Consider the following 99,053-nt stretch of genomic DNA (forward strand, 5'->3'; position numbering starts at 1 on the left):
AGGGTGCGCAATCCTGTACCCGGATCCCGATCTCCTCCCACAACTCCCTGTCCAGCGCGGTCAGCAGGTCTTCTCCCGACTCCACCTTGCCCCCCGGGAACTCCCAGCGATCGCCCTGATGGCGGTCTGAGGAGCGTTTGGCGAGGAAGATCTCGCCCTTCTCATTCTCGATGACGCCGACCGCCACCCAGATCCGTTTCTTCGGTTCCATCTCTGTCCTCAACGTAAGCACGGCAACGCGGCAATCCAGGGGGCCAGCCGACTGGCCTGCTGCGCCTCCTGAGCCGTAAAGATATCCTGCCCCACATGCTCATTCCCACTCGGGGCGGGCTGTGGCCAGGGGCTCACCCCGGGCGGGGTGAAGCAACGATCATGCACCAAGCAGCTTTGGCGCAGATAGCGCCACAAGCAGTCGCGCAGGAACCACTGATCCACATTCGGTGTCTCCATGGTACCCGGTTGATAGGTGGCAAGCAGCGGGGTCAGCGGCGGCAGGATGCCGGCCACGCCTCCCCACATTCCCGCCAGCACCAGATCGGTATGGCTCCACCAGTCACGCATGATATGGAACCAGCGCTCCGATGCAAGCCAGGCATCGACGGCGAGACGTTCCCGGATGTTCAGCACGGAATCCGCATCGCGGATCAGGAAGCGCCCCACCCCGGGATCGTTGGCCACCAGGAAGCGCCAGCACAGGCGCTGGCGCAGAGACTGTCCGGCCGGCTGCACCAGCACCTCGGCACCGTGCTCCTGCAGACACGCCAGCAAGGCTGCCGGCACGCTCGCATCCACATAGAAACGCACCCGCCAACCCGGATAGAGATAGGCCGCCGCCAGCACGTTGTCGAGCGCACCGCGCAGATAGCGCCGCTCGCTGCCCCACAGGGAGAAGGCGATGACCTTCTGCCGGTCGGGGCGCTCGGCCAGCCAGGTATCCGGGCCACCTGCGGGCAGCGCCCACCCCTCGGCCGGCTGACCGCTCGCCTCATCCTTCAGGATCAGTGCACGGGTGCCCGCCTGCGCCGCCTCGGCATGACGCCCAAGCTTGGCGAGGGAGGTGCAAAGGCCATCCTGGGCCAGATATTCCCTCGGCTCCCGTCGCGCCAGCTCGGTCAGTCGCAGCAGCGCCCGCTCATATTGGCCGGAGCGCGACAGACAGACACAGAGGTTGCGCAGCACCTCGTTGTCATCGGGTTCGGTCTGATGGGCCAGTTCCAGCACTTGTGCGGCCGAGGCCGGATCGCCAGACAGAAAGAGGTAATAGGCAAACTGCAGCTGCAGGGGTGCGGGCTTGAGGCGCTCCCCGTTCAGTCGTGCCAGCACCAGCTGGACCGCCTCCTGTCGCCTCTCCTGCAGCCAGCTGGCATGGGCCTCTTCGTCCCACCCTGTCGGCGCCTTGCTCATCTTATCTCTCCTTCCTTGGGGGCCCTGAAATGAATGCACCGCCCGGAGGCGGTGCATGAATCACGACAAGGGATCAGGTCAACTGACCGTGGCAGTGCTTGTATTTCTTGCCGGAACCGCAGGGGCAAGGATCGTTGCGACCGACCTTCTGCTCGTCACGCACGAAGGTGACATGACCCTCTTCGGGCTGGGCCTCTCCGTCGGCCAGCTGGTTCTCGGCGGCGGCATGGGTATAGGTACGGGGAGCCGCTTCCGCCTGCTGGCGCTGATGCTCTTCCATCGCCTCCACGTCGCGCTCCTGCACCTGCACCCGGCTCAGGATGCTGACCACGTCGCGCTTGAGGGTTTCCAGCATCTGGGTGAACAGATCGAAGGACTCGCGCTTGTATTCCTGCTTGGGGTTCTTCTGGGCGTAGCCGCGCAGATGAATGCCCTGACGCAGGTGATCCATGGCCGCCAGGTGCTCCTTCCAGAGGCCATCCAGGGTCTGCAGCATCACCGCCTTCTCGAAGTTGCGCAGCACCTCGACGCCGACCAGCTCCTGCTTGTGGGCGTAAAGCTTGGTGGCTTCTTCCAGGATGCGCTCGCGCAGCTTCTCTTCATACAGCTTGTCATCTTCCGCCAGCCACTGCTGCAGCGGCAGATCCAGCGAGAAGTCGGACTTCAGGCGCGCTTCCAGGCCCGGCACGTCCCACATCTCTTCCAGGGACTGGGGCGGGATGTACTCGTCGATGACGCTGCCATAGACGTCGTCGCGGATGACGTGGATGGTGTCGGAGATGTCATTGGTGTCCAGCAACTCGTTGCGCTGCTCATAGACCACCTTGCGCTGATCGTTGGCCACGTCATCGAATTCGAGCAGGTTCTTGCGGATGTCGAAGTTGCGACCCTCCACCTTGCGCTGGGCGTTCTCGATGGCCTTGGTCACCCAAGGATGCTCGATGGCCTCGCCCTCTTCCATGCCCAGCTTCTTCATCATGCTGGTGACACGGTCGGAGGCGAAGATCCGCATCAGGGTATCTTCCATGGAGAGATAGAAACGGGAAGAACCCGGGTCACCCTGACGACCGGAACGGCCGCGCAACTGGTTGTCGATACGGCGGGATTCGTGGCGCTCGGTACCGATGATGTGCAAGCCGCCGGCGGCCAGCACTTCATCGTGGCGGATCTGCCAGGCGGCCTTGATCTCGCGGATCTGCTCGTCGGTCGGGTTCTCCAGCGCGGCGATCTCGGCCTGCCAGTTGCCACCCAGCACTATGTCGGTACCACGACCGGCCATGTTGGTGGCGATGGTCACGGCACCAATCTGGCCAGCCTGGGCGACGATCTCGGCTTCCATGGCGTGGAACTTGGCGTTCAGTACCTTGTGCGGGATGTTCTCCTTGTTCAGGATGCCAGACAGCAGCTCGGAGTTCTCGATGGAGACAGTCCCCACCAGCACCGGCTGGCCACGGGAGACGCAGCCACGAATGTCTTCGACGATGGCGGCATACTTTTCCTGGGCAGTCAGGTAGACCAGATCGCCCATGTCCTTGCGCACCATCGGCTGGTTGGTCGGGATGACCACGGTATCCAGACCATAGATCTGTTGGAATTCAAAGGCTTCGGTGTCGGCGGTACCCGTCATCCCCGCCAGCTTGTCATACAGACGGAAGTAGTTCTGGAAGGTGATGGAGGCCAGGGTCTGGTTCTCGTTCTGGATCTTGACCCCTTCCTTCGCCTCGACGGCCTGATGCAGACCATCGGACCAGCGACGGCCCGGCATGGTACGACCGGTGTGCTCGTCGACGATGACGATCTCGTCCTTCTGCACTATGTAGTCGACGTTGCGCTCAAACAGGGTATGGGCGCGCAGGCCGGCGTTGACGTGGTGCAACAGGCTGATGTTGGTGGCTGAGAACAGGGAGTCATCCTCCGCCAGCAGCCCCTCTTTCTTGAGCAGCTCTTCCACGAAGATCTGGCCGGTTTCGGTCAGCAGCGCCTGACGGTTCTTCTCATCCACCGTGTAGTGGCCGTCACCGGTGTACTCTTCGGAGTCTTCCTTGTCCTGCTTGACCAGCAGCGGGATCAGCTTGTTGACGCGGATGTAGAGCTCGGAGCTGTCTTCGGCCGGGCCGGAGATGATGAGCGGAGTACGGGCCTCATCGATGAGCACGGAATCCACCTCATCCACCAGCGCGTAGTTGAGCGGACGCTGCACGCGCTGCTCCGGCGAGAACGCCATGTTGTCGCGCAGGTAGTCGAAGCCGAATTCGTTGTTGGTACCATAGGTGACGTCGGCGGCGTAGGCGTCGCGCTTCTGGGACGCATCCATGCCGGGCACGTTGCAGTCGACCGTCATGCCGAGGAAGGTGAACAGCGGGCGGTTCGCCTCAGCATCACGCTTGGCCAGATAGTCGTTCACCGTCACCACGTGCACGCCACGACCGCTCAGGGCGTTCAGATAAGCCGGCAAGGTAGCGGTAAGCGTCTTACCTTCACCGGTCTTCATCTCGGCGATGCGGTTGGAGTTCAGCACCATACCGCCGATCAGCTGCACGTCGAAGTGACGCATGCCAAACACCCGGCGGGAGGCTTCGCGCACGGTGGCGAACGCTTCCGGCAACAGCTGTTCCAGCGTCTCACCCTGCTCAAGACGCTGACGGTACTCAGCGGTCTTGGCCTGCAGCTCCTGATCGGACAGTGCCTCGAACTGAGGCTCCATCGCATTGATCTGTTTTACAATTTTGCGCAAAGCCTTGAGCGTTCTGTCGTTCCGGCTGCCGATAATCTTGGTGAGCAGTGTGCTAATCATGGGTACCAACTGTTTTGGTTATATTTGAGCGTTCCGTCACTGGAACCTGAAGAAAAAACCTAACCCCGTCTGGCATTCAGAAAGCGTGCGGGGTTGACCTGACGACCATCTTTCAACACTTCATAATGCAAATGCACCCCGGTCGCGCGACCGGTTCGCCCCATCAGGGCTATCTTCTGGCCCTCATCGACCAGGGTGCCCACATCCACCAACAACTTGGAGTTGTGGGCATAGCGGGTCACCAGACCATTGCCATGGTCAATCTCGACCATGTTGCCAAATTCCGGGTGGCGGCCCGCCCAGCTGACGATCCCCTTGCCGGTCGCCATGATGGGGGTGCCGGGCTTGCCACGGAAATCCACGCCCTTGTGCATCTTGGCTCGACCGTTGAACGGATCGACCCGGCCACCGAAGCCGGAGGAGATCCAGACTCGCTCCTGCTTGACCGGCGAACCGGCAATGAAGCCGGCATCGGTGATATGGTGATTCATGATGAAAGATTCAAGTACCGACAGCTGTTCTTCACGGCTACTGAGCTGGCGGTTGAGGTGCGCCATGGAGTCTTGCAGCTCGTTGAGGCTGACTTCCAGGTCGGCATCATAGGAGGGACCGCCCATCGGGGGCAACTCCTTGAAATTGAACTCGTCGGGATCGAGATCGGCTTTTTCGGTCAGCCGCTCTCCGAGCGCATTGAGGCGGCCCAGTTGCCCCTGCATGGTGCCCACCTGGGCGGCCAGCATGGCAAGCTGTTCACGGGCTTCATCGGCCCCTTGCGTGGATTTTTGCTGTTCGGCCTTGGCCAGCGCGATTTCCAGCGCCTCCATCTGCTGGTGCCAGCTCTGCCAGAGCCAACCACCACCCAGTGCCAACAGGGAGAAGAGGATACCGCCGACCCAGGCCAGACGTTGTTTGGGTAAGTGCAACTTGCGGCGCTGCTTACCGTTGAGGATCAGGGTAATGCTCATAGAAATCTGTCTTCTCGGTCAGGTGCGGCCAGGAGCCTGCACGGGCAATAAAACCGGGAGATAATCGGTATTAAAGGATGGAATAAACAAATGACAGGACGTCGGTGCGGAGAGATGACCGACGTCCTGTTGCACAGCTATCAGGCCAGAACCAGACCGTTATCGTAGTAAGCGATGGGCGCTTTCTCGCCCTCACCCTCGAAGGTCACCAGTTCCCAGGCCTCCTGCTTGGCCAGCAAGGCACGCAGCAGTTTGTTGTTCAAGGCGTGGCCGGTCTTGTAGGCACGGAATTCGCCGATGATGCTGCGGTTACACATATAGAGGTCACCGATCGCATCCAGCATCTTGTGCTTGACGAACTCGTCTTCATACCGCAGACCATCTTCGTTCAGCACCCGATAGTCATCCAGCACCACGGCATTCTCCAGGCTTCCGCCCAATGCCAGGTTCTGGGAACGCAGGTACTCGATGTCGCGCATGAAGCCAAAGGTACGGGCACGACTGATCTCTTTCACGAAGGAGCTACCGGAGAAGTCCAGCACGCAACGTTGGTTGCGGCCTTCAAACACCGGATGCTGGAAATCGATCTCGAGATCCATCTTGAAGCCGTTGCGATAGGGGTGGAATTCCGCCCACTTGTCGCCGTCTTCAACCCGGATGCTCTGCTTGATCCGCACGAACTGCTTCGGCGCATTCTGTTCACGGATACCGACTTCTTGCAGCAGGTAGATGAACGGGTGCGCACTGCCATCCATCACCGGGATCTCGGGTGCGTCAACCTCCACATAGAGGTTGTCGATCCCCATCCCGGCCAGGGCGGCAGAGAGGTGTTCGATGGTAGAAACGCGTACACCGGCTTCGTTCACCAGAGCGGTACAAAGCACGGTATCGCGCACCTGATCGGCGTTGGCTGGCAGCGCTACCACAGGATTCAGATCGGTACGCAAGTAAACGATCCCTGTGTTAACAGGCGCCGGACGGAACGTCATTGTGACTTTCCGGCCCGAATGCAGGCCCACACCGGTGGCCTGAACACTCGTTTTCAAGGTTCTTTGTCTAATCATGGGTATATCCGCTTAACAGCTCAAATTCCGGACCAGATGGTCGTTGCCGGGCCATCTTAGCACAATCCTTAAGCAACAAACAAACCAGAGCCATCAGAGGCTTAGTCAGCTTGTTTGCGCAGGAACGCCGGAATATCCAGATAATCCGGTTCGCGACGAGCTTGCGGCTCGGCGTTAACCACCTTGGCCGGGGCCTCTTCCATCACGCGAGACTGCAGTGCTTCGCTGATCAGGGGCTGACGGGCCGGACGCTCTTGGACCATGTTGTTCTTGACCAGCGTGATGTCGGCCTTGCGCTCGGCACCGATACCGGTCGCGACCACGGTCACCCGCAGTTCGTCGTGCATTTCCGGGTCGATTACGGTACCCACCACCACGGTGGCGTTCTCGGAGGCGAAGGCCTTGACCGCGTTACCCACGGTTTCGAACTCTTCGATGGTCATGTCCATACCGGCGGTGATGTTGACCAGGATGCCACGGGCACCGGCCAGATCCACGTCTTCCAGCAGCGGGCTGGAGATGGCTTTTTCTGCGGCTTCTTCGGCACGGTCATCACCGGAGGCAGAACCTGTCCCCATCATGGCAGTACCCATCTCGCGCATCACGGTACGCACGTCCGCGAAGTCGACGTTGATCAAGCCCGGGCGGGTGATCAGCTCGGCGATGCCCTGTACCGCACCCAGCAGCACATCGTTGGCCGCCTTGAAGGCGTCCAGCAGGGAGATGCCGCGACCCAACACCTTCAGCAACTTGTCGTTGGGGATGGTGATCAGGGAGTCGACGTTCTTGGACAGCTCCTCGATGCCGTGTGCCGCGAAGCCCATCCGCTTCTTCCCTTCGAAGGAGAACGGCTTGGTCACGACGGCAACGGTCAGGATGCCCATCTCGCGTGCCACTTCGGCCACGATCGGCGCGGCACCGGTACCGGTACCACCACCCATGCCGGCGGCGATGAACACCATGTCTGAACCGGTCAGCAGCTCACGCAGCGCTTCCCTGTCTTCCATGGCGGCGTCACGGCCCACTTCCGGATTGGCTCCGGCACCCAGACCCTTGGTGATGCCACCGCCGATCTGCAGAGTGGTGTTGGCACTGGAGTTGCGCAGCGCCTGGGCGTCGGTGTTGACGGTAATGAACTCAACACCCTCGATGTTTTGACGAACCATGTGCTCGACTGCGTTGCCGCCGCCGCCACCCACACCTATCACCTTGATGACGGCTTCGTCAGTGTGGCTATCCATAAATTCAAACATGTTGTCTCTCCGCTTTATTTGCCTGACTCAGCAAAATCTTTAGAACTCGCCACGCAGCCAGTTGCTGACCCGTTTGACCAGGCCACCTACGCTTGCCTTGGCAGCATATTCTTTGCTCGTACCGGTGGATTGATGGGTTCGGCCGTACTGCAGCAACCCGACCGCGGTCGAGTACACCGGTGCCTGCACGTAATCACTCAATCCACGTATGTTCATGGGTTCGCCCACCCGGACCTGGCTCTGGAAGATCTGCTCTGCGCACTCCACAATGCCTTCGATCTGGGCCGCGCCACCGGTCAGTACTACCCCGGCCGCCAGCTGATGCTTGACCCCCTGTGCCTTCAACTCGCTCTGCACCCGCACCAGCTCATCATTCACCATGGAGAGCAACTCGGTGTAACGGGGTTCAATCACTTCGGCCAGTGTCTGCCGCTGCAGGCTACGCGCCGGACGGCCGCCGACACTGGGGACTTCAATATTGTCTTCCTTGCTGACCAGGCGGCCGAGGGCGCAACCGTAGCGCACCTTGATCGCTTCTGCGTCCAGCGGCGGTGTGCCGAAGGCGTAGGCGATGTCGCTGGTCACTGTGCTGCCGGCATAGGGGATCACCTTGGTATGACGCAGGGCGCCGCCAGTAAACAGCGACATGTCCATGGTGCCACCCCCGATGTCCACCACGCAGACACCCAGCTCCTTCTCGTCTTCCGTCAACACGGCATAGCTGGAGGCCAGCGCCGAGAAGATCAGCTGATCCACCCGCAGACCGACCTTCTCAACGCATTTCTCGATGTTGCGAGCCATGTCGTTGTGGCAGGTGATCAGGTGCACCTTGGCCGCCATCCGCACGCCGGACAGGCCGACCGGATTCTTGATCCCTTCCTGATAGTCGATGGCAAACTCCTGGGGCAGCACGTGCAGCACCCGCAGCTCATCGGACAATCGCACCGACTTGGCGGTGTGGATGACGTTGTCCACGTCCTCCTGGGTCACCTCTTCGTCGGAGATGGGCACCATGCCGGTCTCGTTGCGGCAATCTATGTGCTTGCCGGACAAGCCCAGATAGACCGAGCTTATCTGGCAGTCGGCCATCATCTCGGCCTCTTCCACCGCCCGGCGCAGGGACTTGACCACGGAGTCGAGATCATTGACCCCGCCCTTCTCCATCCCGCGAGACGCGTGGCTGCCCATGCCGATGACATTGAGCTCGCCATCCGGCAATACTTCTCCAACCAGTACCGCCACTTTGGTCGTGCCGATATCCAGTCCGACAATCAAATTCCTATCTGCGGTGTTGGTCATTCACTTTCTCTTCGTTCTTCTTCCAGCCAACCGCCATTCCGGTGTCGTATCGAAGGTCCACGTAAGCCACTTGCTCACGGGGTTCGATGACCGGGAAGGCATCGATAAACCGCTGCAGGCGAAGCGCGATGTCCGCGCGCCCCACAAACAGCTGAATGTTGCCATCCAGGGTCAGTTCCCAGGCATGGCGAGGGGTCAGATTCACCCCCAACAACTTGTATCCCTTGGCAGCCAGCTGCGCCTCGTACTGGTGACTGGCCTCCAGCACCATGGCGGCCTGATCATCGGGCCCGGACAACTGCATCAGGGGTGTTTTCACCCTGTCCGGTGCACTGAATACCTCACCCTTGGTGTTGACGAAGCGGTTGCCATTCCAGCGTGCCGCCACCGCCTGTTCGGTGAGGTAGACCTTGATCTTGTTCGGCCACTTCTTGCGTACCGAGACCTGGGCTACCCAGGGCAGGGCGTTCAAACGCCCCTGCAATTCGTTCACATCCAGCTCGAAGAAGTTGCGCAGTTCGGCGCCATCCAGCACGGCGGCGCGCAACTCATCGGCCTTCAAATATTCGTGTTGCCCCTGCAGCAACAGCTCGCTCATGGGCAACCGACTGGCATCCGTCAGCCAGTCTTTAACATCCAGCGCAGTCTGGTAGAGCCCCCACATGACCAGGATGAAAAATGCCACCCCGGCGATGAAGCCCCCCTTGGTGCGCCCTTGTGCCCTTGCCTCCACCCGCTCAATCCCCGTTTAACGCGCCATGCCGGCCACTTGCAGACCGGTCCGCCATTATATAGGCCCCGGCTTGGCGGTCAAAATACTCATTGGGCCCTCAGGCACCGGATTTCATGCTATCCACACTCAATTTCATCTCACCGAGGCGACGGGCCAGGGCACCGACGTTCCCCGCGCCCTGCGTCAGCACCAGATCCCCTTCACCGATCAGCTCCGCCAGCACCGCAGGGACATCGTCCGGCGTTGCGACAAAGATGGGTTCCAGGCTGCCGCGGGAGCGGATGGTGCGACAGAGGGCGCGGCCGTCGGCCCCCGGGATAGGCTCCTCACCGGCGGCATAGACCTCCAGCATCACCAGCACGTCCACCTTGGAGAGCACGTCGGCAAAATCTTCATAGAGATCGCGAGTCCGGCTGTAACGGTGTGGCTGGAACACCATGACCAGGCGCTTCTCGGGCCAGCCGGCGCGAGCGGCATTGATGGTCACCTTCACCTCGCTCGGGTGGTGACCGTAGTCATCTACCAGCATGGCCTTGCCACGACCGGTCTCGAACTCGCCATATTGCTGGAAGCGGCGACCCACCCCCTCGAACTTGGAAAGCGCCAGGATGATGGCCTCGTCGCCGATCCCGTCTTCGGTCGCGACCGCGATGGCGGCAGCGGCGTTGAGCGCGTTGTGCACCCCCGGCAGATTGAGGGTCACCTGCAGCTCACCGGCACCAGCGCGACGCACCCGGAAGCGGCTGCGATGGCTGGTCTGCACGAAATCCAGTACCTGCACGTCGGCATCAGCGGACAGACCGTAGGTGATGGTCGGACGGCCGATCTCCGGCAGCAGGCCACGGATCACGGGATCATCCACGCACACCACGGCCAATCCGTAGAACGGCAGGTTGTGCAGGAAGTCGATGAAGGTGGACTTCAGCTTGGAGAAGTCGCCGCCGTAGGTGTCCATGTGATCCGCTTCGATGTTGGTCACTATGGATACCATGGGCTGCAGATGCAGGAAGGAGGCATCGCTCTCGTCCGCTTCGGCGATCAGGTAACGGCTGCTGCCCAGGCGTGCATTGGTACCGGCGCTGTTGAGCAGGCCGCCGATGACGAAGGTGGGATCCCGGTCGGCCTCGGCATAGATGCTCGCCACCAGACTGGTGGTGGTGGTCTTGCCATGGGTGCCGGCGACGGCGACGCCGTGACGGAAGCGCATCAGCTCGGCCAGCATCTCGGCGCGGCGCACCACCGGGATGCGCAGCTCACGGGCGGCCAGCAGCTCGGGGTTGTCCTGCTTGATGGCGGTCGACACCACCACCACGCTCGCCTCGTTCACATGCTCGGCGCTGTGGCCCACGAAGATGTGAGCACCGAGCGAGGCCAAGCGCTCGGTCACCGCATTGCGCGACAGATCGGAGCCGGAGATCTGATACCCCTCGTTGGCAAGCACCTCGGCGATCCCGCCCATACCGGCGCCACCGATGCCAATAAAGTGAATGCGGCGCACCCGGCGCATTTCGGGGATCACGGTACGCAGTTTTGCCAGTTCAACCTTGGTCATAGTTCTCTCTCAGTCTGCCGCAAGCCGTTTGCATTCATCGGCAACCCGCTCGGCGGCATCGGTAATAGCGACGCGACGGGCGGCTTGGGCCATGTTCAATAGGGTTTCCCTGCGCCCGGCGAGCCAGGAGAGACGCGCGGCCAGCGAGGCCGTGGTCAGCTCGGATTGGGGCAGGAACTCGGCCGCACCGCCGTCGACCAGGGTCAGGGCGTTGCGGGTCTGGTGATCGTCCACCGCGTGGGGCAACGGCACGAAGATGGCGGCGACGCCGGCGGCGGCCACCTCGGAGACCGTCAGGGCCCCCGCGCGGCACACCACCAGATCGGCCCAGGCATAGGCGTCGGCCATGTCCTTGATAAATTCACTCACCTCGGCACCGGCCCCCAGCCTGGCGTAAGCCTCCGCCACGGCGTCGCTATTGCCCTTGCCGCACTGGTGGCGCACCTGGATGGGCACACCGGCGGCGGCCACGGCAGGGGGCACCTGCTCGTTGAGCACCTTGGCGCCCAGGCTGCCGCCGACGATCAGCAGGCGCAGCGGCTCGGCACTGCTGCGCAGCTGCGGATCCGGCAGGGCCACCACTTCCGGGCGTACCGGGTTGCCGACCACGGCGGTGCGGCGGCTCGGCGCGAAGGCGCCGGGGAAGGCCATCAGCACCCGCTTGGCGAGCCGCGCCAGCAGCTTGTTGGTCATGCCGGCCGCCGCATTCTGCTCATGCAGCAGCAGGGGAATGCCGGACAGCCAGGCCGCGACGCCACCGGGGCCGGAGGCGAAGCCCCCCATGCCGAGCACCACGTCCGGGCGAATGGTCTTCAACACCTTGCGGGCCTGCAGCACCGACTTGACGATACGATAAGGGGCCGCCAGCAGTCGCTTGATGCCGTTGCCACGCACCCCCTGGATGTCGATGAAGGAGATGGGGTAACCGTGGGCGGGCACCAGCTCGGCCTCCATCCGGTCGGCGGTGCCGAGCCAGTGAATGGTCCAGCCCTGGGCCTTGAGGCGATCGGCCACCGCCAGCCCGGGGAACACATGGCCCCCGGTACCGCCTGCCATCACCAGTAGCGTCTTGCTCACGAAACCTCCCGCACGCGCGCCTGGGCACTGGCCTGGCGCAACTCGAAATCGATACGAATCAACATGCTCACCGCCACCATCATGATGATGAGACTGGAACCACCGTAACTGACCAGGGGCAGGGTCAGGCCCTTGGTCGGCATCATGCCGCTGGCCGCGCCGACGTTGACGAAGGTCTGGAAGCTGAACCAGATGCCGATGCCGATGGCCAGATAGCCCTCATACAACTTTTCCGCCACCAGCGCCTGATGGCCGAGCCGCAATGCCTTGTACGCAAGTGCGAAGATGAGGAGGAGCGCACCCAGCACGCCCACATACCCCAGCTCTTCCCCCAGGATGGCGAACACGAAGTCGGTATGCGCCTCCGGCAGGTATTCCATCTTCTGGATAGAGTTGCCTAGCCCCTCGCCAAACCAGCTGCCGCGACCGAATGCCATCAGCGACTGGGTCAGCTGATAACCGCTGCCGAACGGGTCGGCCCAGGGATCGAGGAAGGAGGTCACTCGCCGCATCCGGTAGGGCTCGGCGATGATCAGGGTCACCACGGCGCTCACCCCGACCAGGATGAGGCCGATGAACTGCACTAGCCGCGCCCCTGCCAGGAACAACATGCCAAGGGAGGTCACGAACATAACCACCACCGAGCCCAGATCCGGCTGGGCCAGCAGCAAGATGGCCACCACGAACAGCACCGCCATGGGCTTCATGAAGCCGATGAAGCGCTCACGCACCTCGTTCTGGCGACGCACCAGATAGCCCGCCAAGTAGACGAACAGCGCCAGCTTGCCAAATTCCGCAGGCTGCAGGTTGAAGGGGCCGAGCGGCAGCCAGCGGATAGAACCGTTGACGCTGCGGCCCACCAGCAGCACCAGCACCAACATCAGGATGGCAAGCAACAGCATGGGGCTGTTGTATTGCTGCCAGCGCGCCATCGGCACCTGCAGCACGAACCAGGAAATACCGAGCGCCATCACCAGGAACAGGCCGTGACGCTTCACGAACATGAAGGGGTCGTTGTTGATGGCGATCCCCTCCGGAATGGAGGCCGACGCCACTATCACCAGGCCCACCGACATCAGCGCCAGCGCCAGCACCACCAGCTGCCGATCGTAGAGACCGGCGGGGCGCGCCGGTAACAACCAGCGTTGCAGCAGAGCTGCGATGGTGCGCAAGGCATTCATAGGGCCAGCACCAGTTCGGTGAAGCGATCGCCACGGGCTTCGAAGGATTTGAACTGATCCAGGCTGGCGCAGGCCGGCGCCAGCAGCACCCAGTCGCCGGGTCTGGCATCGGCGGCGGCCTTGGCGACGGCGGCATCGAGATCGGCGACCCGTTCGGTCTGCTCACCCAGGGCGAGCAGCACCTCGGCATCCTGGCCGAAGCAGTACAGGTGATCGATCTGGTTGCCGAGCAGCGCCTGCACCGGGCCAAAGTCCTGGCCCTTGCCCTGGCCACCGGCCAGCAGCAGCAGCCGGCCCTTGACCGATTCGCGCACGCCGGCCACAGCCGCCAAAGTCGCCCCCACGTTGGTGGCCTTGGAGTCGTTGATCCAGCGCACCCCGTTTACCTCCCGCACGAAGCGGGCACGGTGGGGCAGGCCCTCGAAGCGGCGCAGCACCCGCAGCTGTGGCTCACGGGGGATGCCGACCGCATCGCACAGGGCCATGGCCGCCAGGGCATTGGCCTGGTTGTGGGCACCGACGATCTTCATCTCGTCGACGGCCAGCAGCGGCTCCCCGTGCAGGGTCAACCAGTGGCGGCCGTCCAGCAGGCAGCGGCCGTAGCCGTTGCAATCCAGGCCGAAGCTCTGCCACACCAGGCCCACGTCAGGCAGGGTCTGGGCATCGTCCCGGTTGATCAGTATGTGTTGGGAATGCTGATGGATCTCCTGCTTGGCGGCGCGATAGTCGGCCATGCCGGCGTAGCGATCCATGTGATCCTCGGACAGGTTCAGCACCACCGAGGCGGCGGCGCGCAGGCTGTGGGTGGTCTCCAGCTGGAAGCTGGAGAGCTCCAGCACGCAGAGATCCATCGGCTGCTTGAGCAGCTCCAGCGCCGGGGTGCCGATGTTGCCACCGACCCCGACCTTGAGGCCCGCCTCGGCGATCATCTCACCGACCAGCGTGGTCACTGTGCTCTTGCCGTTGGAGCCGGTGATGGCGATGACCGGCACCTGGGTCTCGCGCACGAACAGCTCGATATCGCCGATGATGCGCACCCCGAACTCGGCCGCGGCCTGCAGCTCGGGGGTGGCCAGGGCGATGCCCGGGCTCGCCACTATCATGTGGGCCAGCTTGAGCCGATCGGCGTCCAGCCCCTGGACGAGCTCCACCTCGGCCGGCAGTTGATCCCGGCCTGGCGGGTTGGCGCGGGTATCCATCACCAGCGGCGTCACGCCGCGACTCAGGAAGTAGTCGACGCAGGAGAGTCCGGTTTTACCGAGTCCGATGATGATGACCATGGCTTACCTCACCTTCAGGGTGGCGAGGCCGAGCAACACCAGCATGAGGGTGATGATCCAGAAGCGCACTATCACGCGCGGCTCAGGCCAACCCTTCTTCTCATAGTGGTGATGGATCGGGGCCATGCGGAAGATCCGCACGCCGCGCAGCTTGTAGGAGCCCACTTGCAGGATCACCGAGACGGTCTCCATCACGAAGACGCCACCCATGATCACCAGCAGGAACTCCTGACGCACCAGCACGGCTATGGTGCCGAGGGCACCGCCCAACGCCAGCGAGCCGACGTCGCCCATGAAGACCTGGGCCGGGTAGGTGTTGAACCAGAGGAAGCCAAGACCCGCGCCGACGATGGCGGTACAGACGATCACCAGCTCGGAGGTATAGGGTACGTAGGGGATGTGCAGGTAGTTGGCGAAGTTGACGTTGCCGGTCGCCCAGGCGATCAGGGCGAAGCCCCCCGCCACCATCACGGTCGGCATGATGGCCAGACCATCCAGGCCGTCGGTCAGGTTGACCGCGTTGGAGGTACCGACGATGACGAAGTAGGTCAGCACGATGAACATCAGGCCAAGCTGCGGCATCACATCCTTGAGGAAGGGCACCACCAGCTGGGTCTGGCCATCATGGGTGGCCGTGGCGTAGAGGAACACCGCCACCCCCAGCGCGACCGCCGACTGCCAGAAGTACTTCCAGCGGGCGATCAGACCGTCGGTATTCTTGCGCACCACCTTGAGGTAGTCGTCGGCGAAGCCGATGGCACCGTAGGCGCCGAGCACGAACAGCACCAGCCAGACATAGGGGTTGTCGAGGCGGCTCCAGAGCAGCACCGAGATGAAGATGGCGGCGATGATCATCAGGCCGCCCATGGTCGGGGTGCCTTTCTTGCTGAGGTGAGACTCAGGGCCGTCGTTGCGGATCACCTGGCCGAACTTCAGGATCTGCAGACGGCGGATGAGGCGAGGCCCCATCCAGAGCGCCACCGCCAGACCGGTGATGATCGACAGGATGGCGCGAAACGTCAGGTAGGAGAAGACGTTGAAGAAGGTGAAGTGCGGGGTGAGCAGTTCCGCCAGCCAGACTAGCATGTGGCTGACTCCTGACGGTCAGCGACCATCTTGACGATATCTTCCATGCGGGAGCCGCGGGCCCCCTTGACCAGAATCGAAATTTCTTGATGTGTATTTATCATTTGCGCAAGCACTTCAAACAACGACGCCTTGTTATCGAAATGTCGGCCAGCCGCGGCATCTGCGGTGTGGCGACTCTGTTCCCCTACTGTCAGCACGGCGTCAAGACCGCGCTCGCGGGCGTGGCGTCCGACCCGGGCGTGTTGCTCGGCAGACTCCTCACCCAACTCCTTCATGTCACCGAATACCAGCACCTTGTAGCCGCCCATGGCGGTCAGGGCATCGATACCCGCCAGCACGGATTCCACGCTGGCGTTGTAGGTGTCATCCACCAGGGTGAGACCACCCCAGCGCTGCACGCAGAAGCGGCCCTTGACCGGCGCCATCTGCTCCAGTCCCGCCTTGACGGAAGCGAGCGAGGCACCCAGCGCCAAGCAACCGGCGGTGGCGGCCAGGGCGTTGGCCACGTTGTGGCGGCCGGGAATGGCCAGGGTCAGGCTCACTTCCCCCTGCGGGGTCACCAGCACGCACTCGGCGCAGCCTGACGCATTGAAACGAATGTCGCGGGCATGGAATGGCTGGCTTCGATCCTCGATGGAGAAGGCGCAGTGAATGCCCTTCTCCTGCCACTTTGGCCAGAACTCGTTGTCGGCGTTGACGATGGCCGTCCCCTGCGGGCCCAGACCGGCGAAGATCTCGCTCTTGGCGTGGAAGACGCCCTCGAGGGAACCGAATCCCTCCAGATGCGCGGCCGCCACGTTGTTGATGATGGCGGCATCGGGTTTGACCAGGGAGGTGGTCCAGGCGATCTCGCCAGGATGATTCGCCCCCAGCTCCAGCACCGCAAATCTGTGTTGCGGCTCGAGGCGCAGCAGGGTGAGCGGCACCCCCACTTCGTTGTTGAAGTTGCCGGCGGTGGCCAGCACCTCCCCTTCGTGGCGCAGGATGGCGGTCGCCATCTCCTTGACCGTGGTCTTGCCACAGCTGCCGGTGATCGCCAGCACCTTGGGGTTGAGGCGCTCGCGCACCAGCTTGCCGAGCCGCCCCAGCCCCTTGAGGCTGTCGGCGACGATCAGCTGGGGAATGGCCAGCGGCAGCTCGCGCTCCACCAGCAGGGCCGAGGCCCCGGCGGCGACGGCCTGATCGCAGAAGTCGTGGGCATCGAAACGCTCGCCGCGCAGCGCAACAAAGAGTGCGCCCGCACCCAGGGTACGGGTGTCGGTACTGACCGCCGTGATCGCCGCGTCGTCACCAATCAGACGGGCATCGAGCACCTGCGCCAGGTCGGCAAGCCTGAGGGTCATCATGTGAATGACTCCAATAATGTGTGCAAGGCGGCCGCGACGGTTTCCCGGTCGCTGTAGTGCCGCTTGTCGGTTCCAATGATCTGATAATCCTCGTGACCCTTACCGGCCACCAGGATGATGTCCTGTGTGCTCGCCTGACCGATGGCCAGATTGATCGCCTTGACCCTGTCGTGCTCGATCTGCACCGAGTCGGGATCGCGAAGACCCGCCACCATGTCCGCCATGATCTGGGCCGGCTCCTCGGTACGGGGATTGTCGTCGGTCAGGATCACGCGATCCGCATGCAGCTCCGCCATGGCGGCCATCATGGGACGCTTGCCGCGATCCCGGTCGCCACCACAGCCCACCAGACACCAGAGTTGGCCCTCGCAGTGCACCCGCAGGGCCTGCAACGCTTTCTCCAGCGCATCCGGGGTATGGGCATAATCGACCACGGCGAGCGGCGCCTTGCCGCCCCCGAAGCACTCCATGCGGCCGGTCACCGGCTGCAATTGCGGCGCGCTGGCCAGCAGCGCATCGAAGTCGTAACCGAGCACCAGCATGGCACCCATCGCCGCCAGCACATTGCTGACGTTGAAGCGGCCGAGCAAGGGGGCGGATAATACACCATTCCCCCAGCTGGAGTTAATCCTGGTGTGAAAACCTTGTTGGTGAAAATGGGGATCCTGCGCCGTTAACTGTCGCCCAGGATGGTTTTCAATCGGGCCATTCACCCCGAACGCCACGGCCTCGGGATAACGTGCCAGCCATGCCTGCCCCACCTCGTCGTCGGCATTGATGACCGCATTGGCTTCCTCGACCAGCTTGAGCAGCTCTTCCTTGGCGGCGCCATAAGCCTCCATGGTGCCGTGATAGTCCAGATGATCCCGGCTCAGGTTGGTAAACACGGTCGCCGCGAAGGGCAGCGCCGCCACGCGATGCTGCACCAGACCGTGGCTGGAGACCTCCATCGCCACCAAATCCGCCCCCTGCCGTTGCAGGGCCGCCAGATTCGCCTGCACCTGCAGGGCGCTGCCGGTGGTGTTTTCCGCTTCCACCAGCTCACCGAACAGACCGTTGCCGACCGTGCCCATCACCCCGGCCTTGCCCCCCAGCAGGGTGCGCCAGTTCGCCACCAGCAACGCCGTGGTGCTCTTGCCATTGGTGCCGGTGATGCCCACCAGTTGCAGCTGGCGGGCGGGCTGGCCGTAGAAATCACCGGCCAGGCCGGAGAGGCGAGCGGACAGATGGGGGATCCCGAAACAGGGCACCGCCAGGGTTGGCGCCACAAATTCTCCGTCCTCCTCAAACAGGACGGCGGTCGCTCCCTGAGCCACCGCCTGTTCGATGAAGCGTCTGCCATCCATTTGGTGGCCTCGAATGGCAACAAAGAGGCAACCGGGCCCGACCCGCCGACTGTCCAGCTGGAGGTCGGTGAGGGGGAGCGCCGGGGCAGAGATGCCGAGGGGGCGCAGCAGTTGATCAAGCGCGCGGGACAACATGAGAAGCCTCCAACTGGGCAGGAATACAGGCGCCCGAACGGCGCGACGACAGGGGAAAAGGCCCGCGACCAAGGTCGCGGGCGGGAGCTTGACGCCAATCAGGTGCGTGGCGCGGCATTGGGAGCCTCCACACGGGCGAGTTTGGCGGGCACAGCAGGCGCTAGCCCATCGGGGCGAATGTTGAAGAGCTGCAACACGCCGCCCATGGCCTCGGCAAAGGGCGGGGTCGCGACGGCACCGCCGTAGTAGGCGCTGCCCTTGGGCTCGTTGATCACCACCACCATGACGAAGCGGGGATTGCTGGCCGGGGCGAAGCCGGCGAACCAGGCCATGTAGTCCTTGCCATAGCCCCCGGCGACGGCGACCTTGGCGGTACCACTCTTGCCACCGACCCGGTAACCCGGGATCTGCGCCTTAGGGATGGCGTTGCTGACCACGTATTCCAGCGCCTGCAGCATGGCGGTGGCGTTGTTGTGGTCGATGACCTGCTCACCCTTGGGCGGCTGGGTCACCTTGATGATGGAGAGGGGCACCCGCTTGCCCTTGTTGGCCAGGGTGGCGTAGGCGGAGGCCAGTTGCAGCGGGGTGACCCGCAGGCCGTAGCCGAATGACAGGGTCGCCCGCTCGATATCGGACCAGCGACGACGCTGGGGCAGCATGCCGCTGCTCTCGCCCATCAGGCCGCTGCCGGTGTCCATGCCGAAGCCGACCATGCTGAGGGTGTTGATCATCTCCTGGGCGGGCATCCGCAGCGCGATGCGCGACATGCCGATGTTGGAGGAGTAGCGCAGGATATCGTACAGGTTGGTCGCCTTGTGAATGCTCACATCGCGGATCTGCTTGGCGCCGATGAACAGGGGGCCGCCCTGGATGGTATCCTTCCAGCTGGTGACACCCGCCTGGAGCGCACTCAACAAGATCAATGGCTTGATGGTCGAACCCGGCTCATAGGTATCAGTCACCACCCGGTTGCGCACCCGGAAGCTCTGGTACTGGCCACGGTTGTTCGGGTTGTAGGAGGGGGTATTGACCATGGCGAGCACCTCACCGGTCTTCACATCCAGCATCACCATGGAACCGGAGGTGGCCTTGTTCTCGTCGGTGGCCCGCTTGAGCGCGCGATAGGCCAGCGCCTGCACCCGCTGATCGATGCTCAGCTGCAGATCGTTGGAGTTCTTGCCCTCCTTGACCAGCCCGAGCCGCTCGATGACCCGGCCCTGACGATCCTTGCGCACCCGCATCTCGCCCGGGGTCGCGGTCAGCCACTCGTTGTAGCTGCGCTCGATCCCCTCGATGCCGCTGCCATCTATGTTGGTCACCCCCACCAGGTGGGAACTGATCTCGCCGGTCGGATAGAAGCGACGAGCCTCGGGCCGCAGATAGATGCCCCCCAGCTTGAGACCCTTGATGTATTCCGCCACCGCCGGCGTCACCTGCCGCTGCAGGTAGACGAAGCGCTTGCTCGGGTTGGAGATGCGGTGCTTGAGGGTGTTGATGTCGAGCTTGAGCACGGCGGAGAGCGCCAGCCAGGCGCGTTCGTTATGGATGGCGCCGGATTCGTGCACCGTCTTGGGATCGGCCCAGACCGCCTCGACGGGTACCGACACCGCCAGCTGTTCGCCGTTGCGATCGGTGATCATACCACGCACCGCTTGGGTTGAGGTGGTACGCAGCGAGCGCATGTCCCCCTCCTGACGCAGGCGGTCCGGGTCGATCACCTGGATCCAGGCCAGCCGCAGGATCAAGCCGGCAAACGCGATGCCGATGAAGAACACCAGCGTGCGAAAGCGCCACGGATAGAGTGACGGGGCTTTAGCCTTGGCTTTGTCTTTTGCCGGTGCTTTGGTGGCGGCCTTGCGTGTCATGGTTGTGTTATTACCTTCTCGGTGGTCACCAGCGGGCGAGCCATCTGCAATTTGTCCATGGCCAGACTCGCCACCCGGGAGTGTTCGGCCAGGGTGCCCTGCTCCAGCAGCAGGTGTCGCCACTCGATGTTGAGCCTATCCTCTTCCGCCATCAGGTCATTTTGCTGGGCGGTCAGGCCGCGGGTCATGTTGGTCACCAGGATCACCGCAAAGGCGGTGAGCAGCACGGCAACGGACAGCACGATCTGCAGCTTGTGCCGCCAGAGATCGCCGATGATCTCCTTGGCCAGATGGACACGCACCTCGCTCATGACTCAGTCCGCCAGCCGCTGGGCGACCCGCAGCACTGAGCTGCGGGATCGGGTATTTTCGGTGACTTCGTGCTCGGAAGGCTTGAGCGCCTTGCCGATCGCTTTCAATTTACGGCCACCGGCCAGCTGCGCCTCGGTCAGCGGGATGCCACGCGGCACCTCGGGTCCCTTCTCATGCTTGCGGATGAAGTGTTTGACCAGCCGGTCCTCCAGCGAATGGAAGCTGATGACGGAGAGGCGCCCCTCGGGAGCCAGCGCCTGCAGCGCGCCGTCCAGTGCGGTCTCGATCTCGTCCAGCTCGCTGTTGATATAGATGCGGATGGCCTGGAAGCTGCGGGTGGCGGCGTGCTTGCCCTTCTCCTTGCTCGGGTTGACCCGGGCGATCATCTCCGCCAGTTGGCGGGTGCGCACATAGGGCTCGGTGACCCGATCGTGGACGATGGCACGAGCAATCTTCTTGGCGAAGCGCTCCTCGCCGAAGGTCTTCAAGACCCAGGCGATGTCGTCCACGTCGGCGCGAGCCAGCCACTGCGCGGCGCTCTGGCCACTGGTCGGATCCATCCGCATGTCGAGCGGACCGTCCTTCATGAAGCTGAAACCGCGCTCGGCATCGTCAAGCTGGGGGGAAGAGACACCGAGATCCAGCAGGAAGCCGTCGACCTTGCCCAGCAGGCCGCGATCGGCCAGATAGGTGGTGATGCCGGAGAAGGGACCGTGCACGATTTCGAAGCGGGGATCCTGGATCTTGGCGGCCTCGGCGATCGCCTGGGGATCCCGGTCGATGGCGATCAGACGGCCGTTCGGGCCGAGCTGCTGGAGAATGAGACGAGAGTGACCACCCCGGCCAAAGGTACCGTCGACGTAGATGCCGTCCGGCTTGATGGCCAGCCCTTCGACGGCTTCGTGCAACAGCACTGTGATGTGTTCAGCGGCTTGGGTCATTTATAAGGAAAAGTCCTGTAGTCGTGGTGAGCTTGCCCAATCATCCTCGGGCAGGCCCTGGATATCGTCATTGATCTGTTGCTGCCAGCGGGATTCATCCCACAGCTCAAACTTGTTGAGCTGGCCCACCAGCATAATTTTCTTGTCCAAGCCGGCATGGCTGCGCAGCGGCTGGCTGAGCAGCAGGCGGCCATTGCCGTCCAGCTCGCACTCGGTCGCGTGACCGAGCAACAGGCGTTGCAGGCGGCGCTCCGCCGGATTGGTGCTGGAAAGGGTCTTGAGCTTGCGCTCGATCTCTTCCCATTCATTCAGGGGGTAAAGCAGCAGACAAGGGTGGGCAATGTCGATGGTGCAGACCAGCTGGCCGTCGCTTTCATCGCGCAGCCAATCTCGGTATTTGGTCGGAATCGCCAGTCGCCCTTTGCTGTCCAGGCTGATGGCGTGAGCGCCACGCAACAAATTGCAGTCCCCGAAGGTGAGTTTAAGGAGGCAAACTGCCTGATAAAACCACTTTGATCCACTTTTCTCCACCATGAAGTTTAAGGACGAGCAGGAGGCTTTTCAAGCGAGGATGGCGGGCATGGGGAACATATTGACGCAACACCGGGGCACTACCGATTAAATGAATTGATTTTCCACAAGTTATTCATGAATAAAATAAATCTCCCTCATCAGGAACCACCTGTAAATAATCGAGCTCAGGGGGAAATAATGAAACGAAACAGCACGACGGCGCACAAGATGATGCACACCCCCACCACGGGATAAATGATGTATCCGTCCCCCGCCCGCCGGGCGCGCAAACAGACCAGCTGACAGAGCAGCAGGTTATAGACGATGAGAAGGAAAGTCAGCAGAAGGTTGGAACCAAATGTCAGTTCATCTGCATACATGACGTAGAGCCACATCAAACCAAAATTAACGAGGATCAGGTAAAGCAAAAACTTCTGGATCGCCCTACCCGCCTTTGGGGTCTTTTTTACTCGTGTTATCATGCTCATCACGTCCTGGATACCACATGAACAGTCGACAGAAACTGTCAAAAACTGTTGAGATTCATCATGTTTTTATCGCCTTCCTGCCAGGTCATTACCCCCCTGATGAGACTATTATTCCGTTTCCTTGCCAGCCTGCCGCTGCTGAACAGTACTTATTGTTACTCCTATGATACTTATCATTGGCAGGCGGGCTTTCCTACCCCTATAGCAGGAAAAGGAGCCGAACTGGTCACCCAGCAGACGCAGTTTCTGCTGCAACAACGAGTGCACCTGCAGGGGCGGATTGCCCAATCCCAACCCATGATCCGTTGGGTGGAGCAGCAGGTTCGCGAACGCAAAATGCCTTCCATACTGGCATTACTCCCCCTGATAGAGAGCAGTTATCGTCTTGATGTGGTCTCCTCTGCGGGAGCCGCCGGCCCCTGGCAACTGATGCCGGATACCGCTGCCCGTTTCTCCGTCCCCATGACAACTAGCTTCGATGGTCGCTATTCATTGCCCCTGGCAACGGAAGCTGCGCTGTCCTATCTCGGTTGGTTATATCAGTTCTTTGGCCAAGACTGGCTGCTGGCACTTGCGGCCTATAACGCGGGGGAAGGGCGGGTATTGAAGGCCGTACTCAGTGCTGGAACGCGCAACCTGTGGGAACTGTCGCTGCCTACCGAGACGCGCCTCTACGTGGCACGTTTCCTCGCCTTGTCTCAGTTGCTGGAGCGGGCTGCACACTACAATTTTGCTCTGCCGTCGTGGCAGGAAGGGGACAGCATACAGGTATGGCAGCAGCCTGGAAGCTGCTCCCTGCTGAGCTGGGCGATGGCCAAAGGGGTGTCCATGAATGAGGCTAGCCGTTGGAACCCGGCCTGGCAGTTGCCCGATGCCCAGGGGGTAAGCAACTGCCCAATCGTCTATGGTCGCGGCAAAACACCCCCGGCAGTACGCGAGAGTGAACGTCCCCTGCTGGTGCGTGCCGTGTCGCTGGAGAGTCTGCATGATCCCCTGCTGCTACAACCAGCCAGAGGGTTGAACATGAGCCGGGGAGGTCTCAGCCTCGCACCGTTGCCGGATCCACTGGGATTGGAGCAGACCCGCCCTCTGCTGGCGCCATGAAACTGTGACGCCAGTGGCTGAGTATGGGGGCAAGATCGACAGACCCCGGGTCACCCCAGCGAGCACCATAGAAGCTGAGGTATTGGCCTATCGCCCGCCGATGGGTGATCTGGCATTCCAGCACGATCCGAGGTGACAATGACAGACTGACGGTATCGGGCAATGCAAAGCGGGCGGGGGCCAGAAAGCCCACCCCGCCCGGCCCAATGTCCTTGATCACCACCCGACCGATTCGCTTGTCAAACAGCAGACCCGACACCATGAGCCGGGCTGCGATGCCGCAACTCTGGGATTCCAGCGGGGTAGCACCATCATGCAGATACCAGCGAGGTAGCTTGCGCCTGGGGTCATTGAATGGGGTTGATTCCGGCAGATAGAGGTCAGGGGTTCCCATGGGCAGTGGCATCCTTGGCTTGCTGGGTGGCGGCTTGGGTTTGGGCGCTGAATAGCTGTTCCAGATTCTTCTCTGCCTGGCTCGTCATCACCAGCAACTCGATGCGGCGATTCTGGCTGCCCCTGGGATCGGAGGTATTTTCCAGCATGGTGTCCGACATGGCGACCACCTGGCCCACCCGCTCGGGCGGCATGCCGCCTGCCAGTAGCACCCGTCTTGCCATCATGGCACGGTCGGAAGACAGCTCCCAGTTACTGTAGTTATCGCCTGCAAAGGGCGAGCTGTCGGTGTGACCGGAGATCATGACCCGATTCTCGATGCGCTGGAATATGGGAGCCAATGCCATCAGCAGGTGGCGGAAATAGGGGCTGATGCGGGTGCTGCCACGGCTGTACATCTCACGCTCATCATCATCGCGGATCAGGATCCTGAGTCCCTGTGGCACCAGTTGCAGCTCAAGGTTGTTCTTCGCCTGCATCTGATCCGCCATGGACGCGATGAAACTGGCCAGCTGCTTCATCTGTGCCTCTCCCTCTATCTTGCCCGCCAACAGGCTCTCATAGCCACCATTGGCGCCATCGGTGAAGATGCTGCGGTTGCGTTCCATATGCCTAGGCATGCGCTGCCCCTCGGCCACAAATTGGGGGCTCAGCTCTTCCAGCACGGATGGATTGCCACCGAGATCCACCGGATAGGGACTATTTCTGATGTCGAAGGGGTTCGCCTCGCTGTCCATAATGCTGTAGTCACGCAGGCGGCTGGCGACCACTTCGCGCTCTTCCTGGCTGGAAACGGCCAGGATCCAGAGCACCATGAAGAAGGCCATCATCGCCAGGGTGAAGTCGGCAAAGGCAACCTTCCATGCCCCGCCGCTCTTGGGGCCACTGCTGCGCCGCTGCTGGCGCTTGATGATGATCTGCTCGTGATTACGCATTACATGGCCCTGTTCGTCACCCAGTCTTCCAACTCAAGGAAGCTGGGTTTCACGTCGGGCTCCAGCATCTTGCGGCCCGAATCGACGGAGAGCAACGGCGTCTTGCCGCGTAACTGGGCAATCAGGATCGACTTGATGCACATCAGCATGCCGATGCGGCGCTTGACCATCTCTTCCATGGCATTGCTGATAGGCTCCAACAGGCAGTAGCAGAGGAAGATACCGATGAAGGTTCCCACCAACGCGGCGGCCACATGCACCCCGATGTTGCTAAGCGGGCCATCGAGCTGTTGCATGGTGATGATGATCCCCATCACGGCCGCGAGAATACCGAAGCCAGGGCAGGCCTCTCCTGTCTTGTGCAGGGCATGAGACGGCTTGAGCATGTCCTCCTCGATGGCCATGATCTCCTGCTCCAGAATGGTATCCAGCTCGTGGGGTGTGATCTTGCCCATGCCCAGCAAGCGCAGGTTGTCGATGATGAAACCCAGTAATTGCGGATCCTCCGACACCTGGGGGTACATCAGGAAGACCGAGCTCTGCTGCGGGTTCTCGACATGTTCATCCAGCGCCTTCATCCCCTTGTTACGGGTCTCTTCCAGTAGTTGATGCATCAGGGTCAGCAACTCGCGGTAGATCTCCTTCTCATCCTTGTTGGATTTGAAACAAAGCTTCACCTGACGCCACATTTCATGCATCACCTCCTTGGAGTTGCCGAGGAACATGGAACCGGCGGCAGCGCCTATGATGATGATGAGCTCGGCGGGCTGCCACAGGGCGATGGGGCGCCCTCCGGCCATCATGAAGCCGCCCAGCACACAAATGAAAATGACACCAAGACCAATCTGTTTTTGCATGGATGCTCCCGCAGAATTCAAGAAGCCCCCTCCCCATGGGAAGAGGCATTAATATATGGAGTCGACCAAACGCTGCTTGAGCTGAAGGACGCACTGCTTGTGCAGCTGACACACCCGCGACTCGGTCAGACCGAGCACCAGCGCGATCTCCTTCATGTTCAGTTCCTGCTGGTAGTAGAGGGAGAGCAGCAGTTGCTCCCGTTTGTCCAGCGAGCCGAGCACCTTGCTAAGAGTCATGGCCAGGTCCACATCGTCAGATTCACTGGCCGGAGCCCTGCCGCCATTTTCCAGCCACTCCTCCAGACTCTGCAGGGCCTCGGCTTGGCTGGCGTAGGCCAGCTGGCGAACCTCCTCAATCGAGCAATCCAGCGCCAGCGCCAGTTCCTGCTCGGTCGGGTTACGCCCCAATCGGTTATACAGCTCCCGCTGTACCTGATTATGACCATGCACCTGCTGGCGCAGCTGACGGGGACGCCAGTCCAGACGGCGCAACTCGTCCAGCATGGCGCCACGGATCCGCTTGAAGGCATAGCTCTCGAACTGGGCATCCGGCTCGCTGCCGTAGCGGCGCCAGGCTTCCAGCAGCCCCATCATGCCGACCTGCTCCATGTCCTCTTGATCGAAGCAGGCGCAGACCTGACTGCGCAGGTGGCTGGCCGCCCGCTTCACCAGCGGCAGATAGCGAGTCAGGATTGCATGCTCACCGGTGCGGGGCGGCGAGGTCGCCAGCTCGCAGGGAGTGTCCCAGTCAGAGTCCATCATTCCCGTTACTGCACCAGCACCTTGGTGACCAGCACTTCATCCAGATAGGGTTTGTAGCCATATCCCTGCAGCGTGGCCACCAACTTGACGAGCAGAGAGGCCTGCAGGGCGGAGATGTTTTGCAGCTCCCTCTTCACGGCATCGTGGGAACGATGGCTGAAATACTGCACCATCGCATTGCGGATCAGCGGCGTCAGCTCATTGAGCGTCTCCAGTTGCTTGGGGTTATGGGTTACCAGCGCCAGCTCCAGCACCAGGTAGTGGGGCTCGCTGTCTCCCTCAAGGCTGATGACGAAGCGCTCCATGGGCTTGAACAGCGGAGTCTTGCTCAACTCAGGCTTCGCCTCCGCCAGACCCAGCCAGACGGCGACCGTATCTCGCTTGAGATAGGCACCATAGGCCAGCACCGCCAGCAGGCACAGCGCCATTACCACCATCATCATCCACTTCATGACACGCCGCATAATTTGACATCACTCTCGCTATTGCCGGACTTTGAAAATGTCACACCAGGGCATTGAGCCAATCCTGACCAGAGCCGCTGGATGAGTCTTGTTCTTCCTGCCATTGCCGCCGGCCCGCCAGGATCTTGTCCTGCTGCCAGCGGTCCCCTCGCTCCTGCTCTCCCCCCTGGCCGACATTCACCTCGACACCGCCGGCATGGTGGGGAGCCAAACTCATGCGTAGTCTCTCCATCGACTGGATCAGAGCCTCACGTACCGCCGGGTTGGTCACGTTGAGCTGCACGTTGAGCCGATCTCCTTCAACCCTGACCGTCAGTTCGAGACGGCCCAGCTCAGGAGGGTCCAGGCGGATATGAGCCTGTTTGATGCCTTGGTTGACCTGCAGCTCCACCTTGTCCTTCAACACCTCGACCAGTTGCTGACCCCACTGGGCTGGACTGTCGGCCAGACGGGCTGGCGCCCACTGATACTCTGCCGTCTTGGTCAACGACATTGGCACCAACTGTCCCGCCACCCCTTTCAGGTCGGATATCAGGGGTTCCCGTTCAGACGAGCCATCCCCTCCAAGCAGGGGCTGCAAGCTGGTCAGCAGCTTGTCGGGCAGCGGCAGCTTGTCACCCTGGCCGACTGACTGGCTCAAGAACCGGGCGAACTCGCCCGTGAGTGGCGCTGGTTTGTCTTTCTGCGCCAAGGCGGGTTCCACGACCGGAGTCCGTTCAGTCTCCCGACGCTCATAGCTAGACAGGGCACGCAATACCGCTGATACGGAAGGGCGCTCATCATGAGCCCCCCCAATACCGACACCGAGAGGGGAAATCGGATCCTGTGTCTGGCGTGCGACCAACAGCCATGATGCCTCTTCATGACGCACGAATACGGGCTGCATATGGGTAAAGGCCTGCAGTTGCTCGGTCACATCCGTTGAAGGAGGCTCGGTTGCATCGGTATCAGACTCCTCGGCAGACACTTCATCCAGAGGGGGGGTAACCAGGACCTCCTGCTGAAACTCCAGAGGCTGATAGAGTCCCTCCTGCCCTTCAGGCTGACGGGTGAGACGGGTGAGACGGGTGAAACCTGTTGGTTCAAGGGTTGGCACCGGGTCGGCCGCGACGAACTGGATCAGGCCCATTCTTGTGCCTCATCATAGGCTTGCAACCCTTCTCTTTTGTAAGAGAGCGATTGCCATTCTTGTTTGCGCAGGGTGGTTTCTTGCTGGCAAAGCTCAAAGGCTTCCCGATGCCAGACTCGGACCTGATTCCGGGTCGAAGCCAGGGATTGCCATAATGCCGGCTGCAAGCGCACATGGCCGATGAACTGGGCCAGACGATGATCCGCCAGGCGCACTGCATCCCACTGCCCGGCACGGGCCTGCTGTAGGATCAGACGCCCCAATCCCAATAGCTGGCGCTGGCGAGTCTCGTGTTCCGTGCTGGGTTGCACAGCCTCGGTCATGGACATGATGATGGCCTCAAAATAAGACGACCCTGCCAATAAGCAAGGAGTAGGCCAGATATGTATCTGTTGAATTTCAGTACTTTACCATCACCCCACTGCAGATGAGGAAAGCCGGCTTCCGCTTTAGCGAGGATGGCGCGCCATCGCTTCCCAGCCTTCTTTCAGCTCCAGCAGAATGCGACGCACCTCAGCAAAGCCCGTGACATCGTTGCCGACGCTGATCTCGAACAGCCGCTGCCCGCAATAGTCGTACAAGCGGTGCAGATTGGTCGCGAGCTCACCCCCTTTGTCCATGTCGAGGGCGCTGTCGAGCCCCCCCAGGATCTGCAGGCATTTGTTGATGGACTGACCCTTGCGCTCATATTGCTTGGCCAGGATGTGGCCTTCGGCCCGCGCAATCTCATCGAGCAAGCCATCCATCAACATCAGCACCAACTGGTGCGGATCGGCGCTCGCCGCCTTGGCCTGGGTGGCAGCAAACTGATAGGCATCATAACCATCTTGGTGTTCAAACATCAGAGACTCACTTATTCAGGATGAAACGCGATCACCGACTCACAAAGCCCCCATGGTTTGCATCATCTGGTTCATGGTGGTGAATTGATTGAGGTAGCGCTTATACGCGGAATCCATACGGCGATCCAGTGCCTCCATACGTTCGTTCACCCGCTTCTCGCTGGCTTCAAGACCACTCTTGCGCCCCTTCAGCGCACCATCTCGTTTGGTATAAGGATCGAGCGAATCGCCCATCCGCTTGAGCAGGCCATCGTCCCCCATCAGCGCCTTGCCAAGCAGTTCGGGATCCTTCTCCAGCGCCTTGTTGAAGTCGGTCTCATTGAAGGAGAGCTTGCCCGTCTTGTCGGTCTTGATCCCGAGGCTGCTGAGGCTGAGATCATTGGGCAAGTCCCGCACGCTGCGAGACAGCATGCTCTTGAGGCTGCGCACACCGCTGTCGGAGGAGAGTGCCCCTGGTGCCTTGGGATCGCTGGAGGTCATCTTGGCCAGCTCATCCACCAGCTCGTTGTAGCTGTCGACGAACTTCTTGAGGGAGCCGGTGACGGCCTCCTTGTCCTGATCCACTGTCACCAGCAACGGCGCATCCCCGGCTTTTTGTGCCTTGGTCAGCTGGAAGGTCAGCCCATCCACCACGTTTTCAATCTTGTTGCTGGCAGAGGTGATGGTCAGCGGGTTATCCCCCCCCATCCGCAGCTTGGCGTCCTGCGCCTGTGTGATATCGGTCTTGCCAGCCACGGCAGCCCCCAGCGCATTAGTGGCATCTCCGCTGTAGTTGAGGGTGATGGCGTTCTCCACCCCGCTCTCCTTGCTAGTCAGCACCATGCTGATCTTGCCGTTGGTGCGCACCAGAGTCGCCTTCACGCCCGGGTTATCCTTGGCATTGTTGATCTGGGAGACCAGGTCCTTAGCGGTTGCTCCAGCCGGCAGGGTCGCCAGATCGATGTCGATGGTCTTGCCCTTGACAGTCAGGGAGAAGACGCCATCCGCCGGCAAGGGGGTGGTATCGCTATCCAGCTTCAGGCCGACCTGATGGGACTGAGCGAGCTGCTCCACGAAGAAGTTGTACTGGCCCGAGCTAGCCTTGCCGTTGCTCGTCACCGTCATGAGCCCGTCCTGGGACATGGTGGCCTTCTGGGCCTGCAGGTTGGTGGCCTTGTTCAAATCCTTGAGCATGGTCTGGAAGCTCGACAGCTTGGTGTTGAGCGTGCTGATGGCACTCTGCTGTCCCTTGACACTGTCCAGCTGTTTCTTCAACAGCTTGTCCATGTTCTGGCGCTCGATGGCTACCAGTTGCATCGCCATGCTGGCCGGATCTACTTGCATCATCACATCCTTATCAACTTATCGGTGGCATGCCCGTTGAAAAGAGCCCCGCTTCTTTCCAATAAACACGCGGAACCACAGGCTGCCCATGCGGGCAGCCTGAAATCCATTAACGCAGCAGGGAAGTCACCATGCCGGTCATCTGGTTGGAGTTGGACAGCACGGACATGCCAGCCTGCATCAGCATCTGGTTCTTGGTCATGTTGGTGCTCTCCTGAGCGAAGTCGGCATCCATGATGCGACCGTTCGCCAGATCGGTGTTCTCTTTCATGTTGGAGAGGTTGTTGACGGTATGCTCCAGACGGTTGATGTTGGCACCAAAGGCGGATCGTGCCTCACCGATCCCCTTGGAGAAGGTGTCCAGTTCTGTCATGGCTGCAGTCGCCTTGGTCTGATCATCGATACCGGCGGCAACCGCAGTGCCCTTGGTACCTTTATCATCGGCAACGACACCCTTGAGTGCGGTTGCCAGGGTGCCATCATCCTTGAGCTCGAGCTTCTCAGCACCGGTGCCACCGATCTGGAAGGTCACTGCCTTCTGGAAACCCTTATCCTTGGCCAGCAAGGTCTGTCCACCGAAGGTGGTGTTGTTGGTGATGTTGTCCAGCTCGGCACGCAGCTCGCCGAACTCAGCGTTCATCGCCTTGCGATCGTCAGCAGTACTGGTGCCGTTCGCAGACTGGGTGGCCAGATCCTTCATGCGCTGGACGATGTTGCTCATCTCGTCCATCGCACCCTCACCGGTCTGCATCATGGAGATGGCATCCTGAGCGTTGCGCATGCCGACCTTCTGGCCGCTGGACTGGGATTGCAAACGGGTGGCCATCTGCAGACCGGCGGCATCATCGGCAGCAGAGTTGATGCGCAAACCGGTACCCAGACGCTGCATAGCAGTACCCAGCATCTTGTTGGTGGAATTCAGCTGGCTCTGAGTGGTCAGCGAGGCGAAATTAGTGTGAATGGACAAACCCATGATCTACTCCTCAAGAAGGCTGCAATGCAGCAGGTAACCCTATAGAAATGAGAAGCGACGGGAGTCGGCCAAGACTTGAATGGAGAACGAAAAATATGATGAGGAAGCGGAAAGCGGAATCTGGAGGAAATGGGCAGGAGGAAGATGGCACTCATCCCGGGATGAGTGCCACTGGGGTTAACGCAGCAGGGAAGTGACCATGCCAGTCATCTGGTTGGAGTTGGACAACACGGACATGCCAGCCTGCATCAACATCTGGTTCTTGGTCATGTTGGTGCTCTCCTGGGCAAAGTCGGCATCCATGATGCGGCCGTTCGCCAGGTCGGTGTTCTCTTTCATGTTGGAGAGGTTGTTGACGGTGTGCTCCAGACGGTTGATGTTGGCACCGAAGGCAGAGCGGGATTCACCGATCTTCTGGGAGAAGGTATCCAGCTCGGCCATGGAGGCAGTGGCCTTGGCCTGATCGCCGATGCCGACCTTCACCGCAGCGCCATCGGTACCCTTGCCGGTGCCGACCACTTCTGCCAATGCCTTTGCCAGTGTGCCGGTGCTTTTCAGCTCCAGCTTCTCGGCGGCAGTACCACCGATCTGGAAGGTCACGTCCCCCTGGAAGCCACCGCCAGTCTTGAGCAGGCTCTGTCCACCGAAGGTGGTGTTGTTGGTGATGTTGTCCAACTCGGCGCGCAGCTCGGTGAACTCGGCGTTCATGGCAGTGCGGTCTTCGGCGGTACTGGTGCCGTTCGCAGACTGGGTGGCCAGATCCTTCATGCGCTGGACGATGTTGCTCATCTCGTCCATGGCCCCTTCGGCAGTCTGCATCATGGAGACGGCATCCTGGGCGTTGCGCATGCCCACTTTCTGGCCGCTGGACTGGGATTGCAGACGGGTGGCCATCTGCAGGCCAGCGGCGTCATCGGCAGCGGAGTTGATGCGCAGACCGGTACCCAGACGCTGCATCGCGGTGCCCAGCATCTTGTTGGTGGAGTTCAGCTGGCTCTGGGTGGTCAGAGAAGCGAAGTTGGTATGGATGGACAAGCCCATGATGTATTCCTCGATATGACGCTGCCGTGCAGCCTGTTAGGTTGACATCTGATATAGGCGACCCCTTTCTCGCAGAAATGTAGGCTTCCATTCGCATATTTTTATCTTTTCCTCTCGCCTCTCCTCAGTCAGTCCGATACCGCAGTGCCAGTTCATCCGGCATGTTTATTGCTTTGCACTAGCCATCTTCCATCACCGGACCGCGCCATGGCTGCCTCTCTTTGTACACCTCATTTCGTTAAACATTTCCAATGTGTAGGGGATCGCTGTGAAGATAACTGCTGTCATAGCTGGACCATCAGCATCGACAAGAAGACCTTCCGTAACTACGAGCAACACGCCGATTCCACGGTGAAATCCCTGAGCAAGCTGCATATCCGCAAGGTAAAGATGAGCAATGAGCGCTGGGGGGAGATCACACTGGATGAGCAGGGCGCCTGTCCCTTCCTCGATGAGAACCGCCTGTGCCAGATCCACAGCAAGGCCGGGCCACAGGCGCTGAGCCATACCTGCAAGACATACCCCAGATCCCAGGCTCGTATCGGCAACCAGATCAAACAATCCCTGATGCTCTCTTGCCCCGAGGTGTGCCGGCAGTTGCTGCTCGATCCCATGGCGATGCAAACCGAAGTGACCCAGCTGGATCAGCGCCTGCCGTTTGTCTCTCCCCCCTCCACAACCATGGCAACCCTGCACAGCCTGAGTATCCATGTGTTGGCGGCCACGGATGTCCCCACCGAGATCCGCCTGTGGCTCATCGGCATGCTGATCCACCGGGATCCGACTCAGCTGTCACACGAATCCTTCCTGGATCAGGTGGCTATGCTGGCCGAACGGGGAGAGCTCCTCACCATGTTCGATCAACTGCCTATCTTGCCCAAGTTACAGTGGTGGGGACTAAGAACCATCACGCACCAATTGTTGGCTTATTCACAGGGAGGGGGAAAGCGGGGACGCCAGACCATGCAACACTGCCTCGACAAGATCAATCAGCTGCTGGAGGGGATATATGATGAGGGCAAACTCGTGCTATTGCAGCAAACCTGGCACAACAAGGTCGCGCCCTTCTTGGCAGCCCGACCCCAGATACTGAACAACTACCTGCTCTATTACGTCTATCACCACAACTTCCCGCTGTTGCAGAACACCCAGTTCCAGGCCTATCAGTTGCTGGTGATAGATTACTTCCTACTGCGCAACTATCTGTGCCTGCTGGCCATGGACAAGGAGCTGGAAGAGCAGGACGTCATCAACCTCTTCTATAGCTACCACACCATACGCCAGCATAATGCAGGCTTTCTCAAGACGGTGGAGCAAGGGCTGAGTGAATCTGGTTTTGCGTCGGACCTCACCCTCTATGCCTTGCTGAAACCCTGAAAAAAACCGCCAGCAATCTGCATGGCGGTTTTATTCTCAAACTTTCATTTCGGCCCTACACCAACAGCGCAACCACGTTCTGGCGTGACACATTGGCCTGGGCCAGCAGGCCGGACATGGTGCCCATGAAGCCACCCTCCTTGAGTTGCAGGCTGAGCTTGCCTTGCAACTGCTCCAGCTCTTCCTGCTGCAGGTTCTGGCTGCGCGCCTTGACTCGGTCGAGCTGCTTGATCATCTTCTGGCGAAACTGTTTCAGATCCCGCACCGACTGTTCGATCTCGCCGAGCAAACGCTTCAAACGCTGCTGCTCCTGCTTGAGTTCCCCCTTGTCGAGCCCCTCGCCGAGTTGGGTCAACTGCCCGGCCTTGGGCTTGAACTGCACCGGGACCGGGTTGCCTGCGGGGATGCGAATACCCTCCCCGCTCAGCAGCACGGGTTCATCCAGCTTGCGCCTGTGCTGCTCAGGCACACTCAGCTCCAGTTTGCCCAGCTCGTTCAGCCGTGCCTGAATATGTTCCTTGCGCAATGCCCGATCCAGACGAGAGGCTGTTTCCGACTCGCTGGCACCGGCGGGCAGCACCACCTCGACGGCACTGCTGGTCTGTGGGAATGAGAAGACCAGCCGTTCGGCGCTCGACTTGGGGCTCAACAGATCGAGCCTGTCCGCGCTGTAGTGCATCCGGCTGTCCATGGCCGATGTCAGTAAACGAGGTTTGAGCTCCGCCGTCAGCGGCGCCTTCGGCTGGGTCAGCTTATCTTCCAGCAGCTTGAGGCGGGAGACCTGCTCCCCGCTCGCCGTCCGATTTTGTCCAAGCTGCTGCTCCAGCCGTTTCAACTCACCCCAGACTTGGCTCAGGGCCTGCTCGCCTCCCTGGGCATGGGCGATGCGCTGCTGGGCCGTGCCGATCAGCGCCCAGCGGTCCAATCGGATGACATTGGGCTGACGTTCGCTGCGGCTGGCTTGCGGTGAGGTGGCCGGAGCAGTCGAACGTCCACGCAGCTTGGGCTGGGCCGATGTTTCGGCCACACCGCCCAGACGGGTTTGTTGAATCTGCATCCTGGCTCCTTGACAGACTTAGGGCATGTAATTGAACAGGCTCAGACCGTTCACCTTGGCGAAGGCCTGTTGCTGCACCTGCAGGGCCATCAGTACATGAGCCTGCTGGGTCACGGCGCCCGCATAATCGAGGGACTCTATCTGATTGCTCACTTCCTTGCTATACGTGCTCTTCTCGGCATGACCTTCGTCGACCTGATCCAGCAGATTGATGCGCGCCCCGATGGAGCTGACCATCTGGCTGATGTCATCCTGCAGCGTCTGGCTGCGATCCAGCATGACCCTTGCCTGATCCGCAGCATCCGGTGCACCGCTCTCGAAGGCGGTAACCATCTCGTCCAGTTGCTTGAAGAAATCCCCGTTCTGGATGAACAGCTTGTCGGCGGTATGATTGAGCTCCACCGTCACCCCTCTGGCGATGCCGACTTCACGCACCAGCGCATCCCCCTGATAGGAATAGTCACCGCCGGGTCCCTTGACGATGGGAGTCTTGTCCACCTGGCTACCACCAAACAGGCTGGAGCCGCTCTCGTTGCGGGCATTGGCCAGATCCAGCAGCCCATCCTTGATGATGGCCGTTTCGCTGGCAACGGCGCGACGGTCATCCTCCGAGAGGGAGCCGTTGGCCGCCGTCTGGGTCAATTCGCGCAGACGACTCAGCATGTTTGTCATGGTCTCGAGCTGGATCTCCCCTTGTGACAGCTGGCTCTTGGCGTTGGCGATGTTCTTCTGGTACTGCTCCATCGCCGTCTGCTCTTTCTTCAGGCCGAGCAGCTGCACGCTGCCGACGGGATCGTCGGAGGGTTGCAGGATTCGCTTGTTGCTCGAGATCTGACGATCGAGTCGGGCGTATTCACCGAAGCCATGTTGCAGGTTATCGAGCATGCTGAGCTGGATCTGGTTGGTACTGATACGCATGGTCGCTCCGTCAGAACATGTTCAGGATGGAATTGAAAAGCTGATCCGAGGTACTGATCACCTTGGCGTTGGCCTGGTAGGCCTTGGTGTAGGCCATGATCTTGACCCCCTCTTCATCGGTGTTGACCCCGCTGACGCCGCTCAGCTTGGTGGCCAGCTGCTTCTCCATGTTGGCATCGGCCTCCATGGTAGCCTTGGCCTGACCGCTCTGCACCGCCATGCGGCCGAGCAGGGCACTGTAGGCGTCATACTGGCTGTCCTTGATGGTCAGCAGCTCCTGCAAGTTGCGGTTATCGCCGTTGCCACCCCCCGCCTTGGCGAAGGCCAGGTGATCGCCGGTAAAGCCATCCGCTACCTGCAGGGTGCCCGAGGGGTTGAGGGGATCGTAACTGAACAGGGGTTTACCCGGATCGCCGTTCAGATCGACCCCGCCCCCCTGCTTGGCATTGAAATCATCCGCCAGCTTCTTCGCTATCTGATTCAACTCGGTACGCAAGGGCCGCAACACAGTCGTGCGATACTCCAACACCCCGGCCAGGGTCCCCCCTTGTAACTTGGGAACCTCGAAGGATTGCGGACCAAAGTGGAGGCTCAGGGTGTCACCAGCCAGGGAGAGGGTACTGCTGCTGCCCGCCAGCACCAGCGGTTGACCCTGAGGCAGGCTCAGGGAGAAGGAGCCGTCACTCTGCCGATTGACCCTGACCTCCATGAAGGTCGACAGCTCGCGCACTATCTGCTCACGGCTGTCTTCCAGCACCGAGGTATTGACCCCCTTGGAGGCCTGCTCGCCGATCTGGGTATTCAGCTCGGCCACCTGTTTCAGGTAGCTGTTGACCTGGGAGATGGTGCTGCCCAGTTGATCATCGATCTGCTTCTCCTGGGTCAGCAGGCTCTCGTTCAGCTGGCCGAAGCGATTGGCAAGCGCCCCGGCAGAGCTGACGATCTGGCTGCGCTGCGCCGGCGTCTCCGGACTGTCGAGGGCGGCATTAAGGGAGGCAAAGAAGCTGTCCAGCCCCTTGGCGATATTCATCGATTCACTGCCAAGCAGTTGCTCGGTGGTGTTGATGTACTGATGAAACGCATAGGATGAACCGGTCGAGGAGCGGCTACGCCAGTGTTGGGACACCAGGTAATCATCGGTGATCCGGCGAACACCGGTCACCTCCACCCCCATGCCGTTATCCAGTCGACCAAAACCGGACAGGCTGCCCATCATGGCCTCCTGGCGGCTGTAGCCGACGGTATTGACGTTGGCGATATTCTGGGCGGTGACATTGAGCGCGATCTGAGCCGCGTTGAGTCCGCTAAAACCGATATTGAGCAGCGACATCAGTCAATCTTCCTCATTTTTGCCGAATTCAGAGGCTGACTGAAGGCAGCCAGGGTCTGCTGTTCTGAAGCGACCACTGGCTCGGCATTCTTTAATGTCGGGGCAAGCTGATTGACCATCTGTTCTTTCAGTCCCATGCCGCCCCGCTTCACCAGACTCATCGCCAGCTGGTTGTCGTACATGTCGCGGTAGAGCGCTTCTCCCTTGATGAGCTTGTCATCTTCATCCTGCATGGCATCGGAGGCCGAGCGCATATGCTTGAGAACGGTTTGCAGGAAACTCACCTCGAACTGGCCAGCCGCCGCCTCCAGGGCCGCGCGCTGATCCGGGTTGCTCTTTATCTGCTGCAGTTCATTGAGATCCTGATAGAAACCAGGCTCTGACGTTATCTTGGTCATATGGATATCCTTAGATGACAACCAGCTCTCCCTCGAGGGCTCCCGCCTCATCGAGAGCTTGCAGTATGGCCATGACATCATCCGGGGTCGCCCCCAGCGAATTCACTGCCTTGACGATCACCTCCAGCGAGGTTCCCTCCGGCCAGACGAACATGTTGTTACGCTCCCGGTCAACCTGGACCTGCGAATTCGGGGTCGTGGTAGTTCGGCCGTTGGAGAAGGCATTGGGCTGACTGACCGTCTTACTCTCGCCTATGGTCACCGTCAGGCTGCCGTGGCTGACCGCGGCCTTGCGCACCTTGACCCCTTGCCCCATCACGACGGTGCCGGTGCGGCTGTTGAAGACGACCCTGGGCCGCTCCTTGCCCATGTCCACCTGAATATCCTGCAGCAAGGCCATGAAGGAGATCCGCTGACTCTCGTCACGGGGGGCCGCAATCTGAATGCGCCCGGCGCTGACCGCCTTGGCAACTGGCCCCAACTGGCGGTTGATCTCCCGTTCAACGTTGCGTGCCGTCTTGAAATTTGGCTGATGCAGATTCAAGGTGACCTCGGGTTTGTCCGCAAAATTGCTGACCGCCTCCCGCTCGATGATGGCACCGTTGGGGATGATGCCCGCCGTTGGCACATTGATGGTGACGGACGAGCCTGACTGCCCCTCCGCCTTGACCCCGGCCACCACCAGATTGCCTTGGGCAACGGCGTAAACCTCACCGTCGATGCCGCGCATGGGGGTCAACAGCAGCGACCCCCCTCTCAGGCTCTTGGCATCGCCGATGGAGGTCACGGTCACATCCACCAGTTGCCCCTTGCCGGCCAAGGCCGGCAGGGTCGCCTGCACCGACACGGCGGCGACGTTCTTGAGTTTGGGATCGATGTCATCCGGCAGTTGCACGCCGAACTGCTTGAGCATGTTGGTCATGGACTGACCGGTGAACTTGACCTGGCTGCGATCCCCGGTGCCGGAGAGTCCGACCACCAGGCCGTAACCTACCAGCTGGTTGGTTCTCATCCCCTGCACGTCGGCGATGTCCAGCAGGGCTCGCTTGGCAGGGGCGGCAGCCCCCGCCACACCCGACAGGGAGAGGCAGAGCAAGGCGATACACCATCTGTTCATGTGGATCCTCACAGGGGGGCAAACGCGGAGCTGAAGAAACGCGACAACCAGCCCATCTGGTTGCTGTCGGCAAGGGCACCGCGACCCGCATAGGTGATGCGGGCATCGGCGATGCGCTGGGAAGAGATGCGGTTGCTCTGACTGATGTCCTCGACCCGCACCATGCCCCCCAGGCGAATGTATTCATCCCCCTGATTGAGGCGTATCCATTTCTCCCCCCGGATCCCCAGCACCCCGTTTGGCATCACTTCCGCCACGGTGACGGTAATGGCCCCCGCCAGGGTGTTTTGCTGGCTGGAGGTGGCTCCGCCGTCAAAGTCCCGATCGGCATTTGCCGAGAGACCCCAATCGGGCCTGGACACACCACCAATGGAGGGGGCGGGCACATTGATGCTGCTGCTCTTGTTCGTGCTGGTGTTGGCTTTCTTGCTGGATTGAGTCCGCTCCTCCAGCATCACGGTCAGGATATCGCCGATGCGATAGGCACGGCGATCCTGAAACAGCGTCATCATGTAGTCACCACGATAGAGACTGCCATCCTCTCCCATGCCTGTCTTCGTCATCTTGGAACGGGAGGGAGCCCATTTTTCATCTCCGGGCTCAGGGGCCTGCAGCTCATAGGTGGAGCATCCCCCCAGCAGCAGGAACAATCCGAACCAACACCACATCGATCTCTTCATCACCATCACAGCGCCTGGGTCACGAACTTGAGCATCTGATCGGCGGAGGAGACCACCTTGGCATTCATCTCATAGGCGCGCTGGGTGGTGATCATGTCCACCATCTCCTCCACCACGTTGACGTTGGAACTCTCCAGGGTGAACTGCTTGATGGCGCCCATGGCCTCTTCCCCTGGGACACCTTCGATGGCCTCACCGGACGCGCCGGTTGCACGATAGAGGTTACCCCCCAAGGCTTCCAGCCCGGACGGGTTCGAGAAGTTGGTCAGGGTAATGCGCCCCAGCTCCACGTTCTCTTGCTGGCCTGGCAGGGTGGCACTCACTGTCCCATCCGTGCCGATGGCCACCTTGGTCGCGTTGTCCGGGATCTGGATCTGCGGCAGCATGGGCAGGCCATCGGAATTGACCAGCAGACCTTCCGCGCTGCGGTGCCACTGACCATTGCGGGTGTAGGCCGTCTCGCCATCCGGGCGCTCGACCCCAAAGAAACCGGCCCCGACGACGGCCATGTCCAGCTCCTGGTTGGTGTTCTGGAACTGCCCCGGGGTAAACACCTTCTGGGTGCCGACGACCCGTACGCCGTTCCCCATCTGGATGCCGATGGGCGACAGGTTCTGTTGATCCTGCTGGGCCCCCGGCTGACGCTGGACCTGATAGAACAGATCCTCGAATGCCACCCGATCACGCTTGAAGCCGACCGTGTTGACGTTGGCCAGGTTGTTGGAAATGCTGGCCATCTTGGCATCTTGTGCCGACAGACCCGTTTTACTCACCCACAGTGCTGCGTGCATCTTAGTTTCTCCACCTATTCATTCGAGCGCGCCGAGGCGCCCCATCAACTCTTGCTCACGGTCCGGCCAGGCCCACCGCGTTCAACTCTGTCAGCCCTGACCGGAGATCAGCCTGGCCCCTTGCCTAGCCTGATCGTCCGCGGTCTTCATCAACTTGACCTGCAGTTCGAAGTTACGGGTCAGCGACATGCTGCTGATCAGCTCGTCAACCGCGTTCACATTCGCGCCTTCGAGGAAGCCGGACGCCAGCACCACCTGCTCGCTGATCTCGGCATCCCCTCCCTGACGCTGACGGAATAGACCATCCAGCCCCTTCACCAGATCGGCCGGGTCTGGATTGACCAGCTTGAGCCGACCCACATCCAGGCGGGCCCCGCCCCCCGGCGGAGTGATGCTGAGGGAACCATCCTTACCAAAACTCAGGTCACGATAGGCTGGCAGCACCATTTCCCCACCGTCACCCAGCACCGGACGACCATTGAGGGTCAACAGTCCCTCGCCATCCACCTCCAGGTTGCCGGCACGGGTGTAAGCCTCCTTGCCATCGGCCGTCTGCACCGTGAGAAAGCCCTCGCCACGCACCGCCACATCCAGCTTGCGGCCCGTCTGCATCAGGGCACCGGGTTTGAAGTCGGTGCCCGCCAACTCCTCGCGGGCCATGACCCGGCTCGGATAACCATCACCGGTCAAGGCATAGGCGGAGGCCCGCTCAAAATCGGCCCGAAAGCCGGCGGTATTGACGTTGGCCAGGTTGTTGGCCCGGATTTGCTGGGCCATCAGGGTATGTTGCGCACCCGACATGGCGGTATAGATAAGCTTTTCCACGCATCACGCCTTAGAAGGAGTTGAAGAGAACCTGAGTCATCTTGTCGGCCGAACTGATGGTCTTGGCGTTGGCCTGGTAGTTGCGCTGAGAGGTCATCAGGCTGACCAACTCCCCCGTCAGATCGACGTTGGATCCCTCATAGGCGCCGGCCGTCAGGGTACCCAGCGTCCCGGTGCCGGGGGCCCCCAGCACCGGCTGACCGGAGCTGAACGACTGCTGCCAGGTGGTGTTATTGGCCTGCAGCAGACCGTTGGGATTGGTGAAGCTCGCCATCACCACCTGACCCTGCAGCAGACTCTGGCCGTTGGTGAAGGTGGCGTAGACACCGCCATCGGCATCCACCCTGACCCCGGTCAGATCCCCGGCGGCATAGCCGTTGGACTGGTTGCGGGTGGCGTTGAAGTCGGAGGCATACTGGCTGACTCTGGCCAGATCCGCCTTGAGAGCGATGGGCTCTGCACCGGCGGGGGCCAGATTCAGCACCGGCGCCGTGGTCGGGATCTTCAGGGTGCCGTTGGTGTTGAACTCCATGGTCACCGGGGAACCGGTTTGGGTACCGTTGAAGGCGTAGTTGACCTGCCAGGCGTTGTCGCCCGTCTTCACAAAGTACTGGGTGACGGTGTGCTCAACGCCGAGGGAGTCATAGACCTTGCTGGACTGGGAGTAGCTGAAACTTTCGGATTTGGTGGGGTCGAACGGGTGCACAGTCTGATCGATGACGCTGGCATCCGCCTTGAGGTTGGCCACGAACTCCAAGCTGTCGGACGGCTTGGCGGGCAGGCTGCCCGCCTTGACCTGCACATCTCCCACCACACCCGACTGCAGTTCACCCGCCTCGTTGGTGGTGTAGCCCTGCAGGCGAGTCCCGTTGGCCGTGGTCAGATAGTTGTTGGCATCCCGCTGGAACATACCCGCCCGGGTGTAGGAAACCTGGCCATTGCTGTCTTTCTGTACGAAGAAGCCATTGCCGGAGATGGCCAGATCCAATCCCCGCCCCGTCCGCATCACGTCGCCGTTACGATCGAAGTTCTGAGAGACGTTGCTCATCTCGACCCCCCCGGCCTGACCACCACCGTAGATGGCGGCAAACTCGGCACGACTGGACTTGAAGCCGGCGGTACTGGCGTTGGCCACGTTGTTACTGATGACACTCAATTCCTGGTTTACGGCGCGCAGGCCACTCAATCCGATACTAAAAGACACAGTTTCGCTCCTATCTGATTACGCCGATTTACCAAACTGGACTGCGCTGAACAGCGGCACGTCCCCAACTCCGGCTACCTGCAACATGATTTCACCCGTGCCAGGCAGGCTGACCCGCTCGACCTTGCTGGCCACGTAATTCTTGGTGGTCGTGGCAACCCCGGCGAGGGAAGCCTTCACCTCGAAGCTGTACTCCCCAGCTGGCAGGGGGGGCAGCTCATAATCCAGCCCGCCAGGCTTGCTCTCACCCCAGCTCTTGGTCGCAACCAGGGTGCCGTGCTTGTCGTAAACCTTCAGCTCAACCAGATCGGCCGCACCGGTCAGCTCCACCTGCCCACGGATGGATTGTTCATCCTTCTGGCTCAGGGTCTGACTCGGCACCATTACCTCCTTGTCGATCAGCGCCGTGCTTTGCAGTACCTGCTGGGTATCCATCATGTTGATGGACTTTTGCTGCAGCACCTTGAGGCCCTCCACCCCTTCCACCATGCTGAACTGGGCCAGCTGAGTGACGTACTGGGCACCGTCGAGCGGATTGGTCGGATCCTGGTTCTGGATCTGGGCCACCATCATCTGCAGAAATTCGTTGCGTAGCTGGACACCCTGCCCTTCAGAGGGACCGTTGGCGGCGATTTCCGGGGTCGCGCTGCGCTGGCTGGCGCTGCGGGCGGTATCCAGGCTATTGACTTGAGGCAGGCTCATTTATGCCCCCTGACCCAGACGCAGCAACCCTTGCTGCATGCTGTTGATGCGATTGATCACCTCGACCGAGGTCTCGAAACCGCGGGAGGCGCTCATCATGTCCGCCATCTCCTCCACCGCATTGACGTTGGAGTAGTAGACAAACCCATCCCCGTCGGCCAGCGGGTTATTGGGCTCGAGACGCTTCTCGACCTGGCGATCCGACTGAACTATCCCCGCGATCTGCACCTGAGCGGCACCAAGCCCCTCTGCATCCTGTACCCGCTGATAGAGGGTGGAGAACACCGGTTTGATGGCACGGAAGGCGGTATTTTCGCTGCCTGCGGCGCTGTCGACGTTCGCCAGGTTGGATGCCACTGTGTCGAGGCGGACGGTTTGCGCCCGCATGGCACTGCCAGCGATGTCATAGATTCGATTGAACGACATGATTAACGGCCCTCGATCGCCTTGGCGATCCCGGTGATTTTCATATTCAAGAAGGTGAGGCTGGTCTGAAAGTCGGTGGCATTGTTGGCAAACTTGCTCTGCTCCACACTGAGCTCGGCCGTGTTGCCATCCATGGAGACCTGGTAGGGAATGCGATAGAGGGGATGCTGCATGTCGGTGCTCATGGCACCCTGGCTGATGGCATGGCCCTCATCACCCGCTGCAACTTGCTGGGCGACACGGCCGAGGATCGTCTTATAATCCACATCCCGAGCCAGGTATCCTGGGGTATCCACATTGGCCAAGTTCCCTGCCAGAATACGTGCCCGATCCGCCCGCACATCGAGAGCATAGGGGTGCACGCCAAGAGCGCTGTCAAATGAGATACTCATGCTTCATCCTTCTTATAAACCAGTCAGACCGGTGCATCCTTTATCAAGACTCATGCCAACCATGAAAACCCGTTATTTTCGCTGGCTACGGCGCCGACAGTGGCTGATAAGCCTGACAAAAGGGGAAGTGTTGTTTCCCGTATGGAAGTGGGCCAGCCTGTTGGGCATGCTCATGCTGGCACTCCCGCTGCGGGCCGCCCCCCTCTCCCTGTCGCAACAGCTGGAGGCGGGGTTGAAAGAGGACGCGACGGCGGCGCTCAACGACTATCTGCAACAGCAGGGTTGGCCCAGCCCGCAGGCCGAGTACCAGATCTGGCTCTCCCCTGCCGTCGCACACCTCCCCGCCTGCCAGCAGGCGGTGCGATTGCAGGCTGGTGGGCAGTATCGTCAGCCCTGGGGACGGCGCCCCTATCTGGTGGAATGCACAGCGCCAGCCTGGCAGTTGAGAGCCAGGGTCGAGGTCACACTGATGTTACCGGTCTGGGTCACGGCCCAGGAGATCCGGAAAGGGAGCGCCATCCAGGCCGGAGACCTGGTCGAGAAGGCACTGGATGTCAGCCGGCTGCAGCGGGGTTTCATCCCCACCAGCGAATCACTGGTGGGCAGCAAGAGCCATCGCCACCTCAGAATGGGCCAGCTGATCGGCGAGCTGGATCTGCAGAAAGCCTGGGCGGTGCAGGAAGGGGAAGGGGTGCTGATCCGGGCCGGTCAGGAGGGCTTCTCCGCCACCACTCGTGGCAAGGCACTGGAGAGTGGCGCCATAGGTGACGGGATCAGGGTGCGCAACAGCCAGTCCGGCAAGGAGATCCAGACCTGGATCATCGAGAAGGGAGAGGTCGAGACCCATTTTTGAGCCAGGAATCGAGTTTGATTTAAGTTGGGGCGCTCTTGGGTCGCCTGTCACAGATAGACCATCAGGAAATGACGTTATGAAAATCACCCGTACCGATCCGCTCTATGTCCAGACCCAGCCGCAACGCAAGCAGGATGCCGCGCCTGCTCAGTCACAACCAAGGACGAGCCATGGCGATGCCCGGATCAGCACCACGGCACAAACCATCAATCAGGCTAGGAGCCAGCTGGTCTCCACTTCGGACGTGGATATGGAGAAGGTGAACCAGATCCGGCAGGCCATCGGCGAGGGCAAGCTCGAGCTCGACATGGATGCCCTGAGCCAGGCCATCCTGGATATGCACCGCCGATGAGCATGACCCCCAAGCTGAGGGTCAAGCAGCTGATCGTCGGCATCCAGCAAGACTGTGGTCGCTACACCGATCTGCAGCAGTTGTTGAGAAACCAGCACGGTCTGCTGGCCAGCCATGATGTCGACGGGCTGACCGAGCACAATCGGCAACAGACCAAGCTGCTGGCCGACATCCAGCAACAGGCCCAGCAACGCTGCCAGCACCTGCTGGCGCTGGGACTCAAACCCGATGAGAAGGGAATGGCGACACTCATCACCAAGCTGCCCAGTCCGTTGCAACAGAGCGTCGGCGAGCAATGGCAGCGACTCGAGTTGCTGCTGCAACAATGTCGACGCCAGAACGAGCTCAATGGTCGTTTGCTGGCAGGACAGATAGAGACGATCAATACCCTGTTGGGCCAGGAGTCATCCTATGGCCAGCAGGAGCGCTTTCCCGATTGAATGCTCAGCGCCCTTGCAAGGCGCGATGACGCAGACTGGACAGCTCGTCCAGCTGACGCTGATCCCCTAGTTCCCGTTGCCGACGGGCCGCCAGTTCCCGCTTGTCCAGCAACAGCTCCAACCCCTTGACCCGACCAAACTGTTTGAGCAACTGCCCCTCATGGCGCGCCAGATCCAGACTGGCCAGGGTGGCCTGCTGCAACTGGTGTGCAAGCAGTTGGCTCAGTTGCCCCTGCATCTGCTGTTTGTTCTGCCACAGCAAGGGGTGAAAGCTGGCCGACCCCGGTTGCAGGGTCTCGATCACCTCTTGCAGCTTCCTGGCCCGTCGCTCCTCGCGTATCGCAACCTCGCGCAGGCGCTGTCGCTCCTTGCCCATGACGTCCAGCGCACCCTGTTGCAGCCCGAGGTAGGATTTCAGCATGTGGCTTCCTTAGACTCTGCCAAGCACTTGCTTGAGGCCGTTCATCACCTGCACGAAGGGGGTTTCCTCATGGATGCCCTGCTGCAGGAAGGCGGCGATGGCGGGATAGCGCTGCACCGCCTCATCCATCTGGGGATCGGCTCCCGGCTGATAGCCTCCCAGTGGCAACAGTTCACGCACCTGCTGATAACGGCCCCAGAGCTGGCGCAAGTTCACCGCCATGGCCTGCCACTCGGACGACACCACCTGCGGCATCACCCGACTCACCGAGGCCCCGATGTCGATGGCCGGATAGTGGCCCTCTTCCGCCAGTCGGCGAGTCAGCACTATGTGGCCATCCAGAATGGCTCTGGCCGCATCCACAACCGGATCCTGCTGATCATCTCCCTCTGCCAACACGGTATAGAAGGCACTCAGGCTGCCATCGGGATGAATGCCGTTGCCCGCGCGCTCGACCAGTTGAGTCAACATGCTGAAGACCGAGGGCGGATAGCCCCGGGTGGCGGGAGGCTCCCCGATCGCCAGCGCGATCTCGCGCTGGGCCTGGGCATAGCGAGTCAGGGAATCCATCAACAGCAGCACGTCCTGCCCCTGTTCACGGAAATGTTCGGCGATGCGGTGACACAGCTGGGCCGCCCGCAGTCGCATCAGGGGGGATTGGTCGGCCGGGGCGGCGATCACCACAGCGCGCGCCAGGCCTTCCGCTCCCAGGCTGTGTTCGATGAACTCCCGCACCTCCCGGCCTCGCTCACCGATGAGCCCCACCACCACGATCTGGGCTGTCGTGTTGCGGGTCATCATCCCGAGCAACATACTCTTGCCCACACCTGAACCGGCAAACAGCCCCAGCCGCTGGCCCTTGCCAACCGTCAGCAAACCATTGATGGCGCGAATACCGACATCCAGTGGCTCGCGCACGGGAGTGCGCAGCAGCGGATTGGGGGGAGAGGCAAACAGGGGAACCCGTTCCCCTGCTTCTTTCAGGGGGCGGCCATCCAGGGGTTGCAACAGACCATCGAGCACCCGCCCGAGCAGATGATCACCAACTAGGATCGTCTCTTCCCCATCGATGGGCAGCACCCGGGCACCAGCATAGAGACCGCTCATAGGCTGCAATGGCATCAGGTAAGAGACATCCCGGTTGAAACCGACCACTTCTGCCAGCAGCGACTCACCCGTCGCCGAGTCCACCCGGCAGCGCTGCCCCATCACCAGCTGACAGCCCACCACCTCCAGGGTCAGCCCGGTGACCCGCACCAAACGGCCATAACGGCGAAAGCCGGGGATATCATCCAGATTTCCCAGGGCTGAGGTCAGCGCCTGCTGCAGCTCCTCATGCATCCTGCGGCAATGCCAGACTGGCGTTGAGCTGGCCGAGACAATGATCTAGTCGCTCCGCCGTGTTGATCTCGATCACTGCGGCGCGGGTCTCGATCCTTGCGTCCCCGACCCCCAGTGTCGCATCTATCTGTAGCGGCCACTTCTCGCAGCGGGTCACCCCCTGCTCGGCCAACCGCTGACGATCCCCTGCACTGAGGTAGATGACCAGCTCTTCCACTTCGTTTGGCAGGGCCGCCAGGGCTTGCTCGACCTGACTGAGCACCTGTTGCGGATTGAGGGTAAATTCGGCCTGGATCACCCGCTTGGCAACCTGGGCGACCAGTTGGGCGATCAGCTCTTTCTGCTCCTGCATGCGGGCCCGGGTCAGGGATTCCCACTGCTGTTGCAACTTGGCGAAGGGGATCATGGCCTGATCGAATGAGGCCCTGCCCTCGGACAGTCCCTGTGCCAGGCCACGCACCTGACCCTGTTGCAGACCCTTGGTCTCCCCTTCGATCAACCCGCTGGTCAGCCCTTGCTGGTAGCCAGCCTGGTAACCTTCGGCCTGCCCCTGTTCCAGTCCTTGCTGGTAGCCATATTCGAACTGTTCCTGCTGACTCTGGGCCTCTTCCCCACTCTGCCCCAATGTGGGGAAGCGGTAGAGACGGGTGGCGCCTGCCGCCAGTTTGCGCACATGCTGACTCATGCCTGTCTCCTGTTAGCTGACCGTCGGTTCTTCGAACAGCTGGAACTCGATCTCGCCCTGCTCCACCAGCTCCCTTACCAGTTGCATCACCTCTTCCCGTGCCTGCTCCACCTTGCGCAGGGAGACGCTGCCCTGATCCTGGATCTGGGCCTCCAACGCCTGTGCCATCCGCTTCGGCATGGCGCCCAACACCACCTTGCGAAAGCCCGCCTCGGTATTTTTCAGCGCCAGGGCCAGCAGCTCGGCCGGCAGTTCCTGCACCAGACGCTGCAGGGTGTCGTCGCTCTGACGACGCAAGGCCATGAAGTCGAACATGTTCTTCTCTATCTCGAGCGCCATGTCACCGTCGTGTTCCCGCAGCAGGGAGAGCATCTGCTCCTTGTCGCCCTGATAGCGGTTCAGGATGTCGGCCACCTGCCGCACCCCGTTTACCTTGGCGCCAGATTGATCGGCCACATAGGCTAGGCAGCGATCCAGGGTCAGTCGCAGTTCCCCCAGCACGTGTTCACTGACACTGCTGAGGCTGGCGACCCGTACCAGCAGATCGTCATGCACCGAACCGGGCAAGGCATCGAGTACGGCCGACGCTGTTTGGGGAGGAAGGAAGGCGAGCAACACCGCCTGCATCTGCGGGTGTTCATTGCGGAAGAAACGGGCGAGGACATCGGCAGGCACCCACTGCAGACGCTGGATATCCTGGCTCATCACATCGCCATACAGACTGTCAAGCAGGCTGCGGGAGAGACGCTGACCCAGCGCCAGATCCAGCGTCTGTTCAAGGTACTCTCTTGAGGCGCTGCCAATACCGCTCTGCTCGCGGTATTGATTGAAGAACTGTTGCAGCGTCCACTTCGCCTCGATCGAGCTCACACCGGACAGGCCTGCCATCTTGGAGATGAGGCTCTGCACCTCATCCCGCGAGAGTTTCTGCATCACCTTGGCGGCGGCCTCGGTCCCCATGCTCAGCAGCAGGATGGCGGCTTTCTCGAGGTTGTCGATATCGATGTCGACGGCATTCTGGTTCAGATTAACGTTGCTCATTACCACTCACCCATGATCTGACCACTTCTGCCACGCGGGCCGTGTCCTTCTCCACCAGCAGTTGCAGGTGCTTGAGCTGGACTTCCAGTTCAGAACCAGGTTCCGGCAGCTCCTCCAGATCCAGCGAAGAGAACTGGGGTTCCATCTTGTGTTCGGCATGGATCAGGCCATTGCTGGCCGATCTTCCCTCCAGCAGCGCATCGGCCTCACGGCGCATGGAGAGACCGACCGTGGGTTCCTGTGCCTCATCCTGCTCCTCCGATGGCTCTGCATCGGGATATTGCTGGGTGCGTACCAGGTGTTTTACCAGCGGCCGGATACCGAAGAACACCAGCGTCAGGCCCAGCAAGCCCCCCACCAGATAGCGCAGTGAATCCTGCCAGTACGGCGTCTCCAGCCAGCTGGACTCCGGCGGAGTGATCGGGGCAGCACCGGTAAAGTCGAACACCTGCAAGCTGAACTGATCGCCACGGGTAGTATCAAACCCTACCGAGCGCTCCACCATCTGCCGGATCTGCTCCAGCTGTTCGGCATTCCAGCCCTCCTTGGGGCCACTCTGCTGATTCAACAAGACGGATACGTTCATCCGCTCGAGTCGTCCCTGCTGATAGCGGGTGTGCACTATGGTGCGGCTGTTTTCATACTGTTTGCTGATTTCCTGGCGTTCGGTGCGGGTGTCGTTCTTGGCAGGCTCGGGCGTCGCAGCATTCCCCTGAGCCGCCTGATCAGCCGGAGGCGTCGTCTCGGGCGGACGATTGGAGAGTGCTCCCGGGATGCCGAGCGCCAATGCATCTATGGTCTTGTCAGACTTGTTGGACTCCTTGGTTACCACGCCTTGCGGATCCAGCTGCTGCTGAGTCTCTTCCACCGCATTGAAGTTGACGTCTGCTGCTATCTGTACCCGGAAGTTCCCCGTGCCCAGCATGGGGTAGAGCATGTCGCTGGCACGCTGGCGGATGTATTGTTCCAGCTTGCGCACATACTCCATCTGTTGGACACTCTGCTTGCCGAAGCCTGCCCGGTCTCCCAGCTCGGCGCTCAGCAGCTGGCCGGCCTGATCCACTATGGTCACGGCCCCCGGCTTCATGCCGGAGATACTGCCCGCCACCAGATTGGCGATCGCCTCCACCTGACCAGGCTCCATGGACTGTCCAGGCTGCAGATCCAGCATCACAGACGCGCTGGGTTTCTCTTCGTCACGGCCGACAAACAGGGTTCTCTTGGGGATGGCCAGGTGCACGCGGGCACTGCGCACCGCGTCCAGCGAGATGATGGTTCTGGCCAGTTCCCCTTCCAGCGCATGCCGATAACGTGCACCTTCCATGAACTCACTGGTGCCCAGCCCGGTGACCGTATCCAGCCCTTCCAGACCGGCCGGCATGGCGGCTCTGACCCCACGAGCCGCCAGCGCCATCCGGATATGAGCCAGCTGATTTTCTGGCACCAGGATCTGGCCGGTGCTCTTCTCCAGCCGGAATGGTACCTGCTCCTTCTCCAGCATCTCCATGATGTTGGCCGTGTCGTAAAGCTCCTGCTTGCCGTAGAGGGGGACGTAGTTCTTGCTGGAGGTCCACAGGATCACCACTATGGTGCCTGCGACGATCGCGGCCAGCAGGGCAATGGTCAGAATGGATTTGTTGTCGCGGGACAGGGTGCGCCAATTGCGCAGCCCTTCCTGGACCCGAGTCATGAAAGAGCCAGGAGACTCTTGAGTGGACGATACCAGTTCAGTCATTACCAACCTCAGAGCGGCATGCGCATGATGTCATCGAAACCCGCCATCAGCTTGTTGCGCACCTGCATCAGAGCGGAAAAACTGAGACCGGCTTTCTGACTGGCCACCATGGCCCCGACCAGATCGTCACTCTGACCCGCGTCGACGGCGGTCATCAAACTGGACGCGATATTTTGCTGCTCGTTAACGCGTCCGACGACGTCGCGCATGGCGTCGCTGAACGATACAGTCGATGCATCATTCGGCTCTATGGAAGGGGTTTGATTGGCGACACGCTGCATTTCCTGCATCTGCTGCAGGAGCGTCACCTGTGATGACATGATCTCAATCTTCACTCGGTTATCCCTTAGTTTTGAATCTGCTGCTCGACATCTATGCCCTGCTCACGCATGGCAGCCAGCTTGTATCTAAGCGCCCGGGTCGTCATCCCAAGGGCCTCAGCCGTACGAGTCCGATGACCACGAAAACGACGCAAGGTCTCTAGCACGAATTGAAATTCAGCATACCGCCTCGTCTCGCTGAGCCCTTCCGGCGCGGCGAGTGTCTCCGGTAACAGGTTGTCGGCTTCGACGGTGTAATGGGGCAACATCAAATCGACGGCCTGAATATGCAATCCGCGAGCCATAATTAAGGCCCGCTGGATGACGTTATCCAGCTCGCGGACATTGCCTGGCCAGTCATAGGCGAGCAGCTGTTTACACGCGCTCTCGCTCAGACGATAGCCCTGCTGTGCGCCGTAACGCTCGATGAAGTACTCGGCCAGCGGCAGGATGTCGTCTTGCCGTTCCCGCAACGCGGGCCAGCTCATGGGCAGAACATCGAGCCGGTAGAACAGGTCTTCGCGAAACTCTCCCTGTGCCACCAGATCCCGCAGATCCCGGTTGCTGGCGGCGATGATCCTTACGTCCAGCGCGATCACCTGATGGCTGCCCAGCCGTTCCACCTCTTTCTCCTGCAGCACCCGCAGCAACTTGGCCTGCAACGCCAGTGGCAACTCGGAGATCTCATCAAGCAGCAGGGTGCCCCCCTGCGCCAATTCAAACTTGCCCTGCTGGCTGGCAATAGCTCCGGTGAAGGCGCCCTTGCTGTGCCCAAACAAGATGGACTCGAGCATGGCCTCCGGAATGGCCGCACAGTTGATGGCCACGAAGGGTTTGCCAACACGGCTGGACATCTCATGGATATAGCGAGCCAGGCGCTCCTTGCCCGTGCCCGACTCGCCGCCGATGAGGATGGTGGCCGAGGTCTTCGCGGCTCGCCTGGCGAGTTGCAGCACTTGCTGGCTCAGGGAGGAGGCCGCGATCAGGTTGGGAATGGCTTGACGCAGGCGCAGAGCTCCCCTGACCACCTCGATCATCTGTCGCGGGCTGAAAGGCTTGATGATGTAATCGATGGCGCCGGCCCGCATGGCTTCCGCCGCCAGATAGGCCTGATGCTCATTGACCATGATGATGCAGCTGGTAACGGCCAGTTGATGCATCACGGAGGGGCCCGCCTCGGTCATGGCCGCCATGTCGAGCAGGATCAGATCGACCGTGTGTTGGGAGAGAAATGTTTTCGTTTGAGGAAGGGAATCCAGGCAGGAAACACGATAGCCAGAATTCAACAATATCTCCTCAATATCGTTTCCATTTGATAACGATGGGGAGACAAATAATAGATGTGGCAGCGCTTCAATACCGAGTGATATTGAACTTTCCTTGATAGATGAATCAAAAAGCATATAAACCCGAACCTGTGATTGTACATTAATCAATCAACAGAACTGACGTGCAAAAATAAAAACGCACCACGACAAAAGCAACGCTTCTTAATGAGCGCTCGCTCTATATTAGGCATGGAAACAAGGCTGGAATCATAGCCTTGGTAACCCCGCTATCATTAGCATCAATGCTGTTAGACCGGAGGCTTTGCGTCCTGACTTTTCAGTTCAGTTTGCCTTTATCATGCGACGATCCGTATTAGGATGGCATGGCTCTGTTGTCCCTAAAGCCATGTGACACATGTAGTTTGTTATATTTTGTAATATTGTTTTATTTTTTTAACATATCGTTACGTCAAAAGCCGTCACATGATAACGGCTTTATAAGACAATTCAAGCGGATATGCGGAATAGCCTCTTCCTGCTAGCCTGCACTACTGGCAATTCAACTTCAGCCTAGAGTCCCAATAACCTCGACCCGCAAATCTTCCGGGATCTCGTTATAAGAGAGTACTTTGAGACCTTTTGAGAAAGAGCGGGCATAACGGGCGATCAGCGGTCTGAGCTGGGGCATGACCACTAATACGGGAGCATATCCCTGTTGCTGCAACTGCTCCTTCACCAGCGGCATATTTTGTTGCAATTGCGCCAATAACTGGGGATCGACCGGGAAGCTGTCCAGCTGGATTTTTCCCTGCTGCTGGGACTGATTCATCGCCGTCAACAGCATCTGCTCCAGGCGATCGTCCAGGGTGAAGGCGGCCAGGATGTCACGCGAGCCTATCGCCTGCTTGACGACCTGACGCTTCAAGGCACAACGCACATCCGACGCCAGCAGGACGGGATCCTTGGTCAGCTCGCTCGCATCCAGCAAGGTGGTCGCTATGGTGCGGATGTCGATGAGGCTGATCTGCTCCTTGAGCAACTGGCGGAAGACCCGCAACTGCTGCATCTGGGTCAGGGCCAGATTGAGTTCTTCCGCCAGGCGGGGAGACTGAATGGCCAGATATTGGCCCAGTTTGCCCACCTCATCGTGACCAAACAGCGCATCGAGCTGCTCTCTGAGCAGCTTGCTGGCATGGGTAGCGATGACGGTGGCAGAGTCGACCACCGAATAGCCCAGGTTGAGCGCCTTGGCCTTGTTGTCCGGCGAAATCCAGACCGCACTCATGCCGTAGGCCGGGTCCTGGGTGAGCTCTCCATCCAGCGTACCGTATGTTTCTCCGCTGCTGATGGCCATCAGCCGCTGGCAATCCACATTCCCCATGGCCAGGGCGATGCCGGACAGCTTGATACGATATTGATCGGGTTGCAGTTGCAAGTTGTCACGTACCCGAATTTCCGGCAGCAGGAAGCCATATTGCTCGGAGAGGGTTTTTCGAATGCCGCGAACCCGGGCGAGTAACTCGGCCCCCTTGTCCACTTCCGCCAGCGGCACCAGCCGATAGCCGAGTTCGATGGCGACGGAGTCCACCGGTGGCAGATCCTGCCAATCCAGCCCCTGGGGCTCGGGTTGCACCATCTGCCGGGTCAGTTCCTGGGCCGCGTCCAGAGCCGGATCCTTGAGCCGACGCTTGCTCACGCTCCAGCCGGTCCATGCCAGTACGGCGGCGAAGCTGAGGAAGGCCAGCATGGGCATGCCAGGTACGAGGCCCAGCACCAGCATGATGATCGCCGCCGTGTAGATGACCCGGGGCGATGCCAGGATCTGCTGGCCAACCTGATCCGACATCTCCCCTTCGTCGCTGACGCGCGTCACTATGATGGCGGCGGCAGTGGACATCAGTAGTGAGGGGATCTGGGCCACCAGGCCATCACCTATGGTGAGCAGGGCATAGATCCGGAACGCATCGGAAACCGGCAGCGAGTGCTGGAAGATACCGATGGCCAGCCCCCCCACCAGGTTGATGATGAGCACCAGCAAGCCGGCGATGGCATCGCCACGCACGAACTTGGAGGCACCGTCCATGGCGCCGTAGAAATCGGCTTCCTTGGCGATCTCTTCCCGCCGGGCCCGGGCCTGGTGCTGATCCAGGGTGCCGGCATTGAGATCGGCATCGATGGCCATCTGCTTGCCCGGCATGGCGTCCAGCGTGAAGCGGGCGGAAACCTCGGAGATCCGCTCTCCCCCCTTGGTGATCACCACGAAATTGATGATCATCAGGATCACAAAGACCACCAGACCCACCACGTAGTTGCCACCGATGACCACTTCCCCAAACGCCTGGATGACCTTACCGGCAGCCTCATTCCCCTCGTGACCATGCAGCAGCACGACCCGGGTGGAGGCAACGTTGAGGGAGAGCCGCATCAGAGTCGCGACCAGCAGCACAGTCGGGAACACGGAGAAGTCGAGCGGGCGACGAGCCGAGACCGAGACCAGCAGCACCAGCACGGCCAGTACTATGTTGAAGGTGAACAGGGCATCCAGCAGCCAACCGGGCAGGGGCAGGATCATCATCGCCAGGATCGCCAACAACATCATGGGGATCGCGGTATAGGATTGGGTCAATACACGCCAGTTCACAACTTACCTCTCAGGTTGACGTAACTCGGGCGGCACATGCAAAGGGGCAAGGGAATGGGGCTTCTTGCCCTTGCCAGCCTCATAGGCCCGTAGCTGCAATACGTGATTCAATACATAGGCGACTGCGGTGTACAGGCCCGCTGGCACTTCCTGATCCACCCTGGTGGAGTAGTAGATGGCCCGGGTCAGGTCCGGCAGGCTCATCACCATCTTGTCGTGCTGCTTAGCCACCTGGCGGATCCGCTCCGCCATGCTGTCTATCCCCTTGGCGATCACATAGGGCGCATTGGCCCGCTCGGGATCATATTTGATGGCCACAGCATAATGGGTCGGGTTCACGATGATCACATCCGCCTGCGGAACCCGCTGTTCGATACGGGCTCGCGCCAGCATGCCCTGTACCTGGCGGATCTTAGCCTTGATCTCCGGGCGCCCCTCGCTGTTCTTGTGCTCGTCCTTGACCTCCTGCTTGGTCATCTTTAACTGCTTGTTCAGGGACCAGCGTTGGTAAGGCACATCCAGCACGGCGATCAGCATCTGCACGCTGCCAAGCAAGATAAATGCCTGGGAGAGGATCCCCAGCGCCTGCTCCATGGCGGCCTGTGGTGGCATACGGTTCATCATCAAAAGCAGGGGCCACTGATGCTTGAGCAGCAGGGCCAGGGTGCCACCGATCAGCAGGATCTTGAGAATGGATTTCAGCAGCTCCATCAGGCTGTGGGAAGAGAACATCCGCTTGAGGCCTTTGAGCGGATTGAGTTTCTCACCGCTGGGCATCAACTTCTTCCAGGCTAGGACCATGCCACCCGGCACTATGCTGAGCAAAATCAGCAACAGCCCCAGAAAACCAAACAGCGGCAGCAGTACCCATAACATGCCGACCAGGGCCTCCGCCGTCCAATGGATCATCATCTGCGGATCCCGTGCCCCCTGCCAGTCGAAGCGTTGGGGGCGCTTCATCAGTTCGGCAAAGAACAGGCCAAAACTGGGCACCATCCACTGCATGACCAGCCCCCCGAGCAGCAACAGACCAGCCGAGCTCAGCTCCTTGGAACGCGCTATCTGTCCCTCTTCCCTCGCCTTGCGCCGTTTCTGGGAAGAGGCCTCTTCGGTTTTGTCCTGGGCGCTGTTCTGACTCATGCCGGTGTCAGCGCCTTGAGCTGGCTCAGCACATGGCTGACTAGATCCAGATAGCGAGCAGGCACCCCGCTGATGGAGATGGCCATGGTCAGCAGTCCCAGCAACAGGGTCATGGGGAAGCCCAGCGAGAAGATGTTCAACGAGGGGGCGGTGCGGTTCATCACCCCGAAGGTGAGATTGACCATCAGCATGGCGACCACGGCGGGCAGCGTCAGGATCAGAGCCGCCCCGATACTCCAGCCGAACAGGCCAATCACCCCTTTCACATCCAGTGAATAGACGGAGGATCCTGGCGGCCAGCTTCGCAGGCTCTGCACCAGCACATCCAGGGTCACCAGGTGACCATTCAGGCCAAGAAACAGCAGCGAGCAGAATATCAACATCAGCTGGCTGATGATGGGCGCCGTGTCGCCATTGGATGGGTCATTCATTACCGCCATCGCGAGCCCCATCTGCATGGAGAGGATCTGGCCCGCCATGGTCATGACCATGAACAGCATCTGGATGCAGAGCCCGAACAGCAATCCGAACATCAACTGCTCCAGCGTCAACACCAGCGCCCCGGCACTGAAGGGATCGAGCGCCGGCATTCCTTTCAGCATGGGGGCAATCAGCAGGCTGATGATGAAGGCTAGAAAGATGCGGACCTGAGCCGGAATACGGCCATCACCAAACACCGGCATCACCCAGAAAGCAGCCGCGATGCGGATGAAGGGCCACCACCACTGTCCCAGCCAGGCTGTCAGCTCGGTCGCACTGAGCGACAGCAGGGAGTTCATCCTATCAGTCCGGGGATCTTCTGAAACAGGTCGGCAAACAGGGTGGTGATCTGCGACAACAGCCAGTTGCCCGTGAAGATAAGCGTCATCAGGGTCACGATGAAACGGGGCAGGAAGCTGAGGGTCTGTTCCTGAATCTGGGTCGCGGCCTGGAAGATGCTGACCACCAGCCCGACGATGAGGCCTGGTACGATCAGCACCGAGACCATGACCACCACCAGATTCACGGCGCCACCGAGCAGGGCCACACTCTGTTCAGGGCTCACGTCAGCCTCCACCACCGAAACTGGCGGCCAGGGTACCGACCGTCATGGACCAGCCATCCACCAGCACGAAGACCATCAGTTTGAACGGCAACGAGATGATCAAGGGTGAGAGCATCATCATCCCCATCGCCATCAGCACGCTGGCAACCACCAGGTCGATGACCAAGAAAGGGATGAACAGCATGAAGCCTATCTGGAAGGCGGTATTCAATTCACTCAGCACAAAAGCCGGCAAGAGCACGCCGAATGGCACATCACTCTTGGCAAGGGTGGTGGGTTCCCCCGAGATACGCAGCATCTGCTCCAGATCCGGCTCCCGGGTCTGGGCCAGCATGAACTGGCGCAACGGCTTCTCCGCTCTGGCCAACCCCTCGGTCAAGGTGATCTCGTTCTGGTCATATGGCACGAAGGCATGCTGATGTATGTCAGTCCAGACCGGCCTCATGATCACCAGGGTCAGGATCAGGCTGATGCCGATCAATACCCGGTTGGGCGGGCTCTGCTGCAAGCCCATGGCCTGGCGCAGAATGGCCAGCACTATGATGATCCGGGTAAAGCTGGTCATCATCAGCAATAAGGTAGGTAATAGACCCAACAGGGTCATGAAGAAGAGGATCTGCAGCTTGATGCTGTAATCCTCACCTCCAGTGGCCCCCGGTGAGACCGAGAACAGCGTCATATCCGCCGCCCAGCTGGGCAGCGAGAACAGCAGCAGAGCAACCAGCAGGTAGCGCATCAGTCGTGCATACCGCCCAGCAGGTTGGTATCGACTACGTCGACCAAACGCAGTCCGTATTTGCCATTCACGACCACAACCTCACCCTTGGCCAGTAAACGGCCATTGACGCGTACGTCCAGCGGCTCACCCGCCAGCTTGTCAAGTTCGATGACAGCACCTTCCTCAACACGCATCAATTCACCCAGCGCTACTTCTGTGCTGGCGACTTCCAACGTCACCTTGACCGGGATCTGGTGGAAGAAGGAAAGATCGCGCTGCTTGCTGCTACTGGTGGGGGCCATGTAGTCGGCCGCACTCGGCATGCTGATATCATCACCAAACAGTTGATCCAGGCCATCCAGATCCAGCGGGTCATTCAAATTGTGTTCGTTCATGATTCGACTACTCCTCTACCACAGTTGCAACCTGATACACCAGGCTGCCTTTATGTTCAGCAATGCGTCCGTTAAAGCAGGGGCGGTTACCGATCAGTGCCGGCACGACCTCGGGCAGCTCCAGCGAGAGCACATCCCCCACCTTGAGGCACTCCAGATCGGCCAGGGTCATGGACATCTGTCCCATGACCACCCGCAGACAGACCGGAACTTGCGTCAGGGCCTGTTCCAGCTGCGCCGCTTGCACCCGGTGGCCCTTACCGATACTAAGGAGAGTTTCCTGCGGTGGCACCAGCCAGAATTGCCAATCGTGGGTACTACCACCTGCTATCAGGTTTACTTCCGCCACCCAGAGACGTGATGCCGGCACCGAATCCCGGGTAACCAGATTCAGTTGCCACGCGAGATCCCCCTGGCCAAGGCAGGCGGACCAAATGTCCATCTGGTACTGACACAGCCGCAAGAGCAAGCGTTGCTCCGTATCGGTCAGCCCTTTGCCATGCACGGCAGAGGCACCCTTATGTTGCAGGGAACCACCAAAAAACAGCACGGCCAGCCGGTAAATCACCGAAGGAGCAATGGAGAAATAGGCAATCCGCTGCGCATCGAGCGGAGTGCGGGCCTCGACCCAAATCAGGCGTTCATCCCGATCCTGTGGCTGGGCGGAGGAAAAATCCTGGTAGGTCAGATCGCAGTCCGCTGCATTGAAGAGCTGAGCCATGCAACCCGATGCCTGTAATGAGAAGGAACCCAATTGGGAGTTGAGCTGCTTGAGTCGCGCCACATTGGCTCGCTCGACGCCCAGTAGATCATAATGGGGAAGGTCTCTGCCCCGCTCAGCGGAGAGCAGTCGAGAAGGTGTGAGCATTACGCCGCTTGATGACATTACAAATCCACCTTAGCCATTTTTATCTCGCCCTAGTGCCATAGAGACACTCATCAGGCCAGCCGCGTGATCGATACAAATAGTCCAGCCGACATAGAGCGACCGAAAAGGGCGAGAACTTTATTACAAATCCCCAAAAGGTGCTATGCGGCGCTCCGCAACCCAGAAATAAAAATCCCGGCACCTGAAAGGTGCCGGGATTTTAAGGTATTCACATACCTGAATAGGCCGGAGTCGGCCTGTAAGCCGGGTTCTGTTCCGGGTTGCCCCGGTAGCAATCATTCCTCTAGGCCAGCAATCGCTCACTGGCTCAAGCAACCTACCCGCCCCCAACGCGGGCCGCGCCAATAGGGGCCTATTTGGTCTTGCTTCGGGTGGAGTTTACCGTGCCACGAACTGTTGCCAGTCGCGCGGTGCGCTCTTACCGCACCCTTTCACCCTTACCTGATCCCTTACGGGCCATCGGCGGTTTGCTCTCTGTTGCACTGGTCGTAGGCTCGCGCCTCCCAGGCGTTACCTGGCACCCTGCCCTATGAAGCCCGGACTTTCCTCCCCTCCGCCCGTCTGTCCCGAGGGACACAACGACGAAGCAGCGATTGCCCAGCCGACTCCGGGCGCGGATTATAGCCTTGTCCGCCACCCCGGGTAAACCGGCAATTGAGTTTCACCGCGATTAATAGTGCTAGAGGCTATTTTGGAAGAATGTATTCCACTTCACCCCGCAATCAAGTGCAGGCACCCAGCCCTCTGATTGGGCGAATCGACGATGGGGGTTTTCCCGACCTAGTGGTGCTCGAGACCGTACTTGTAGAGTGCATTCTTCTTCACGCCGTGGATCTCGGCGGTGAGCGCCGCCGCCTTCTTCAGCGGCAATTCGGCCACCAGCAGACCCAGGGTACGGAGCGCCTCGGCTGGCAACTCTTCGTCTAGCTTGCTGGCACCGGCCACCACCAGCACGATTTCGCCGCGGCAGCGGTTATCGTCCTGGCCGAGCCAGGTGAGCATCTCGGAGGCGGGCAGACCATGGATGGATTCGAAGGTCTTGGTCAGCTCGCGGCACACCACCACCTGACGCTCCCCCAGGATGCGAGCGATCGCTTCCACCGTATCCTGCACCCGGCGTGGCGATTCGTAGAACACCAGGGAGCGGGTATCTTCGATGATGGCCTGCAGCCTGTCGTCACGCCCCTTGGCCTTGGCCGGCAGGAATCCTTCGAAGGCGAAGCGGTCGGTGGGCAGTCCGGCGGCAGAGAGCGCTGTGATGGCGGCGCAGGGGCCCGGCAGCGGCACCACCTTGACCCCGGCCTCGCGACAGCGGGTGACCAAGTGATAACCGGGGTCGCTGATGAGCGGGGTGCCCGCATCCGACACCAGGGCCACGCTCTTGCCTTCCTTGATCCGGCCGATCAGCACATCGGCCTTCTGCTGCTCGTTGTGATCGTGCAGGGCGAAGGTCGGAACCGAGATCTGGTAGTGGCTGAGCAGGATACCGGTATGACGCGTATCCTCGGCGGCCACCAGATCGACGCTGCGTAAAATGTTCAATGCACGCTGGGTGATATCCGCCAAATTACCGATGGGAGTGGGGACTATATACAGGGTTGGGATGTCACTCATGGGATCTCCGAGTGTCCCGACAATTGTGTCGCCATATTGGCCCGTTTACACTATGGAGAACTTCAACACTGGTCGGGGAATGAACTTGAACCGGGTTACAAAGCAGCTAAGTGTATCACGACTCTTCGGCATCCTACTCGCGGCAGTACTGCTGACCGCCTGTGCGTCGGAGCCCAACCCATCTTCCGGACAGCCAGGCATGCCGTCGGCTTTCTCGGATCTGACCAAAAATGCCCAGTGGTATCTGGAGCAGGTGGATCCCGCCAAACCGGCCGAGGCCTTCAGCTGGCAGGTGATGGCGGCCCGCAGCTACCTGGCGCTGGGCCAAGCCAAACCGGCTGCCGCCCTGTATCAGCAACTGCAGAAACAGGCCAAGAGCCCGGAGCAGCAGGCGCAACTGCAACTGTTGCAGGCACATCTGTTGCTGGCGCAGGGCAACGCCAATCAGGCCTTGATCCTGCTGGAAGGCAAGCCTGAGGTGGCGCTCGATGCCGATACCCAGAAGGATTGGTATCGCCAGCGCGTGGTGCTGCAGCTGGACATCAACAACAAGTTTGGTGCCGCCAAGTCGCTGATCCTGCTGGAGCCCTATCTGGCCCAGAATGAGCTGGCGACCAACCACCAGCAGATCTGGTCCATGCTCAAGAGCATGACCCCCTCCACCCTGCAGGCGCTGGAAGAGGCTCCGGCCCCCGACGTGACCACCGGCTGGCTGCGGCTGGCAGCGCTGGTGAACGAGTTCGGGGCCCAGCCCAGTCAGCTCGCCCGCCAGCTGGCGGGCTGGAAGCAGGCATTCCCGAACCACCCGGCCCAGACCGACATGCCGGCAGGGCTTGGGGATCTGGCCACCGGCGACGTCGGCTCGCTGCAGCAGGTCGCCGTCTTCCTGCCCCTCTCCGGTAATCTGGAGGCTCAGGGGGCGGCCATCCGCAACGGCATGCTGATGTCCTACAAGGAGAACCAGGGTCAATTCACCCTGAACTTCTACGACACCCAGAGCAAGGCGATGGGAGAGCTCTACAAGCAGGCGATCCAGGAGGGGGCCAACATGATCATTGGCCCGCTGCTCAAGGACAGGGTCGCGGAGCTGCTCAAGGCCAACCCGGCCGTGCCGGTGCTGGCCCTCAATGAGCTGGACAAGCCGATCGTCAACGACAACACCTACTACTTCTCCCTCTCCGCCGCCGCTGACGCGTCTCAGGCTGCCCAGTACCTCTATGGTCAGGGCTACCGCAAGCCGCTGCTGATCGCGGCCCAAGGCCGGATTGGCTACAGCAGCATCAAGGCGTTCGAGCAGGCCTGGGCCGGCGTGAGCCAGGAGAAGCCCGTGGTCGCCACCTTCGGGGCGCGCAACGAAGTACAGGGCATGGTCAAGAATGCTCTGAGCGGTCGATCCAGCGCCCGGGCAGGGGAAATCGTCCAGCTCTCCGATGCGGCCCCCCGCAGCATCGATGCGGTCTATGTGGTGGCCAACAGCCTGGAGACCCGGATGATCAAGCCCTATGTGGACATCTCGGTCGAGCCCATGGGCAGCCTGCCGATCTACAGCAGCTCCAGAGGTTACGACAGCGCCGCGACCGAGGTGGCGTCCGAGCTCAACGGTATGCACATCTCCGACATGCCACTGCTGCTGGGCGGCTACGAGAAACAGCGGGAACAGATTGCCCTGCTCTGGCCACAGACCCAGGGTGACCTGCTACGACTGTTCGCCCTCGGCTACGATGCGGTCAGCCTGGCTGACAACCTGCAGCAGATGCGCAGGGTCAATGCCATGCAGCAGCCTGGCATGAGCGGGCAGCTGAGCGTGGATCCCCAGGGCAACATAGTGCGCATGCTGGATTGGGCCGTCTACCAGAACGGCAAGCTGGTCGGCGATAGCGCCGTGCCCCAGCTCGAGGAGAGCTCCCATGAAGAGGCTACTGGCACAACTGCACCAGCAGTGGTTGAACCTGTTGCCGTCGGCGGCGACGAGCAAGGGACAGCACTTTGAGCGAGTAGCGGAACGCTGGTTGCAGGCCCAGGGCCTGCAACCCGTGACCCGCAACTACCGCTGCCGGGGTGGTGAAATAGATCTGATCATGCGCCAGGGGGATACCCTGGTGTTTGTCGAGGTCAGATACCGCGCTCACGCCAGCCATGGCGGAGCCGCCGGCTCGGTCACCCGACGCAAACAGCACAAGATCGTGCTGGCCGCGCGCCACTATTTCAAGCAACATGCCATCAACGAGGCCGGCCAGGCCTGCCGATTCGATGTGATCGCGTTCGAGGGCGACCAGCCAGACTGGATCCAGGACGCATTTTAAGAGGACCCCATGACTGATCCCATCAAAGAGAATTACACCGAAAGCATCCAGACCAAGATAGCCGCCGCCGAGGCCCTGCCGGATGCCATCCATACCGCAGCCCAGATGCTGACCATCTGTCTGCTCAATGGGCACAAGGTGATGGCATGCGGCAATGGTCCTTCCGCCGCGCTGGCGCAGCTGTTCATCTCCGAGCTGGTGAACTGCTACGAGACCGAGCGCCCCTCCCTGCCCGGGATGGCGCTGACCCCCGACATGGCCACCATCAGCGCCATCGCCACCGATCATGGCTTCGAAGAGGTCTATGCCAAGCAGATCCGTGCCCTGGGTCAGCCCGGCGATATCCTGGTGGTCATCACCACCACCGGCAACAGCCGTAGCCTGATCAAGGCAGCGGAGGCGGCCCTCTCCCGCGATATGACGATCATCGTGCTCGGCGGCGGTGACGGTGGCGAGATCGCCGGTCTGCTCGGTCCCAACGATGTGGAGATCCGGGTGCCATCCGCCCGCCGTCCTCGCATTCTGGAAGTGAACCTGTTGACCCTGCACTGCCTCTGTGATCTCATCGACCAGACTCTTTTCCCTCAACAGGAAGATTGAAACCATGAACAAGCGTTTTCTCGTACTCGGCCTGCTGGCCGGCTCCCTGCTGCTGCAGGGCTGTGCCGCCCTCGTGGTGGGTGGCGCGGCAGGCACCGCCAAGGCGACGGGCGATCGTCGCACCCTGGGAGCCCAGTGGGACGATCAGACCATAGAGCTGAAGGCTGCCAACCTGCTGGCCGACAACAAGCAGCTGAACAGCGCCAGCAAGATTAGCGTCTACAGCAACAACGGCCGTGTGCTGATCGTCGGTCAGACGCCTTCTGACGCCTACAAGCAGGAGGCGGGCAAGATAGTGGGACGGATCGAAGGGGTGCGCCACGTCTACAACGAGTTGCGTCTCGGCAAGCCGGTGAGCATAGGGGTGCGTAGCAACGATTCCTGGATCACCTCCAAGGTGCGGGCCGACATGCTGGCGGCCAAGGACTTTGACAGCACCAAGGTCAAGGTGGTGACCGAGAATAGCGAGGTGTTCCTGATTGGCCTGGTGACCCGCAAGGAAGGGGATCAGGCGGTCGAGATCGCCCGCCACGTCAGCGGCGTGAAGCAGGTCATCAAGGCATTCGAGTTTGCCCAGAACTGAGCGGCTAACAACCCGCAATAAAAAACGCAGCCAACTGGCTGCGTTTTTTATTTAATGACTTTCAGGGTCGGACGTCCGCTTGGGCGCGGTGGTTCCGGCTCAGGCTCTGCCTGTGCCTCGGCCTGCTCCAGCCAGAGATCATAGCCAGGCTCCGGCGGGAACAGGGTTCCCACCCCGTTCTCCCGGGCATGGATGGCCAAAATGGCCGCCATGGGGATGTAGACCTGCTGCGACACGCCGCCGAAGCGGGCGCTGAAGCTGACGGCCTCATTGTCCATGTGGAACTGCCCCACGGCCCGTGGCGCTATGTTCAGGACGATCTGGCCATCCTGTACAAACTGCATCGGCACCATCACGTGAGGGACGTTGACGTTGACCACCAGATGCGGTGTCAGTTCGTTATCCAGCAGCCAGTCGAAGAACGCCCGCAACAGATACGGGCGACTGGGGGTCATGGTAGGTTCCATACTCATACGCTGGCACGGATCTCACGCTCGGCCTCGGTCAGGGAAGCCTGGAAGGATTCGCGCTCGAACAGACGTATCATGTAGGCCTTCAGTTCTTTGGCGCCACGACCGGCGAAGTCGATGCCCAGGCTCGGCAAGCGCCACAGCAGGGGTGCCATGTAGCAGTCGACCAGACCGAATTCTTCGCTCATGAAGTAAGGCATCTCGCCGAAGATCGGGGCGATGGCCAGCAGGTTGTCACGCAGCTCCGCACGGGCGGCTTCGGCATCGGTGCCCGCCATGATCTTGTCGGCCAGCGAATACCAGTCCAGCTCGATGCGGTGCATCATCAGACGGCTGTTGCCACGGGCCACCGGATAGACCGGCATCAGCGGCGGGTGCGGGAAGCGCTCGTCCAGATATTCCATGATGATGCGCGAGGTGTACAACGCCAGCTCACGATCCACCAGGGTCGGTACAGTGTTGTACGGGTTCAGCTCGGCCAGCTCATCCGGCAGGTTGCTCGGATCAACCTGGCAGATATCCACGCTAACACCCTTCTCCGCCAGGACAATACGCACCTGATGGCTGAACATATCGTTGGCACCGGAAAACAGCGTCATTACCGAACGCTTATTGGCAGCTACAGCCATTGAACCCTCCCGTCATTAAAAAGCAGAAACGGCAATGAAGCATTTCGAACCTCATTGCCGTGCGTCATATTACTCTGATCTGGTCGCTTAGTGAACGTCGCGCCAGAATTCCTTCTTCAACAGCACAGTGAAGATGAAGAAGATAACGATGAATCCGAGCACCCAGAAGCCCATGCGTTCGCGCTCCTGCTGTACCGGCTCAGCCGAGTAGACCAAGAAGTTTACCAGATCCAGTACCGTCTGATCATACTCTTCGTTATTCATTTCACCGTTGCCGTCAGATTTGATGCTGACGACTCGCTGCACCGCCTGTCCATCGACCTCGTGGGAGCCGAATTCGGCACGGGGGGTTCCCTGCAGCGGCTCCAGCACATGGGGCATGCCCACGGACGGGAAGACCGCATTGTTCACCCCGAACGGCCGGGTCTCATCCACGTAGAAGGCGCGCAGATAGGTGTAGATCCAGTTCGCCCCACGCACCCGCGCCACCAGGGTCAGATCCGGCGGTGGCGCCCCGAACCAGCGCGCAGCATCCTTCTCGGACATGGCGCTCTTCATCAGATCACCGATCTTGGCGCCGGTGAAGACCAGGTTCTCCCGCATCAGCTCTTCCGGAATACCGATATCGGTGGCCACCCGGTTGTAGCGCTGATATTGAGTGGAGTGGCAACCCGCACAGTAGTTCATGAAGGTGGTGGCCCCACGCTGCAGGGACGCCTTGTCGCTCAGGTTGTACTCGGCCTTGTCGAGCGGGAAACCGCTGCCTGACGCCAGCACCAGGCTGGGCAGCAGGGCCAGCACTGCAAAAATGATTCTTTTCATTTGAATGTCACCCTCTCCGGCAGCGGCTTGGTGTTTTCATTCTTGCTGTAGAAGAACAACAGGACGAAGAACCCGAAATACCCCAGTGAGCAGATCTGTGCGAGCAGGGTCAGCGTCGGAGTCGATGGCAAGACGCCAAGCACACCCAGGATGACGAAGCAGACCACGAACTGGGCGATGTTCAGCTTGTGCAGGGTGCTGCGATAGCGCACCGAGCGCACCTTGCAGCGATCCAGCCAAGGCAGCAGGAACAGCACTACGATGGAGAGTCCCATCATGATGACCCCCAGCAGCTTGTCAGGCACCGCCCGCAAGATGGCGTAGAAGGGGGTGAAGTACCAGACCGGGGCTATGTGCTCCGGGGTCTTCAGACCATTCGCCACTTCGAAGTTCGGCTTCTCGAGGAAGTAGCCCCACATGTCCGGCTTGAAGAAGATGATGGCGCAGAACAGGAACAGGAAGCCCGCCACCCCGATCATGTCCTTGACGGTGAAGTAAGGGTGGAACGCCACCGCATCCAGCGGCCAGCCTTTCTCGTCCTTGTGCTTCTTGATGTCGATGCCGTCCGGGTTGTTGGAACCCACCTCGTGCAACGCCAGTATGTGCATGGCCACCAGCATCACCAACACCAGCGGCAGCGCGATGACATGCAGCGCGAAGAAGCGGTTCAGGGTCGCGCCAGAGATGACATAGTCACCGCGGATCCACAGGGTCAGATCGTCACCTATGACAGGGATGGCACCAAACAGCGAGATGATGACCTGGGCTCCCCAGAATGACATCTGTCCCCAGGGCAGCAGGTAGCCCATGAAGGCTTCCGCCATCAGCACCAGGAAGATCAGCATGCCGAAGATCCACAGCAGCTCGCGCGGCTTCTGGTAGGAGCCGTAGATCATGCCGCGGAACATGTGCAGATAAACCACCACGAAGAAGGCCGAGGCGCCGGTGGAGTGCATGTAGCGCAGCAACCAGCCGTAATCCACATCCCGCATGATGTATTCCACGGAGGCAAAGGCGCCCTCCGCCGACGGGTTGTAGTTCATGGTCAGCCAGATGCCTGTGATGATCTGGTTGACCAGCACCAACATGGCAAGCGAGCCGAAGAAATACCAGAAGTTCAGGTTCTTGGGGGCCGGGTACTTGGCCATGTGGTCGTTGTACATGGCGGTGAGCGGGAAACGATCGTCGATCCAGCCCATGAGTTTGGCAAACATGGTCAGGCCTCCTTGCCATCGGCACCCACCAGAATGGTGGTGTCGCTAAGATATTGATATGGCGGAATGACCAGATTCAGTGGCGCAGGCACGCCCTGGAACACTCGACCAGCCATGTCGAACTTGGAACCATGGCACGGGCAGAAGAAGCCGGAGGCCACCCCCTGCACCTGCTCGCCGAAGCTGTCAGGCAGGTAGGAAGGCGAACAACCCAGGTGCGTACAGATACCGACGGCGACGAAGATCTCCGGCTTGATGGATCTGTAGCCGTTGTGGGCGTAGTCCGGTTGTTGCGGCTCATCGGAGGCAGGATCGCGCAGCTTGTCATCGTGCGCAGCCAGGGCATCCAGCGTCTGCTTGGTGCGTTTCACCACCCAGACCGGCTTGCCGCGCCACTCGACGCGAATGAGCTGACCCGGCTCCAACTTACTGATATCCACTTCGACCGGGGCCCCTGCCGCTTTGGCTTTGGCGCTCGGGTTCCATGACTTTATAAACGGCACTGCGGTAAAAGCAGCTCCTACTCCACCAACGGCAACCGTTGACCAGGTAAGAAATCTGCGGCGACCGGTATCAACTGGCGCATTGCTCATCCAAAAACTCTCCCATGTGGACTCTGCTCATTCTTATAGTGTCCCCGTTCCCCTCTCTCCCGATGACAACTGCAACGGAAGCCGTATGGCAATTGACACAGAAAGACCATGGAAATTTTAAAGAAAAGATAACAATTTGACAAGAAAGAGAAGCGATGGGTGAAAACAATAAATACACAAATATTTGTCTTTTGTGACCTGTGGTTAGCATTGGCATAGGGAATATTACCAATAAAAAAAGCCTGGCAGTTGCCAGGCTTTTTTGACACTCGTGAGAGTGCGTACCAAAAGCGAATTAACGCTTGGAGTACTGCGGACGCTTACGAGCTTTGTGCAGACCGACTTTCTTACGCTCAACCTTACGGGCATCACGAGTAACAAAGCCTGCTTTACGCAGTTCGCCGCGCAGGGTCTCATCGTACTGCATCAGAGCACGAGTGATACCGTGGCGGATCGCACCAGCTTGACCGGAGATGCCGCCACCGTTAACGGTGATGTACAGATCCAGTTTCTCGGTCATTTCAACCAGTTCCAGCGGCTGACGAACTACCATGCGGGCAGTCGGACGGCCGAAGTACTGCTCCAGGGAGCGCTGGTTGATGATGATTTTGCCGCTACCCGCTTTCATAAAGACGCGAGCAGTGGAGCTTTTGCGACGGCCGGTACCGTAGTATTGATTTTCTGCCATGTTGCCAGTTCCCGATTAGATATCCAGTACTTGAGGTTGCTGAGCAGCATGAGCGTGCTCGGCGCCTGCGTAAACTTTCAGTTTACGGAACATGGCACGGCCCAGCGGGCCCTTCGGCAGCATACCTTTGACGGCAGCTTCGATAACCATTTCCGGTTTACGCTGAATCAGCTTGTCGAAGCTGATTGACTTGATACCACCCGGGAAACCGGAGTGAGAATGGTAGATTTTATCGGTAAATTTCTTACCGGTAACGTGTACCTTCTCAGCGTTTACAACGATGATGTAATCACCGGTGTCAACGTGCGGAGTGTACTCAGCTTTGTGCTTACCACGCAGACGAGCAGCGATCTCGGTTGCGATACGACCCAGAGTTTTACCTTCTGCGTCCACAATGTACCAGTCACGTTTTACGGTTTCTGGCTTGGCAACGAAAGTTTTCATTAAGTTAAACCCAATTACCTGTTACAGACCCAATTGCTTATGGGGGCTCTCCCACAAACAACAAACGATGGCCTACCTGTACCCCTTCGAATACAAGTAAAGCTTAAAGTGTTGCTGTCTTATCGACAGCTGTAACGTGGGCCGGGCGATTATAAGTGAAGTTGCCTTAAATATCACCTGCTAATTTCACTGCCATGAAGCTAGCAAATGTCGCCCGGCCCTACCTGCCGCAGATGCCCATCCGACTGGCAGGCGCGGTATTGTGACTAAGGAAGGTGCACTCTTGCAAGGTATTCGTGCGATTGCATTTCCTGAAGCCGCGAAAGACAACGCTTGAATTCGAAATTCAGCAGGCCATCCCCGTAGAGTGCTGACATGGGCACCGCCGCCGACAGTATGAGTTTGACGTGCCGCTCATAGAACTCGTCCACCATGGCGATGAAGCGGCGAGCCGCGTCATCCGTGCCGGTGCCCATGGGCTGAACATTGGCCAGCAGCACGGTATGGAACTCCCTGGCCAGTTCGATGTAGTCCCCCTGTGAGCGGGGGGTACAGCAAAGTTGCTCGAACTCCATATAAAGCACCCCTTCCCCCATCCCCAGCGTGCTCAGCTGGCGATGATTGACCTCCAGCATGGCCGAGCGGGCCTCCACCTGACCGCTCAACTGCCCAAAATAGCGATCGAGGTTGCATTTGGCCTGCTGATCCAGCGGGAAGTGATAAATCTCCGCCTGCTCCAGCGTGCGCAGGCGATAGTCGACGCCACCGTCCACGTTAAGTACCTCGCAATAACGCTCGATGAGCGCGATGGCGGGTAAAAAACGGGCGCGTTGCAGGCCATTGCGATAAAGCTCCTGCGGCGGGATGTTGGAGGTTGCCACCAGCACCACCCCGTGGCCGAACAGCGCCTGGAACAGGGTGCCCAGCAGCATGGCGTCGGTGATGTCGGAGACAAAGAACTCGTCGAAGCAGATGACATCCGTCTCGCCGGCCAGCTTGCTGGCGATGAGCAGGAGGGGGTCGGCCTGGCCGGTCAAGCCCTTCAGTTCGGCGTGGATCCGGTGCATGAAACGGTGGAAGTGGATGCGCAGTTTACGCTCACCCGGCAGGCTCTCGAAGAAAGTATCCATCAGCCAGGTCTTGCCTCGGCCCACTCCGCCCCACATATAGAGTCCCAGGACGGGAGTCGGTGGCTTGGGTTTTTGCAGCCATCCCAACAGGCCGCGGGATCTGGTCGGAGTCGGGCTGGCGCACAAATCCTGATAGAGTCGCTCCAGGTGGCTCACGGCCATCGCCTGAGCCGGGTCGGCCAAAAAGCCGGGGCGCTGCAAATCCTGCTGATATTTTTGCTGCGGGGTCATCCTGTAAACCGCCTCCAAGTCCCTGAATGAAGGACAAAATGGTATCACGCTCTCGGGGGGCACGGTATAGTGCCAACGAGGCATAGCGGTCAATCTGGCCGTCTCAACACTCATCGATTTAGCTGTAACAAGGAGCTTCTATGACTCTGTTAAACGGGATCCTGCTGGCGGTAGCCGCTCTGATCATCGGCGTTCTGGTCGGTCGTTTCACGGTCCGCAGCCGGGATGCCGGGCGCCTGGAACAGGAGCTGAAAAAGGCCCATAAGGAACTGGAAAGCTATCAGGGCCAGATCACGACCCACTTTGCCGACAGCGCCGCCCTGATGGAGCAGCTGGCCGAGCAATACCAGACCCTCTATCGCCACATGGCCGAGCAGAGCAAGTTCCTGGCCAAGGTCCAGGAGCCGCTGTTCCGTGAATCTCAGGTCGAAGAGGGCAGCGATGCCTCCAACAACGAGGAGCCGGGCCTGCCGCCGCGCGACTATGCCGGCGCCTCCGGCCTGCTCAAACAACCCAGCTAGTCCCTAGTGGAACTAATTACGCCTTATCGTGGTCAGACCTTGACGATTGCCATGCAACTTTTTCTGGGAGCTGTTTCTCATATGCGTAAATCTCTTTCTGTGTTCAGTGTCTTAGCCCTCAGTGTAGGTATCGCCCTGTCTGCGGCGCCAGCGCAGGCTGCCCTGCCCTTGCTGTCGAACACTCAGGAAATGCCGAGCCTGGCCCCCGTGCTCGAGCAGGTGACCCCTGCCGTGGTCAACATCTCCGTCTCTGGCAAGAAGATCACGCGCCAGCGTCTGCCGGAACAATTCCGTTTCTTCTTCGGCCCCAACATGCCTGACGAGCAGGTGAGCGAGCAGCCCTTCCAGGCGCTGGGCTCAGGCGTCATCATCGATGCCAAGAAGGGCTATGTGATCACCAACGCCCACGTGGTTCACGATGCGGACGAGATCAAGGTCAATCTGAAGGACGGCCGTGAATACGCCGCCAAGAAGATTGGCGAGGACAAGCAGTCCGATATCGCGCTGCTGCAAATCAAGGCCGAGGATCTGGTGCAGATCAAGTTCGCCGACTCCGACGAGCTGCGGGTCGGTGACTATGCGCTGGCCATCGGCAACCCGTTCGGCCTGGGCCAGACAGTCACCTCGGGCATCGTCAGTGCCCTGGGCCGCAGCGGCCTCAACATCGAGAACCTGGAGAACTTCATCCAGACCGATGCGGCCATCAACTCCGGCAACTCGGGCGGCGCCCTGCTCAACCTGCGCGGTGAGCTGATCGGCATCAACACCGCCATCCTGGGGCCGAACGGCGGCAACATCGGCATCGGCTTCGCCATTCCGTCCAACATGGTGCGCGATCTGTCCGATCAGATCGTCAAGTACGGCGAAGTACGCCGTGGCCAGTTGGGGATCACCGGCACCGAGCTGACCAACGAAATCGCCAAGACCTTCGGTTACAACAAGAAGGACGGCGCCTTCGTCAACCAGGTCATGCCTGACTCCGCCGCCGACAAGGCCGGCATCAAGGCCGGGGACATCATCATCAGCATCGATGGCAAGCCCATCCGCTCGTTCGGTGAGCTGCGTGCCAAGATTGCGACCATGGGGGCCGACAAGCAGGTTGCCCTTGGCCTGATCCGTGATGGCAAGGAGCAAAGCGTCAAGGTCACCCTGAAGAAGGCAGATGACAGCGAGATCCTCGCCAGTGCCCTGCACCCGGCACTGGAAGGCGCCAAGCTCAGCACCACCACAGAACCGGTCACCGGCGTGGCCGTCTCCGATATCGATCCGCGCTCCCCTGCCGCCGCCTCCGGTCTGCAGAAGGGCGACATCATCATCGGGGTCAACCGCCTGCGCATCAACTCGCTGGGCGAGCTGACCAAAGTGTTGAAGAACAAGCCGGACGTGCTGGCACTGAACATTCAACGCGGCGACTCCTCGCTCTATTTGGTGATCCGTTAAGTCCCTCACACCCGCGGCAACCGCCGCGGGTGATTTTTATCCACCGATAGTGTTATTCTCTGCGCGCAGCATGTACGGACGAGAATGACATGAAAATCCCACCTTTGATCAGTTACTTGGGCAAGTCCGTCGGCTTCGGCCTCACCGTCGCGGCGCTCCTGTTGCTGCTGTTTCCCAATTTTCGAGGTGGTGCCCCCCTGCCGGGCCTCATCACCAATGCCCGCGAGCTGAGCTTCTCCTACGCAGCCCATCGCGCCGGCCCTGCTGTCGTCAACATCTACACCCGCAGCTTCGCCGGCAATCGTGGCGAGAAGGCCGAACTCAGGCCACAGGGGCTGGGCTCAGGCGTCATCATGAACCAGCGCGGCCACGTGCTGACCAACTACCACGTCATCGCCGATGCGGACCAGATCATAGTCGCGCTGCAAGATGGCCGGGTATTCAGCGCCGAGCTGATCGGCACCGACAAGCTGACCGATCTGGCGGTGCTCTACATCGAATCCGATAACCTGCCGGTCATCCCGCAGGATCCGGAGCGGCTGCCGGATGTGGGGGACGTGGTGCTCGCCATCGGCAACCCCTACAACGTCGGCCAGACCATCACCCAGGGCATCATCAGCGCCACCGGCCGGATCGGCCTCTCCAGCATGGGGCCGGACAGCAATGGCCGGCAGGATCTGCTGCAGACCGATGCCGCCATCAACGAAGGCAACTCGGGCGGCGCCCTGGTCAACGGCCGTGGCGATCTGGTGGGCATCAACACCGCCGCCTACCACCTCAACGGCAATCAGGAGAGCTACGGCATCAGCTTCGCCATCCCCTACAAGCTGGCCAAGCGCATCATGGACGAGCTGATCGCCAACGGCCGGGTCATTCGTGGCTACCTCGGCGTCTCCAGCGTCGAGATCAACCCCATAGTCGCGCGCATGATGAACCTCGGCGATCTGCAGGGCCTGGTGGTGGAGAGTCTGGATCCCAACGGTCCCGCCACCAAGGCGGGCCTCAAGCGGGGCGACGTGCTGCTCAAGATCAACGGGGAAGCCATCAGCGGCGTGCGGGCCGTGATGGACAGGATCGTCGAGAGCCGCCCCGGCACCAAGCTCCGCATCTCGGTGATCCGCAACGGCAAGCCGCTGGACGTCGAGGTCGTCATCGAGGAAGACGTGCGCTACCAGAACCTGCCGAGCACCAGCGCCGCCTCCGCCAGCTGAGGCTAGACCCGACCACCACAAGGGGCGCATTGGCGCCCCTTGTCATTCCTCCCTCCCTGGTTCCCCCCATGAGTTCTCCCCCACTCCGTGAGATGACTCACAGTTTCCGCCAACGATCCCACCCTGGTCACCGCCGCGAAAGTGCGGGCCCGATCACATAGAGTCGGCTCCGATAGCCCCCCTTTGCTCCCCTGGCACACAGAAAGGGTCCTTTTCGAGGAGTTCCGGCCTGGGATTTCCATTTCGAATCGGAAAAACACTGCCTCCTCTGCATTTCCCCCCGGGCTTAGGGTAAGGCTATTCCTTCTGCCAGCCTTGGAGAGCAGACATTGACTACCGACACCCATGACACCGCCCTGACCCCGGACAGCCCGCCGCTGCTGCGCAAGACCGAGCTGGTCCTGGCCCGCATCCACAGCCTGCTCGGCGAGCAGGGCATCATCCCCAACGAGGTGCAGAAGCAGATGCTCGCCTCCCACGTCAAAGCCATGGTGTGGCGCTCTCATAGCGGTGAATCCCTGCCGGAGGTCGACCTCAGCCTGTTCGAGGAGATCTCCCCCCTTTCCCTGCGACTGGCCGAACAGGTTGTCGCCTGGCTGGACGGGCTGGCCCATGAAGAGGCGCACCTCTTGTCCGTCCATTTCGAAGTTGCCAAAGAAAATGAACTCAGCTCAGCTGCTCGACCAGTAACCACAGGAGATAACTAAATGTCAGCCATCAAACTCGTGATTGGAGATCGTCTCGGCAAGGGTCAGAAAGTGGGCGCAGGGGCGGAAGCCGCCGGCGCCAGCGTGACCGTCATCCCCGGCATGGCCGCGGACATGAAGCTCGGTGATGTGATGAACAAGGAGCAGGCGGATCTCGGCATCTCCTTCTGCGGCAGCGGCGGCGCCGGCGCCATCACCGCCCAGACCAAGTACGGCTACAAATGCCGCTACGGCATGCGCTCCGTCGAGGAGGGTGTCACCGCCATCAATGACGGCTGTGTGGTGCTCGGCTTCGGCTTCATGGACAAGGAAGAGCTGGGCCAGAAGCTGATCGAAGCCTTCGCCAAGAAACACGGTCGCGCCTGATGAAAGAGGACTTCACCACCCAGGTCATCGTCAACGGCAAGGGGACGACCCGCCAGCAGGCGTTCGCTTCCGCCCTCAGCCAGGTGCAGCACAGCCTGCTCAAGGACAACCCGCGGGTGATGCTGCGGATCGAGCCGGTCGAGGTACGGGTGCTCAAGGCCGAGGAGTCGGTCCGGGTGGAGAAGTTCTTGTTCTTCTTCCTGCCGCGCCAGCGCCGCGAGTTCCGCGTCCAGCTGGAGATCACGGTCAAGGTCAGCAGCCTGGACGCCGACAAGGTGACGTTCACCCTGGTGTGATGCCCCTATGGGCACAACCCCACAAAAAGGACATGTTGGATGTTTCTAATCATATTTATCAAGTCACTCATCATCGGCGGCCTGGTGGGCGTCGGGGTGGGAGCCGGCGCGGCGCGGATGTTCCACGCCCCGACCGTGCAGGGCATGGGCGCCTTCCGCACCCTGGGTGAGCTCAACTCCTGCGAAGGGGATCCCGCCTCCCACTTCTCCTTCGGCCTCGGCTTCTTCTTCAATGCCTGGGCCTCCACAGTGGCGGCCGGTGCCTTCACCCAGGACGTGGATCACCGCATCATCCCGCACTGGGCCACGGCCGCGCTGCTGGTCAAGAACCGGGATCTCGCCACCACATTGCACGACCCCAAGAAGATGGCCATCGCCGGCGGCATTATAGGTGCCATCGTTGTCGCCTTCCTCAACAGCACCGCCGCCGCGGTTCCCGAGGCCCTGCAGGTCACCGCCGTCAAGGTACTGGTGCCGGCCGCCAACCTGCTGGTCAACACCGTCATGCCGGTGATCTTCTGGCTGGCCGCCATCGAGGCGGGCAAGAAGTCCGGCTTCTGGGCCACCATCTTCGGCGGTCTGGCGCAGCTCATCATGGGCAACGCCGTGCCGGGTCTGGTGCTCGGCATCCTGATCGGCAAAGGGGTGGAAGAGAGCGGCTGGAACCATGTCACTCGCGTGATGATGGGCGCCATAGTGCTGCTGTTCGTGCTGAGCGGATTCTTCCGCGGCTTCGATATGAAACTGATTGAATCCTTCCACATGGGCATTCCCCTGTGGCTGGAGAACGTCCATAACCTGCTTAGCGGCAAATAAGGGGCCACCACATGGATGAGAAACTGAGAAACAACTTCTGGTATGCCGACTGGTCCTTCCCCATCTTCGTCGGCCTGCTCTCGGCCGGCGTCTTCGCCGGGACCCACATGTTCTACCTGTATGGAGTCGGGGCCTTCAACGAGGTGGCCTTCGTCTCCATGCTGAAAGCCGGGATGGACACCGGCGCCTATGGCGCGGTCGCGGCCTTCGGGGCCAGCTTCCTGTTCGCCCGCATCATCGAGGGCTCCTTGGTGGGGATCCTGGATATCGGCGGCGCCATCCAGACCGGGGTCGGACTGGGTGTGCCCGCCCTGTTGCTGGGGGCCGGCATCGTCTACCCGATAGAGAACTTCGGTGCCTCGCTGGTGACCGGCATGGCCATCGGGGTCGCCATCGGCGGCATCATCATCCTGGCGCGCAAGTTCACCATCAACCAGAGCAACTCCACCTACGGGGCGGATGTGATGATGGGTGCGGGCAACAGCTCGGGGCGCTTCCTCGGCCCCCTGATCATCCTCTCCGCCATGGGCGCCTCCATCCCCATCGGGCTGGGCTCTCTGCTGGGTGCGCTGCTGTTCTACGTGTGGGGCAAGCCCATCACCGGCGGCGCCATCCTGGGTGCCATGCTGCTCGGGACCTTCTTCCCGATCGCCCTAGTCTAAGCACAGGCCGCCCTTCGGGGCGGCATTTCAGAGGTCATCAGCATGTATGACATGATCATCAGAGCGGGGCGCCAGGGAAACGGCGAGCTCATCGACATCGCCATCCAGGACGGCAAGATTGCGGCCCTCGGCCAGCTGCCCGCGGCGGCCGAGGCGAAGCAAATCCTCACTCTGGCCGGTGCGGTCGGGGTGAGCGCGGGCTGGATCGACGGCCACACCCACTGCTATCCCGCCTCCCCCATCTATCAGGATGAACCTGACAAGGTCGGCGTGGAGTCCGGCGTCACCACCGTCATCGATGCCGGCAGCACGGGCGCCGACGACGTGGACGCGTTCCAGCGACTGGCGGCCGGTTGCAAGACCCGGGTGCACGCCCTGCTCAACATCTCCCGCATCGGCCTGCTGCGCCAGAACGAGCTGGCCGACAGCCGGGATCTGGATGTCGGGCTGGCGTCTGCCGCCATCGCCCGCCACCCGCGGTTCATCGTCGGCCTCAAGGCCCGCATGAGCGGCAGCGTAGTGGGCGAGAACGGTCTGCAGCCGCTGCGCATGGCCAAGGCGCTGCAACAGGCCCACGGCCAGTTGCCGCTGATGGTGCATGTGGGCAACACCCCGCCCGAGCTGGACGAGATCGTCGCCCTGCTCGGCCAGGGGGATCTGCTGACCCACTGCTTCAACGGCAAGCCGAACCGCATCCTGACCCCGGCCGGCGAGCTGCGGGTCGCGGTGCGCGAGGCGCTGCAACGGGGGCTGCGGCTCGACATCGGCCACGGTGGCGCCAGCTTCAGCTTCGAGGTGGCGGAGGCCGCCATCCGTCAGGGGATCCTGCCCCACACCATCAGCTCGGATATCTACTGCAAGAACCGCATCAAGGGGCCGGTGTACAGCCTGGCCCACGTGATGTCCAAGTTTCTCGCCATCGGCATGACGCTGGAGCAGGTGCTCGCCTGCGTCACCAGCCAGGCCGCCGAGGCGCTGCGTCTCCCTGGCAAGGGTCGGCTCGAGCTGGGGGCCGATGCCGATCTGACCCTGTTCGAACTGGCCAGCGGCCCTGCCCTGTTTATGGATACCGAGGCGCAATCCCGCCACGGCGATCTGCAACTGCTTCCCCTCGCCGCCCTGGTGGGCGGTGACCTGGTTCTCACTCAATATGGAAAATCCCACCATGCCTTCTGTGTATGAGAAATATCAGCTCAAACCGGTGATCAACGCCTCCGGGCGCATGACCCTCCTCGGCGTCTCCACCCCGGAGCAGGAGGTGGTCGACGCGGTCAACTTCGGCCTCGGCCACTACTTCGAGGTGAAGGATCTGGTCAACAAGACCGGCGCCTACCTCGCCGGCCTGCTCGGCGTGGAGGATGCGGTGGTGGTCTCCTGCGCCAGTGCCGGCATCGCCCAGTCGGTGGCCGCCGTGATAGTGCGCGGCGATGCCTACCGGCTGGAGCAGCTGCACGCCCATGCCCACGGGGTGCCGAGCGAGATAGTGTTGCCCAAGGGCCACAACGTGAACTTCGGCGCCCCGGTGGGCACCATGGTCAACCTGGGGGGCGGCAAGGTGGTGGAGGCAGGCTATGCCAACGAATGCTCCCCCGCCCAGCTGGCCGCCGCCATCAACCCCAATACCGCCGCCATCCTCTACATCAAGTCTCACCACTGCGTGCAGAAGAGCATTCTGTCGGTGGCCCAGGCCGCCGAGGTGGCCAGGGCCCACCAGCTGCCGCTCATCGTCGATGCGGCCGCGGAAGAAGACTTGCAGCTCTACTACAACCAGGGGGCGGATCTGGTCATCTATAGTGGCGCCAAGGCCATCGAGGGACCCACCAGCGGCCTGGTGCTCGGCAAACGCCAGTATGTGGAGTGGGTCAAGCAGCAGACCAACGGCATAGGCCGCGCCATGAAGGTAGGCAAGGAGGGGATCCTCGGCCTGACCCACGCCATCGAGCGCTATCTGGTCAAGGAGAAGGAGAGTGGCGCCGCCATGGTGGCCAAGATGACCCCCTTCATCGAGCGCCTCAACCAGTTGCCCGGCGTCAGGGCCCAGGTGGTGTGGGACAGTGCCGGGCGCGACATCGCCCGCACCGACATCGCCTTCGACCATGCCCGGCTCGGCATCACCACCCTGCAGTTGGTGGATCGCCTGCAGCAGGGCAACCCGGCCATCTACTGCCGCGGCTACAAGGCCAACGAGGGCCACATCGAGATCGACGTGCGCAGCGTCAGCCCGGCCCAGCTCGACCAGATCCATGCCGCCATCGCCCAGCTAACCCAGGAGACCCGCTGATGTCCCTTACTCCCAACTACTACCTTGACCGTATCTGCCTCAACGTGCTGGCCGGCTCCAAGCAAAATGCCGTCGATATCTATGAGGCCGCCGAGGGCCACGTGCTGGTCGGCGTGCTCTCCAAGAACTACCCGGATGTGGCCTCCGCCGTCGCCGACATGGGTGAGTACGCGAAGCTTATCGACAACGCCCTCTCCATCGGCCTGGGCGCAGGCGATCCCCGCCAGTCCGCCATGGTGGCCGAGCTGGCCCGCCAGCTGCAGCCCCAGCACGTCAACCAGGTGTTCACCGGGGTCGGTGCCAGCCGGGCGCTGCTCGGTCAGCCTCACACCCTGGTCAACGGTCTCATCTCCCCCACCGGCACCCCCGGCATGGTGAAGATCTCCACCGGCCCGCTGAGCGCCGGCCAGGCCGACGGCATAGTGCCCATCGATACCGCCATCGCCCTGCTCAAGGACATGGGGGGCAGCTCGGTCAAGTTCTTCCCCATGGGCGGCCTCGCCTGCCGTGACGAGTACCAGGCGGTGGCCGAGGCTTGTGCCCGCCACGGTTTCTGGCTGGAGCCCACCGGCGGCATCGATCTCGACAACTTCGAGGAAATAGTCCGCATCGCGCTGGCGGCCGGGGTCGAGAAGGTGATCCCCCACGTCTACAGTTCCATCATCGACGGCGAGAGCGGCCAGACCCGCCCCGAGGATGTGCGCACCCTGCTCGCCATGGTGAAGCGACTGCTGGCGTGATATGACTGGCACCGGCCCACTTCCCGGCCGGTGCCTGGCTTGTGCATGTCCCGCTTGTTAACATCGATCCTCATCCCGCGACAGGAGTCTCGCTTCCCCATGACCAAGCTGCCCCACCCCAGACTCCATCAGCTGCTGACCCTGCTCCACGCCGAACCGCTGCCACAGGAAGAGCTCGCCCGTCGCCTCAATGTCTCCACCCGCACGGTACGCACCGACGTGGCGACCCTCAACGAGCTGATTGCCACCCACGGTGGCCATCTGATCCACCAGCGCGGCTGCGGCTACCAGCTCAAGATCTACAATCAGGGGCTGTTTGATGAGTTGCTGGCGGCGCAGGAGCAGGAGAGCAGCCTGCCCCGTACCAGCCGTGAGCGGGTGCTGCATCTGCAGCTGCTGCTGCTCACCGCCGAGCAGGGGATCAAGCTCGATGAGCTGGCGGATACCTGGTATCTGAGCCGGGCGGCGCTGCAGGGGGACATGGCGGAAGTGCGGGAGCGGCTCGCCCATTTCGGGCTCGGCATCGACAGCAAGCCACGGCTCGGCATGCGCATCCAGGGGGAGGAGACGGCGATCCGGGCCTGCCTCACCCAGTTGCTCTATCGGGAGCAGACTCGCAACCACCCGCTGCAAGGCTTGCTGCCGAACCTCTGCCCCAGCAAGACGCGGGAGGTCATCGGCAATCGCATTCATGCGCAGCTCGGACATCATCAGCTGCGGCTGGCGGACGAGAGCCTGCAACAGCTCACCATCTACTGCGCCGTCGCCCTGCTGCGGCAGGCGGCAGGCCACGAACTGCTGGCATTCAGCAGCGAGGACCTCACCGCCCCCCTGGCGGCCGTGGCCCGCGACATCTATGCCGAGCTGCCGACCCTGACACCGCCGGGCGAGCAGGAGATCATCTGCCTCGCCATCCAGATCCAGGCCCGTCTCATCGCCGATACCCCGCAGCTCAGCCCGACCATGGCCGCCGAGAGCGCCCAGCTGGTCGCACACCTGCTGGACTACATCCACCAGCACTATCCCTATGATCTGCGCCACGACAGCCAGCTGCACTCCGATCTGCTGACCCACATCAGCGCCATGCTGCTGCGGATCAAATACCAGATCGGCAGCCACAATCCGCTGGCGGAACACATCAGGCAATATTATCCCCTCGCCTACGACATCACCCTGGCCGCCATCTCGGAGTGGATCAAGCAGACCCCCTATCACCTGACCCATCACGAGATAGGCTATCTGGTGATCCACATCGGGGTCGGGCTGGAGCGTCACTACGACATCGGCTACAGCCGTCCACCCCAGGCGCTGCTGCTGTGCGACGCGGGCAATGCCACCTTCCGGGTGCTGGAGGCGCGCATCAAGCGGGAATACCCCCAGCTGCAGCTGAGCAGCCTGGAGTCGGTGCGGGACTACGAGAGCCTGCCACGGATAGCGCAGGACTTTGTCATCAGCACGGTCAAGGTGAGCGAGAAGAATGCCCCCGTGGTGCAGGTGGCGCCCTTCCCGACCCAGTACCAGCTGGAGCAGCTCGGCAAGCTGGTGCTGATCGATCGCACCCGCCCCTACCTGCTCGACAAGTACTTCGATGCCGAACACTTCATGGTGGTGGATGAACCGCTCAGCCAGGCCAGTCTGTTTGCCCGGATCTGCGATCGGCTGGAGCGGGAGGATCTGGTGGAGGAGGCGTTCAGGGGCTCCCTGCACGAGCGGGAGCGGATCGTCTCCACCATGCTGGGGGATGGCATAGCCCTGCCCCACTCCCTCGGCCTGCTGGCGCGCCGCACCCTGGTCTACACGGTGCTGGCGCCTCAGGGCATCGAGTGGGGCAATGGCGAGACCGCCACCCTCATCTTCGCGCTGGCCATCGCCAAGGCCGACTATGAGGAGGCGATGGGACTCTACGATCTGTTCCTGGCGCTGATGAACGAAAAAGCCAGCAAGAATCTGCTGGCTTGTCGGGATTTCGCCAGCTTCAAGGCGCTGGCACGCACCGGATCATGACGGGAGAGGAGGCGAGCCTCACTCCTCGTTGAAGCCCGAGGTGAACAGCGCCACCACGGCGGCCAGGGCCTCTTCTTCTTCCGGCCCCTCCACCTGCACCTCAACCTGCTTGCCCTGGGCGGAGTCCAGCATCAGCAGGCCGATCACGCTGTCCGCATCGGCCTCGACGCCGTCCTCGTTGCGCAGCAGCACATGGGCATCGAAACCCTGCACCAGCTCGAACAGCATCATGGCCGGTCTGGCGTGCATTCCCAGCTTGTTTTTGACTTCTACCGAGGCGGAAACAGTCATCTGAGCGTCCTATTGATCTGTCAGGCTTGGGTTGAGCGCTTGTCGAGGGTGCGGTGGCGGATCTGCACGTTCTTGCCGAGCAGGCGGAACGCGCTGGCCAGCCGCTCGGCGATGAACACGGATCTGTGCTGACCGCCGGTACAGCCGATGCCGACCGTCACATAGCTGCGATTGTTGCGCTCAAGGTGCGGCAACCAGGTCCCCAGCATGTTCTCGATCTGCTGGATGAACAGCATCACGTCCGGCTGGCCGGACAGGTAGTTGGCCACGGGCTCATCCTGACCGGTGAAGGGCTTGAGCTCGGGGATCCAGTGCGGATTGGGCAGGAAGCGGGCATCGAACACGAAGTCGGCATCCTTGGGGATACCGTACTTGAAGCCGAACGACTCGAACACCAGCACCAGCTCGTTCTCTTTCTTGCCGAGCACCCGGGTCTTGATGAGCTCGCTGAGGTCATGGATGCTGAGACTGGTGGTGTCGATGCGCAGATCGGCGGTGGAGGAGAGCGGCGCCAGCAGGTGGGTCTCCTCACGGATCGCCTCATCCAGCGACAGCTTGTTGCGAGACAGGGGGTGCAGCCGGCGGCTCTCGCCGTAGCGCTTGAGCAGGGTGTTGTTGTCGGCATCGAAGAAGAAGCTGGAAAACTCCACCCGCCCCTCGTTGCGCACCTGGGCCAGCAAGTTTTCCAGCCGGTCGGGCTGAGTGGGCAGGTTGCGCACGTCTATGCTGACCGCCAGCTTGTCATACTGGCTCTCGACCGAGACGATCAGCTGGGGCAGCAGATTGACCGGCAGGTTATCCACACAGTAATACCCCAGATCCTCCAGTACCCTCAGGGCCACCGTCTTACCGGAGCCCGAGCGACCGCTTACCACTATTAACTGCATCTTGTCCCCTCACGCCAACATGGCTGTATCATGCCCGGCATCAGGCCGAGGTCATGATCTGGTAGAGTTCTTCGTCGCTGGTCGCCTGGCGCAACTGGCGGCAGACGGCCTTGTCACCCAGCTTGGATGCCATCAGGGAAAGGGTCTTGAGGTGCTGCTTGCACTCGCTTTCCGGCACCAGCAAGGCAAAGAGCAGGTCAACCGGTTGGTTGTCGATAGAATCGAATGGGATGGGTTCGGAGAAGGTCATCAGCACGGCGGTCGGGACGAACGCATCGTCGATCCGGCCGTGAGGAATGGCAATACCGGCACCGATCCCGGTACTGCCCATTTTTTCCCGCGCCAGCAGGCTTTCAAACAGCACCTGACGGGAGGCGCCCAGGCGCTCTGCGGCCAGTTCACTGATGATCTCGAGGGCGCGTTTCTTGCTGGTACAAGGGACCGCACTCTTGGTGCAGTCCCGACTCAGTATGTGTTCAAGTTGCATAGTTATTTTTGATTTAACTTATCTTTGTGCTTGATGATCTGCCGATCCAGTTTATCCAGCAGGGTATCAATCGCAGCATACATGTCGGCATGCTCCGAATTGGCGAACACCTCACCCCCGCTGACGTGCAGCTTGGCTTCGGCAATCTGGTTCAGTTTTTCGACGCTCAACACCACATGCACGTTGTTGATATGTTCAAAGTGACGCTCGAGTTTGGCAAATTTGCTATTCACATAATCACGCAGAGCTTCGGTAATCTCGACATGGTGTCCGGTCAGGTTAATTTGCATAACGTCTTCCTTTTGTTTGCCTAAACCAGGCGTTTGCGCTGATTGGATGGCGGGATCAACAAGGATTCACGGTACTTTGCGATCGTGCGTCTCGCCACCATAATACCCTGTTCGGCCAGCAAATCCGCGATCTTGCTATCACTAAGCGGTTTGGCAGGGTTCTCTGCCGTCACCAACTTTTTGATCAGGGCGCGAATTGCGGTCGATGAGCACTCTCCTCCTCCCTCCGTATTGACGTGACTGGAGAAAAAAAACTTCAGTTCAAAGATGCCACGGGGCGTGTGCATGTACTTCTGGGTCGTCACCCGCGAGATCGTCGACTCGTGCATCTCCACCGCCTCGGCGATGTCGTTGAGCACCATGGGCTTCATGGCCTCCTCACCGTACTCGAAGAAGCCCTGCTGCTGTTCGACGATGCAGCTGGCGACCTTGAGCAGGGTGTCGTTACGACTCTCCAGACTCTTGATGAACCACTTGGCTTCCTGCAAGTGGGAGCGGATGAACTGGGAGTCCTGACTGGTCTTGGCCTGTCTGGCCATGGCCGCATAGGTCTCATTGACCCTAATGCGCGGCGCCGAATCCGGATTCAGTTCCACCACCCACTTGTAGCCCTTCTTGACCACGGACACATCCGGGATCACATATTGAGACTCGTTCTGGATGATGCCATTGCCTGGCCTTGGCTCCAGCTGCTGGATGAGATCCAGCACCTCCTTGAGGTCGCTCTCCTTGAGTTTGGTCTTGCGCGCCAGGGTCCGGTAATCGCGGTTGCCGAGCAAGTCCATGTGCTCGTTGATCACTTCCCTTGCCTCATTGAGCCAGGGCAGATCGGGCGAATACTGAGCGAGCTGGATCAGCAGACATTCCTGTACCGAACGGGCGGCAATGCCGATAGGATCGAAATGCTGCACCCGCTTGAGCACGGCTTCGACTTCATCCAGTTCGACTTCTACCTCATCGCTGCTGACTGCAGCCTGAATATCCTCGAGAGAAACGGTCAAATAGCCGGATTCGTCGATGGCATCGATGATGGCGAGGGCAATGGCGGCGTCCAGATCGCTGAAGGGGGTCAGTCGCATCTGCCACAGCAGATAGTCCTGCAGGCTCTCGGTGGTTTCCCCCTGATAGACGCTGTCCTCCCCATCGTGGATGGGGCCGGCGCTCTGGGCCGTTCCGGCCGAATAGACATCGTCCCAGGTGGTATCCACCGGCAGCTCATCTGGCATCTTGTCCTGAGCCATGGCATCGCTGGAATCGAGTTGACTGGCATCGACCGCCTCTTCCGGGTTGGTCTCCTGCGTCTCGCTCTCCTCTTGCTCCAGCAAGGGGTTGTTGTCGAGCGCTTGCTGAATTTCCTGCTGGAGTTCCAGCGTGGAGAGCTGGAGCAGACGAATCGCTTGTTGTAATTGTGGCGTCATGGTCAGGGATTGACCGAGACGCAACTGTAATGTCGGCTTCATCTACGTCGGGATATCCTTATGTTCAGCGAGGCAGCCACCTAACAAAAATGAGGGATGCCCCCTTACTATAGACTGAATTGATCGCCCAAATAGACGCGCTTGACCTGCTCATCGGCGAGGATATCGGCCGGAGCGCCTTCGGCAATCATCTTGCCATGGCTGACGATATAGGCTTTTTCGCACACATCCAGCGTCTCCCGGACGTTGTGATCGGTGATCAGCACACCGAGGCCCCGCTCTTTCAGGTGCTGGATGATCTTCTTGATGTCTATGACGGAAATAGGATCAACACCTGCAAAGGGTTCATCCAGCAGGATGAATCTCGGCTCTGCCGCCAGGGCGCGGGCGATCTCGACCCGGCGCCGCTCCCCCCCCGACAGGCTCTGCCCCAGGCTGTCGCGGATGTGGGTGATGTTGAACTCTTCCAGCAGCTGCTCGACCTTGTCTTCCCGCTCTTCGCGGCTCAAGCCCTTGCGAGTCTGCATGACCCCCATCAGGTTGTCGAACACCGACAGACGGCGGAAGATCGAGGCCTCCTGCGGCAGATAGCCGATGCCGTTACGGGCTCGGATATGCATGGGCTGCAGGCTGATGTCCTGATCGTCGATGGTGATGAGGCCGGCGTCCCGCTGCACCAGACCCACGATCATGTAGAAGGAGGTGGTCTTGCCGGCACCATTGGGGCCGAGCAGCCCCACGATCTGGCCGGTGCCCACTTCCAGACTCACGTCGCTGACCACCATGCGGCGCTTGTAGCTCTTCTGCAGGCCGACTGCTTTTAACACTGCCATGGCTTCTGTTTCCTACTTCTTCTGATCGGCGGGCTTGTCGAAGTTTTCTACCTGCTCTGGCAGGAACACCGTCTTGACGCGCTGAGTGGGGCCCTTGCTCTCGGCGATCATCTTCTGCTTGACGATGTCATAGCGGATGAGGTCGCCGGTGACCTGACTGTCTTCCTGTTTGAGCTGGCCGTTGCCGGTGATGGTGACCAGCCGGTTTTTGAGCTCGTAGCGGATGCTGTTGCCGTGGGCGTTGACCGGCTTGCCGTTGTCCAGGATCTGGAAGAAGGTGGCCGGGTTGCCATAGGCGGTCATCACCTCGGCGCCTTTATCGCCGGAGCGGATCACCACCACCTTGTCGGCCTTAATCTTGATGGTGCCCTGAGTGATGATCACATCATCGCTGAAGGTGATGCGATTGTCCTGCATCTCGGCCACTTGCTTGACCGCGTCCACATAGACCTTCTCGGCAAAGTCAGACTCTTTGGCGTTCACCGCACCGCACAACAGCAGGGCGGCGAGGGCCAGATTAACGTTTTTCATTGAAATAAGTGGCATGGCCTTTATCCAGTAATTCGAAATATTTACGATCCAGGTGACCCCTCAGGCCAACCCCCTCGGTCTGGAATTCCTGACCCACTATGCGGATGTGCTGATTGCTTCTCACGTCCTGAGTCACCAGGTCCAGCTCCAGATAGGGGGTGTCCAGGGTGGAGATGAAGGAAGCTGGCAGCAGGCCGTCCAGATGCACCTTGTCGCGCAGGATCACGTTGTCGTCGGTGTTGAGCACCCCGGTTTCGGCCGTGACCTTCCACTCGGCCTCGCCCTGCTCATCGAACATGTAGACCACCGGTTTCTCGAAGGTCGCCTGCTCGAGGATCTGGAAATACTCGGCAAACTCCGACTCCAGCCGCTCGGTCCGCTTGCCCTGTTCGTTGAAGCGGGTCGTGATCAGATTCTTGGCGGTGAAGTCAGGTTGATAATTCTCCACCTTGGTGACCGGCTCGGGGGCCAGCTCGATCTCGCCAAACTGCCAGGCCCCCAGCGCCACCAGAAACAGCAGGGCAAACAGCAGCGTCTGTCTGTTCATCGTGAGGCCTCGGGCTGGTAGTCGCCCAACCCTTGCGCCTGCAGGATGAGGTCGCACACCTCGCGTACCGCGCCGACGCCCCCTCCCAGCCGGGTCACCAGATCCGCCTTTGCCAGCACCAGCGGATGGGCATCCGCCACCGCGATGCCGAGGCCGCAGGCCTGCATCACCGGCAGATCTATGGTGTCATCCCCCATATAGGCCGCCTGCGACGCCTCGAGACCGAGCTTGGTCAGCAATGCCTCGAAGTGGGGCAGCTTCTGATCCGCCCCTTGCACTAGGTGCTGCACTCCCAGGCCGCGCATCCGATCGCTGACGATGCGGGAGTTGCGCCCGGTGATGATGGCGATCTCCAGCCCGGCATTGAGCAGGGCACGCATGCCCGCCCCGTCGCGGGTGCAGAATGTCTTCAATTCTTCGCCGTTATTGCCCATGTAGATGAAGCCATTGGAAAGCACTCCATCCACATCGCACACCAGCAGGCGGATCTGCGCCGCCTTGTCGTACTGGCCGCGCGTCACCGGACCATAGAGGGTCGGTACGTCTTGCATCAAATCACCCCGGCTTTCAGCAGGTCGTGCATGTTGAAGGCACCCAGTGGCCGCCGCTCTTCATCCACCACCAGCAATCCGTTAATCTTTCTGGTTTCCATCAGTTTGACGGCCTCGGCCGCCATCATCTCAGGCCCTACGGTAACACAGTTGGCCGTCATTACCTTGGCGATCGGGGTGTGATGGATGTCCACCTGCAGATCCAGGATCCGGCGCAGGTCACCATCGGTGAACAGGCCGGCCAGCAGCCCCTGCGCGTCCACGACTGCCGTCATGCCCAGGCCTTTGCGGCTCACTTCCAGCAGCGCCTGGCTGATGGTGGCATCTATCCCTACCTGGGGCAACAGCTCGCCGCGATGCATCAGATCGCCCACCCGCAGCAGCAGTCGCTTGCCGAGCGAACCGCCCGGGTGAGAGAGCGCGAAGTCATCGGCGGTGAAGCCACGGGCCTCCAGCAGGGCCACGGCCAGCGCATCCCCCATCACCAGGGTCGCAGTGGTGCTGGAGGTCGGTGCCAGGCCGAGCGGGCAGGCCTCCTTGTCGACCTTGATGCACAGATGCACATTGGCCTCCTTGGCCATGGTCGAGGCAGGGTTGCCGGTCATGCAGATGAGCGGGATGCCCCGGCGCTTGAGCACCGGCAACAGGGCCAGGATCTCGTCGCTCTCGCCGGAGTTGGAGATGGCGATGATGAGGTCGCCGGCGGAGATCATCCCCAGATCCCCGTGGCTGGCTTCACCAGGATGCAGGAAGAAGGCTGGCGTGCCGGTGCTGGCCAGGGTCGCGGCGATCTTGTTGCCGACATGGCCAGACTTGCCCATGCCGGTGACCACTATCTTGCCGGCGCAGCGCAGCACCATCTCGCAGGCCCGATCGAAGGTCTCGTCGAGGTACTGGTAGAGGCCATCAATCGCTTGCTTTTCAATGTCCAGCACCGCGCGGGCACTGCGACGAAAATCGAACAGTTCAGACACTTTTTCAGGCTTTACAGACATAAAGACACAGCTCCGGGCCGAAATTTGCTGCGGGATTATAAAAAAGTCTGCCGAGATAAGCGAATCGGATGCGGGACCTCATCCTGCTGATGCAAGTTGTTACATAAAACTGTCGTGCATTTGGGGGGGAAGCACGCTCAATAGTTGTTCCTTGCTGTTGCTTAGACCTAGACTAGCCCATAAAATTCGCTCTTCTTTTATACCGGATGGACAATTGTTTGAACAATGACCTGATCACCATCTCCGATCTGACCTTCAGTCACGGGGATCGGTTGCTGTACGACAGGATCAACCTGACCATTCCCCGTGGCAAGGTCACCGCAGTCATGGGGCCAAGCGGGATCGGCAAGACCACCTTGCTGCGCCTGATCGGTGGCCAGCTGAAACCTGAATCGGGTCATATCCTGTTTGATGGAGAAGACATTCCCACCCTCTCCCGCTCCCGCCTGTATGAAGTCCGCAAACGGATGAGCATGCTGTTCCAGAGCGGTGCCCTGTTCACCGGCATGACCGTCTTCGACAACGTGGCCTTCCCGCTGCGGGAGCACTCCGGCCTGCCGGAGGAGCTGATCCACACCATCGTCATGATGAAGCTGCAGGCCGTCGGGCTGCGTGGCGCGGCCAGACTGATGCCGTCCGAGCTCTCCGGTGGCATGGCCAGGCGCGCCGCGCTGGCCAGATCCATCGCGCTGGATCCGGACCTCATCATGTATGACGAGCCCTTCGTCGGTCAGGATCCCATCACCATGGCGGTGCTGGTGAAGCTCATCAAGGAACTCAACAGTGCCCTTGGTATTACCTCCGTCATCGTCACCCACGATGTGAAGGAGGTGCTGAGCATCGCCGATTACGCCTACATCATCGCCAACCGCAAGGTGGTGGCGCACGGCACCCCGGATCAGCTGCGCGAGGAGCACAATCCGGAAGTCGAACAATTCCTGCAAGGATTGCCAGACGGTCCTGTTCCGTTTCATTTTCCGGCAGGCGATCTGCTACAGGATCTGTGATGTTGATAAGCCAAGTAAGCAAGTTGGGTCGGGTTGGGGTGCGTTTCATCAACGCCATCGGCCGCGCCACCATCATGCTGTTTCACGCGCTGGCGGGCCGCCCCCAGCCACGCAAGCACTTCCCCCTGCTGATGCAGCAGCTCTATGTGGTAGGGGTACAATCGGTCGCCATCATCCTGGTGTCGGGTCTGTTCATCGGCATGGTGCTCTCCCTGCAGGGCTATAACGTGCTGAAGGATTTCGGTGCCGAGCAGAGCCTGGGGCCGCTGGTCTCCCTCTCCCTGCTGCGGGAGCTGGGACCGGTCGTCACCGCCCTGCTGTTTGCCGGCCGGGCGGGTTCCGCCCTGACCGCCGAAATCGGGCTGATGAAGGCCACCGAGCAGCTCTCCAGCCTGGAGATGATGGCGGTGGATCCGCTGCGCCGGGTGGTGGCCCCCCGTTTCTGGGCCGGGGTCATCAGCATGCCGCTGCTGGCCTTCATGTTCAGCCTGATCGGCATCTTCGGTGGCAAGCTGGTCGGCGTCGATTGGCTGGGGGTGGACGAGGGCAGCTTCTGGTCTGCCATGCAGGCCTCCGTCGATTGGCAGGATGACATCATGCAAGGGGCCATCAAGAGTCTGATCTTCGCCCTGGTGGTCACCTGGATTGCGCTCTTTAATGGCTATGATGCCAAGCCGACCTCGGCCGGGATCAGTCAGGCGACGACCCGGACCGTGGTCCACTCGTCCCTGGCCGTGCTCGGTCTGGATTTTATACTCACCGCAATCATGTTTGGATAAGGTAAAGATGAAGTTCAGCAAAGTAGAATTCCTGGTCGGCGCCTTCATGCTGGCCGGCATCGCGGCCATTCTGGTATTGGCATTGCAAGTTGCCGGTTTGAGCTTCAAACCGGAAGGAGAAACCTATACCCTGCGCGCCCATTTCGATAATATCGGCGGCCTGAAAGTCCGCTCACCGGTCAAGGTCGGTGGTGTGGTCGTCGGTCGGGTCAGTGACATCGCCCTGGATGCCAAGAGCCTGGTGCCAGTGGTCTCCTTGCAGATGCAAAAGAGCGCCGGCGAGTTTTCCGAGACCAGCACCCTTTCCATCCTGACCTCGGGTCTGCTCGGCGAGCAGTATGTCGGTCTGGCGCCCGGTTTCACCGACGAGGAGATGGGCACCAACATGCTCAAGGATGGTGACATGATCGAAGACACCAAATCGGCCATAGTGCTGGAGGATCTGATTGGCAAGTTCCTCTACAGTCAGTCTGCCGACAACAAAGCTGCCAGCAAGTAAGGAGTAACCATGTTCAAGAAAATTGCCCTGCTGCTGGGTCTGATGACCAGCATGCTGTTTGCCGTGACTGCCCAGGCAGAAGCCAGCGCCGCGGATCCCTATGCCCTGGTGGATCAGGCTGCCCAGCAGACCTTCGCCCGCCTCAAGGCAGATCAGTCCCAGGTGAAGAGCAACCCGGACCACCTGCGGGTGATCATCCGCGAAGAGCTGTTGCCTTACGTGGACAACCGCTTCGCCGCCTACAAGGTGCTCGGCAACCAGATCAAGGAGACCACTCCCGCCCAGCGTGATGCCTTCGTCGAGGTGTTCACCGAGTACATGGTGAGCTCCTATGCCGATGCCCTTGCCCACTTCGACAAGCAGACCGTCCAGGTCCAGCCGGGCAAGACACCGACCGACAGCAACATCACCGCCGTCAACGTCAGCGTGAAAGAGACCGGCAAGCCGGACATCTTCCTCGAGTTCAAGCTGCGCAAGAACAACAAGACCGGCGAGTGGAAGGCCTTCGACATGGTCGCCGAAGGGATCAGCCTGCTCTCCGCCAAGCAGAGCGAGCTCGGTGGCCTCATTCGCCAGAATGGCATCGATGCGGTGATCGCCCAGTTGCGCGAACACAACGCCAAGCCGCTGGTCCTCAAGTCATGACCCTGACGGGTGAGCTGCAGGCACCACAGGTCAACGCCTTGTGGCAGCGCCGGGCGGAGTGGTGGCAAGATGATGCGCTCGAGCTGAGCGGCGTCACCACCCTGGACTCCGCCGGGCTGGCCCTGCTGGTCAAGTGGGCCAAGGCCACCCTCGCAAGAGGCGCCACACCACAACTGGTGGGCGCCTCCCGTGATTTCCATACCTTGGCCAACCTGTACGGGGTGGCCAATTTGTTTCAATCAACCCCGCCCAACACTGAGGACGCATAATGCAAGTCTCTGAAATTGAAGCGATACTCCTTGAGGCCTTGCCATTGTCCGAAGTCCATGTCAAAGGCGACGGCAGTCACTATCAGGTGATAGCCGTCGGCGACATGTTTGACGGTATGAGCCGGGTCAAGAAACAGCAGGCCATCTACGCTCCGCTGATGGACAAGATCGCCAGCAACGCCATCCACGCACTCTCCATCAAGGCGTTTACCGATGCCGAATGGAAGCGCGAACGTAAATTCCTATTGCCCTCCTGATTTGGTATCTAAGTAAATGGACAAATTCAAGATCGATGGTCGTTGCACGCTCAACGGCGAAGTGACCATCTCCGGCGCCAAGAACGCCGCCCTGCCAATCCTGTTCGCGACCCTGCTGTGTGATGAGGAGATCCAACTCTCCAACGTGCCGCGCCTCAAGGACGTGGGCACCACCCTCAAGCTGCTGGAGATGCTGGGTGCCAGCACCAAGGTCAACGGCAATGTGACCGTGTTGACCGGTGCGGTGAACAACCATGTCGCCCCCTACGACCTGGTGAAGACCATGCGCGCCTCCATCCTGGCGCTGGGCCCGCTGGCGGCCCGCTTCGGTGCGGCCGACGTCTCCCTGCCCGGCGGTTGCGCCATCGGGGCCCGTCCGGTCAACCTGCACGTGCACGGCCTGGAGCTGATGGGTGCCAAGATCGCCATCGAGGATGGTTACATCAAGGCCCGGGTCGATGGTCGTCTCAAGGGTGCCCACATCCTGATGGACATGATCTCCGTCACCGGTACCGAGAACCTGATGATGGCCGCCACCCTGGCGGACGGCCGCACCGTGATCGAGAACGCCGCCCGTGAGCCGGAAGTGGTCGATCTGGCCAACTTCCTCAACACCCTCGGCGCCGACATCAAAGGCGCGGGCACCGATACCCTGACCATCGACGGGGTCGAGCGTCTGCACGGCGGCAGCTACAGCGTGCAACCTGACCGTATCGAAACCGGTACCTTCCTGGTGGGTGCAGCTGTCACCGGCGGCAAGATCACCTGCCGCAAGACAGACCCCTCCCTGCTGGAAGCGGTACTGGTCAAGCTGGAAGAGGCCGGCGCCCTGATCGAGAAGGGTGCTGACTGGATCAGCCTGGACATGACAGGTCGTACCCTCAAGCCGGTCACCATCAAGACGGCCCCCTACCCGGCCTTCCCGACCGACATGCAGGCCCAGTTCACCGTGCTGAACGCGGTCGCTAAAGGCACCGGCATGGTCACCGAGACCATCTTCGAGAACCGCTTCATGCACGTGCCTGAACTGGTGCGGATGGGCGCGGACATCGAGCTGCAGGGCAACGTCGCCATCTGCCGTGACACCGAGCAACTCAAGGGTGCCCAGGTGATGGCGACCGATCTGCGCGCCTCCGCCAGCCTGGTTCTCGCCGGCTTCGTGGCCGAGGGCACCACCATAGTTGAGCGTATCTATCACATCGACCGTGGCTATGAAGACATCGAGCACAAGCTGCAGGGTCTGGGTGGTCGCATCGAGCGCATCAAGGGCTGATTTATCAGCCCACTAAAAAGGCCCCCTCGCCAACGCGAGGGGGCCTTTTTCATGCCGCCAGTGCAGGAAAGCAAGGGGGATCAGTGACCCGCCAGCTTCATCTGCTCGACCAGTACCGAGCCGGTCTTGAGGCTGGAGCGTTCGTCCTCGTCCGTCCCGACCGCCACCAGGGTGCGGAACATGTCCGCGAGGTTGCCGGCGATGGTGATCTCCTCCACCGGGTAGGCGATCTCGCCGTTCTCCACCCAGAAGCCGGCGGCGCCACGGGAGTAGTCGCCGTTGACGATATTGACCCCCTGCCCCATCAGCTCGGTCACCAGCAGGCCGGTACCCATCTCTTTGAGCATGCCCTGGAAGTCTTGGCCGGTATTGGAGACCTGCCAGTTATGGATGCCACCGGCATGGCCGGTGCTGGTCAGCCCCAGCTTGCGCGCCGAGTAGGAGGTGAGCAGCCAGCTCATCAGGCGACCGTCACGGATGATGTCCATGTCGCGGGTACGCACCCCCTCACCGTCGAACGGGCTGCTGGCCAGCCCTCCCCGCAGGTGGGGGAACTCCTGGATGCGGAGCCAGTCCGGCAGGATCTGCTCGCCCAGCTTGTCCAGCAGGAAGCTCGACTTGCGATAAAGGTTGCCGCCGCTGATGGCCATCACCAGATGGCCCCACAGGCCGGCGGCGGTGTCCGGGTGAAACAGCACCGGGGCGTGGCGGGTGGAGATCTTGCGGGCACCGAGACGGGAGACGGTGCGCTCCACCGCCTCGTCGGCGATCCGCTGCGGGCTCCAGAGTCCGGCCAGATCCCGGCTGGAGGAGTAGCCATAGTCCCGCTGCATGTCGCCATCCTGCTCACCAATCAGCACGCAGCTCAGCGAGTTGCGTGACGCCGCATAGCCTTTGACGAAGCCGTGGCTGTTGCCGTAGACCTTGACCCCCAGATGACTGGAGAAGCTGCCGCCGTCGGAATGCTTGATGCGGGCATCGCGACCCAGCGCCAGCCGTTCGCACTCGATGGCCAGCTCGATGCCGCGCTGGGGATCCAGCTCGATGGGATGGCACAGCAGCAGATCGGGGGCATCCCAGGCCAGCAACTCGGCATCCGCCAGACCGGCACAGTCATCCGGTGAGGTGTGGCGGGCGATCTCCATGGCCGCCTCGACGGCGGCACGGATGGCAGACTTGCTCAGGTCAGTGGTCGAAGAGGACCCCTTGCAGCCATCGCGGTAGACGGCGATGCCGAGCGCCCCATCCTTGTTGAATTCGATGCTTTCCAGCTCACAACCCCGGGTGTTCACCGACAGCCCGGTCTGCTTGCTGATGGAAACTTCGGCCAGCGAGGCGCCCAGTCCCTTGGCTATCTCCAGTGCCTCGGCGACGACGGCCTCGAGATGGGCTTGATCCTGGCGGATTTGGTCTTGCTGGTCCATAACTCACATCTGTATGAAGGAAGGAAAGGGGCTAAGCATATCAGACCCCTGCGCCCAGCGGGAGAAGCTGGTAACATATCCCCTAACGTGAATGACAGGAATCAGAGACCGATGAGTCAGTATCAAGACGACAACGAATTGGACGATTGGGGTCCCAGCAAGAGCCAGCTCAAGCGCGACGCCGAAGCACTGCAAAAGCTGGGAGCAGAGATCGTCTCCCTGAGCCACAGCGAGCTGGAAAAGATCCCGTTGGATGAAGAGCTGGCCGATGCCATCGAACTGGGCCGCAAACTCAAGCCCAAGAAGGACGAATCCTACCGCCGCCACCTGCAGTTCATCGGCCGCCTGATGCGCAGCCGGGATATTGAGCCGATCGAACAGGCTCTCTCCATCTTCAAGAACCGCCACTCGACCGTCAATGCCCGTCTGCATCGTCTGGAGCAGTGGCGCGAGCGGCTGATCAACGAAGGGGACAGCGCCCTCAACGAGCTGATGGCTCAGTTCCACGAGCTGGATCGCCAGAAGCTGCGCCAGTTGATCCGCAGTGCCAACAAGGAGCGGGAGCTGAACAAGCCGCCGGTGGCCTTCCGCGAGATGTACCAGTATCTGCGTGGTGAGATCGAAGACCAGTTGTAAGTCATGGCGCACGTCCGGGGCAGAATGCCGCCGGCCGAAAACGAAACGGGGCCAATCTGGCCCCGTTTTTTTATACGATGTGTTCGCGCATCAGTTGCCCGCCATGCACTGGGTATGAGTCCCCGGCTGCAGATAGGGCATCAGCAAGGGGGCCATCCCCTTGAGCACCTGTACCGGCAGCGCCGAGGTGAAGCGGAACTTGTCGGATTGGCTGCCCGGCACATAGGCGGTCAGGGTGCCGAAGTGATCGGCGCCGATGTAGAAGACGAAGGTCGCGGTCCGGTTGCGGGCCAGCGAGCTGGTCACGTTGCCATAACGACCGACCGTCTCCAGCCGGTTGTCCCCGGTCCCCGTCTTGCCCCCCATCGGCAAGATGGTGCCATCCGGCAGGGCGAAGGCCCCGGCGATGCGCCGCGCCGTGCCCCCCTCCACCACCTTGGACAGGGCATTGCGCAAGGCATCCGTCACCTCGACCGGCAGTACCCGAGTGCCCTGGACGTTGGCCGGTTCGAACACGGTGGCAAAGGGCGTGTCCTTGGCAAACGAGAGATACTCGATGCGCTGGGTCGGGGCACGTATACCCCCGTTCTGGATGATCCCCATCAACTCGGCCAGTGCCGCCGGTCTGTCCCCCGAGCTGCCGAGTGCCGTCGCCAACGACGGCACCAGGTGATCGAACGGATAACCCAGCCGCGCCCAGCGCTGATGGATGTCGAGGAAGGCTTCGACCTCCAGCATGGTACGGATGCGGCTATCCCGGGCGCTGCGATGACGGGTCTTGAACAGCCAGCTGTACACTTCCTGACGCTCATCACGGCTGGCCGCGACCGCATCGGCGAAGGTCGCCTTGTCGAACTCCTTGAGGTAGGAGAGCAACCACAGCTCCAGCGGGTGCACCCGCGCAATATAGCCCTGATCCGGTAACGAATACTTACCAGGTCCATAGCTGGTGTAGAGCTGCTCGATCCGCTTGTCACTCAGTTTGTCCCGCGGTAAGCGCTTCGCCAGGAAGGCGGCGAAGTCCAGCTGCGACGCCTCCGGCATCAGGTAGCGATGCACCGCAGCGAGCCGAACCGCACTGGGCTTGAGACCATCTAGGAAGGTATCGAGCCGCTCATCCGGGGTCTTGCCCTGATACTTGCGCCAGAAGCGCAGCAGATAGGTCTGACCCTCCTTGTCGGCAAACTTGGCGAGGTACTCGGTACGGCGCGGATCCTTGTCATCCTTGAGCAACTGGGCCCGGTTCCCCTCCTTATAGAGGCTGTAGCGCACTATGTCCCGCATCAGCCGCACGAAGGGCAGGTTGATGGACTCGCGCAGCGCGTCGCGGATCGGCGGGATACGGCCATTGTCTTCCTTGCGGAAGTTGTTGAAGGTGTGCATGCCGCCACCAGTGAAGAAGCCCTCATAGGGGCTGGCGGAGTATTTGCGATCCAGCGCCGCCTCCAGCATCACCGGCAGGCTCTTGTCCTTGGCGACCACCAGGTAAGAGATGGCCCAGCGGCTGATATTGTCCTGGTTGGACACCTCTATCTTTCGCAGGCTGTCGGCCGGCATGCCCGCATAGCTGTCGTGCAGCTCGGTGACGATCTCCAGATAGGTGGTCAGCACCCGCAGCTTGGCGGTGGAGCCCAGCTCCAGCTTGCTGCCTTCGTTGATGTCGAACGGCTGATCCGTGTTGTCGGTCTGCACCCGCACCTTCACCCCTTCCGGGGTTTTCTCGAACAGGGTGAAGCTGTACTTCACGTCTCCCGTCTTTTCCGGCGAGAGCAGGCGCTCACCAAACAGGCCGACCTGAGCGGCAACGGCTGGGTCAGCCAGCTGCTGCAGGTAACGGGAAATGTCATTTTGCAGCGGCATGTTGAGCGTGGTGTCCGCCGTCAGATCCATACGATCCAGATCATACAGCTGGACCCCGAGCTGGCGGCTGAGGCGAGTCCGCGCCACCTGCAAGCCTTTGTTGTTATTGACCCGGGTGATCGCCGGTGACTGCAGGAAGTCGCGGAAGCCGAGCTTGGCCTTGAGCGCAGACTCCATCAGCGGAGGCGCAATCATCCCCTCCTGGACGAACAGACGCAGATAGCTGTCGGTCAGGGTCGACAGCGCCTCCCGCCCCTGAGCCAGATAGTAAGAGGGGCGGCGGTGAGCGATCATCAGGGAGACGACCTGACGCAGGGCCAGGCCCTGCTCCGCCAGCGTGGCGTCCTGGTTGCGGGCGGGATCCAGCAGACGATTCACCTCATCCACATTGGCTCCGAACCAGACCCAGAGACCGTCACCCAGGCCATGCACCTCGCCATAGCCGGGGGCCGCAGAGAGTGGCACCGAGTTGAGGTAGGCCCAGGCGACCAGCTTGCGTGCCTCCAGGGTCTCAGGCCCCAGTCGATAGGCCCGTACGCTGGCAGAAGCCATCTGGCGGATCTTCTCAGTCGGCGACAGGGTCAGGCCATCGGGGGAGTGGCGATACTTCTCGACCTGAGTGGCCAGCGTACTGCCACCGGCGGATTGATCCTGCATGTCCAGCGCCTTGCCCACCTGGGACAGCGCCGCCTTGGCGAAACGCGGCCAGTCTACCGCCGGGTTGGCCAGCGGCTGTTCGTTGCTCAGCAGGTCCCGGTTCTCGATGAACAGCAGCGACTGTATTACCAGGGGAGGAATGGAGTTGAAATCCGGGTAGTAGTGAGTCGGATACTTGTACTGATAGAAAGGCTCGGCGCGGCAGTCGTGCAGGGTTAGCCCGGCTTGTACCTTCTCGGTGTATGGCACGAAGAAGCCATGGCTGGCGTAGTTGTACAGTGCATCGGAAAAATGCACCTGCTCACTCACCTGATAGCCGCGCTGGATCAGCCGCTCCTGGATCATCGGCAGCATTACATAGCCGAGCCGCTTGTCGAAGGGACCGTCATCAGGGAAGCGGATCTGCTTGCTAAGGCCGGGCTCGAGCTGATAGGTCAGCTTGGACGCATAGTTGGAAATTTCCTGCGACTGCAGACGAGAGGTCTTCATCTCATAGCCAAGCAGGGCGATCGCAGCAGCCAGGCAAAGCAAAAAAATAAAGCAGAACAACCACCGCCACCAGGGACGACGCTTGTGCTTGTGTTGCCCGTCCGCATGCGGTACGGATGAATCCTGAGGTGCCACTTTGTTCAAATCCGTCTGTTTTGATGCGCCCATATCAGCCCCACCATGGTTGCGCAATTTATTGTGTTTCACTCAAGCTTAGTCGTTTCAAGTCAAGGGCTTGAAAACTATTGACCGCTTTGGTGCGATGTTAACAGGGCGATTATGAAAATGGGAGCCGATTGTTGCAGGGCGGAGAGAGATCCGAGCTGATGAACAGAAGTGGAACACCGGCCAGAGGCCGGTGTTTCAAAATCGCGAGGCGGCAATCTTATTTGCTGGAACTCATGCCTTTCAGCTTGGTGCTCAGTTCCTTGCGTTCCTTGGAGAGCTCGGCGTTCTTGATGATGTGATCATCAACCCGCTCCTCGTAATCGGCGCGCATGTTGGCGATGATGGCCTGGACTTCATCGATGCTCATACCCGGCTTGATGTAGTCGCTCAGGTTGTCGAGCAGCAGCACCCGCTTCTGGTTGTCACGGATCTTCTTCTCGTTGTCGACGATCTCGCGCTTGAGCTTGTTCTGGCGACGGGACATGCGCACATATTCCAATACGTCGCTGAAGGTAGACTTGTTTACTTGTTCCATATCGATACCACTGATTGAAGGTTAATGAAAACAGGTCGGATTACCCCGTACCAGAGAGGAGCTGAAGACATGGTACAGGCAAACCCAGAGTGCCCTTTACTCTACCGAGTTATGATGCAGATACAACCCAAATCGCAAGCTGGCGTGGGTTCTGACAGCCGGGAAGGGGCAGCAATATGGCTAGGAATGAGAATGCGATGGGTAACGCTGGAGGCGACAGGAATTTCAGGCAATAAAAAAGCCCGCTCGATTGAGCGGACTTCTTCAAATTGGGAGCCTGGCAGTGTCCTACTCTCGCATGGCGAATGCCACACTACCATCGGCGCTACCGCGTTTCACTTCTGAGTTCGGCATGGGATCAGGTGGTTCCACGGCGCTATGGCCGCCAGGCAAAAACTT

General features: G+C 60.7%; 107 protein-coding genes, 1 rRNA gene, 1 other RNA gene and 1 riboswitch (1 of these 110 only partly in view). Of the genes, 29 read left to right on the forward strand and 80 right to left on the reverse strand.

Features of this window, described 5'->3' with window-relative positions:
• The 20 genes from mutT to AACW18_RS15425 form a co-directional block, all read right to left on the reverse strand.
• A protein-coding gene (gene mutT / locus AACW18_RS15330; RefSeq protein ID WP_218389151.1) for an 8-oxo-dGTP diphosphatase MutT crosses the window boundary here: on the reverse strand, nucleotides 1–211 show its 5' portion. The gene continues 197 nt to the left of window position 1, outside the view; the window shows 211 of its 408 coding nt (coding positions 1–211); the start codon lies at nucleotides 209–211; the stop codon falls past the left edge of the window.
• Nucleotides 212–219: 8 nt separating this feature from the next.
• Nucleotides 220–1,404 (reverse strand): tetratricopeptide repeat protein, encoded by a 1,185-nt coding sequence (locus tag AACW18_RS15335; protein ID WP_218389152.1) that lies wholly within the window; start codon nucleotides 1,402–1,404, stop codon nucleotides 220–222.
• Between the two features lie 73 nt (nucleotides 1,405–1,477).
• The gene (gene secA, locus AACW18_RS15340) at nucleotides 1,478–4,198 is read right to left on the reverse strand and encodes a preprotein translocase subunit SecA (protein WP_218389153.1); all 2,721 of its coding nucleotides are present in this window, start codon (nucleotides 4,196–4,198) and stop codon (nucleotides 1,478–1,480) included.
• 59 nt (nucleotides 4,199–4,257) lie between these two features.
• Nucleotides 4,258–5,163, reverse strand: coding sequence for a M23 family metallopeptidase (locus tag AACW18_RS15345; RefSeq protein ID WP_042653216.1), 906 nt, complete (start codon nucleotides 5,161–5,163; stop codon nucleotides 4,258–4,260).
• A gap of 140 nt (nucleotides 5,164–5,303) precedes the next feature.
• Nucleotides 5,304–6,227: a UDP-3-O-acyl-N-acetylglucosamine deacetylase gene (lpxC, locus tag AACW18_RS15350; RefSeq protein ID WP_042653217.1), complete on the reverse strand. Its 924-nt coding sequence runs from the start codon at nucleotides 6,225–6,227 to the stop codon at nucleotides 5,304–5,306.
• Between the two features lie 101 nt (nucleotides 6,228–6,328).
• Nucleotides 6,329–7,480: a cell division protein FtsZ gene (gene ftsZ, locus AACW18_RS15355; RefSeq protein WP_042653218.1), complete on the reverse strand. Its 1,152-nt coding sequence runs from the start codon at nucleotides 7,478–7,480 to the stop codon at nucleotides 6,329–6,331.
• Nucleotides 7,481–7,519: 39 nt separating this feature from the next.
• Entirely contained in the window at nucleotides 7,520–8,779 is a 1,260-nt protein-coding gene (ftsA, locus tag AACW18_RS15360) for a cell division protein FtsA (RefSeq protein ID WP_042653219.1), read from the reverse strand.
• Nucleotides 8,760–9,512, reverse strand: a complete 753-nt coding sequence (locus tag AACW18_RS15365; RefSeq protein WP_042653220.1) for a cell division protein FtsQ/DivIB — start codon at nucleotides 9,510–9,512, stop codon at nucleotides 8,760–8,762. The genes ftsA and AACW18_RS15365 overlap by 20 nt, the downstream gene beginning before the upstream one ends.
• Nucleotides 9,513–9,609: 97 nt before the next feature.
• A complete protein-coding gene (gene murC, locus AACW18_RS15370) occupies nucleotides 9,610–11,064 on the reverse strand; it encodes a UDP-N-acetylmuramate--L-alanine ligase (RefSeq protein WP_218389154.1) in 1,455 nt (484 codons plus the stop codon).
• A 9-nt stretch (nucleotides 11,065–11,073) separates the two neighbouring features.
• On the reverse strand, nucleotides 11,074–12,141 hold the full coding sequence (gene murG / locus AACW18_RS15375) for an undecaprenyldiphospho-muramoylpentapeptide beta-N-acetylglucosaminyltransferase (protein ID WP_218389155.1): 1,068 nt from the start codon (nucleotides 12,139–12,141) through the stop codon (nucleotides 11,074–11,076).
• Nucleotides 12,138–13,322, reverse strand: a complete 1,185-nt coding sequence (gene ftsW / locus AACW18_RS15380; RefSeq protein WP_042653223.1) for a cell division protein FtsW — start codon at nucleotides 13,320–13,322, stop codon at nucleotides 12,138–12,140. Before ftsW ends, murG begins: the two co-directional genes overlap by 4 nt.
• Entirely contained in the window at nucleotides 13,319–14,602 is a 1,284-nt protein-coding gene (gene murD, locus AACW18_RS15385) for a UDP-N-acetylmuramoyl-L-alanine--D-glutamate ligase (RefSeq protein WP_218389156.1), read from the reverse strand. Before murD ends, ftsW begins: the two co-directional genes overlap by 4 nt.
• Nucleotides 14,603–14,605: 3 nt before the next feature.
• On the reverse strand, nucleotides 14,606–15,688 hold the full coding sequence (gene mraY / locus AACW18_RS15390; protein WP_218329458.1) for a phospho-N-acetylmuramoyl-pentapeptide-transferase: 1,083 nt from the start codon (nucleotides 15,686–15,688) through the stop codon (nucleotides 14,606–14,608).
• Entirely contained in the window at nucleotides 15,682–17,037 is a 1,356-nt protein-coding gene (murF, locus tag AACW18_RS15395; RefSeq protein WP_218389157.1) for a UDP-N-acetylmuramoyl-tripeptide--D-alanyl-D-alanine ligase, read from the reverse strand. The genes mraY and murF overlap by 7 nt, the downstream gene beginning before the upstream one ends.
• A complete protein-coding gene (gene murE, locus AACW18_RS15400; protein WP_218389158.1) occupies nucleotides 17,034–18,518 on the reverse strand; it encodes a UDP-N-acetylmuramoyl-L-alanyl-D-glutamate--2,6-diaminopimelate ligase in 1,485 nt (494 codons plus the stop codon). Before murE ends, murF begins: the two co-directional genes overlap by 4 nt.
• A gap of 98 nt (nucleotides 18,519–18,616) precedes the next feature.
• Nucleotides 18,617–20,383, reverse strand: coding sequence for a penicillin-binding transpeptidase domain-containing protein (locus tag AACW18_RS15405; protein WP_218389159.1), 1,767 nt, complete (start codon nucleotides 20,381–20,383; stop codon nucleotides 18,617–18,619).
• The gene (ftsL, locus tag AACW18_RS15410) at nucleotides 20,380–20,694 is read right to left on the reverse strand and encodes a cell division protein FtsL (RefSeq protein ID WP_042653229.1); all 315 of its coding nucleotides are present in this window, start codon (nucleotides 20,692–20,694) and stop codon (nucleotides 20,380–20,382) included. The genes AACW18_RS15405 and ftsL overlap by 4 nt, the downstream gene beginning before the upstream one ends.
• 3 nt (nucleotides 20,695–20,697) lie before the next feature.
• Nucleotides 20,698–21,636 (reverse strand): 16S rRNA (cytosine(1402)-N(4))-methyltransferase RsmH, encoded by a 939-nt coding sequence (gene rsmH / locus AACW18_RS15415; protein ID WP_218329462.1) that lies wholly within the window; start codon nucleotides 21,634–21,636, stop codon nucleotides 20,698–20,700.
• Complete coding sequence (mraZ, locus tag AACW18_RS15420) at nucleotides 21,637–22,095, reverse strand: division/cell wall cluster transcriptional repressor MraZ (protein ID WP_218389191.1); 459 nt, start codon at nucleotides 22,093–22,095, stop codon at nucleotides 21,637–21,639. It lies immediately after the preceding gene.
• Between the two features lie 239 nt (nucleotides 22,096–22,334).
• Nucleotides 22,335–22,631, reverse strand: coding sequence for a hypothetical protein (locus AACW18_RS15425; RefSeq protein WP_042653322.1), 297 nt, complete (start codon nucleotides 22,629–22,631; stop codon nucleotides 22,335–22,337).
• A gap of 255 nt (nucleotides 22,632–22,886) precedes the next feature.
• Between AACW18_RS15425 and AACW18_RS15430 the strand changes: the two genes are divergently transcribed.
• The gene (locus AACW18_RS15430) at nucleotides 22,887–23,741 is read left to right on the forward strand and encodes a lytic transglycosylase domain-containing protein (protein ID WP_256351913.1); all 855 of its coding nucleotides are present in this window, start codon (nucleotides 22,887–22,889) and stop codon (nucleotides 23,739–23,741) included.
• Between the two features lie 380 nt (nucleotides 23,742–24,121).
• Here the strand turns inward: AACW18_RS15430 and lafU are convergent, their stop codons facing one another.
• The 10 genes from lafU to lafA (AACW18_RS15480) all read right to left on the reverse strand — a co-directional run bounded on the left by lafU (nucleotide 24,122) and on the right by lafA (AACW18_RS15480) (nucleotide 32,460).
• The gene (lafU, locus tag AACW18_RS15435; RefSeq protein ID WP_042653232.1) at nucleotides 24,122–25,069 is read right to left on the reverse strand and encodes a lateral flagellar motor protein LafU; all 948 of its coding nucleotides are present in this window, start codon (nucleotides 25,067–25,069) and stop codon (nucleotides 24,122–24,124) included.
• The gene (lafT, locus tag AACW18_RS15440; RefSeq protein WP_042653233.1) at nucleotides 25,069–25,926 is read right to left on the reverse strand and encodes a lateral flagellar motor stator protein LafT; all 858 of its coding nucleotides are present in this window, start codon (nucleotides 25,924–25,926) and stop codon (nucleotides 25,069–25,071) included. Before lafT ends, lafU begins: the two co-directional genes overlap by 1 nt.
• Nucleotides 25,927–25,974: 48 nt before the next feature.
• A complete protein-coding gene (lafS, locus tag AACW18_RS15445) occupies nucleotides 25,975–26,688 on the reverse strand; it encodes a lateral flagellar system RNA polymerase sigma factor LafS (RefSeq protein ID WP_042653234.1) in 714 nt (237 codons plus the stop codon).
• A gap of 5 nt (nucleotides 26,689–26,693) precedes the next feature.
• Complete coding sequence (lafF, locus tag AACW18_RS15450) at nucleotides 26,694–27,152, reverse strand: lateral flagellar basal body-associated protein LafF (RefSeq protein WP_042653235.1); 459 nt, start codon at nucleotides 27,150–27,152, stop codon at nucleotides 26,694–26,696.
• 40 nt (nucleotides 27,153–27,192) lie between these two features.
• On the reverse strand, nucleotides 27,193–28,281 hold the full coding sequence (locus tag AACW18_RS15455; RefSeq protein WP_218389161.1) for a flagellar hook-length control protein FliK: 1,089 nt from the start codon (nucleotides 28,279–28,281) through the stop codon (nucleotides 27,193–27,195).
• Nucleotides 28,272–28,610 carry a hypothetical protein gene (locus tag AACW18_RS15460; RefSeq protein ID WP_042653324.1) on the reverse strand — a complete coding sequence of 113 codons (339 nt, stop codon included), beginning with the start codon at nucleotides 28,608–28,610 and terminating at the stop codon, nucleotides 28,272–28,274. The genes AACW18_RS15455 and AACW18_RS15460 overlap by 10 nt, the downstream gene beginning before the upstream one ends.
• 120 nt (nucleotides 28,611–28,730) lie before the next feature.
• Nucleotides 28,731–29,123, reverse strand: coding sequence for a lateral flagellar export chaperone LafC (gene lafC / locus AACW18_RS15465; RefSeq protein WP_042653237.1), 393 nt, complete (start codon nucleotides 29,121–29,123; stop codon nucleotides 28,731–28,733).
• Between the two features lie 39 nt (nucleotides 29,124–29,162).
• Nucleotides 29,163–30,446, reverse strand: a complete 1,284-nt coding sequence (lafB, locus tag AACW18_RS15470; protein WP_042653238.1) for a lateral flagellar capping protein LafB — start codon at nucleotides 30,444–30,446, stop codon at nucleotides 29,163–29,165.
• Between the two features lie 109 nt (nucleotides 30,447–30,555).
• Complete coding sequence (lafA, locus tag AACW18_RS15475; protein WP_042653239.1) at nucleotides 30,556–31,419, reverse strand: lateral flagellin LafA; 864 nt, start codon at nucleotides 31,417–31,419, stop codon at nucleotides 30,556–30,558.
• A 177-nt stretch (nucleotides 31,420–31,596) separates the two neighbouring features.
• Nucleotides 31,597–32,460: a lateral flagellin LafA gene (gene lafA / locus AACW18_RS15480; protein ID WP_042653240.1), complete on the reverse strand. Its 864-nt coding sequence runs from the start codon at nucleotides 32,458–32,460 to the stop codon at nucleotides 31,597–31,599.
• Nucleotides 32,461–32,667: 207 nt separating this feature from the next.
• Between lafA (AACW18_RS15480) and fliB the strand changes: the two genes are divergently transcribed.
• Complete coding sequence (fliB, locus tag AACW18_RS15485) at nucleotides 32,668–33,837, forward strand: flagellin lysine-N-methylase (protein ID WP_218389162.1); 1,170 nt, start codon at nucleotides 32,668–32,670, stop codon at nucleotides 33,835–33,837.
• Nucleotides 33,838–33,892: 55 nt separating this feature from the next.
• Here the strand turns inward: fliB and AACW18_RS15490 are convergent, their stop codons facing one another.
• From AACW18_RS15490 to lfgB, 12 genes are all read right to left on the reverse strand, one after another.
• The gene (locus AACW18_RS15490; protein ID WP_042653241.1) at nucleotides 33,893–34,894 is read right to left on the reverse strand and encodes a hypothetical protein; all 1,002 of its coding nucleotides are present in this window, start codon (nucleotides 34,892–34,894) and stop codon (nucleotides 33,893–33,895) included.
• Between the two features lie 18 nt (nucleotides 34,895–34,912).
• Nucleotides 34,913–35,812 (reverse strand): lateral flagellar hook-associated protein LfgL, encoded by a 900-nt coding sequence (gene lfgL / locus AACW18_RS15495; protein WP_042653242.1) that lies wholly within the window; start codon nucleotides 35,810–35,812, stop codon nucleotides 34,913–34,915.
• Nucleotides 35,813–35,822: 10 nt separating this feature from the next.
• The gene (gene lfgK, locus AACW18_RS15500; protein WP_042653243.1) at nucleotides 35,823–37,142 is read right to left on the reverse strand and encodes a lateral flagellar hook-associated protein LfgK; all 1,320 of its coding nucleotides are present in this window, start codon (nucleotides 37,140–37,142) and stop codon (nucleotides 35,823–35,825) included.
• Nucleotides 37,142–37,540: a rod-binding protein gene (locus AACW18_RS15505; protein WP_218389163.1), complete on the reverse strand. Its 399-nt coding sequence runs from the start codon at nucleotides 37,538–37,540 to the stop codon at nucleotides 37,142–37,144. Before AACW18_RS15505 ends, lfgK begins: the two co-directional genes overlap by 1 nt.
• 10 nt (nucleotides 37,541–37,550) lie before the next feature.
• Nucleotides 37,551–38,657: a lateral flagellar basal body P-ring FlgIL gene (gene fgIL / locus AACW18_RS15510; RefSeq protein ID WP_042653245.1), complete on the reverse strand. Its 1,107-nt coding sequence runs from the start codon at nucleotides 38,655–38,657 to the stop codon at nucleotides 37,551–37,553.
• An 8-nt stretch (nucleotides 38,658–38,665) separates the two neighbouring features.
• Nucleotides 38,666–39,325 carry a flagellar basal body L-ring protein FlgH gene (gene flgH / locus AACW18_RS15515; protein WP_242380647.1) on the reverse strand — a complete coding sequence of 220 codons (660 nt, stop codon included), beginning with the start codon at nucleotides 39,323–39,325 and terminating at the stop codon, nucleotides 38,666–38,668.
• A 17-nt stretch (nucleotides 39,326–39,342) separates the two neighbouring features.
• Nucleotides 39,343–40,128, reverse strand: coding sequence for a lateral flagellar basal-body rod protein LfgG (lfgG, locus tag AACW18_RS15520; RefSeq protein ID WP_042653246.1), 786 nt, complete (start codon nucleotides 40,126–40,128; stop codon nucleotides 39,343–39,345).
• A 90-nt stretch (nucleotides 40,129–40,218) separates the two neighbouring features.
• Nucleotides 40,219–40,953 carry a lateral flagellar basal-body rod protein LfgF gene (gene lfgF / locus AACW18_RS15525; RefSeq protein ID WP_042653247.1) on the reverse strand — a complete coding sequence of 245 codons (735 nt, stop codon included), beginning with the start codon at nucleotides 40,951–40,953 and terminating at the stop codon, nucleotides 40,219–40,221.
• A 10-nt stretch (nucleotides 40,954–40,963) separates the two neighbouring features.
• The gene (gene flgEL, locus AACW18_RS15530; RefSeq protein WP_042653248.1) at nucleotides 40,964–42,157 is read right to left on the reverse strand and encodes a lateral flagellar hook protein FlgEL; all 1,194 of its coding nucleotides are present in this window, start codon (nucleotides 42,155–42,157) and stop codon (nucleotides 40,964–40,966) included.
• An 18-nt stretch (nucleotides 42,158–42,175) separates the two neighbouring features.
• Nucleotides 42,176–42,859, reverse strand: a complete 684-nt coding sequence (locus tag AACW18_RS15535) for a flagellar hook assembly protein FlgD (RefSeq protein ID WP_042653249.1) — start codon at nucleotides 42,857–42,859, stop codon at nucleotides 42,176–42,178.
• Entirely contained in the window at nucleotides 42,860–43,285 is a 426-nt protein-coding gene (gene flgCL, locus AACW18_RS15540; RefSeq protein ID WP_218389164.1) for a lateral flagellar basal body rod protein FlgCL, read from the reverse strand. It abuts the gene before it with no gap.
• 2 nt (nucleotides 43,286–43,287) lie between these two features.
• Nucleotides 43,288–43,677 carry a lateral flagellar basal body rod protein LfgB gene (gene lfgB / locus AACW18_RS15545; RefSeq protein WP_042653251.1) on the reverse strand — a complete coding sequence of 130 codons (390 nt, stop codon included), beginning with the start codon at nucleotides 43,675–43,677 and terminating at the stop codon, nucleotides 43,288–43,290.
• 127 nt (nucleotides 43,678–43,804) lie between these two features.
• On the opposite strand from lfgB, the gene lfgA reads away from it, so the two are divergent.
• The 3 genes from lfgA (at nucleotide 43,805) to lfgN (ending at nucleotide 45,322) form a co-directional block, all read left to right on the forward strand.
• On the forward strand, nucleotides 43,805–44,530 hold the full coding sequence (gene lfgA / locus AACW18_RS15550) for a lateral flagellar basal body P-ring formation protein LfgA (RefSeq protein WP_339381552.1): 726 nt from the start codon (nucleotides 43,805–43,807) through the stop codon (nucleotides 44,528–44,530).
• A 76-nt stretch (nucleotides 44,531–44,606) separates the two neighbouring features.
• Nucleotides 44,607–44,882 carry a flagellar biosynthesis anti-sigma factor FlgM gene (flgM, locus tag AACW18_RS15555; protein ID WP_042653253.1) on the forward strand — a complete coding sequence of 92 codons (276 nt, stop codon included), beginning with the start codon at nucleotides 44,607–44,609 and terminating at the stop codon, nucleotides 44,880–44,882.
• Nucleotides 44,879–45,322 carry a lateral flagellar protein LfgN gene (gene lfgN, locus AACW18_RS15560; RefSeq protein WP_042653254.1) on the forward strand — a complete coding sequence of 148 codons (444 nt, stop codon included), beginning with the start codon at nucleotides 44,879–44,881 and terminating at the stop codon, nucleotides 45,320–45,322. Before flgM ends, lfgN begins: the two co-directional genes overlap by 4 nt.
• A gap of 4 nt (nucleotides 45,323–45,326) precedes the next feature.
• Here the strand turns inward: lfgN and lfiJ are convergent, their stop codons facing one another.
• The 16 genes from lfiJ to rsmI all read right to left on the reverse strand — a co-directional run bounded on the left by lfiJ (nucleotide 45,327) and on the right by rsmI (nucleotide 60,575).
• On the reverse strand, nucleotides 45,327–45,743 hold the full coding sequence (gene lfiJ, locus AACW18_RS15565) for a lateral flagellar protein LfiJ (RefSeq protein WP_042653255.1): 417 nt from the start codon (nucleotides 45,741–45,743) through the stop codon (nucleotides 45,327–45,329).
• A gap of 9 nt (nucleotides 45,744–45,752) precedes the next feature.
• Nucleotides 45,753–47,084 carry a lateral flagellar FliI-like assembly ATPase LfiI gene (gene lfiI / locus AACW18_RS15570; RefSeq protein ID WP_218389166.1) on the reverse strand — a complete coding sequence of 444 codons (1,332 nt, stop codon included), beginning with the start codon at nucleotides 47,082–47,084 and terminating at the stop codon, nucleotides 45,753–45,755.
• Nucleotides 47,077–47,769 (reverse strand): lateral flagellar assembly protein FliH, encoded by a 693-nt coding sequence (gene lfiH / locus AACW18_RS15575; protein ID WP_218389167.1) that lies wholly within the window; start codon nucleotides 47,767–47,769, stop codon nucleotides 47,077–47,079. The genes lfiI and lfiH overlap by 8 nt, the downstream gene beginning before the upstream one ends.
• Before the next feature lie 12 nt (nucleotides 47,770–47,781).
• Nucleotides 47,782–48,810, reverse strand: coding sequence for a lateral flagellar motor switch protein FliGL (gene fliGL, locus AACW18_RS15580; protein ID WP_042653258.1), 1,029 nt, complete (start codon nucleotides 48,808–48,810; stop codon nucleotides 47,782–47,784).
• On the reverse strand, nucleotides 48,797–50,545 hold the full coding sequence (gene fliFL / locus AACW18_RS15585; RefSeq protein WP_371317040.1) for a lateral flagellar M-ring protein FliFL: 1,749 nt from the start codon (nucleotides 50,543–50,545) through the stop codon (nucleotides 48,797–48,799). The genes fliGL and fliFL overlap by 14 nt, the downstream gene beginning before the upstream one ends.
• Before the next feature lie 8 nt (nucleotides 50,546–50,553).
• Nucleotides 50,554–50,880 carry a lateral flagellar hook-basal body complex protein LfiE gene (lfiE, locus tag AACW18_RS15590; protein WP_084228327.1) on the reverse strand — a complete coding sequence of 109 codons (327 nt, stop codon included), beginning with the start codon at nucleotides 50,878–50,880 and terminating at the stop codon, nucleotides 50,554–50,556.
• A gap of 11 nt (nucleotides 50,881–50,891) precedes the next feature.
• Entirely contained in the window at nucleotides 50,892–52,154 is a 1,263-nt protein-coding gene (lafK, locus tag AACW18_RS15595) for a lateral flagellar response regulator transcription factor LafK (RefSeq protein ID WP_269471676.1), read from the reverse strand.
• A gap of 253 nt (nucleotides 52,155–52,407) precedes the next feature.
• A riboswitch (cyclic di-GMP riboswitch) is annotated at nucleotides 52,408–52,495 on the reverse strand.
• A 203-nt stretch (nucleotides 52,496–52,698) separates the two neighbouring features.
• Nucleotides 52,699–54,774 (reverse strand): lateral flagellar biosynthesis protein LfhA, encoded by a 2,076-nt coding sequence (gene lfhA, locus AACW18_RS15600; protein ID WP_218389168.1) that lies wholly within the window; start codon nucleotides 54,772–54,774, stop codon nucleotides 52,699–52,701.
• A 3-nt stretch (nucleotides 54,775–54,777) separates the two neighbouring features.
• A complete protein-coding gene (gene flhB, locus AACW18_RS15605; protein ID WP_218389169.1) occupies nucleotides 54,778–55,914 on the reverse strand; it encodes a flagellar biosynthesis protein FlhB in 1,137 nt (378 codons plus the stop codon).
• Nucleotides 55,911–56,693, reverse strand: a complete 783-nt coding sequence (gene lfiR, locus AACW18_RS15610; protein WP_218389170.1) for a lateral flagellar biosynthetic protein LfiR — start codon at nucleotides 56,691–56,693, stop codon at nucleotides 55,911–55,913. The genes flhB and lfiR overlap by 4 nt, the downstream gene beginning before the upstream one ends.
• Nucleotides 56,690–56,959 (reverse strand): flagellar biosynthesis protein FliQ, encoded by a 270-nt coding sequence (gene fliQ, locus AACW18_RS15615; RefSeq protein WP_042653263.1) that lies wholly within the window; start codon nucleotides 56,957–56,959, stop codon nucleotides 56,690–56,692. Before fliQ ends, lfiR begins: the two co-directional genes overlap by 4 nt.
• A gap of 1 nt (nucleotide 56,960) precedes the next feature.
• A complete protein-coding gene (gene fliP / locus AACW18_RS15620; protein ID WP_042653264.1) occupies nucleotides 56,961–57,695 on the reverse strand; it encodes a flagellar type III secretion system pore protein FliP in 735 nt (244 codons plus the stop codon).
• A complete protein-coding gene (lfiN, locus tag AACW18_RS15625) occupies nucleotides 57,695–58,072 on the reverse strand; it encodes a lateral flagellar motor switch protein LfiN (protein ID WP_042653265.1) in 378 nt (125 codons plus the stop codon). Before lfiN ends, fliP begins: the two co-directional genes overlap by 1 nt.
• A 7-nt stretch (nucleotides 58,073–58,079) precedes the next feature.
• The gene (gene lfiM, locus AACW18_RS15630; protein ID WP_218389171.1) at nucleotides 58,080–58,958 is read right to left on the reverse strand and encodes a lateral flagellar motor switch protein LfiM; all 879 of its coding nucleotides are present in this window, start codon (nucleotides 58,956–58,958) and stop codon (nucleotides 58,080–58,082) included.
• Nucleotides 58,959–59,184: 226 nt separating this feature from the next.
• Nucleotides 59,185–59,570: RNase P RNA component class A (gene rnpB, locus AACW18_RS15635), an RNA gene on the reverse strand.
• 171 nt (nucleotides 59,571–59,741) lie between these two features.
• Nucleotides 59,742–60,575: a 16S rRNA (cytidine(1402)-2'-O)-methyltransferase gene (rsmI, locus tag AACW18_RS15640; protein ID WP_218389172.1), complete on the reverse strand. Its 834-nt coding sequence runs from the start codon at nucleotides 60,573–60,575 to the stop codon at nucleotides 59,742–59,744.
• A gap of 199 nt (nucleotides 60,576–60,774) precedes the next feature.
• Here rsmI and AACW18_RS15645 point away from each other — a divergent pair, with 199 nt between their 5' ends.
• From AACW18_RS15645 to dolP, 4 genes are read left to right on the forward strand one after another with little or no spacing between them, the layout of a single operon-like run.
• Nucleotides 60,775–62,565 carry a penicillin-binding protein activator gene (locus AACW18_RS15645; protein ID WP_256351900.1) on the forward strand — a complete coding sequence of 597 codons (1,791 nt, stop codon included), beginning with the start codon at nucleotides 60,775–60,777 and terminating at the stop codon, nucleotides 62,563–62,565.
• Nucleotides 62,483–62,878, forward strand: coding sequence for a YraN family protein (locus AACW18_RS15650; protein ID WP_218291510.1), 396 nt, complete (start codon nucleotides 62,483–62,485; stop codon nucleotides 62,876–62,878). The genes AACW18_RS15645 and AACW18_RS15650 overlap by 83 nt, the downstream gene beginning before the upstream one ends.
• 9 nt (nucleotides 62,879–62,887) lie before the next feature.
• Nucleotides 62,888–63,478: a D-sedoheptulose-7-phosphate isomerase gene (locus AACW18_RS15655; RefSeq protein ID WP_042653268.1), complete on the forward strand. Its 591-nt coding sequence runs from the start codon at nucleotides 62,888–62,890 to the stop codon at nucleotides 63,476–63,478.
• Between the two features lie 4 nt (nucleotides 63,479–63,482).
• Nucleotides 63,483–64,061 carry a division/outer membrane stress-associated lipid-binding lipoprotein gene (dolP, locus tag AACW18_RS15660; RefSeq protein WP_218291509.1) on the forward strand — a complete coding sequence of 193 codons (579 nt, stop codon included), beginning with the start codon at nucleotides 63,483–63,485 and terminating at the stop codon, nucleotides 64,059–64,061.
• Nucleotides 64,062–64,108: 47 nt separating this feature from the next.
• On the opposite strand, the gene AACW18_RS15665 is transcribed toward dolP, so the two are convergent.
• The 8 genes from AACW18_RS15665 to zapE form a co-directional block, all read right to left on the reverse strand.
• Nucleotides 64,109–64,534 carry a ClpXP protease specificity-enhancing factor gene (locus AACW18_RS15665; RefSeq protein WP_042653270.1) on the reverse strand — a complete coding sequence of 142 codons (426 nt, stop codon included), beginning with the start codon at nucleotides 64,532–64,534 and terminating at the stop codon, nucleotides 64,109–64,111.
• Nucleotides 64,531–65,160: a stringent starvation protein SspA gene (gene sspA, locus AACW18_RS15670; RefSeq protein ID WP_218389174.1), complete on the reverse strand. Its 630-nt coding sequence runs from the start codon at nucleotides 65,158–65,160 to the stop codon at nucleotides 64,531–64,533. Before sspA ends, AACW18_RS15665 begins: the two co-directional genes overlap by 4 nt.
• An 87-nt stretch (nucleotides 65,161–65,247) precedes the next feature.
• Nucleotides 65,248–65,982: a cytochrome c1 gene (locus AACW18_RS15675; protein ID WP_218329466.1), complete on the reverse strand. Its 735-nt coding sequence runs from the start codon at nucleotides 65,980–65,982 to the stop codon at nucleotides 65,248–65,250.
• Entirely contained in the window at nucleotides 65,979–67,196 is a 1,218-nt protein-coding gene (locus tag AACW18_RS15680; protein WP_042653273.1) for a cytochrome b, read from the reverse strand. The genes AACW18_RS15675 and AACW18_RS15680 overlap by 4 nt, the downstream gene beginning before the upstream one ends.
• 2 nt (nucleotides 67,197–67,198) lie before the next feature.
• Entirely contained in the window at nucleotides 67,199–67,789 is a 591-nt protein-coding gene (gene petA, locus AACW18_RS15685) for a ubiquinol-cytochrome c reductase iron-sulfur subunit (RefSeq protein ID WP_218329467.1), read from the reverse strand.
• A gap of 295 nt (nucleotides 67,790–68,084) precedes the next feature.
• Nucleotides 68,085–68,477: a 30S ribosomal protein S9 gene (gene rpsI, locus AACW18_RS15690; RefSeq protein WP_042653275.1), complete on the reverse strand. Its 393-nt coding sequence runs from the start codon at nucleotides 68,475–68,477 to the stop codon at nucleotides 68,085–68,087.
• A 15-nt stretch (nucleotides 68,478–68,492) separates the two neighbouring features.
• On the reverse strand, nucleotides 68,493–68,921 hold the full coding sequence (gene rplM / locus AACW18_RS15695; protein ID WP_042653276.1) for a 50S ribosomal protein L13: 429 nt from the start codon (nucleotides 68,919–68,921) through the stop codon (nucleotides 68,493–68,495).
• Nucleotides 68,922–69,187: 266 nt separating this feature from the next.
• The gene (gene zapE, locus AACW18_RS15700) at nucleotides 69,188–70,282 is read right to left on the reverse strand and encodes a cell division protein ZapE (RefSeq protein WP_218389175.1); all 1,095 of its coding nucleotides are present in this window, start codon (nucleotides 70,280–70,282) and stop codon (nucleotides 69,188–69,190) included.
• 140 nt (nucleotides 70,283–70,422) lie between these two features.
• Between zapE and AACW18_RS15705 the strand changes: the two genes are divergently transcribed.
• The 12 genes from AACW18_RS15705 (at nucleotide 70,423) to AACW18_RS15760 (ending at nucleotide 81,326) form a co-directional block, all read left to right on the forward strand.
• On the forward strand, nucleotides 70,423–70,803 hold the full coding sequence (locus AACW18_RS15705; protein ID WP_218291506.1) for a YhcB family protein: 381 nt from the start codon (nucleotides 70,423–70,425) through the stop codon (nucleotides 70,801–70,803).
• 81 nt (nucleotides 70,804–70,884) lie between these two features.
• Nucleotides 70,885–72,243 (forward strand): Do family serine endopeptidase, encoded by a 1,359-nt coding sequence (locus tag AACW18_RS15710; protein ID WP_042653279.1) that lies wholly within the window; start codon nucleotides 70,885–70,887, stop codon nucleotides 72,241–72,243.
• Between the two features lie 89 nt (nucleotides 72,244–72,332).
• Nucleotides 72,333–73,454: an outer membrane-stress sensor serine endopeptidase DegS gene (gene degS, locus AACW18_RS15715; RefSeq protein ID WP_042653280.1), complete on the forward strand. Its 1,122-nt coding sequence runs from the start codon at nucleotides 72,333–72,335 to the stop codon at nucleotides 73,452–73,454.
• Nucleotides 73,455–73,783: 329 nt separating this feature from the next.
• Entirely contained in the window at nucleotides 73,784–74,161 is a 378-nt protein-coding gene (locus AACW18_RS15720) for a transcriptional regulator (protein ID WP_218389176.1), read from the forward strand.
• A complete protein-coding gene (locus tag AACW18_RS15725; RefSeq protein ID WP_033132302.1) occupies nucleotides 74,162–74,527 on the forward strand; it encodes an SFCGS family glycine-rich protein in 366 nt (121 codons plus the stop codon).
• Nucleotides 74,527–74,823 carry a DUF4312 family protein gene (locus AACW18_RS15730; protein ID WP_033132301.1) on the forward strand — a complete coding sequence of 99 codons (297 nt, stop codon included), beginning with the start codon at nucleotides 74,527–74,529 and terminating at the stop codon, nucleotides 74,821–74,823. The genes AACW18_RS15725 and AACW18_RS15730 overlap by 1 nt, the downstream gene beginning before the upstream one ends.
• A gap of 39 nt (nucleotides 74,824–74,862) precedes the next feature.
• Nucleotides 74,863–75,639 (forward strand): DUF4311 domain-containing protein, encoded by a 777-nt coding sequence (locus tag AACW18_RS15735; protein ID WP_218389177.1) that lies wholly within the window; start codon nucleotides 74,863–74,865, stop codon nucleotides 75,637–75,639.
• An 11-nt stretch (nucleotides 75,640–75,650) separates the two neighbouring features.
• Nucleotides 75,651–76,301 (forward strand): DUF4310 family protein, encoded by a 651-nt coding sequence (locus tag AACW18_RS15740; protein WP_033132299.1) that lies wholly within the window; start codon nucleotides 75,651–75,653, stop codon nucleotides 76,299–76,301.
• Between the two features lie 42 nt (nucleotides 76,302–76,343).
• Complete coding sequence (locus AACW18_RS15745; protein WP_218389178.1) at nucleotides 76,344–77,483, forward strand: amidohydrolase/deacetylase family metallohydrolase; 1,140 nt, start codon at nucleotides 76,344–76,346, stop codon at nucleotides 77,481–77,483.
• Nucleotides 77,467–78,582 carry a DgaE family pyridoxal phosphate-dependent ammonia lyase gene (locus AACW18_RS15750; protein WP_218291501.1) on the forward strand — a complete coding sequence of 372 codons (1,116 nt, stop codon included), beginning with the start codon at nucleotides 77,467–77,469 and terminating at the stop codon, nucleotides 78,580–78,582. Before AACW18_RS15745 ends, AACW18_RS15750 begins: the two co-directional genes overlap by 17 nt.
• Nucleotides 78,582–79,322 carry a 2-dehydro-3-deoxy-phosphogluconate aldolase gene (dagF, locus tag AACW18_RS15755; protein ID WP_218389179.1) on the forward strand — a complete coding sequence of 247 codons (741 nt, stop codon included), beginning with the start codon at nucleotides 78,582–78,584 and terminating at the stop codon, nucleotides 79,320–79,322. Before AACW18_RS15750 ends, dagF begins: the two co-directional genes overlap by 1 nt.
• Before the next feature lie 99 nt (nucleotides 79,323–79,421).
• On the forward strand, nucleotides 79,422–81,326 hold the full coding sequence (locus AACW18_RS15760; RefSeq protein ID WP_218389180.1) for a BglG family transcription antiterminator: 1,905 nt from the start codon (nucleotides 79,422–79,424) through the stop codon (nucleotides 81,324–81,326).
• An 18-nt stretch (nucleotides 81,327–81,344) separates the two neighbouring features.
• Here the strand turns inward: AACW18_RS15760 and npr are convergent, their stop codons facing one another.
• The 10 genes from npr to AACW18_RS15810 all read right to left on the reverse strand — a co-directional run bounded on the left by npr (nucleotide 81,345) and on the right by AACW18_RS15810 (nucleotide 88,156).
• Nucleotides 81,345–81,617: a PTS phosphocarrier protein NPr gene (gene npr / locus AACW18_RS15765; RefSeq protein WP_042653289.1), complete on the reverse strand. Its 273-nt coding sequence runs from the start codon at nucleotides 81,615–81,617 to the stop codon at nucleotides 81,345–81,347.
• Between the two features lie 20 nt (nucleotides 81,618–81,637).
• Nucleotides 81,638–82,504 carry an RNase adapter RapZ gene (gene rapZ / locus AACW18_RS15770; RefSeq protein ID WP_042653290.1) on the reverse strand — a complete coding sequence of 289 codons (867 nt, stop codon included), beginning with the start codon at nucleotides 82,502–82,504 and terminating at the stop codon, nucleotides 81,638–81,640.
• A gap of 40 nt (nucleotides 82,505–82,544) precedes the next feature.
• On the reverse strand, nucleotides 82,545–82,991 hold the full coding sequence (gene ptsN, locus AACW18_RS15775; protein ID WP_042653291.1) for a PTS IIA-like nitrogen regulatory protein PtsN: 447 nt from the start codon (nucleotides 82,989–82,991) through the stop codon (nucleotides 82,545–82,547).
• A 2-nt stretch (nucleotides 82,992–82,993) separates the two neighbouring features.
• On the reverse strand, nucleotides 82,994–83,281 hold the full coding sequence (gene hpf, locus AACW18_RS15780; RefSeq protein ID WP_042653292.1) for a ribosome hibernation promoting factor: 288 nt from the start codon (nucleotides 83,279–83,281) through the stop codon (nucleotides 82,994–82,996).
• 20 nt (nucleotides 83,282–83,301) lie between these two features.
• Entirely contained in the window at nucleotides 83,302–84,741 is a 1,440-nt protein-coding gene (locus AACW18_RS15785; protein ID WP_218291498.1) for an RNA polymerase factor sigma-54, read from the reverse strand.
• Between the two features lie 65 nt (nucleotides 84,742–84,806).
• On the reverse strand, nucleotides 84,807–85,532 hold the full coding sequence (gene lptB, locus AACW18_RS15790) for an LPS export ABC transporter ATP-binding protein (protein WP_042653294.1): 726 nt from the start codon (nucleotides 85,530–85,532) through the stop codon (nucleotides 84,807–84,809).
• Nucleotides 85,533–85,544: 12 nt separating this feature from the next.
• A complete protein-coding gene (gene lptA / locus AACW18_RS15795; RefSeq protein ID WP_218329474.1) occupies nucleotides 85,545–86,063 on the reverse strand; it encodes a lipopolysaccharide transport periplasmic protein LptA in 519 nt (172 codons plus the stop codon).
• Complete coding sequence (lptC, locus tag AACW18_RS15800) at nucleotides 86,050–86,610, reverse strand: LPS export ABC transporter periplasmic protein LptC (RefSeq protein ID WP_042653296.1); 561 nt, start codon at nucleotides 86,608–86,610, stop codon at nucleotides 86,050–86,052. Before lptC ends, lptA begins: the two co-directional genes overlap by 14 nt.
• A complete protein-coding gene (gene kdsC, locus AACW18_RS15805) occupies nucleotides 86,607–87,161 on the reverse strand; it encodes a 3-deoxy-manno-octulosonate-8-phosphatase KdsC (protein ID WP_042653297.1) in 555 nt (184 codons plus the stop codon). Before kdsC ends, lptC begins: the two co-directional genes overlap by 4 nt.
• Nucleotides 87,161–88,156, reverse strand: coding sequence for a KpsF/GutQ family sugar-phosphate isomerase (locus AACW18_RS15810; RefSeq protein ID WP_218389181.1), 996 nt, complete (start codon nucleotides 88,154–88,156; stop codon nucleotides 87,161–87,163). The genes kdsC and AACW18_RS15810 overlap by 1 nt, the downstream gene beginning before the upstream one ends.
• 206 nt (nucleotides 88,157–88,362) lie before the next feature.
• Here AACW18_RS15810 and mlaF point away from each other — a divergent pair, with 206 nt between their 5' ends.
• The 7 genes from mlaF to murA are packed head-to-tail and all read left to right on the forward strand — an operon-like array spanning nucleotide 88,363 to nucleotide 92,885.
• On the forward strand, nucleotides 88,363–89,163 hold the full coding sequence (gene mlaF, locus AACW18_RS15815; protein ID WP_218291495.1) for a phospholipid ABC transporter ATP-binding protein MlaF: 801 nt from the start codon (nucleotides 88,363–88,365) through the stop codon (nucleotides 89,161–89,163).
• Nucleotides 89,163–89,942 (forward strand): lipid asymmetry maintenance ABC transporter permease subunit MlaE, encoded by a 780-nt coding sequence (mlaE, locus tag AACW18_RS15820; RefSeq protein ID WP_042653300.1) that lies wholly within the window; start codon nucleotides 89,163–89,165, stop codon nucleotides 89,940–89,942. Before mlaF ends, mlaE begins: the two co-directional genes overlap by 1 nt.
• 7 nt (nucleotides 89,943–89,949) lie before the next feature.
• Nucleotides 89,950–90,441 carry an outer membrane lipid asymmetry maintenance protein MlaD gene (gene mlaD, locus AACW18_RS15825; protein WP_042653301.1) on the forward strand — a complete coding sequence of 164 codons (492 nt, stop codon included), beginning with the start codon at nucleotides 89,950–89,952 and terminating at the stop codon, nucleotides 90,439–90,441.
• A gap of 9 nt (nucleotides 90,442–90,450) precedes the next feature.
• Nucleotides 90,451–91,086 (forward strand): phospholipid-binding protein MlaC, encoded by a 636-nt coding sequence (mlaC, locus tag AACW18_RS15830; protein WP_218389182.1) that lies wholly within the window; start codon nucleotides 90,451–90,453, stop codon nucleotides 91,084–91,086.
• The gene (locus AACW18_RS15835) at nucleotides 91,083–91,355 is read left to right on the forward strand and encodes an STAS domain-containing protein (RefSeq protein ID WP_218291494.1); all 273 of its coding nucleotides are present in this window, start codon (nucleotides 91,083–91,085) and stop codon (nucleotides 91,353–91,355) included. The genes mlaC and AACW18_RS15835 overlap by 4 nt, the downstream gene beginning before the upstream one ends.
• Nucleotides 91,355–91,612, forward strand: a complete 258-nt coding sequence (ibaG, locus tag AACW18_RS15840) for a BolA family iron metabolism protein IbaG (RefSeq protein WP_005306001.1) — start codon at nucleotides 91,355–91,357, stop codon at nucleotides 91,610–91,612. The genes AACW18_RS15835 and ibaG overlap by 1 nt, the downstream gene beginning before the upstream one ends.
• A gap of 16 nt (nucleotides 91,613–91,628) precedes the next feature.
• Nucleotides 91,629–92,885, forward strand: coding sequence for a UDP-N-acetylglucosamine 1-carboxyvinyltransferase (gene murA / locus AACW18_RS15845; RefSeq protein ID WP_042653304.1), 1,257 nt, complete (start codon nucleotides 91,629–91,631; stop codon nucleotides 92,883–92,885).
• Between the two features lie 80 nt (nucleotides 92,886–92,965).
• Here murA and pmbA read toward each other — a convergent pair whose 3' ends face one another.
• Nucleotides 92,966–94,309, reverse strand: coding sequence for a metalloprotease PmbA (gene pmbA / locus AACW18_RS15850; protein ID WP_218389183.1), 1,344 nt, complete (start codon nucleotides 94,307–94,309; stop codon nucleotides 92,966–92,968).
• A gap of 111 nt (nucleotides 94,310–94,420) precedes the next feature.
• Between pmbA and yjgA the strand changes: the two genes are divergently transcribed.
• On the forward strand, nucleotides 94,421–94,945 hold the full coding sequence (gene yjgA, locus AACW18_RS15855) for a ribosome biogenesis factor YjgA (RefSeq protein ID WP_218291491.1): 525 nt from the start codon (nucleotides 94,421–94,423) through the stop codon (nucleotides 94,943–94,945).
• Between the two features lie 90 nt (nucleotides 94,946–95,035).
• Here the strand turns inward: yjgA and AACW18_RS15860 are convergent, their stop codons facing one another.
• The 3 genes from AACW18_RS15860 to rrf form a co-directional block, all read right to left on the reverse strand.
• The gene (locus tag AACW18_RS15860; protein ID WP_218389184.1) at nucleotides 95,036–98,119 is read right to left on the reverse strand and encodes a transglycosylase domain-containing protein; all 3,084 of its coding nucleotides are present in this window, start codon (nucleotides 98,117–98,119) and stop codon (nucleotides 95,036–95,038) included.
• Between the two features lie 217 nt (nucleotides 98,120–98,336).
• Nucleotides 98,337–98,654: a PTS system regulator TmaR gene (gene tmaR, locus AACW18_RS15865; RefSeq protein WP_033132275.1), complete on the reverse strand. Its 318-nt coding sequence runs from the start codon at nucleotides 98,652–98,654 to the stop codon at nucleotides 98,337–98,339.
• Nucleotides 98,655–98,929: 275 nt separating this feature from the next.
• Nucleotides 98,930–99,044, reverse strand: a 5S ribosomal RNA gene (gene rrf / locus AACW18_RS15870).
• Nucleotides 99,045–99,053: the final 9 nt, after the last annotated feature.

The sequence above is a fragment of the Aeromonas sp. sia0103 genome (assembly GCF_963895295.1).
In the GTDB taxonomy this organism is placed as follows: domain Bacteria; phylum Pseudomonadota; class Gammaproteobacteria; order Enterobacterales; family Aeromonadaceae; genus Aeromonas; species Aeromonas encheleia.

Excerpts from the sequence above, each read along its gene's own strand:
- AACW18_RS15335 (WP_218389152.1), bottom strand. The coding sequence starts at position 1,404 with ATGAGCAAGGCGCCGACAGGGTGGGACGAAGAGGCCCATGCCAGCTGG.
- secA (WP_218389153.1), bottom strand. The coding sequence starts at position 4,198 with ATGATTAGCACACTGCTCACCAAGATTATCGGCAGCCGGAACGACAGA.
- AACW18_RS15345 (WP_042653216.1), bottom strand. The coding sequence starts at position 5,163 with ATGAGCATTACCCTGATCCTCAACGGTAAGCAGCGCCGCAAGTTGCAC.
- lpxC (WP_042653217.1), bottom strand. The coding sequence starts at position 6,227 with ATGATTAGACAAAGAACCTTGAAAACGAGTGTTCAGGCCACCGGTGTG.
- ftsZ (WP_042653218.1), bottom strand. The coding sequence starts at position 7,480 with ATGTTTGAATTTATGGATAGCCACACTGACGAAGCCGTCATCAAGGTG.
- ftsA (WP_042653219.1), bottom strand. The coding sequence starts at position 8,779 with ATGACCAACACCGCAGATAGGAATTTGATTGTCGGACTGGATATCGGC.
- murC (WP_218389154.1), bottom strand. The coding sequence starts at position 11,064 with ATGACCAAGGTTGAACTGGCAAAACTGCGTACCGTGATCCCCGAAATG.
- ftsW (WP_042653223.1), bottom strand. The coding sequence starts at position 13,322 with ATGAATGCCTTGCGCACCATCGCAGCTCTGCTGCAACGCTGGTTGTTA.
- murD (WP_218389156.1), bottom strand. The coding sequence starts at position 14,602 with ATGGTCATCATCATCGGACTCGGTAAAACCGGACTCTCCTGCGTCGAC.
- mraY (WP_218329458.1), bottom strand. The coding sequence starts at position 15,688 with ATGCTAGTCTGGCTGGCGGAACTGCTCACCCCGCACTTCACCTTCTTC.
- murF (WP_218389157.1), bottom strand. The coding sequence starts at position 17,037 with ATGATGACCCTCAGGCTTGCCGACCTGGCGCAGGTGCTCGATGCCCGT.
- murE (WP_218389158.1), bottom strand. The coding sequence starts at position 18,518 with ATGTTGTCCCGCGCGCTTGATCAACTGCTGCGCCCCCTCGGCATCTCT.
- AACW18_RS15405 (WP_218389159.1), bottom strand. The coding sequence starts at position 20,383 with ATGACACGCAAGGCCGCCACCAAAGCACCGGCAAAAGACAAAGCCAAG.
- ftsL (WP_042653229.1), bottom strand. The coding sequence starts at position 20,694 with ATGAGCGAGGTGCGTGTCCATCTGGCCAAGGAGATCATCGGCGATCTC.
- rsmH (WP_218329462.1), bottom strand. The coding sequence starts at position 21,636 with ATGACCCAAGCCGCTGAACACATCACAGTGCTGTTGCACGAAGCCGTC.
- AACW18_RS15425 (WP_042653322.1), bottom strand. The coding sequence starts at position 22,631 with ATGATAACACGAGTAAAAAAGACCCCAAAGGCGGGTAGGGCGATCCAG.
- lafU (WP_042653232.1), bottom strand. The coding sequence starts at position 25,069 with ATGCGTAATCACGAGCAGATCATCATCAAGCGCCAGCAGCGGCGCAGC.
- lafT (WP_042653233.1), bottom strand. The coding sequence starts at position 25,926 with ATGCAAAAACAGATTGGTCTTGGTGTCATTTTCATTTGTGTGCTGGGC.
- lafS (WP_042653234.1), bottom strand. The coding sequence starts at position 26,688 with ATGATGGACTCTGACTGGGACACTCCCTGCGAGCTGGCGACCTCGCCG.
- lafF (WP_042653235.1), bottom strand. The coding sequence starts at position 27,152 with ATGCGGCGTGTCATGAAGTGGATGATGATGGTGGTAATGGCGCTGTGC.
- AACW18_RS15455 (WP_218389161.1), bottom strand. The coding sequence starts at position 28,281 with ATGGGCCTGATCCAGTTCGTCGCGGCCGACCCGGTGCCAACCCTTGAA.
- AACW18_RS15460 (WP_042653324.1), bottom strand. The coding sequence starts at position 28,610 with ATGTCCATGACCGAGGCTGTGCAACCCAGCACGGAACACGAGACTCGC.
- lafC (WP_042653237.1), bottom strand. The coding sequence starts at position 29,123 with ATGTTTGAACACCAAGATGGTTATGATGCCTATCAGTTTGCTGCCACC.
- lafB (WP_042653238.1), bottom strand. The coding sequence starts at position 30,446 with ATGCAAGTAGATCCGGCCAGCATGGCGATGCAACTGGTAGCCATCGAG.
- lafA (WP_042653239.1), bottom strand. The coding sequence starts at position 31,419 with ATGGGTTTGTCCATTCACACTAATTTCGCCTCGCTGACCACTCAGAGC.
- lafA (WP_042653240.1), bottom strand. The coding sequence starts at position 32,460 with ATGGGCTTGTCCATCCATACCAACTTCGCTTCTCTGACCACCCAGAGC.
- fliB (WP_218389162.1), top strand. The coding sequence starts at position 32,668 with ATGGCTGCCTCTCTTTGTACACCTCATTTCGTTAAACATTTCCAATGT.
- AACW18_RS15490 (WP_042653241.1), bottom strand. The coding sequence starts at position 34,894 with ATGCAGATTCAACAAACCCGTCTGGGCGGTGTGGCCGAAACATCGGCC.
- lfgL (WP_042653242.1), bottom strand. The coding sequence starts at position 35,812 with ATGCGTATCAGTACCAACCAGATCCAGCTCAGCATGCTCGATAACCTG.
- lfgK (WP_042653243.1), bottom strand. The coding sequence starts at position 37,142 with ATGTCGCTGCTCAATATCGGTTTTAGCGGACTCAACGCGGCTCAGATC.
- AACW18_RS15505 (WP_218389163.1), bottom strand. The coding sequence starts at position 37,540 with ATGACCAAGATAACGTCAGAGCCTGGTTTCTATCAGGATCTCAATGAA.
- fgIL (WP_042653245.1), bottom strand. The coding sequence starts at position 38,657 with ATGAACAGATGGTGTATCGCCTTGCTCTGCCTCTCCCTGTCGGGTGTG.
- flgH (WP_242380647.1), bottom strand. The coding sequence starts at position 39,325 with ATGTGGTGTTGGTTCGGATTGTTCCTGCTGCTGGGGGGATGCTCCACC.
- lfgG (WP_042653246.1), bottom strand. The coding sequence starts at position 40,128 with ATGCACGCAGCACTGTGGGTGAGTAAAACGGGTCTGTCGGCACAAGAT.
- AACW18_RS15535 (WP_042653249.1), bottom strand. The coding sequence starts at position 42,859 with ATGAGCCTGCCTCAAGTCAATAGCCTGGATACCGCCCGCAGCGCCAGC.
- flgCL (WP_218389164.1), bottom strand. The coding sequence starts at position 43,285 with ATGTCGTTCAATCGAATCTATGACATCGCTGGCAGTGCCATGCGGGCG.
- lfgB (WP_042653251.1), bottom strand. The coding sequence starts at position 43,677 with ATGAGTATCTCATTTGACAGCGCTCTTGGCGTGCACCCCTATGCTCTC.
- flgM (WP_042653253.1), top strand. The coding sequence starts at position 44,607 with ATGAAAATCACCCGTACCGATCCGCTCTATGTCCAGACCCAGCCGCAA.
- lfgN (WP_042653254.1), top strand. The coding sequence starts at position 44,879 with ATGAGCATGACCCCCAAGCTGAGGGTCAAGCAGCTGATCGTCGGCATC.
- lfiJ (WP_042653255.1), bottom strand. The coding sequence starts at position 45,743 with ATGCTGAAATCCTACCTCGGGCTGCAACAGGGTGCGCTGGACGTCATG.
- lfiI (WP_218389166.1), bottom strand. The coding sequence starts at position 47,084 with ATGCATGAGGAGCTGCAGCAGGCGCTGACCTCAGCCCTGGGAAATCTG.
- lfiH (WP_218389167.1), bottom strand. The coding sequence starts at position 47,769 with ATGAGTCAGCATGTGCGCAAACTGGCGGCAGGCGCCACCCGTCTCTAC.
- fliGL (WP_042653258.1), bottom strand. The coding sequence starts at position 48,810 with ATGAGCAACGTTAATCTGAACCAGAATGCCGTCGACATCGATATCGAC.
- fliFL (WP_371317040.1), bottom strand. The coding sequence starts at position 50,545 with ATGACTGAACTGGTATCGTCCACTCAAGAGTCTCCTGGCTCTTTCATG.
- flhB (WP_218389169.1), bottom strand. The coding sequence starts at position 55,914 with ATGAGTCAGAACAGCGCCCAGGACAAAACCGAAGAGGCCTCTTCCCAG.
- lfiR (WP_218389170.1), bottom strand. The coding sequence starts at position 56,693 with ATGAACTCCCTGCTGTCGCTCAGTGCGACCGAGCTGACAGCCTGGCTG.
- fliP (WP_042653264.1), bottom strand. The coding sequence starts at position 57,695 with ATGCGCTACCTGCTGGTTGCTCTGCTGCTGTTCTCGCTGCCCAGCTGG.
- lfiN (WP_042653265.1), bottom strand. The coding sequence starts at position 58,072 with ATGAACGAACACAATTTGAATGACCCGCTGGATCTGGATGGCCTGGAT.
- lfiM (WP_218389171.1), bottom strand. The coding sequence starts at position 58,958 with ATGTCATCAAGCGGCGTAATGCTCACACCTTCTCGACTGCTCTCCGCT.
- rsmI (WP_218389172.1), bottom strand. The coding sequence starts at position 60,575 with ATGAGTGACATCCCAACCCTGTATATAGTCCCCACTCCCATCGGTAAT.
- AACW18_RS15645 (WP_256351900.1), top strand. The coding sequence starts at position 60,775 with ATGCCGTCGGCTTTCTCGGATCTGACCAAAAATGCCCAGTGGTATCTG.
- AACW18_RS15650 (WP_218291510.1), top strand. The coding sequence starts at position 62,483 with ATGAAGAGGCTACTGGCACAACTGCACCAGCAGTGGTTGAACCTGTTG.
- AACW18_RS15655 (WP_042653268.1), top strand. The coding sequence starts at position 62,888 with ATGACTGATCCCATCAAAGAGAATTACACCGAAAGCATCCAGACCAAG.
- dolP (WP_218291509.1), top strand. The coding sequence starts at position 63,483 with ATGAACAAGCGTTTTCTCGTACTCGGCCTGCTGGCCGGCTCCCTGCTG.
- AACW18_RS15665 (WP_042653270.1), bottom strand. The coding sequence starts at position 64,534 with ATGAGTATGGAACCTACCATGACCCCCAGTCGCCCGTATCTGTTGCGG.
- sspA (WP_218389174.1), bottom strand. The coding sequence starts at position 65,160 with ATGGCTGTAGCTGCCAATAAGCGTTCGGTAATGACGCTGTTTTCCGGT.
- AACW18_RS15675 (WP_218329466.1), bottom strand. The coding sequence starts at position 65,982 with ATGAAAAGAATCATTTTTGCAGTGCTGGCCCTGCTGCCCAGCCTGGTG.
- AACW18_RS15680 (WP_042653273.1), bottom strand. The coding sequence starts at position 67,196 with ATGTTTGCCAAACTCATGGGCTGGATCGACGATCGTTTCCCGCTCACC.
- petA (WP_218329467.1), bottom strand. The coding sequence starts at position 67,789 with ATGAGCAATGCGCCAGTTGATACCGGTCGCCGCAGATTTCTTACCTGG.
- rpsI (WP_042653275.1), bottom strand. The coding sequence starts at position 68,477 with ATGGCAGAAAATCAATACTACGGTACCGGCCGTCGCAAAAGCTCCACT.
- rplM (WP_042653276.1), bottom strand. The coding sequence starts at position 68,921 with ATGAAAACTTTCGTTGCCAAGCCAGAAACCGTAAAACGTGACTGGTAC.
- zapE (WP_218389175.1), bottom strand. The coding sequence starts at position 70,282 with ATGACCCCGCAGCAAAAATATCAGCAGGATTTGCAGCGCCCCGGCTTT.
- AACW18_RS15705 (WP_218291506.1), top strand. The coding sequence starts at position 70,423 with ATGACTCTGTTAAACGGGATCCTGCTGGCGGTAGCCGCTCTGATCATC.
- AACW18_RS15710 (WP_042653279.1), top strand. The coding sequence starts at position 70,885 with ATGCGTAAATCTCTTTCTGTGTTCAGTGTCTTAGCCCTCAGTGTAGGT.
- degS (WP_042653280.1), top strand. The coding sequence starts at position 72,333 with ATGAAAATCCCACCTTTGATCAGTTACTTGGGCAAGTCCGTCGGCTTC.
- AACW18_RS15725 (WP_033132302.1), top strand. The coding sequence starts at position 74,162 with ATGTCAGCCATCAAACTCGTGATTGGAGATCGTCTCGGCAAGGGTCAG.
- AACW18_RS15730 (WP_033132301.1), top strand. The coding sequence starts at position 74,527 with ATGAAAGAGGACTTCACCACCCAGGTCATCGTCAACGGCAAGGGGACG.
- AACW18_RS15735 (WP_218389177.1), top strand. The coding sequence starts at position 74,863 with ATGTTTCTAATCATATTTATCAAGTCACTCATCATCGGCGGCCTGGTG.
- AACW18_RS15740 (WP_033132299.1), top strand. The coding sequence starts at position 75,651 with ATGGATGAGAAACTGAGAAACAACTTCTGGTATGCCGACTGGTCCTTC.
- AACW18_RS15745 (WP_218389178.1), top strand. The coding sequence starts at position 76,344 with ATGTATGACATGATCATCAGAGCGGGGCGCCAGGGAAACGGCGAGCTC.
- AACW18_RS15750 (WP_218291501.1), top strand. The coding sequence starts at position 77,467 with ATGCCTTCTGTGTATGAGAAATATCAGCTCAAACCGGTGATCAACGCC.
- dagF (WP_218389179.1), top strand. The coding sequence starts at position 78,582 with ATGTCCCTTACTCCCAACTACTACCTTGACCGTATCTGCCTCAACGTG.
- AACW18_RS15760 (WP_218389180.1), top strand. The coding sequence starts at position 79,422 with ATGACCAAGCTGCCCCACCCCAGACTCCATCAGCTGCTGACCCTGCTC.
- npr (WP_042653289.1), bottom strand. The coding sequence starts at position 81,617 with ATGACTGTTTCCGCCTCGGTAGAAGTCAAAAACAAGCTGGGAATGCAC.
- rapZ (WP_042653290.1), bottom strand. The coding sequence starts at position 82,504 with ATGCAGTTAATAGTGGTAAGCGGTCGCTCGGGCTCCGGTAAGACGGTG.
- ptsN (WP_042653291.1), bottom strand. The coding sequence starts at position 82,991 with ATGCAACTTGAACACATACTGAGTCGGGACTGCACCAAGAGTGCGGTC.
- hpf (WP_042653292.1), bottom strand. The coding sequence starts at position 83,281 with ATGCAAATTAACCTGACCGGACACCATGTCGAGATTACCGAAGCTCTG.
- AACW18_RS15785 (WP_218291498.1), bottom strand. The coding sequence starts at position 84,741 with ATGAAGCCGACATTACAGTTGCGTCTCGGTCAATCCCTGACCATGACG.
- lptB (WP_042653294.1), bottom strand. The coding sequence starts at position 85,532 with ATGGCAGTGTTAAAAGCAGTCGGCCTGCAGAAGAGCTACAAGCGCCGC.
- lptA (WP_218329474.1), bottom strand. The coding sequence starts at position 86,063 with ATGAAAAACGTTAATCTGGCCCTCGCCGCCCTGCTGTTGTGCGGTGCG.
- lptC (WP_042653296.1), bottom strand. The coding sequence starts at position 86,610 with ATGAACAGACAGACGCTGCTGTTTGCCCTGCTGTTTCTGGTGGCGCTG.
- kdsC (WP_042653297.1), bottom strand. The coding sequence starts at position 87,161 with ATGCAAGACGTACCGACCCTCTATGGTCCGGTGACGCGCGGCCAGTAC.
- AACW18_RS15810 (WP_218389181.1), bottom strand. The coding sequence starts at position 88,156 with ATGTCTGTAAAGCCTGAAAAAGTGTCTGAACTGTTCGATTTTCGTCGC.
- mlaF (WP_218291495.1), top strand. The coding sequence starts at position 88,363 with ATGGACAATTGTTTGAACAATGACCTGATCACCATCTCCGATCTGACC.
- mlaE (WP_042653300.1), top strand. The coding sequence starts at position 89,163 with ATGTTGATAAGCCAAGTAAGCAAGTTGGGTCGGGTTGGGGTGCGTTTC.
- mlaD (WP_042653301.1), top strand. The coding sequence starts at position 89,950 with ATGAAGTTCAGCAAAGTAGAATTCCTGGTCGGCGCCTTCATGCTGGCC.
- mlaC (WP_218389182.1), top strand. The coding sequence starts at position 90,451 with ATGTTCAAGAAAATTGCCCTGCTGCTGGGTCTGATGACCAGCATGCTG.
- AACW18_RS15835 (WP_218291494.1), top strand. The coding sequence starts at position 91,083 with ATGACCCTGACGGGTGAGCTGCAGGCACCACAGGTCAACGCCTTGTGG.
- ibaG (WP_005306001.1), top strand. The coding sequence starts at position 91,355 with ATGCAAGTCTCTGAAATTGAAGCGATACTCCTTGAGGCCTTGCCATTG.
- murA (WP_042653304.1), top strand. The coding sequence starts at position 91,629 with ATGGACAAATTCAAGATCGATGGTCGTTGCACGCTCAACGGCGAAGTG.
- pmbA (WP_218389183.1), bottom strand. The coding sequence starts at position 94,309 with ATGGACCAGCAAGACCAAATCCGCCAGGATCAAGCCCATCTCGAGGCC.
- yjgA (WP_218291491.1), top strand. The coding sequence starts at position 94,421 with ATGAGTCAGTATCAAGACGACAACGAATTGGACGATTGGGGTCCCAGC.
- AACW18_RS15860 (WP_218389184.1), bottom strand. The coding sequence starts at position 98,119 with ATGGGCGCATCAAAACAGACGGATTTGAACAAAGTGGCACCTCAGGAT.
- tmaR (WP_033132275.1), bottom strand. The coding sequence starts at position 98,654 with ATGGAACAAGTAAACAAGTCTACCTTCAGCGACGTATTGGAATATGTG.